Here is a 112,259-nt window from a genome sequence, read left to right as displayed (position 1 = left end):
AGTTCGCGTTCCTGTTCTCCGCCATGTATGTGGGCATGCCGGCGGGGCTGGCCTCGCTGGTGCTGCAGTCGCAGGCGTTCTTTACGCTGACGATTGCCGCCATCGTGCTGCGCGAGCCGATCCGCTGGTTCCACCTGGCCGGCATGGCGGTGGCCGCAGGCGGGCTCGCCGTGATCGGCATGGCGGGGGGCGGCTCGGTCACGGGCATGACCACTGCCGGCTTCCTGTTGACGCTGTGCGCGGCGTTTTCTTGGGCCAGCGGCAATATCGTCACCAAGCGCGTCGGGCCGGTGAATGTGGTGAGCCTGGTGGTGTGGGGCGCCGTCATTCCGCCGATTCCGTTCTTCCTGCTGTCGTACTGGCTGGAGGGGCCGCAGCAGATCGCACACAGCCTGGCGAACATCAGCTGGTCCAGCATCGGCGCGATCGTCTACCTGTCTTTTGGTGCCACCATCTTCGGCTACAGCCTGTGGAGCCGCCTGCTGGCGCGCTACGCCGCCAGCCAGGTCGCGCCGCTCACGCTGCTGGTGCCGGTGGTGGGGCTGGTGTCAGCCGCCGTGCTGCTGGGCGAGCGCCTGGTGCCTGCCCAATGGCTGGGCGGCGCTGTGGTGATGGCCGGGTTGCTGCTCAACGTATTTGGCGGCCGGCTGGCCGCGCGGCGGGCGATGGCCTGATCGCCGCATCCCCATCAGAAACAAGCGCCCGGGGCCGAAAGGTACCGGGCGTTTTGCTTTGCGGACGACATTTGCGGGCGACATAGGATTTGGCCCGTTTCGGGCACAATACCGGGTCCAATTCCCGCCATTTCGCCCGCTCACGCATGCGGGCAGCCTCGTCTTCTGGAGACCACATGAAGTTCGCCCCCACGCTCGCCGCAGCGGCGGTGCTGGCCGGCTTGGCACTGTCCGCCACGCCCGCGCTGGCCGCCGTTGATGCTGCCCGCGCCTTGTCCATCGCCAACCAGAACGCCTGCATGGGCTGCCACGCCGTCGACCGCAAGCTCGTCGGCCCGGCCTACCAGGACGTTGCCGCCAAGTACAAGGGCGATGCCGGCGCGCAAGCCAAGCTCATCAAGAAGGTGCGCGAAGGCGGCATGGGCAATTGGGGCCAAATCCCGATGCCGGCCAACCCGAAGATTGCCGATGCCGATCTGAAAACCGTGATCGACTGGGTGCTCGCGGGCGCCCCGGCCAAGTGAGGAACGGACGATGAACGACGCAATCAATCTGGGCCGCCGTGACGTACTGCGTGCCGGCGCCATGATGGCGCTGCTGGTGTCTGCCGGCATTGCCACGCCGGCCCAGGCGGCCGAATGGAACAAGGCCGCCTTTGCGGTGAAAGGCGTGAACGACGTGCTCAAGCAACTGGGCGGTGGCGCGGTGGAGAAGGGCGGCGCCGGCATCCAGCTCACCGCACCGGACATTGCTGAAAACGGCGCCGTCGTGCCGCTGGTCGTGACCAGCACGCTGCCGGGCACCGACCTCATCGCCATCCTGGTCGAAAAGAACCCGAACACGCTGGCCGCCACGTTTGGCATTCCGGCCGGCACCGAACCGTTTGTGAGCACGCGCGTGAAGATGGGCGAGACGTCAACGGTCTACGCCGCCGTGCGCGCCAACGGCAAATGGGTGCTGGCGAGCAAGGAAGTGAAGGTCACCCTGGGTGGCTGCGGCGGTTAAACATCAGGAGAAACACACCATGGCAGACCCGATGCGCATTCGCGCAATGGAAAACGGCGGCACCACCGACGTGAAGATCCTGATGAAGCACGACATGGAAACCGGCCAGCGCAAAGACGCGTCCGGCAAGGTCGTGCCCGCCTGGCACATCACCAACGTAACGGTGCAGCACAGCGGCAAGACGGTGCTCGACGCCCAGTTCGGCCCGGCCGTGTCGAAAGATCCGTTCCTGAACTTCAAGTTCAAGGGCGGCGCCAAGGGCGACAAGGTGACGGTCACGTGGGTCGACAACCACGGCGACAAGCGCACCGACGAAACGTCTATCCAGTAATCAGCAAAGGCCGGGAGGCTCAAATGCGACGCAGCTTCTTTCGTGTGACCGCCGCGCTGGCGGCATTGGGTGTGGCCGGCAAGGCCGCTGCCCAGAACACCCCGCGCGCTGGCGGCGCCGGTGCCCGCTACAAGGTGGTCTACCAGTTGAGCGAAGGCATCGACCAGGCCGTGCGCGCCATCGGGAACCTGCGCAACCACCTGAACGGCGCACCCGGCACGAAGATCGTGGTGGTGGCGCTGGGCCACGGCATCGACTTCCTCGTTGAAGGCGCCAAGGATGCGCAGGGGCGCCCGTTCGATGCGCCCGTGGCCGCGCTTGCCAGCATGGGCGTGGAGTTTCGCGTGTGCCACAACTCGCTGATGGCGTTCAAGGTGCCGGAAGACAAGCTGCTGCTCGAAGCCAAGGTGGTGCCGGCCGGCGTGGTGGAAATCACCCGCCTGCAGCAGGAAGAAGGTTTCGCCTATATCAAACCGTAGGCGACCCACGGAGGGGACCGTGAAACACAAGACATGGACGATGGTGCTGGCTGCGTCGTTAGTGGCCGGCAGCGCCGTGATGGCACTCGCCCAGGACGCCAAGGACAGCACCGCCGCCGGCATCGCGCAGTACCGCGAGATGCTGGCCGACGGCAACCCGGCCGAACTCTGGGAAGCCGCCGGCGAAGAACTCTGGAAGAAGCCCGCCGGCCCCAAGCAGGCCTCGCTTGAAGCGTGCGACCTGGGCCTGGGCCCCGGCGTGGTGAAAGGCGCCTACGCCAAGCTGCCGCGCTACTTCAAAGACACCGGCCGCGTGATGGACGCTGAGCAGCGCCTTATGTACTGCCGCATGACGCTGCAGGGTCTGACCAAGGAAGAGGCTTCGGCCCGCCCGTTCTCGTCGCCCGGCAAGGCGTCGGACATTGAACGGCTGATGGCCTACGTTGCCTCGGAATCGCGCGGCGCGGCCATCGACATTCCGCTCGCCCACCCTGAAGAAAAGCGCGTGTACGAACTCGGCCGCCGCATGTTCTTCTACCGTGGCGGCGCGTATGACTTTGCCTGCGCCACGTGCCATGCCCAGCCGGGTTTGCGCATCCGCCTGCAGGAGCTGCCCGATTTGCTGACCGCCGACGGCGCGCGCTTTGCGTATTCCACGTGGCCGGGGTATCGCGTCTCGCAGGGCGAGGTACGCACGATGCAGCACCGCCTGTACGACTGCCTGCGCCAGCAGCGCTTTCCGGAACCGCTCTACGGCAGCGAGGTGATTACCGCGCTGGAGATGTTCCTCGCCCGTAACGCCAACGGCGGCAAGATGGACGCGCCGTCCATCAAACGCTGACACGATGAGGCCACGCATGACCCGACTGACCCCCATCGTTCTGACGGCGCTCACATTGGCGCTGGCCGCCGGCACCGCGCAGGCAGCGGACGCCACCTCCAAGGCCGTCACCGCACCCAAGCCCGAAGCCAAGGCCGACACGGCCCTCGCCAAGGTCATCCAGGAGAGCTTTGTCTCCAAGGGCCCGGCCACCGTGGAAGGCGTGACCGAGCGCGACGACGTGCAAAAGGTCTGCAGCCAGTTTGCCGACCGCAATGCCGTGCCCGCTGCGGTTGCCAAGAAGCTGGAAGACGCGCAATTCAAGACCATCCACTACCCGGCAGACAACACCTGGCTGGGCGACTGGAAGGAAGGCGAGAAGACCGCGCAGAGCGGCCGCGGCATGCAGTTCTCCGACCCGGCCGGCACTGTGAACGGCGCCAATTGCTACGCCTGCCACCGCCTGTCGAAAGATGAGGTGTCGTACGGCACCATCGGCCCGTCGCTGTACCAGTACGGCAAGCTGCGCGGCGATTCGGAGGCGATCCTGCGCTACACGTGGGGCAAGATCTACAACTCCAACGCGTATGCGGCGTGCTCCAACATGCCGCGCTTCGGGCACAAGGGCATCCTCACCGAACAGCAGATCCGCGATGTGATGGCGCTGCTGTTCGACCCCGCATCGCCCGTGAACCAGTGACCCAATAACGCCATGCAAGCCATTCGACGGTTCCTGATGTGGACGGCAGCGGCGATGGTGTTTGCCGCAAGCACCGTGCAGGCCGTCGAAGTGGGCGATGTGGTGGCGCTGCCCGACGTGCAATTGCTCGACGGCACGCGCGTGCCGGGCGATGCATGGCGCGGGCACCCCGTCATCATCGCCACGTGGGCATCGTGGTGCCCGTTCTGCGCGCTGCAGAACCCCCGCCTGCAAAAGCTGTATGACGCCACGCGCGGCACGGACCTCCGCATCCTCACCATCAGCATCGACGCCAACCCGCAGCTTGCGAAGGACTACGTCGCCAAGCGCGGCTTCACCTTTCCGGTGACGATGGAAACCGACGCGCTGTGCGCCGCCACCGGCCCGCGCAAGGGCCTGCCCGAACTGCTCGTGCTCGACGCCAAGGGCCGCGTGGTGCGCAAGGAAGTCGGCGAGATGCTGGAAGACGACGTGGCCGACCTCGCACGCTACGCACACAGCTCCAAACGATGAACCGCCGCGAATTCGTTCAAGCCCTGGCGATTGCCGCAGCCGCCGGCCTGCGCCTGACCGACGCGCACGCCGATACGTTCAGCTATGACGTGCCGCGTTTCGGCAACGTCCACCTGCTGCACTTCACCGACTGCCACGCGCAGTTGCTGCCCATCGAATACCGCGAGCCCAGCGTCAACCTGGGCGTGGCGCAATGGGCCGGGCAGCCGCCGCATCTGGTTGGGCACGCGCTGCTCAAGCGTTACGGCATTGCGCCGGGCTCGCGCGCCGCGCACGCCTTCACCGCGCTCGACTTTACCGAGGCCGCCCGCCGCTACGGCCGCATGGGCGGCTTCGCGCATCTGGCCACGCTCATCAAGCGCCTGCGCGCCACGCGCCCGAATGCGCTCCTGCTGGATGGCGGCGACACCTGGCAGGGCTCTGCCACCGCGTTGTGGACGAACGGCCAGGACATGGTCGATGCCGCCCTTGCGCTGGGCGTGGACGTCATGACCCCGCATTGGGAGATGACCTACGGCGCCGACCGCGTGCGCCACGTGGTCGATCACGACTTCAAGAACAAGGTCGCCTTTGTCGCGCAGAACATCCAGACCGCCGACTTTGGTGACCCGGTGTTCGACCCGTACGTGCTGCGCGAGCTGAACGGCGTGCAGGTCGCCATCATCGGGCAGGCGTTTCCGTACACGCCGATCGCGCACCCGGCCGATTTCACGCCGGACTGGACCTTCGGCATTCAGGAAGAACGGCTGCAGAAGATGATTGACGAGGCGCGCGGCAAGGGCGCCAAGGTGGTCGTGCTGCTGTCGCACAACGGCATGGATGTCGACCGGAAGCTCGCCTCGCGCGTGCGCGGGTTGGACGCCATCCTGGGCGGGCATACGCACGATGCCGTGCCCGCGCCCGTCAAGGTCAGCAACCCGGGCGGCGTGACGCTAGTGACCAACGCGGGCGCCAACGGCAAGTTTGTCGGCGTGCTCGATCTGGATGTGCGCGGCGGCACCGTGCGCGACATCCGCTATACGTTGCTGCCCGTGTTTGCCGACCTGCTGCCGCCAGACCCGGCCATGACGGCGCTGATTGACCGCGTGCGCGCGCCGTACCAAGACAAGCTGGGCGAAACGCTGGCCACCAACCGCGGCCTGCTGTACCGGCGCGGCAACTTCAACGGCACGTTCGACCAGCTCATCGTCGATGGGCTGATGCACGCGCAGGGCGCCGAGATTGCCTTCTCGCCCGGCTTCCGCTGGGGCACCACGCTGCTGCCCGGCGAGGCCCTGACCATGGAAGCGCTGATGGCCCAGACCGCCATCACGTACCCGGCCACCACGCTGACCGAAATGACCGGCGCCACCATCAAGACCGTGCTGGAAGACGTGGCCGACAACCTGTTCAACCCAGACCCGTACTACCAGCAGGGCGGCGACATGGTGCGCACCGGCGGCCTGCGCTACACCATCGACCCGATGAAGCCCATGGGCCAGCGCATTGCCGACATGCGCTTGGGCCCGGGTGACGGCAAGCCCATCGACGCCGACCGCCGCTACAAGGTGGCCGGCTGGGCCGCCGTGTCCCCCGAAGCCCGCAAGGCCGGCGGCCGCCCCGTATGGGACGTGCTGGCCGACTGGCTGCGCGACCAGCGCGAAGTGACCGCCGGGCCGCTGAACACGCCGCGCATTGTCGGCATGGAAGGCAATCCGGGCATGGAAAACGCGGGTTAAACCCCCGATTGAAAGCGCCCGGGGAGTTCGGGTAGACTCATTTTTCACGGGCCGATAGCTCAGCTGGGAGAGCGCCGCGTTCGCAATGCGGAGGTCGGGAGTTCGATCCTCCTTCGGTCCACCAACTCACTGGCAAGGTTTGCCAAGCGTTGCCAAGAAACCCGCTAGCTGCAAGGCTTTGCGGGTTTTTTGTTGCCAGCGTTGCCTAAGTATTGCCGTTGACACCCGGGGGCAAGTGGGGGCAAGTGGGGGCAAATTCGGGGGCAAGTTGCCACCCGGAGAATCACTTGCCCCCATGCCTCTGACCGACATAGCAATTCGTACCGCCAAGCCAACAGATAAGCCGTACAAGCTGGCCGATGTCGGCGGTCTCTACCTTGAGGTGTACCCCACAGGGGGCAAGTTGTGGCGTCTCAAGTACCGGTTTGGGGGCAAGGAAAAGCGGCTTTCATTGGGGTCCTATTCCGTCGTCAGCCTGAAGGAGGCACGCGAGCGGCGTGACAACGGCAAGCGCCTTTTGGCGGGCGGCATCGACCCCTCGATCGAGCGGAAGACGCAGAGGGCCGCAACGGTCGAGCGCGCCGCCAACAGCTTCGAGACAGTGGGCCGCGAGTGGTTTGCCAGGTATTCGCCCACATGGGCCGAGAGCCACGCGACCAAGATCATTCGTCGCCTGGAAGCCGATATCTTTCCCTGGCTGGGTGGGCGACCCATTGCGGAAATTACAGCGCCCGAAGTGCTGACAGTCCTGCGTCGAATCGAAGCGCGCGGCGCATTGGATACGGCGCACCGCGCCCCACCAGAATTGCGGCCAGATATTCCGCTACGCCGTCGCTACAGGTCGCGCGATCCGCGATCCATCCGGCGACCTACGAGGCGCGTTGCCGCCTGCCAAACATGAGAATTTCGCTTCCATCACCGACCCGGTAAAGGTGGCCGAATTGCTGCGCGCCATCGATGCCTTCCGGGGTACGTTGGTCGTACGATGCGCGCTGCTCCTCGCGCCGATGGTGTTCGTGCGACCACGGTGGCCCACGTGATTCCGACTCGCCAAGGAGTGTGTCTCAGAACCATATTTGTGCACTCTTTCTAGGCATGCTTTTGTCGCAAACCTCGAATCTGACGAGGTTCAAGCCCTGCTGCGAAGTGCGAGGTTCCACCTCGTAGTATTGCTATACACCCATGCGCTGTGGTCGGTGAGATGCGCGTGGTCGGTGCTCACTCGGCGACAAATTGACCACTCTCCCGCGCTCTTCTACCATCGCCCCTACTCACGTGCTTCACCGACTGCCATGCGCCTGGAAGACCTTAACTATTTCATTGCGGTAGCGGAATTCGGTCGGATCGGGTTGGCATCGGAGGCGCTGGGCCAGAGCCAGCCTGCAGTGACCAAAGGCATCCAGCGGCTGGAGCGAGAACTTGGCTTCCAGCTGTTCGACCGCACGTCAAAGGGAATGGAGCTGACCACTACCGGAGCGACATTCCTGGAACGTATCGTGAAGGTCCGCTGTTCGTTTCGCGAAGCACTGAAAGAGGCGAATGATCTTCACCTTGGCAGACTTGGGCTGGTGCGCGTTGGGGTGCCGACTTCCATTATGGGGTCGCTGTTCTCGGACGCCTTTGCCGAACTCATAGGGCATCGGCCCGCAGCGCGTGTGCGGGTGACCATCGGGCTGGCAGATACGCTCCAGGGCCTGGTGCGCGACGGCTCGCTGGACTTGTGCATCACCGCGCTACCCCGCAACGCCGATCCGGAACTCGAACGCATCAAGCTGTTTGCCGATGAGCTGGTGCTTGCGGTGCGCGATCACCATCCACTGCTCGCCCTGCCAAAGGTGCAGATCGCCGATCTGGCTGCGCAGCTGTGGCTGCTGCCCAATACCACCGTGATCGCCCGCCGCGTCATCGATGCCTACTTTGCAGAAGCGGGCTTGCCGCCGCCGAACGTCGCGCTGGAAACTAACTCGTCGGCGGATTCACTCATGGCCGTCATCCGCAAGACGGACCTGGTAACCATCGTCAGCAGGCGGGCGCTCGAACAATCTCCTAAGGGTCTGCGCGCGCTGAAGCTGCCCGGCACACGCTGGGCGCGGAATGTGGGCCTACTGCGCCGCAAGGGGGCGTATCAGTCGCCGCTGACACAGCGCCTCGTGGAAATCCTGCGCAAGCGAGCCGGGGCGTCAAGCTCGTAGTAGCATAAAAGGGGCGCCGGGCGCTCGCCATCAGAACCGGTGGCGAATGCCGACAGCCACCGCCGTCATGCTGTCCCGGCGTGCGCCGAGGTAGTATCCGTTCGCAAAGTTGACCGCCGACGTATCGAAGTTGATGCCGGCATGCCGGACGTACGCGGTCGTCAGGTAGATGTCCGTCCGCTTCGAGAAGCTGTAATCCGCAATCACGGCAACCTGCCACGGGTTCTTGACGTTGGCGGTGCCCAGCCTGCGAACGTCGTCGAAGTAGAACGCAAACGTCAGGTCGAGCCGTTGCGTTGCGCTGACATTGGCGCCTGCCCAGTAGTAATGGTCCTGCACGAGCGTCGCGCCGTTGGCCGCCTTGTTGAGTCCCCAGCGGTACCCGCCCATCAGTTTGACGGGCCCCGCCTGATAGCTGCCCGCAATCCCGGCCTTTCTGAAGTTGCCTGTGCCGCCGGCCGCATTCAGCGTCGGGTTGAAACGGTCGAAGGCCAGCGCAAGTCCGACGTTGCCCGCAAAGTAATTCATGCCTAGGCCGTAGCCCGTGTCCCGTTGGAACTGGCCAGGGACTTCACCGCCGCCCGTCACACCATTGCCGAACGACCAGTTGGCGATAGCGCTGAAACTGCCGAAGCGGCCCGTGTACTTGACGACATTGTCCGAGCGGAAATCGAGCCCGAGCAGAACAGCAATCGGCTCGTACTGGGTGGAATAGCGGCTCGGCGAGAAATTGGAAAATGCGTCGAAGGCTGCGGTGTACTGGCGGCCGAACGTCAATTGGCCCGCGCGCTCGTCTTCCAATCCGACGAATGCCTGACGACCAAACATGCGGCCGGATTGCGAGGCGACACCCGTGTCGAGTTCAAACCCGCTCTCCAGCACAAATATGGATTTGAGCCCACCGCCCAGGTCCTCGGTGCCGCGCACGCCCCACCGCGAGCCTGCCAGCCCGCCGGAGGTCAAGCCGATTCGGCTCTTCCCCGGCCCGGGAAATCCGGCCTGTGTCGGGAGCACGCCCGACAAGTGATTGACGTACTCGATATTTACATCGGTTACGCCGTACAGCGTGACATCGGCGTACGACAGTTGCGGCAGCAGACAGAGTGCAGCCCATAGCGACAAGCGGATGTTGCTGTCCATCCTCCCTCCCTCTCCTGACCTAGTTTCTATTTGTTTGCTGATTGCGCCTGAGTGGCTTGAAGCTGCTCATGCAATGCGCGCGCGACCGCTCCGAATACAGTCGAGCTTTCCAGCGACTGGTCCGGCCGGGGGGGGCTTGGCGTGCCGCTGACGCTGACCGGGCGCGCTGCGTCATCGGGGCTCGATGCAAACTTCACGACGGTCATTTCACGGCGCGGATTGATGTAGATGCGCTGCCCGAACCGGCCGCTGGCTTCAACGCTGCCTTCACCGTCGTTGCACTGGTACCAGTAGTCCCGGTAGCCATAGCCTTTACGTCCAGCGGCCAGGCGATCACGCGCAAAGCTGGCCTGGTTCGTTGCGGGGCGAAACGCGATCCGTGCGACCGCCGGCGAGATGGGCCCCGACGTATCGGCGGCCATGGCGCGCCGTACGGCTTCGCCAAAGCGTGCGGCGTCACGCAGCGTAGAGTTGAAGCCCCCACTGGCCATCTCGGTGCCCAGGCGGTCCACGCTAACATAGGCATCGTCATCGGCCACCCGCGACCAGAGTCGATCGGTCACCAGTTGCACCCAGCGTTGCCCAGCGATGCGGCGCAGCGCCCAGGCAACGGCTTCAGCAGAGCCGTTCTGGTAGTACCAGATACGATCCGCACCGGTCTTGCGCGCGGCCGGCTCGTTCGTGTGCACGACCTTGAGGAAGTCATAGATGTTGTCGGGCGCGTTGCCCTTTCGCGGCACGATACCGACCGCGCCAAACAGCCCCAGGTCGGGCGGCAGCTCAACCGGATAGGCCACAGGCACTTCCATGTCGAGGTTCTGCTGCACGGTTGCATCGCCGAACGGATTGCCGGCGAGTTCCGGGACGTAGCGAGACAACGGCGCCGCTGGGTCTAGTCTGCCGTCATCTATGAGCATCGCAGCCAGCAGGCCCGTGATCGACTTCGTCATCGACGCCCAGATGTGGGGCTGATGACGCCGCATATCGCCCCGATAGTGCTCATAGACCAGCTTGCCGCGATACACCACCGCAAAGGCATCGGTATGCGTGGCGTTCAGATACTCAGACAGCCGCAGTGGTTTGCCGTCGATCTGCATCTCCAGATTGTCCGGCAGCATCGTGCCCGCCGAGGGTAGCGGCATGGGTTGCTCTGAATGGCGAACGCCGCTCGTCGGGGCGGTTTCGCGCGCATGGCTCAGCGCCCAGTGCATGAAGGGCGGCCGCAACCCGCCACCCAGCGGAATCTGCTTTTCAAGCGGCGGTGGAAACCCTTGCATGATTCCCGCTTCGGCCGAGGTGTAGGGCGCGGCCAAGGCCTGACCGATGCCAATTGCCGGAACCAACACTAGCGAAGCGAGGGAGTAAGCGCAGAACCCGCGTACCGACAGGCCAGTGCGCGACTTGGAACGTGAATTTCTAGGCTGCATGCGGTTCAGTCCAGCAGTGGGCGTTGTTTCAACCATGCTGCATCAGCGGCTGCAGGTTCGATATTCCAAATCGCGATACTGCGATAACGCTGCGGAATGTCGAAAAGTTGGATCGGCGTGGTGTGGGCATCTGACACGCACGAGCGCCATATCAAGGATCTGGCTCACCGCCTCAGGAATGAAGGCGCGGTGGCGGAATGCTCAGAGACACCAAACAGCGCCCCGCAAGACGGACCTCTTTGCATCGGCTGTCTGCCTCAATGTGGGAGCCATTCGCATTGCTTCCCGTCCCGGTAACGTGCATTTGCCAACGAGGTAGTGCGAGCGTAGATACATAATGCTGGCCCCACCTAGGGCAACGCAGATCGCCGTGGGGGCAACTTTGGGGGCAAGGTGTAAGGAAAAGCGAGAGGATTGGCTTAACCGCGCGGCTTTCATGAGCTTGTTCGATTGCCCTTCGGCCACCAAGTTACTGGCAGCGTTTGATGAGCGATGCCCCCAAAAAAACCCGCGAAGCGTTGAGCGTCGCGGGTTTTTTGTTGCCAGCAATTTTCCAATCCATCGCATTTTTCTGCGTGCCGTATCGCGCGGCGTAATACAGGCACGCGCTTAACCCTTTCGATTTACGACCGACGTAGCCTCCGGGGTTTGCCCCTCAAATGCCGCCGCTCTGGCAACGGCGCTTTCCCCTTAAAAATCAAAGAGAAACATCGAGGCAGGCGCCGAGCCGGGGAAGTGCGTGCGGCAGTTTCAAGGCGTTATTTATTTTTGAGCCTTGGCAAGGCGCACGTGCGATACCCCAATTTGTGGCATTTCGCGCCGGATAAATTCGTTGTAGCGTAGATCGTCGCCGGGAACAGGCGCACCACTTATATCCAGCCAGCGGATTATGTCCGGCGCGGTTCCAGCAAATAACAAACAAGCCGCCATAGAAAGGGGTGAGGGTCGTGGGAGTACAAGATCGCGATTGGTTCAGAGACCGTCGAGAGCCGCAGGTGCGCAATCCCGACTGGCAGAAGGAATACGCCCGCTGGTATGGCAAGCCACCCCAAAGCACCAAGCAGGGCGTGCACTGGATCGTTTCCTTGATGGTTTGGGTGGCCGTTCTTCTGGTCGTCTACATCGCCGCGAAGCAATTGCGGCTCACTGGCAATGGCGCAGCCGTGCCGAGCCAGCAGGCTGCTTCAACACAGCCGGCGCCCAACACAGCGCCGCCACAACGCCAACCCATGGCCCCGGTGCAGCAACCTGCAGCGCGGGCCACACCTCCCGCTGGCGTGAACAAATGCGTGATCAACGGGCAGACGGTCTACACGGAAGCGCCGTGCGGGCAGGCGATGCGCGCGCTCGTCGGCAATGCGCCCACCGAGGCACCGGCCAACGCTCGTCAGCGTGAGATGGAAGAGGCTGCGGCAGCGGCGAAGCGGGCAGAAGAGCAGCTTGCGAGGCAGTGGGACCAGCGGATGGCGCAGCGGGATCGAGATTTGGCGGCTGAGGCGGTTGCGGTTCAGCAGCAGGTCAGCGGTGTTAACGCGGAGTGCGCCCGGCTTAAGGCGGATCGGGATGGGATTTTGCGGCTGTCTGTGACTACGCAGCAGATGTCGCCGTGGCGGGACAACCTGAACTACATCCGCAGGCGCATGAACGAACTTCACTGCTGAGAGGGACTACTCAGGGCGTCTACGCACAATTGCAGTTCTTTCGGTTGGCACGGCTATTTAAATAGCTGCAGAGGTGCAAATCCACAATGGTTCCATCAAGTGGCGTTTAAACTATGATGCGGACTTTAATGGACATAAATCGGTTGCTCGCGTTTGGCAGCAATTTCAGGATTGCATATTAAAAGGGCTGGCAATGTACAAGTGCATCTACACGGGAAATGAATTTTCTGAAGCGGATGGCGAACATATTCTTCAAAATTTCCTTGGTGCTCGCTGGACTTCTTCCGAAATATCATCAAACGAAGCTCAAAGTAAGTTTGGCAGTGGAATCGACGCGGCCTTGGAGCAGGGGTTGAGAGAGATACGCAATCTTCTCGGGACTAAAGGCGGGCGTGGTGGCGACGGTCCAACATTAAAGAACGTATCGAGCAGTTCCGGCACTAGGTATGCGTTACCTCCCGGAGGTGTGCCGATGATCGCTGAGCCCGTCATTAAAACCAGACCACTTACGGACGGGAAGCACGAGGTCCAGGTAATAATGGGGGATATGAGGCAAGTGGGCTGGGCGGTCGCAAAACTAAAACAATCCTTCCCCGGCGCAGAATTCGATATCGATGAATTGAAGCAACAAGCCGTCCAGGAAAGCAGTTATATCGATGACCGTCTCAATCTAAAAAGTGGGTTGGGTGGCGACGAATTTTTCCGTGGTGCGTTGAAATCTGCGTTTAATTTGTTGGGAGCCCGCAATGTCGAGGTTGCGTTGCTCCCGATGTTTGATGCGCTACGAAAATTCGTTCTCAACGGTATCGGACGATGCCCTGACTTCGTACGCTGGCTCACGACGCCGGAGGAAGTGGTATTACCGCATCTCGGTGAGTTCGATCATTTCTTAGCAGTTTACTCAAAAGATGGATGCGTTGACGGTTACATCCAGTTTTTTGGTGAGATAGGCTATTTGATCCGACTTGGATGCGGATATGTCGGGCCAGATTTTCGCTACGGGTATCTCGTTGATCCATTCAGAGAAAGCGAGCCAGCCGAAACCAGATTGCCTGAGTTCGAGGTAAAAAACATCCCTCTCTTCGAGTCCGGTAACGAACTACCAACGGAATCGGTATGGCCCGTTTACGGGACAAGATTCTCCCGTATACTCGAAAGATACTATCGTAGAGCAGATGAGATGAATTTATCTAAAATAGTGGATGACGTTCTTTTGCCTTATGATGGTCAGGTTATTAGGCGTGAGATGACCGACGAGCTATCTAGGCGCGCAGCGGAATATATAGTGCATCGACTGTTTTCAGGGCAGTAAGGTAGTTCCAAGACACTGGTTTTTTTGCATGGAGGCATGCGAAAAGGGATTGCAATATCGGAAGGCGTTGATCACAGAATCCTGTAAGGATTCGAGAAATCGATGCTAAATGGAAAATGCGCCCCCTCCCGAGGACGCATTTTTCTAGATATTCGTCTTGTTTGGAGGCGGCTACATACGCGGTCGGCCGACGTACGCAGTTGATCACGTGCTATGGCGACCTAAGCTCGGAAAAAAAGCCCGCGAGCCAAACAGCATCGCGGGCTTTTCCAAATCTAGGCCACCATCAGCAGCCCCTCACCTCACTCCCCAGCCACCTCCTCGACCGTCTTCCGTGGCCCCCGGCTAAACCGCGCCGACAACGTCCGTCGCGCCGATTCCAACCCTTCCCCTTTGCCCGCAACCTTCAGGTACGTGTAACCCTCCAGCGCGGCCGTCATCAGGTCACTGCCCATCGCCAGTTGCGAATCCTGCATCCTTTCCAGCAACTTCTCCACGCGGGCGAGGCGAGGGCGCAGGGTGTCAAAGCCCACCAAGTCACGTCGCATTTCCTGCAGGTTGAAATTGGCGGGAAGCACGCCGGGGTTGTTGCTCAGCAGTTCCACTGCCTGGCGGCAGAACGCTTCGGACTTGTCGCCCATCTTCATGAGCGTGCTGCGCTGCTCGACTGACAGGCCAATCAGGCCGACGAGCTTTTCTTCCAGTGTCTTGAGCGCACCGTCAATGGCGGTCAGGTCGGTGGCGCTGGGTTGAAACGAGATCAAGTTCTGAGACATTGCGTTCCTTCTAAAGCGGATATCAACGTCATGCCGATTGGCACAACCCGGTGAGGTTGGCTACCGCTGCGGCTTATCGCAATGCTGTACACAACTTTTGACGGGAAACCGGTCGCACTGGGGCGAGCAAGCCCGCTCACGCCGTTCGAATGTTGGAGCGTGAAGCGCGAGCCTTGGACTGTCGAACTCGACTCTCCGACACTGACGCTCGACTCTCAGACAGTGGAACGTGACCCTCAGACAGTGAAGTTCGAGTGTTTGAGGCTCAAACGCGACCCTCAAAGGGTCGAATTCGACTCTTTGACACTGGCGCTCGACTGAATCGCCCCGCTCCCCGTAGACACCTGTGAGCCTCAAACTAGAGGTTAGTCAGGGGTTGCGATGAGTGCGCAGAGATACACCGAAGAATTCAAGGTCGAGGCGGTCAATCGGGTCTTGGACAGAGGCCACAGCGTTGCGGAGGTCGCGCAAGGGCTGGGCGTGAGCCAGCACAGCCTGTACCAGTGGATCAAACAGCGACGCCAGCCCGTGGCAGAGCCGCAAGGGCTGGTATCGCAATCCCAGGAGGTGCGCCAGCTCAAGGCCGAACTCAAGCGGGTGACCGAGGAGCGCGACATCCTAAAAAAGGCCGTAGCGTACTTTGCCAAGCAGTCCGGGTGAGGTACGCCTTCATCAAGGCGCACGCGGGTCAATACAGCGTGCGCCGTCTGTGCAAAGCGATCGCGGTGCATCCCAGCGGTTATTACGCGTGGCAGGCGCAGCCCTTGAGCCCGCGTGCGAAGGACGACCAGCGGCTGCTCGGACTGCTCAAGCAGGCGCGGTTGGAGAGCGGGGGGGTCTATGGCTATCGCAAGCTCACCCTGGACATGCGCGACTTGGGTGAGCGCTGCGGCAAACACCGTGTAGCGAGGCTGCTCAAGGCCGAGGGATTGCGTTCTCAATCAGGCTACCGTCGACGCCCTGCCGGGCGTGCCGGCAAGCCGGCGGTGGTCGCCCCCAATCATCTGCAGCGGCAGTTCACGGTCGATGCTCCGAACCAGTCCTGGGTGACCGATATCACCTATATCCGCACGCACGAAGGCTGGCTGTACCTGAGCGTGGTCATCGATCTCTGGTCGCGCATGGTCGTGGGCTGGTCCATGGGGCAGCGCATCGATACCCAGTTGGCGCTGGATGCCTTGCTGATGGCGCTGTGGCGCCGCCGTCCGCACCAGCAGGTGCTGATCCACTCGGATCAGGGGTGCCAGTTCACCGGCCACACCTGGCAAAGCTTCCTGCGCGAGCACAACCTGCTGTGCAGCATGAGCCGGCGCGGCAACTGCCACGACAACGCTGTGGCGGAGAGCTTCTTCCAGTTGCTCAAACGCGAGCGGGTGCGCCGACAGATCTATGCCACCCGGCAGGAGGCCAAGTCCGACGTCTTCAACTACATCGAGATGTTTTACAACCCAACACGGCGCCATTCGAGCGCCAACGGTCTATCACCGGTAGAGTTCGAACAACGCCATTCCCCACGGCTCGTGGGTGTCTAGGAAAGTCGGGGCGATTCAGTTTGACCCTCGCGTTCCACTCTCTGAGAGTGAAGCGCCACTGTTTGAGGGTGGAGCGTGACCTTCCGATCGTCGCTCCTGACGAATCAAGAATCCAACTTTCGCCGCTGCCCCCATCGCTATAATCCATTCCGCTGCCGCACCAACGGCAGCCGGGTTTGGCGACTCGACATACTCACAACGAGCATCCGCTTGGCGGATACGCTCGGGCACACTCGCGCATGCCTCCTATGGCGGGCCGGGTGGGGAGACCGCAAGGTCTGCCGGTTGCCGTGAGTACCGGTTCGCCAGCCCCGCCGTCAGGCCCGCCCCCTTCGTCTGGCGACGAGAAGGCGGACCTCCAATCAATACTCACGGAGGCGCCTATGCCTATTGCAGACGAGACGCGACCAGCGTCGTACCCATCTCCACCCGCATCACCCAGCCCACCGCCCACGTCCTCCGACACAGGTAGGCTCACCAAGAACCGTACTTACCTGAACGGCGCCATCGCAGCGCAGGCGTATCTCAAACGCACACGCACCGCCATGCGCTCACACGGCCAATGCCGCCCGGGCATGCTGCGCGAGCAGCTTCAGCATCTGTCCGCGCACGCGTTTCCGCCGGCTTTTATCAAAGGCTTTGTGGATGCGATTGATGCGTACGTATCGATGTCGCTCGGGGGCCGCGATGTCGATCCGCAAACGTGGGACGTGTTAGCCGCCATAGAGCGGCGGGGCTATAGCCAATAACAAGAGATTGACGCATTCCCGTGACGGGCGGGAATGCCTGAGCTGGTCAGAGTGGCAGTTGGGCGTTGGCTGTTGAAGCTGTCTGCCGAGCATGAATCGCCGCCGCGAAGGCGGACAGAAATCCGCGCATTTCGGACTGCCGCTCAGGCACCTTCAGTAGCGTTTTGATTTCGTCTGGCGTTTTTCCAATCAACGGGATGCGCAAAAACACATCATCGAGAAATTGATCGCTGACAGTGGACAGCACTAGCCGGAGCGAGGTGAGCATGTCATCGCCACGATGCGATGCATGTGCGAGCGCAATCGGTTTCCCGATGACTTCGAATCGCGAGACCATCCAATCGATGACGTTCTTGAGCCCTCCCGGAATAGCGCGAACGTATTCGGGGCTGGCAATAATGATGCCGTCGCATCCGGACACGAGTGCCAGGAATTCCAGCACTTCCGCGGGTGTCTGTTGGCCTTCCAGGTCAGGGGAAAAGACCGGCAGGGTGTCGAGGCGATGGAATACCAATAGCTCAACCCCCTCAGGGGCAACGTCTTTCAAGCCGAGCAGTAGCGCCGTGTTGACTGAATCGCGGCGGGCACTGCCGGAGATGGTGAGGAGCTTCATCTGGTTTTCCTTTAGACACATCCTGCCGCGCCCCGGGCGATCTGGTTCGATACGCTTGAAACGTCCCGCTACCCCTCAGCCTTTCAACCCATCAGCCAAACTTGCGCGCCGCATCGCGCGCCAGGCCAGAACCGATCCCGCCGAACAGGTCGCCCTCAACGCGTCGCGCCGACGGCAGCACTTGCGCCAGTTGCTCGCGCAGCAACGGCACCCCGCTGGAGCCGCCGGCGAAGAGAATGGTATCGACTGCTTCCGCTGCGACGCCCGCCGTCTTCAGCATCGCCTGCACCGTCGAGACCGTCTTGCCGACCAGCTTCCCAATCGACTGGTCGAAATCCTCGCGCGTGACGGGCTGCTTCAACTCGGGCGCGATGCGGTGCAGGTCGATCTCCGCCAACGGGGCGTCCGACAGCGCGATCTTCGCGGCTTCCACCTGAATAGCGAGCCAGTGGCCGGCGCGTTCGCGGATCAGGCGGATGAGGCGGTCGAGTTTTTCGGTGTCGGCGGCATCTCGGTAATTGTCCATCACCACCGTCCACGCCTTGCGCGTGTACACGTGGTTGATCGTGTGCCAGCTCGCCAGGTCGAAATACTGGCCGGACGGCATTGCCTTGCCGTTGCGCAGCGTGCTGTTCAGGCCCAGTAGCGGCATCACGCTGGCCAGGCTCAAGGCGCGGTCGAAGTCGGTGCCACCAATGTGAACGCCGCCGTTGGCGAGGATGTCTTCGCGGCGGTCAAGGCGTTTCGCGCGGTCGGGCGACAGGCGCACGAGCGAGAAGTCGGACGTACCGCCGCCAATGTCCGCCACGAGCACAAGTTCTTCGCCGCTGATGCCGGCCTCGTAGTCGAACGCGGCGGCGATGGGCTCGTACTGAAAGGCGATCTCGTCAAAGCCGGCGTCGCGCGCGATGTCCGCCAGCGTGTCTTCGGCAAGCTGGTCGGCCTTGGGATCTTCGTCGATGAAGAACACCGGGCGGCCCAGCACGGCGCGGCGGAATTCATGGCCGGCGGCATGCTCGGCGCGCCGCTTGAGTTCGCCAATGAAATGCGCCAGCAGCTTGCGGAAGGGCATGGCTTGGCCCATGACCTCGGTGCTGTCGTCCATCATCGATGTGCCGAGCAGGCTCTTGAGCGAGCGCATCAAGCGGCCCTCGTAGCCGGCAAGATAGTCGGCCAGCGCGGCCCGCCCGTAGCTGACCGTCGGGTCTTCGGCGTGAAAGAAGATGACGGAAGGCAGGGTCGCCTTGCCGTCTTCGAGCGGCAGCAGGGTGGGTGCGTCCGGTCTCAGCCAGCCGACGGTGGAGTTGGACGTGCCGAAATCGACGCCGCAGGCGTTTGACATCATAGGATTGGGCTTCTGGAGTGCAGCTGGAGGCATGCCCCTGCACGGGGGTCAGGAACGGGCGCCACTGGCGAAGGGCCGCTATTGTAGTGGCTTTGTGCGACGGATCTGCACGACGGTGGATGCCTTGGGTGCCACGGTTGTTTGGGCTTCCAGGTTGGGCTGTTTCATGCGGCTAGCGTTGCAGACCAAAACACAACGCAACACGCCCACCGCGTGCAAAAGACACGGGCGGGCGCATTGCTGGCTGACCAATGAACAGTGAAGGGGCAAAGGCGGTGAAACAACCCGCCCACCCAATTACTTCAAGCGCGCCTTCAGCTCTTCACTGGCTTGATGCAGCGCTGCACGCGTTGCAGGCACGCCGGCCAGCGCATTGAGCAAGCCGAAGTCGTGGATCATCCCGTTGTAGCGCGTGGCGGTCACATCCACACCCGCCGCGTCGAGCTTGCGTGCGTAGGCTTCGCCTTCATCGCGCAAGACATCCTTCTCTGCTGTGATCACCAGTGCCGGCGGCAGCCCCTTCAACTGAGCGGGCGTGGCCAGCAGCGGCGATGCGTAGATCTGCTGACGCTGTGCCGGATCAGTCGTGTAGGCGTTCCAGAACCACTGCATCATCGGCTTGGTCAGGAAGTGCCCCTGCGCAAACTCGTCGTACGACGCGTTCTCGAAGCTGGCATTCGTGACCGGCCAGAACAGGACTTGCGCGCGCAGTGCGGGCGTGCCGTGCGCCTTGGCCATCAGCGCCACCACGGTGGCCATGTTGCCGCCCACGCTGTTGCCCGCAATCGCCAGCCGCTTGCCGTCTACGCCAATCTGCGCGCCGTTTTCTGCCACCCATTTGGTGGCGGCGTAGATCTGGTTGATGGCTACCGGATACCGCGCCTCGGGCGACGGCGTGTAGTTGACGAAGACAGCGACGGCGCCGGAGTCGGCCACCAGGTCGCGCACAAAGCGCTCGTGCGTGGGGAAGTCGCCCAGCACCCAGCCGCCGCCGTGCACGAAGATGAAGCCGGGCAGCGTGCCCTTCGCGCCAGCAGGGCGCACGATCGTCAGGCTGATCGGCTTGCCATCCACGGTGATGGTTTTCTGGCTGACGTCCGCGGGCGGCAGCGACACCTTTGCTGCGGCCTGCGCGCCCACCAGCACGGCACGCGCATCTGCGGGGGACAGTGTTTCCAGCGGCTGTCCGCCGCCCGCGGCCAGGGCGTCGAGGAAGGACTGGGTGTTGCGTTCCACGCCCGGGCTGCCCGCAGCAAGGGCGACGCTTGCTGCCAAAGAGAGAAGGGTGCCGGCGGCAAATTTGGTCATGCGGTTCATGGCAGTGCTTCTTATCGGTGGTTGGGGGAAGGGCGTGCGGGTCAGACCAGGCTCAGGCGTACGTCGATGTTGCCGCGCGTTGCGTTGGAGTACGGGCAGACGACGTGCGCGCGGTCGATGAGCGTTTGCGCTTCGGCCGGGTCCATGCCGGGCAGGCTGATCTTCAGGTCGACTTCAATGCCGAAGCCGTTCGGAATGACGCCGATGCCGACGGTGCCCTGTACCGACACATCTGCCGGCACACGGATCTTGTCGCGCGCCCCCACAAACTTGATGGCGCCCAGGAAACACGCGCTGTAGCCGGCGGCAAACAGCTGTTCGGGGTTGGTGCCTTCGCCGCCGGCACCGCCGAGTTCGGTCGGCGTGGTCAGGCGCACGTCGAGCCGGCCATCGTCGGTGATGGCGCGACCATCGCGGCCGCCGGTGGCGCGAGCATTGGCACGGTAGAGGACGTTTTCGATCGACATGGTGGTTCTCCTGTGAGAGGGGGGTGGTACGCGCATCGGCTGTCGAGGCCGCTCCGCATTGCTTACGATTAAATAGCGCACTACTTAATAAGTTTAAAAAAACGGACGCGATTAGGCGCCCGTCGGCGATACGTGTGTGCTCAGGCGGCGTTCTTGAAGAGCCGCCCGCGCAATGCATTCAACTGTGTGCGCAGTTCTTCCAGCTCGCCGGGCGCGCACTCCATGGCCGCAGCCATGCATGCCGGCACTTTCTCGGCCCGCTTCTCCAGCGCCTTGCCGGCCGCCGTGAGCGAGATGATCACCCGCCGCTCGTCCTCTGCCGAGCGCTGCCGTTCGATCAAGCCTGCTGCCTCCAGCCGCTTCAACAGCGGGGTGAGCGTGGCGGAGTCGAGGAACAGGCGCTCGCCAATCTCCGACACCGTTTGGGCGTCCTGCTCCCACAGCACCAGCATGACGAGGTACTGCGAATACGTCAGGTCCAGCGCCTTGAGCAGTGGCCGGTACGCCTTGTTGATCCCGATCATGGTTGAGTACAGCGCAAAGCAAAGCTGCTCGTCCAGGGCGAGGTCGCGGCGTGCGGAGGAAGGCTTGCGTGTGTTCATGGAGGAGAATATATATAGCGCGCTATTGAATTGCAAGCTAATTTTTTAGATGGGTTGTTCGGTGCGGGTCGGAAGGTCGTGAACGGGGCCAGGAGGGATCCACTACAGTAGCCCCTCGGCTGCCGCGCTTGCTGCGGGGTTCCATGCCCCATACCCACCATGACGTTCTTCGACGCCGTTTGACAGTTTTCGCAGCCTAGCCATACACGCCCAGCCGAACTACAGTCGATTGCTCGAGCAAAGGGATTCCGACTAGCCAGCAACCTCACACAAAAGAGCAACCATGAAGCGCCGCTACGTGACAGCCGACGTGTTCACCGACATCCCGCTCCAGGGCAACCCAGTCGCGGTGGTGCTGGATTGCGAAGGCTTGTCGACCGAGCAGATGCAGTCCATCGCAGCTGAATTTGGTTACACCGAAACGACGTTTGTCTTTCCGCCCCGAGACCCATCGCATACCGCATGGGTACGGATATTCACGCCGTCGCGAGAGATTCCGTTTGCCGGCCATCCCAACATCGGGACGGCTTTTGTGCTGGCCACGAAGGCCGCAGAAGCAGGCGAGCCGTTACCGAACACCCTGGTCTTTGATGAAGCGGCAGGCGTGGTGCCGGTTCGGCAGCTCATGGAAGGCACCACCGTTGTCGGCGGTGAACTCGTTGCGCCGGAGCAGTTGTCTCTGCGCTCCCAAGTTGCTGTCGACAGCGTTGCCGCCTGCCTCTCGCTTGATGCCAAAGACATTCAAGTCGATGTGCACCGGCCGATCGTCGCATCGGTGGGGCTGCCCTTCCTCATTGTTGAGCTGCGCTCGCGGGATGCCTTGCGCCGCTGCGTACCGAACCCGGTTGCGTACAAGGCCACCTTGCCGCTCGATGGCGCCGTCTCTATCTACGCGTACACGCGGGACGTCGGGGACGACGGCATTCAGGCGGGGTGTGATCTGCAATCGCGGATGTTTACACCCCGCATGACAGAGGACCCCGCAACGGGCAGCGCAACGTGCGCCACGGTTGCGCTCCTGGCTGCATCGCGCTCAGTGCCCGAATTGACGTTGCGCGTGCGGCAAGGCGTTGACATGGGGCGCCCCAGCACACTCCTTGCATCTTGCGAGAAGACAGGCGACACATCGAGAGTTCGCGTCGGCGGAAAATGCGTAGCCGTCATGGAAGGGACATTCTGGCTGCCGGTGTTGCACTGACTCGCCTGCAGCCACCGTTGAGTACCGGCCAGAAGCGGACGTTGCCTCGCCGGAAGAAGAACACCAATACCCCGCAATCTGCTGTTGGCAAGCCATTGCGCCGCTTGTGGCGGCATATGGATCGCTCACGTGTGCGCGGGTTCATGTCGACACCAATGAAGACAAGGAGAACTGCATGATCAAAGTGACCGTGATGTACCCCTACGCCGAAGGCGCACGCTTCGACCACGACTATTACCGCGAGCGCCACATGCCGCTGGCGAAGGCGCGACTTGGCAATGCCTGTGCGTACTACACCGTCGATAAAGGCCTGGCCGGCGGAGCACCCGGCACGCCACCTGCCTACGTGGCGATGTGCGCGTTCATCTGTGAATCGGCCGATGCGTTCCAGGCGGCCATGAAGCAGCACGGCGCGGAGATCCTGGCCGATATCGTCAACTACACCGACATTGCACCGGTGCTTCAGATTAGCGAGGTCGTCGTCGAGCGTTCGGATCGTTGAGTGCGCCGGACGTCCAGCCAGAGCGTGTAGCCGGCCGGGGCGGCACCGTGATTTACGGGCGGGTCGCCGGCGAGCCGGAAGCCGCCCCGGGCCGCTCTGGCCCGCCCCTTCAGCCGCCTGGAGTGGATCGAGCCGTCCTTGCTCGGCGGGCTGGGACAGGGGCGGGTCGCTCAATCAACGCCATGCCATTCCGGTTAGCGACGTGGCAGCGTGGATCACCGCAAACCTCACGTCGCGCCGCAGGGCGTAAAGCAGGCGCGGCCGCGCTTTGCGGCGCTTCGACCTATAGCGACCTGAGCCAGGCCACCGATTGCGCCAGCGCACCCTTGCCGGCGTCGGTGTCCAACCGGAACTGATATTCGTGCCCGAGCGGGGGCTGGTAGTCCTTCGGGAAGAAGAGGCTCGTTACATTCACTCCCTGCGCCTGCAGCGCGGCTGCGAGGGCCACCGACTGCGGCCCAAGCGGATCGGCATTGCCCGCACTCACAAACGCGCGAGGAAAGCTGCGGGCGATGTAAGGGGTGATCGACATGGTGTCGAACCCCGGCACCTGATTCCAATCTCGCTTGCCGCTGTACGCCCACGCGGTCGCCTTGACGAACCAGGCACCCAAGCCGCCGCTTTGGCCCATCTGCGTGATGTCGTACACGCCGCAATAGAGCAAGACGCCGGCGATCTGATTTGCCAATGGCTCGGGTGAGATTCCCAGCGCCTGCGCATAGCGCTCGTTCGTCACCAGGGCCGCCGTCTGCGCCGCGATTTGCGCCCCCGCACTGTCGCCCGCCAAGACCATCTTGTTTGCATTGATCTTCAATTGCGAAGCCTGCGCGGACAGGAACGCAAGCGCCCTGTTGGCCTGCCGGATGGGCGTGGGATAGGTCGCCTCGGGCGCGATGGTGTAGTCCACATTGACGACCGTAAAGCCTTTGCCTGCAAGGATCTTCAGATAGTTGGCGAGATCGGCCCGGCGCCCGGACACAAATCCGCCGCCATGAAACCACACGACGACAGGGCCGTCCGGGGTGGCCGCCTTGCCGCGATAGATGTCCAGGCGCCCATCCGCGTCGCTGGGGTCGTAGACCAGGCCGGTTTGCACAGCCACATCGTTGGGAACCAACGGCTCCAATGCTTTGGATGCCTGCGCAGCGCCGTGATCGAAGATGGCGCGGATGACCAACACGCTGGGCCATGGCGATGCAAGGCCGGCGATCACCACAATCACCAACAGAAGCAGGACCGAAAGGACGAGGCGTTTCATGGCCATTGCGCAAATCCCCGCGGGTGAGTGGTCGTGACGTTTTGCGGCTGGTCGCTGGTGGCAGCTCGCGCGATTCTAGCTTCTCATCGCCGGGGGGGGGGGGCGGTTGGCGACCATGGTGTAACCGCGTGGCCGGGAACGAGGCAGCGTGCCTAGTAGGGTGAGAGCGTCGTCGCGGTGACTGCTTCACGGCTGAAACATTCCAATTGGCGTCCCCGCCCTGACGATTCCTTGTCCTGGCAGGCTTGCTTCGCTCAATTCAGTGACTTGCCTGTTTCAGCCATGACACAAAAATGCGTGCTGCAGGGGTGCATGGTCTCTCCTGACGGGTGATTTTCTAGACAAATCAGGCGGTTAGTCGTCATGGCATGGATGTCGCTCTAGGGCCCCCGGGGAGGAGCGAGCCATGCCGACAATCACCTCGCAGCGCCATGCTTGGCGTTGGGCGACCTTTTGCGCGATAGAGCCGACCGCACTGGCTGCGTGTCTGGCGATGGCGTTTGCTTTGGCGCCGGCACATGCCGACGAGGGCGACATCATCGTGCAGCGCGATGTCACCCCGCGCGTCGCCTATCGGGGCGTTCAGACCGATGCACTGCCCATCCGCACGGCGGTGAGCCCGTTTCCTACGCAGGCGTTCAATCAATCCGTCGGGTCGGTCATGTCGGTGCTGTCTGACGGCGAACTCGGCGCATCGCGCGCCGCTTCCGGCAACGCAACGTCAGGCCTGCAGCGCGCCCTGACGTCATCCACGGGAACCGGATTGCAACCCACCGCGGGCGGGCTTTCCGTCGGTAACGCCGTGAGCGGCGCTGCCGTTGGCGGCGTAGGCGGGCAAGTGGTGCAGGCCACGGCGGGCATTGCGTCGCAGATCAGCGGCGCACTGGCGCCGCTCTCGCGTGGCGGGCAGCCGTGAAGTCTCTAACGTGGCACTTCGTAGTGGCGGTGCTCAGCGCCGTGCCGGCTGGCGCGGCGTGGGCCCAAAGTGCGCCGGTGTCCGCCGTGGTGGAGGGCGATGCCGCGGCAAACACGGCCGGGCGCGTGGCCGTCAATCAGGCCTCGGGGGCGGGCAACGTGCAGGCCAACGTGGCCGCCGTGTCGACCGATGAGGCCCGCGTCGTGTCATCGCAGTTTGTCGGGCGGGTTCGATCAGGCGTATCGGCATCGAGCCGGCTGGCGGGCGCGTCTTTCAATGGTGCGGCGGGTCTGGTGTCGATCAATCAGGCCAGCGGTGCCGGCAACGCACAGCTCAACGTCGCGGTGATCGCCCCCACTGCGTCGGTTGTGCAACAGCAATCCCATCACATCGAGCCACTTGCCGACAGTGCCCTGTCGGGCGTGGCTGCACAGTCTCGTCGTCAGGATGCCGCGCCCGCGGCGGAGGCCAGGCAAGACGCGTCGATTGCATCGACGGCGTTGCGCAATACCTCCGGCGTTGTGCAGGTCAACCAGACGGCAGGAACGGGGAATGTCGTATCCAACGTCTTTGTGCTCCGTCCCCCGGCGGGCACTCTTTTTTAACAGCAACAGAAGGAAGGGAGATCACCATGAAAGCCAAACTGACTGCCATTGCTGTACTCGCCCTGCTGGCTGCAGGTGCAGCCCACGCTCAGGGACGAGACGACGGTCCGCGCTCCTCCGGGGCGGTTATCAGCAACGTGACCGAAATCAGCAATGACATCCACGTGCAGGGCTACGGCCTCGCGCTGGGTTTTGTGCCGTTCAGCTCGGAATCGTCGGCGGTTGTCGATTCCACGCAATCCAGCAACAACAACTCGGTCGACCTGCGGCGTGGCAGCAATACGGCGACGGTTGATGGACAGGCGCTCAAGGGCGCGCAGGGCGCGGTCGGGGTGAACGTCACGTCCGGCGCTGGCAATGTGCAGTCCAACGACGTTGCGCTGGCGGCCGTGGATGCCGGCAAGGTGTTCGCTTCGGCCCAGGTGTTCAACAACCAGGCGGACCCGGGTGAGTCCCTGTCCATCGGCAATGCGGCCAACAAGGCATCGCTGGGCGGTAGCGCTCTGAACGGCGCCAAGGGCACCATCGGCGTGAACATCGCTGCGGGCGCGGGGGAGCTGCAAGAGAACGGCATGGCTGCATCGACCAACACGTCGGGCCGTATCGCCAAGGCCACCGACTACAACAAGCAGTCGGCTGACAACAACTCGCTGCGCCTGAATGGTTGCGATCCGACCAATGTTGCATCGCTGAACGGCACTGCACTGATGAACGCGATGGGCAACATCGGCGTGAACATCGCGGCTGGCGCGGGCAACCTGCAGCACAACGGCCTGGCAATCGCCACGGCCAAGGCCGCCAACTAAGGCTAGCGTCCAAACACCCGGCCGCTGCTCCGGCGGTCGGGTGTCCGTTCCCCAAGGGGGGGATTCATGCGACTGAACCGGCAATCGGTGGGCAGGGTGATGTTGTGTCTCTTCTGCGCAGGCGGCTTGTGGGCAACGCAGGCCAGTGCCCAGGAGGGCGCGATTGCGTTGCGCGCCGACAGCGAAATGCCACTGAACAAGCCGGTCAAGAGCATGGCGGAGCTGCGCTATCGCAGTGTGATGCGACAGCAGCAGGATTTCAGTTGCGGGGCGGCTGCGGTCGGCACGTTGCTGCGCTACGGATATGGCTTGGACATCGATGAGCGCCGCGTCATTGCCGACATGATGAAAGTGAGCGACCCGAAGCAGGTCGCCGAGCAAGGGTTCTCCATGCTCGATATGCGCAACTATGTGCAGACACTCGGCTTTCGGGGCCGTGGCTACCGTGTGGACATGGCGGCATTGCGCGATCTGGCGATCCCGGTGATCGTCTTGTTGAGCCTGAACGGGTACCAACATTTCGTGGTCGTCAAGCGCGCGGCCCAGGGGCGGGTGTTTATCGCCGACCCTGCACTGGGCAACCGCATCATGCAGGAGTGGGAATTTGCGCCTGCGTGGAATGGCCTCGTATTTGCAATCGTCGGCGACGTGTCGGTCCAGGCCGATTCCGGATTGCTGCAGACGAATGCTCCCAGCTTGCGTGCGCGTGAGAACGCCGCGTTCTCGGGAGGGATGCTGCCGATCCAGATGGAATTTGGACCTGCCCGGTGGGACCTGTTCTGATGAAAACCAAGACACTCGCATGGATGCTGCCGCTCGCGTATGCCGGCTGGTGTGCCGGAGCAAGCGCCGGGCCGCTCCCTGATCGTTCCGCGCCGGCCGAAGCGCACGACAGTGCCGTGCTGTTTCATTCCGGCACCGCAGTCGAGCTGGCCGATGACGGTGAGCTGGCCCAGCAGCGCGGCAAATACCTCGGCGCCAGCATCGTCAGCGGATTCATGATTGAAATGGCCTCGCAATGGCGCAACGAGGCAGGGCAGGCAGCGGCCGAAGCGCGGCTGCTCGCCACCAACCTGCGCACAAGTACCGCGAGCGTCGCAGTGAGCACACTGGCGTCGGTGCAGATGGGCATTGGGGCTCTGGCGGGCGCCACACCCGGGGCGACAGCCTCCGGCGGGGCCGGTGTACAGGTCAACGGTGTCGGCCAGGTGACACAGGTGGCTGGCAACAACAATCTGGCGAGTAACACCACATCGATCTCGATGCAGACCGCTCCATTGCCTACACTGCCTTCGGGCAGCGCGTTGGCAACGGCGGCGCAGAACGGATTCACCGCCCAGGCCCAGGCGGGCGCGGGCGGCGTGCAGGTTGCCATCACCAGCCCGATGGGCGTCGTCTCGCAGTCGGTGACGCCCAATCTGGCCGGGGCGGCGGGGAGCGTGATGCAGGTGGCGCAAATGGCGGGCAATGCGCAGTTGATTGCCAATCAGTTGTCGATCCAACTGCAGATGCAGACGATGTCGCGTCAGCAGCTGGCTCAGATCGGCGTGGCGCAGGCATTGCAGGCGGTGGCGGGTTTACGCCGCTAGACGTGCCGATGCAAAATTTCCTATAACGACGCAATAGAAGAACAGACAGGCAGGCAGTGAGAGGCGGCGCTCGGCAATAGGGCCGATGCGCTGATATGGAGGCTCTTTAGCCTCCGCCTTGCTTTCCGGGGGGAAACATGGGACACCGACGCACGGCAGTGGCGTGGGCAGTGGCATGTTGGTCGTTGCTTCCTGCAGCGGCCGAAGCGCAATCGGCGCCGTCTGCCGAAGACTCCTTTGACGCGCGCCTGGCGCGTCTGCAGCGCATCATCGAGCGGCAGCAGAAGATCATTGATGCATTGGAAGAGCGCGTCGGCGACCTGGAGCTGGTGCGCGTGCGCGGGCGTGGCGTCGGTGCCGGCAACGCACAGGCGTCCGCTGCGGGCGCAACCACGGCAACACAATCGCCGTCGTCTGCGCTGGTCGCCCAATCCGGCAACACGGCGCCCGCGTCGGAAAGCACAACCGCCGCGCGCCCCGACCCCAACGACAAGCCTCGCATCCAGAGCAAGGACCTCGTCTTCCAATCCGAGCACGCGCCGCTGTTTGAGCGACGTTTCACAATCGATACCGGCATCAGCTACAGCTACTACGACCGCCGCAACCTCGCGCTGTCGGGCTTTCTGGCGCTGGATGCGATCTTTCTCGGGCAGATCAACCTGGTCCAGACCAAGGCCAATGTCACGACCTTCGACGTCACCGGCCGCTATGGCTTCAGCGATCGGCTGAGCGCGGATTTCACAGTGCCGGCCGTGTATCGCTCCAGCACGTTCTTCAGCGGCGGTGCGGGTGGGGCATCGAGCACCGTCAGCGAGGCAGACAAGACGTCCGCGGGCTTGGGCGATGTGAGTGCCGGCATCTACTATCAGCTCGTCAAGGAGTCAGCGGATTTGCCGGACATTGTCGGCAGCTTTCGCGTGCGTGCACCGACCGGGCGTTCACCGTTCGGCATCAAACTGATCCATGCCGACAGCAATAACAACAACCTGATCATCGACCAGCAACTGCCGACCGGCAACGGTGTATGGAGCGGCACGCTGGGCATGTCTTTCCTGAAGACGTACGACCCGGTGGTGTTGTTTGCCAATGCCAGCTACACGTACTACGTGCCGCGCTCGTTTGCCGACATCTCCTCGACCGAAGGCGTGGTGCAGCCGGGCAAAGTCAAGCTGGGCGATACCATCACTTTGGGCGGAGGCCTCGCATTGGCGCTGAACGACCGCACGGCGCTGACGATGGCTTACAGCACGGCATTCTCCGGCAACACGCGCATCACCCCAGAGGGCGGGGCCGAGCAGTCGGTGGTGGGCAGCAAAACCAACGTAGGCACGATGACGTTCGGCATCAGCCATGTGCTGACCAAGAACTTGTCGATCAGCGCCACGCTGGCCATGGGCCTGACGCCGGACGCGCCGAACTACGTCTTTACGCTTCGCTTCCCGTACACGTGGTAGTGGCACGGGGTCGCGGCGCCCGGCAGACCGCAAGGCGCGGCTCTGCCTGGGGCGCTTGGAATAAGCCGAGGCTGCAGAGAATTACTCAGGCTGCCCGAAGCGCGGAGGCAAGACCGAGTACACACCGTGCATGCGCAGTTCGGCCTCGCGTGAGGGCACTGCCAGGTCTGTCTCGACAAAGCGCACGACCTCAACCGCCCCATCGACTGTGCTTTCAAACTTGAGACTGAGGTGAACATCGAAAGCGCGCGCCAGCTTTCGCAGCGATATCAACTGCAGCAAATTCAGCCGTGCGTTTTCGATATCGGAGATGGCCGCACCGGTCAGGCGCGACGCCGTTGCCAGATCGGCCTCGGTCCATCCATGTTGTTTGCGTAAGGCCCGCACCTGCGCGGCGAAGCGGGCATTGGCCTCGGTCTCCAAGAATGCATGGGCAAACTTCCGGTCTGCCAGCTCTTGAAGCAGCCATGTATCGAGCTTCTTCATGCTACCTCCCCGTTTTGTCCTGCTTGCCGAGGCCGGTTATGGTTCCAGTCTCACGGCTTTTTTTGCTGCCGAACCGCTATGCAGCGTTTGGCGGTGGTTTGGGCGCATGCGCGTGAGCGCAACCACCGGGTGTCGGCGCCCTCGTGTCTTCTTGCCTAGAGACTCGGGCGACCGGCTTCCATTTCAAGAGTAGGACTTTGCACGGGAGCGGGCGAGATACTTTTTCGCGGCCTCGGCCCAGAACGCCTGCGCAACACGATGTCGTTTGAGCGCTCACGCTCAAAGCAAAGGCGCGCCTAACCGGCATGCGATGTTTGCGCTCGGTTCTCTGCCGCGTCCTTGCCGAGCAGAATGCCGGCGCTCAGTGCCATGCCCACCGAGACGAACCCTTCCGGAGCGTATGCCTCTGTCCAGTCGGATGGGGGGCCGCCATTCGGGATGTAGCGGAATTCGCTCGCCCACCTGTGATCGCTACGTTGTGCGGTGCGCACTTCAACGCGGCCGAGTTTGGCTTTGACTGTGGTTCCATGGGACCCCTTGCAAGTTGTATCCCCCAGAATCAAGCCGCCGCTCTATGGCCACGTACCAACGTATAAACACCGTATGAGCGATCGACACGGTTGTCCAGCGACGTGGAGCCTACATTGCCGCCAGCCCTTGTCACTGCGTCGCTTGCGGGATCGTGCGGAGGCTCCGGGCATGGTAGATGCGAACGCGCGCGCAGGCACAGCGTGCATCCGCCCCGCTTAAAAAGCCTTTTGGGCACCTGATAAGGAGGCCTGCTGCACCGCAGTGAAGTGTTCTGCTGGAACCGCCGCTGAACGGCCCGAAAGCCGTTCGAATTCATCGACATCGTGGCTGCAGAACACGGTGAGCCCCGACTTGTGGCGCGCGCAAAGATCGCGCAGCCGGCGCTGGTTGTCGAGTCGCGCCGCGCGGTCTTTCTCCAGCATCCATTGGTAGAACCGCAGGCCGGGCGTGCAATACGGGTCCAGATCCATTTCGTGCGTATGAAAGTAGGCATCGCCTGCCAGTAGCAGCCAGTCGTTTTCGCCGCGCACGGCAATGCCGGCGTGTCCGTAGGTGTGGCCTCGGAGGGGAATCAGCGCAATCTCGTCGTTCAACTCCGGTATGGGCGAAACGCTCTCGAAGCCCTTCCAACGTTCTCCGCCCGCAGATGAATGCGCTCGCCAACGCTCTTGATAAGACCACTGCTGCGGCCGAAAGCGTTGTCTGTCGAGCCATGTCTTTTGCATCAATGCGTAGTCCCGCTCAGCCGCAAGCATATGCACCACAGCGTGCGGAAAATCATCAAGACCGCCTGCGTGATCAAAGTCGAGATGCGTCATGACGATGTGGCGAACGTCGGCTGCGCGAAAGCCGAGGCGCTCGATCTGCCGAATGGCCGTCATCTCCTCTCTGAACTCGGGTTTGAGCATTGTGAGAAAGAAGCGGCTCAGACGCGAACGCGGATGCGCGACGTCTCGCAGGCCAAAGCCGGTATCGACCAGCACAAGACCCGCAGGCGATTCAACCAGCAGGCAGTGACAGACCAGCCGCCCCCGGCGCACCAGCGAGCTGGGATGGCCATCGAACAATGCGCCGCACAACGGGCAGCTCGAAATGCAATTGATGTGATGCACCTTCATCTTGTGCTCCGGTGTGCGCGACGGTCTACCGCTCTGGAATGCATCCGAGACTCGCCAGCATGAACACGTAGGCGGCATACCCGGTGCGGGCTCTGGTGAGCGCAGCATTGGGCATGCCCAGCAAAAAGCCCGCGCCATTGGGCGCAAGTCTTGCGGACTGAGCGCATCCAACATGCGCCCCGGGGTCACGCGATGCGATACGCCTTCCCGATCTATCTGTTTGCCGCGCTCGCTCTCTGCGGTTGCCATCGCGAGAGCGACACCCGCTCGAACGTTCGCGCGCCGGGCCAAGCCGAGTCCTCCAGGACGGAAGTGCTGGAAGCGGGCGCGGCGGCGCTGCAGGACAAGCCGCCCATCGAAGCCCTCAACGCTTATCTGGACGGGTTCCACTTCTACAACGGCCGGCAGAACGTCCAGATGGAAGCGCATCACTACTGCGCGATCGTCAATGAGGACGTCACGCAGTGCGTCATCTACGACGGCAACGTCAAGAACGCGAAGTTGATGGGTGTCGAATACATCATCAGCGCAACGCTGTTTGCGACGCTGCCTCCGGCAGAGAAAGCGCTTTGGCACAGCCATGTCTGGGAAGTGAAATCCGGGCAGCTCGTCGCACCCGGGATCCCCGAGCCGGCAGAAAAAGAACTGATGAAGAAGCTGATCGGCACGTATGGCAAGACGTGGCACACGTGGCATACCGATCTCGACAAACAATTACCGCTCGGGGTGCCCCAATTGATGATGGGTTTCACCGGCGAAGGGCAGGCAAATGCCGCGATGGTCGCCGACCGAGACAAGCGCATGGGGATCGACTCCGGCGCGAAGATGAAGGACCGTGTGGACATTCCGGCGCCGTCGGTCAATCCCGCAGCCAATGGCTGGCAGCATGGCAACACGTTCCAGATTGCGGATCCGACGGGAAGTCAGCATGCCCACGAGTCCGCGACCGCAGGCGCCGGGTCAAAGGCTTCGGATGTGAGCGCGCGGGCGAATGAGAAACAAGCGCGATAGTTGCTCCCGGGGCGCTAGAATCGGATCGGAATTCTTTTGACCTGACCTGTCTCGATGCCGCTATGGAGGAGAACCCGTGCCATTGTTTCCGGGCACATGGGCCCGTTACCTGGTCCGGATCTCGGGCACTGTTTTTCTGGCCGAGCGCCATTGAACGGCGGCCTCGCCCCGGCGCTTCCGGTCCGCAGGGCTTTGCGCCGCATCGCATCGCAATAGCCTTGCACATTGCCGATCAACAATGAAGCCGAGTTGCGACAGAGCGCAGTTCCTCCAGCTTGCCTGAATGCCACGCCACCACCACCACGTCTACGTTGTCGAACTGTCTCGGCAAGTGCTGAGCGAAGGACGGTTCGTGAGAGCGAATCCCGATTACCTCGGTGACAAGCCTTGCGTATATGTCGGCATGACAGGGCAGTCACCGGACGTACGCTTCGACAAACACAAGGCGGGGCTGAAGGCGAACCGGTACGTGCGCGAATACGGCCTGCGTCTGATGCCGGAGCTGTACGAATGCTTCAACCCGATGCCTTATGAGGCGGCACGCGAGATGGAAGTGGAACTGGCCATCGGGTTGCGCGAGGAGGGGTATGCGGTGTGGCAGGCGTAGGGTAGCGCCGGGCGTCCAAGCCTGAGCCGCGTGGCACAGGCGCGTTTGCGTTGTCTTTTGCCAGACGAAAGGCGGCTTGCGGCCGGATGAGTTGGATCAGTGCGAAGAGACGTACGCCGCGTCGTCAAAGGGCGGTGGAAGCGCGAAGCTTTCACGCATGCGCCTGGACTCTGCAGCCGGTGTCAAACCAAAAAGCCGCTTGAACTCACGACTGAATTGCGACGCGCTGGTGTAGCCCACCGCGTGACTCGCTGCCTCGGCTGTCAGGTCTTCACGCACCATCAGTAATCTAGCCTGATGCAAGCGGATGGATTTGACGTATTGCATGGGTGAGAGCTGCGTAATCGCCTTGAAATGACTGTGGAAGCTTGGAATGCTCATGCCGGCTTTTTCTGCAAGCTGTGCCACATCAAGCGGCTGTTCGTATGCAGTGTGAATGTGCCGTAGCGCCTGCCCAATGCGGCCAAACTGACCGCGCATCGCCAGCGCCTCCCTCATCGCGGCGCCTTGCTGGCTGGTAAGCACCCGGAAATACAACTCGCGCAGCAAGCCGGGCCCCAGCACGGCCGCTTCCACGGGATCGTGCATGGCCTCCAGGAAGCGGAGTACGGAGGCGCGCATTCCGTCGTCCATGGGGCTGGACATCATGCTCTGCGGACTGGCCCGTCGGGGCGGCATGCCAACACTGTCAAGCTGCGCGGCAAGTTCTGCGGCCATCACGAAATCGAGGTGCAGATAAAGCGCGAGCAGCGGCCGTTCGGTCGTTGCCTCGGTTTCCATGTTGAACGGAACGGGCACCGACACGGCAAGGTAGTGATCTTCGTCATACACGTAGAGCCGGTCGCCGAAGTATCCGCGCTTGCGGCCCTGGCAAACGATGACGATGCCCGGGTCATAGAGGACGGGGGTGCGCGACAGTGCGCGATCAGAGCGCAGGATGCGCACGCTTTCCATGGCCGTCAGGTTGTACCCCTCGGCAGGCGCGAGCGCGTGCATGAGCGAAATGATCCGGGCCCGCGTGGCGGAAGGGGCGGTAGAAGCCCGGGGAGTGCTTACGCGTCTGGTCATAGGTTTAGGCAAGAAATTCAGCCGATTTCGGCTTAAATCGTTCACTCGCCAAGACTAGCATGCAGCCTTCATCACACTGAGCGAGGGCCAACTATGACCGACAGCAAGGTTGTTCTCATCACCGGAGTGAGCAGCGGCTTGGGCCGCGCGCTTGCCCAGGAGGCTTTGGCCGCCGGCCACAAGGTCGTCGGCACTGTCCGAAGCGAGCAGGCCAAGCGCGATTTCGAATCGCACTCCCCCCATGCATTTGCGCGCGTATTGGATGTGACCGATTTCGGCCTCATTGAGGGCGTGGTGTCGGAAATCGAAGCGACCGTCGGCCCGGTCGATGTGCTCGTCAACAATGCCGGCTATGGGCACGAGGGGGTATTGGAAGAATCACCGTTGTCCGAGTTGCGACGGCAATTCGACGTGAACGTGTTCGGCGCCGTGGCCATGATCAAAGCGGTACTGCCGTCCATGCGCCGCCGCCGGCGTGGACACATCCTGAACATCACCTCCATGGGCGGGCACATCACGATGCCTGGCATCGCCTACTACTGCGGAAGCAAGTTCGCGTTGGAGGGGATTTCAGAAAGTCTCGGCAAGGAGGTGCGCAGCTTCGGCATTGCCGTGACTGCAGTGGCGCCCGGATCCTTTCGCACGGATTGGGCCGGCCGTTCGATGACACGCACATCGCGCTCGATTCCCGACTACGACGAGGTCTTCGATCCCATTCGTCGGGCCCGGGAAGAGAAGAGCGGCAAGCAGCTCGGCGACCCTGCCAAGGCGGCGCGTGCGATGTTGGCCGTAGTGGCCGCTGATCAACCCCCGACCCATCTGCTACTGGGCAGCGATGCGCTCGCACTCGTCCGCGACCATCTGACTGCCTTCGGAGATGAGCTGAACGCGTGGGAGGAGATTACGGTGTCGACGGACCACGACCGTTGAAGATCGGCGTCTTCGCGGCAACGCATGGCTGCAACTGGGCCCGCCGCGCTGATTGGCGGCGGGCGCGCAGATCCTGTTGCGTTACGACGCAGCGCTCGCTTCCCGATTGGCCGAGCTTTCCGCCAAACGGGTCAGCTTGGCGTCGGTGGCCTTTTCTTCGTCCAGCGTGCTGACGATCAGCGGCACCGCCTCATGAAAGCCGACCTCCTTTGCAAGAGCGGCCAACGTGCCGTACGACGCGATCTCGTAGTGCTCGACCTTCTGCGCGGCCCCGATCAGCCCGGCATCGAGCACCGGCCCCTTCGGTATCTCTTCGATCAACTCGTTGGCCTCTTCGATCAAGCCTTCCATGGCAGCGCATTTCATGCGCTTGAGTTTGATGGCGCAGGTCTCGACGATCTGGTCGATCCGGTCGATCTGGCCTTGCGTTTCTTCCAGGTGGCTCTTGAACGCTTCTGAAAGCTCTTGGTTCTCGGCGGTGCGGGCGAGCTTGGCCAGCGCCTTGGCCAGCTGTTTCTCTGCACTGTAAATATCCGACAGCGAGTGGATGAACAGGTCTTCAATGGTCTTGCGAGTCATTGGTATCTCCGAATAGGGGCAGGCGAAAAGATGATCAGCGCTTGGCTTCCACGCCGGGCGTTTCGGCGCGGGTCAGGAACGTCACCGTGACGGGTCCAAGGTGTTCGGCAAGCCAAGCCGCCATGGCTTGTTCCTGCGGCAGGATGGCGTCACACACGCGCACGGTTTCGATGTCGCCGCAATGCTCGGCGGCGGCGCGCAGGCTGGTGTAGGAAGCAATCTCCATGTGCTCGAAGACGTAGCTTGCCAACGAGCCTTTGACGACTTCGTCCGAGACGGCCATGCCGCTCAGCCCCTGTGCGAATGCCGAGATGCGGGCGGTGAGATCCTTGATCGCAGAGGTGCTTCCTCCGAGGCGGTGGATGCATGAATCGACAAGGCGCTGCTGTTCCAGCGTCTCTTCAATATGGCGGTCGATCCGCGCTTTGAGTTCTGGATAGTGTTCGAGGCGGCCGGATTGTGCGCGCAGCATTTGCTCCGCTTGCTGTTCCATCGCGTGGGCATCGCGCAGCCAGTCGAGCAGGTGCTCCTGGGCAGACGTAGTCATGTTCGCTCCTGAGTAGGTGGAGCGAACGGCAACGCAACGAACGCGCCTGAGCGCCGGGTGTTCTGCCTTGGTTCGAGAGATGCGCCTGCAAAGCCACAGGCTAGTCGGCGTCCCGGCGCGCGGATCCCGGTGTAACGCGTTTTTGACGATCGACAGCATTCAACGCCCGCAGCACGGAGCGTCCGGTATCGGTCAGCCGCGCACGGCGGCGGTGCCCTTCGGCGGAGCGTTCGAGCATGACCAGTTGCCGCTCCAGCAACGCGTCCAATTCAGCGCGGTTCATGTCGACCTGCTCGGGTGACTGGCTGATCAACATCAGCGTGGCAAATTCGTGTGCACTCAGCATCTTTGTCTCCTAGTAACAAACAACCGTAACCAGGGGGCACGGTGCCAAATGCAGGCGCGCAAGGAGCGCGCCCGCCTGCAAGGCAAAACTAGGGCCGGTGATGGGGCTCAGCCGGCCTGGACTTCAATACGCCGTGGCTTCGCTTCATCGCGGCGCGGGATGGTCAGCTTGAGAACCCCGTCGCGCAGCTGGGCGTCGATGCGCGAAGCGTCAAAGTCCGGGCTCAGCACAAAGGTGCGCGAGAAATGCGGGTGTCGGACTTCGCCATGCTGCAGCCGCAGACCCTGCGGCGTCGGCACCATCAGCTCGGCATCGACCGTGAGGGTGCCATCCTGCACGCGAACATCGAGCTTCTCGCGCGGCACGCCCGGCAGGTCGGCAAACAGCGTGATGCCCTGGCGGTTTTCGAAGATGTCGACAGGCGGTGCCAGGTGCGTCTGCCGTGCGGCGGGCTGCTCGCCTGGCTGCTTTGCAACCGTGGTCTTCCCCGGCTGCGCCTGGGTCGCCAATTGTGTGGTGTCGTTCATGATGTGCTCCTTGATGCTTGCGCAAGCTGTGGCTTAGCCTTGCACTGTGATCTGACGCGGCTTCGATGCCTCCGACTTGCCGACGCTGATGGTCAGGCAGCCGTTGACGTACCGTGCATTGACCTTGTCGGGGTCGACGTCCTGTGGCAACTCAATCACGCGACGGAATGCGCCGGTGAAACGCTCGTCGGCGTACACGCGCGTATCGTCGGTCATCTCGAAATCCGGGCGCTTGCGCTCGCCGCTGATCGTCAGCAGCCCCTTGTCGATCGAGACGTCGATTTGCGCGGGGTCGAGCCCCGGGGCGAATGCGACGATCTCGACCGAGTCATCGGTGCTGCCAATGTTGACGGGTGGAAAGGTGCCCAGGCGCGTGGCGCGCAGGCTGGCGGGTGCACCCGCAAAGAGAGTGGCCATCTGCCGTTGCAGGCGATCAAATTCGCCCAGCAGATCGGTGCCAAAAAACAGATCGCTCATGGCTGGCTCCTGAAGGGCCCGCACGGAGACTGAACCGAACTACGCGCTCCAGTTCATCCGTCCGTGGCGGGCCACTGACAAATAAATCGAAACACGCAGCGCGAGAACCGCGACTGCATTGACGACTCCTAAAATAAGGAGCCAAGCGGAAATTTCAAGAGGCCATTCGATACGTCATTCGGAGGTTTCATGGACCTTTTCAACGCAGTGCACGAACAGATGGATGCGGTGCGGTTGCCGTTGGTCGCGGTCACCGTGACAGCGGCCCGCCGACCGAATACGCCGCTCGTGGCGATCCTGCATTGGCATGGATTTCGCCGCGCCAGCCCGCTCGTGTTGCCGGGAGTCGACATTCCACCGCGCTCCGTCCCGGGCTCGGCCATTCAGCTAACGCACGCCTGGCAGAGCGTCGAAGCCGTTGACGAGGCGCTGCTCGACGCCGCCTGGCAGCTCGGCGCATGGGATCTTGAGCGCGTCGAGCGACGCGGTTGCAACGTGGTGGGCGCATCCGCAGGTGAAGCGCTGGCATGCCGCCAGGCATTCGGCGATTACGAAGGTGCCTCGGCGGACGAGGCACTCATCGATGGCGCTCCCGATCGTGCCCAGCTGATGCAGATTGCCGCGAACGAAGGCTACCTGCGCTGGCTGTTCCGGCCCGTCAAGGGTGGCGTGTGGCAGGCGCTTGAGGAGCCGGACGATACGCTCGGCCCGGATGGCGGACGCGAGCCGCCCTGTCCTGTCCTTCCAATCCCCCGCCAACTACCGCGCCACCGGCCGGTCCGCAGCCGAACGGTCTACCGCCTGGGAGCCGTCCGGCGCATCCTGTTGCCGTGAAACATTTTGTTACAAACTCGCCGTTTTTTCACCTCTTGAACTCGCGGCGGTGCGCTTCTATTTTGCAATCCGCCAAGTATTCGGCACGGCTTGCTTGCCCTGCCTGGCGCCCTGCTTGAATGGCGCGCAAGCCGGATTCCCTTTTTTGGTGATCTATCGCTCAGGAGATGGAAATGAAGATTCGTCCCCTCTACGACCGGGTTATCGTCAAGCGAATCGAACAGCAACGGACGACGGCCTCGGGCATCGTGATTCCTGATTCCGCCGCAGAAAAGCCCGAGCAGGGTGAAGTCATCGCGGTCGGCACGGGCCGCCTGCTTCAGGACGGCACGCAGCGCGAACTCCAATTGAAGGTCGGTGACCAGGTGCTGTTCGGCAAGTACGCCGGGCAGACCGTCAAGGTCGATGGCGAGGAACTCCTCGTCATGCGTGAAGAAGACGTCATGGGCGTCATCGAAACCCACGCCGAGGCGGTTGCCAAGGCCGCCTGAAGCCTCGAGCCGCTCGCGGACACTGCCGGACAGACACCGCAAATAGGCCGGTTGTTCGCGACGTGTTGAGTCAACGACTTATCCGGAGCAACAAACATGAGTGCAAAAGACGTCAAGTTCCATGACAGCGCGCGCGTCCGTATCGTCAAGGGCGTGAATGTTCTTGCCGATGCCGTGAAGGTGACGCTCGGGCCCAAGGGCCGCAACGTGGTCATCGAGCGCAGCTTTGGCGCCCCGACCATCACCAAGGACGGCGTGTCGGTCGCCAAAGAAATCGAGCTGAAGGACCGCTTCGAAAACATGGGCGCGCAGATGGTCAAGCAGGTCGCGTCCAAGACCGCAGACATTGCCGGTGACGGCACCACCACGGCCACCGTGCTGGCCCAGGCCATCGTGCAGGAAGGCATGAAGCACGTGGCGGCCGGCATGAACCCGATGGATCTCAAGCGCGGTATCGACAAGGCCGTGGCCGCCGTGCTCGACGAGCTTCGCAATCTGTCGAAGCCGATTTCGACCAACCGCGAAATCGCCCAGGTGGGCTCCATTTCGGCCAACTCGGACGAGGCCATCGGCAAGATCATCGCCGAGGCCATGGAGAAGGTCGGCAAGGAAGGCGTCATTACAGTCGAGGACGGCAAGTCGCTCGACAACGAGCTGGACGTGGTCGAAGGGATGCAGTTCGACCGCGGCTATGTCAGCCCGTATTTCATCAACGATCCGGAAAAGCAGGCGGCCTATCTGGACGATGCGCTCATCCTGCTGCACGACAAGAAGATCTCGAATATCCGCGACCTCCTGCCGATCCTGGAAGCGGCATCGAAGGCCGGCAAGCCGCTGCTGATCGTGGCGGAGGATGTCGAGAGCGAAGCCCTGGCCACCCTGGTCGTCAATGCGATGCGCGGCATCCTGAAGGTCGCCGCCGTCAAGGCGCCCGGATTTGGCGACCGCCGCAAGGCCATGCTCGAAGACATCGCCGTGCTCACCGGCGCAACCGTCATCTCTGAAGAAACCGGTAAGCAGCTCCAGAAGGCTACGTTGGAGGACCTCGGCCGGGCCAAGCGCGTGGAGGTTCGCAAGGACGACACCATCATCATCGACGGTGCCGGCGACCAGGCCAGCATCGATGCCCGCGTCAAGTCCATCCGCGTGCAGATCGACGAGGCCACAAGCGACTACGACCGCGAGAAGCTGCAGGAACGCGTGGCGAAGCTTGCCGGCGGCGTTGCGGTCATCAAGGTGGGCGCAGCCACCGAAGTCGAGATGAAGGAGAAGAAGGACCGTGTCGACGATGCCTTGCACGCCACCCGCGCGGCTGTGGAAGAGGGCATCGTTCCGGGCGGTGGCGTGGCCTTGCTGCGCGCCCGCTCTGCAGTGCTGAACCTGAAGGGCGCGAACAGCGATCAGGATGCCGGCATCCGCATCGTGCAGCACGCGCTGGAGGCACCGCTGCGCGCCATCGTCGCCAACGCCGGTGAAGAGCCGTCCGTCGTCATTGCGAAGGTCGCCGAAGGCAAGGGCAACTACGGCTACAACGCAGCCACCGGAGAGTACGGCGACCTCGTCGAAGCGGGTGTCGTCGACCCGACCAAGGTGACGCGCACCGCGTTGCAGAACGCTGCGTCTGTCGCCGGGCTGATCCTGACCACGGATGCGACCATCGCGGAGGCACCGAAGGAAGACAAGCCCGCGCAAGTGCCGGCCCCTGAGCTGGACTACTGAACCACGCAGTTGTGCTGCCATCGACCGGCCGGTTCGCCGGCCGGTGCAACTGCATTCCGGCGCCGCTAGTCCCCGTTGCGGTGCCGGCTTTTTGAGGTTCGATCACGCCCATGAAGCTGCAACTCACCATTGACGCGAAGCACCTGGACGTTGAGATCGATGACGTCGTTGCCGGCCTGTTGGCTGCACGCCTCAGCCTGCCGGAAGGTGCCGACCACCGCGATGCGATCACGCGGCATCTCAGCGAGGTCAGCGCTCCGTGGGTGCTCGACGATGAGCACATGCGCAAACGGGTACTGCGTCGTCTGATTCTCGAGATTGCGGACCCGACGCTGTTGATGCGTCATCTGATGACGGATTGATCCGCTTCGTGCCGTCGCGCAGCCTTCTCTTTTACAGCAGCCCCAGCGCTGACGCTTTCAACGTCGCGGCAGCACGCGTCGAGCACTCAAGCTTGCGAAAAACGCTTTCGATGTGCGTGCGGACCGTGCTCGGGCTCAAGTCCAGTTCGCGCGCTGCCTCTTTGTTGCTGGCACCGCGCCCAATCGAGCGCAGTACTTCGGTCTCGCGCGCAGATAGCCGGACGGTCGGTTGGCGAGGCCGGCTCACCCGCGGGGGCGTATCCCGCGTTTCAACGAGCGCCGCCACCACCGCGCTGTCGAAGCGACCTTCGCCTGCTTCGTTCTCCAACTGTTGCTGAACTTCACGTGCGGGCAGCGCGTCGCGCCACGGCCGCTTCTGGCCTAGCGCCACAAAGGCAACTGACGCGCTCAGTACGCGCGCGTCGAGCGACAAGGCCTGGCCACCCACACCTCGGAAGTACCCGGAGCCGTCGAGCCGCTCATACGCGTACGAGGCCAACTCTGCAGCCTGCGCGAGCGTGCCGGTCTGCTTGCCGGCCCGGCCCGTCCAGTACGGTACGAGCCGCACTTTTTCCCAGTCGGCGGCGGAGAGGCGCTGGGGAGAATTCCAGATCGCGTTGGGCACAGCCGCACGGCCTATCCCATGGATCAGCGCTGCTGTGTAGAGACGCGCCGTGCTCGCGTCGTCGGCGCCCAGTGCTGTGCTGCAGGCGGAAGCGGTGCGCGCCACTGCGCGCGAGTAGCCCGTCATCCACGGCAGCTTCAGGTCGATTACGTCGCCAATCAGTTCGGCCGATGTCGTCGCCTGCATCTGCGCGGTCTGGATCGCCTCGTCGATGCGTGCCGGGTCGCGCGAGCATCGACTCGCGGCCCGCAACGTCATCGCCCAGCACATCGGCGAACTCCGATGCATTGGCCGTGCAGCCCGACCACCGCAGCAGGGCCACTTGGGCTGCCGTCTCGACCAAGGCGTCTCCGTCGCCAGTTTCGCGGGCCAGCTGCGCCGCGAGCCACGCCGTTCGCAGGGAGTGGTCGGTCGGCTGGCCCATGCTGAGATCGCCAACGAATGCGAGTGCCCGGACAGCGTCGTACACGCTGACCTGTGCAGGTTCGCCCGGCGCGTTGCTGTGTCCGTTCACTGATTTACCGATAGAAGCGCAGCGTTGATTGCGCCCGACTATAGCGCAGTGCGTGCGTGCCGCGGGTCGGTCATTTATCCGATACCGGTGCCGTGCCCCGGGGGCGATCCTTCTTCCCACGCCAATGCAGCAGCCTTCAACGCTTGGCGATGTTACGAGGACGTGTCTTTGAAACGGTCACCAATTCATCCCGGCTGGGTGCGCATCTTCCACTGGATCAATGCCGCCGCGGCGGTCGCCATGTGCCTGAGCGGCTGGCAGGTTTACAACGCATCGCCAATCTTCCCGGCCATCACGTTTGCGCCGGCCATCACGCTGGGCGGCTGGCTCGGCGGTGCGTTGCTCTGGCACTTTGCGGTCATGTGGGTCCTGGCGGCCAACCTGATCGCCTACCTCGCCCTGGGTGTGGCGACGGGGCGGTTGCGCAGGAAGCTGTTTCCGATTGGCGTGCGCGCCATCGCCACCGACACGCTTGCTGCGCTGCGGGGCAGGCTCAGCCACGGCGATGCGGGCCACTACAACGCGGTGCAGAAGCTGGCGTACCTGGTCGTGATTGCCGACATCGTGCTGCTGGTGCTGTCGGGGCTGGCCATCTGGAAGCCTGTGCAGTTGCCGGTCCTGCGAACGTTGATGGGCGGTTTCGACAACGCCCGCGTCGTGCACTTCTTTGCGATGTGTGTGCTGGTCGGCTTCTTCATCGTGCATGTCGTGATGGTCGCGCTTGTGCCGCGCTCACTGCTGACGATGATCCGAGGACGCTGATCATGACCACACCAAAACGTTTCCTGACGGCCGCCCCCGCCTTGTCGCTCGACGCGCCATCCATCGTCAAGGACGCGCAGAAGGAACTCGCTTCATCGCAGCGCCGCCTGTTCGGCAAGCGGATGCTGACGCTGGGCGGCTTGATGCTGCTGTCCGGCTGCGACCTGACGAACGACACGTCGGTCAATGGCATGCTGCGCAAGCTGTCGTCGTTCAACGACGACGCGCAAGCGTTGCTCTTCGATCCGCGCAAGCTGGCGCCGACTTATCCGGAGTCGATGATCGCGCGCCCGTTTCCGTTCAATGCGTACTACGACATCGATCAGGTGCCGGAAGTCGATGCTGCAAGCTATCGCCTTGAACTCAACGGCCGCGTCCAAGGCAGGCGCATCTGGACGCTGGACGCACTGCATGCGCTTCCCCAGCAGAGCCAGGTGACGCGCCACATCTGCATCGAGGGATGGAGCGCCATCGGCAAATGGGGCGGTGTCCGATTCGCAGATTTCCTGCGGCACGCCGGCGCCGACACCACCGCCAAATATGTCGCCTTCCACTGCGCCGACAACTACTGGACAAGCATCGACATGCCGACGGCGTTGCATCCGCAAACGCTGCTCACGTTGACGTATGACGGCGGAATCCTTCCCGCGAAGTACGGCTTCCCGATGAAGCTGCGTTTTCCGACGAAGCTCGGATACAAGAACCCCAAACATATCGTCGCCATCACGGTGACGAACACATTCCCTGGCGGCTACTGGGAGAACCAGGGATACAACTGGTTTGGCGGTTCCTGAAGCCACAAGCCTGCTGACCTGCGCCGGCTGCCTACGCCGGTGAAACCGTGAAACACAAACGACCTCAAGGAGTCTCCATGTCCATCCGACGCCAACTTTCCGTCTGCGTTGCGGCGCTGACACTCGCGGGCACAGCGCTCGCCCAATCGCCGGCCGCAAAGCCCGAACGGATCCGCGGCGAGATCGTCTCGCTGTCTGACAACAGCCTCAAAGTGCATCGCCGCAGCGGTGACACCGTGCTGATCAATGTCGACCCGGCCGCCAACCTGAACGCGGTGAAGGCCATTCAACTTTCGGATATCAAACCGGGCTCATATGTGGGCGCTGCAGCCATGCCGGGCGCGGACGGCAAGTTGACGGCGAAGGAAGTGCTCGTCTTTCCGGAAGCGGCGCGCGGCATGGGTGAGGGCCACTACGCGTGGGATCTCGGTGCAAAGAGCACGATGACAAACGCCAACGTGGAATCGGTGGTTCAAGGTACGAACGGGCGTGACCTCAAACTGGCCTACAAAGGCGGCAGCAACACCATCATCGTGCCGGCCAACGTGCCCGTCGTGACGCTGGTGCCGGCAACGCGCGCCGACTTGTCGGCTGGCAAGAAGGTCTTCGTGGTGGCGACGCCGGAGAAGGACGGCTCGTACAGCGGGCGCCAGATTGTGGTTGAGAAGGACGGTGTGGCGCCGCCGATGTAATCATCAGCCGTCGGCACGCATCCCGTTGCCGACGGCGATTCCCCAACAAGTCGCGGCCATCGTCTCGCTGTGCTCGAGGGCGAATGGCCGCTCGGGGCTGTCAGCGCGCATCAAACTTGCGCCATCCCCCCATCCACGAACAACTCGATGCCGTTGATAAAGCTGGCGGCGTCCGACGCAAGAAACGCGACGGCCTTGCCCACTTCGGCCGGCTCGCCCAGGCGGCCCAGCGGCACCTGTGCGGCGAGGAAGTCGAACAGGCCTTGGCGCGTTTCATCCGATGCGAGGCCGCCAAGGCCCGGCGTGCGGATCGGGCCGGGGCTCACCACGTTCACGCGGATACCACGATCCTTCAGATCCATCACCCAGGAGCGGGCGAAGTTGCGCACCGCCGCCTTGCTGGCGCTGTAGACGCTGAAGTTGGCCGTGCCCTGCACGGACACCGTGGACGCCGTGAGGATGATCGATGCGCCATCGGTCAGCAGCGGCAGCGCCTTCTGCACCGTGAACAGCACGCCGCGCACGTTGGTGCCGAAGATCCGGTCGAAATGTTCTTCGGTGATGGCGCCCAGCGGCATCATGTCGCCGCCGCCGGCATTGGCGAACAGGATGTCCAGCTTGCCGGCCACTTTGGCGATCTGGGCATAGACGGCGTCAAGGTCGGACAGCACCGACGCATCGGCGCGCAATGCGGTGGCGCAAGCAGGTACAGGAACTGGAGGCCCATCTGGGTGTACGCCTGCTGCAACGGACGACGCGACGGGTGACGGTCACGCCCGAAGGCGAGGACTACTACGCCAAGAGCACGCGGATCCTGCGCGACCTGGAAGACATCGACGCGTCGTTCAGCCTCGCACGCGGACGGCCACGCGGGTCGTTGCGCATCGATGTCGGCGGGTCGACGGCGCGCGACGTGCTGATTCCTCTGCTGCCGGAATTCGTGGCGCGCTATCCCGAGATCAGGATTGACCTCGGCGTATCAGACCGCTCGGTGGATCTGATTGCGGACAACGTCGACTGCGTGATTCGTGGCGGCCCGCTGGACAACTCGTCCCTGGTCGCACGCCACCTGGGCGATGCGCCGCTGATCACGTGCGCCACCCCGGGGTACCTCAAGCAGTACGGCACGCCGGCTTACCCCGATGAACTCAAGAATGGCCACCGGCTGGTGAGCTACGTGTTCAGCCAGACGGGTCGGTCGGTCCCTTTCCGATTTGAACGCGATGGCGAAAAGACCGAGATCAAAGTCGAGCATCGCGTCGGCGTGAACGAGAGCAATGCACATCTCGCCGCCTGCCTGGCGGGCCTGGGCATCGTGCAGACCTTTGGCTATGCGGCGCAATCGCCGATCAACGACGGCGTGTTGGTTGAAATCCTCAAGCCGTGGCGGCCGGCGCCTTACCCGTTTCACGTCGTCTATCCGCAGACGCGCCATGTCACGCATCGGCTGCGAGTGTTCATTGACTGGCTGGTGGAGGCGTTCCCGGCGCGGCTTGAGCGGGCACCGCAGCGGTAATCCGGCGCATGGTCGCGCTTGTCGCTGTGGATATGTGGATAAACACGTGAAGAACTTCAGGGACAACTGTGTTGGCTGTCCGGGGTCAGGTTGTCCACAGCACAGGAATAACTTGGATGGTCCCCGAGAGCGCGGGGCATGCTCTGCACGAGTCATCCACGCAACGGCACATGCTGTCCGACGGGTTGTGCGTTTCGCAAACCATTGACGCAACAGCGTTTTCTGCGCCTATCCACAGAAACAATCCACCGTTATCTACTACTACTATTTTTATATACAGAAGAAATAAAGAAGACAGCAAAGACGGGCGCCCCGAACGCTCGCATGCCGGATTGTTTGCCGTGCGTGATGTCGCGTCATGTCACGCTCTCTCGCGCTACGTGAACGCGGCGTGCGCAGGCTGCGCAGTCATCACGAGGTTGCGGCCGGCCGCTTTGGCGCGGTACAGCGCGGCATCGGCGGTTTCGACCAGCGTATCGATGGAGAGGGCGCCGTTGTCAGGCACGGCCGTGGCGCAACCGGCGCTGACGGTCACATAGCGCGACGGCGCGGCGGCCTCGATGCGCAGGCGAAGCACGGCTTCCCGTGCGCGCTCGGCAAGGGTCTGCGCTTCGCTCGCATCGGTTTCCGGCAGCACAATCACGAATTCCTCGCCGCCGTAGCGGGCGATGAAATCTGCCGGGCGGCGCACCACACCGGCCAGCGCATGGGCCACCGCAGCGAGGCATGCATCGCCCTTCAGGTGGCCGTACGCATCGTTGTAGCGCTTGAAGTGGTCGACATCGACCATCACCAGTGAAAGCGGCCGCCCGTTGCGCTGGGCCGCGCCGATCTGCCTGTCGATCTGCTCGTTGAAGTAGGTGCGGTTGTACAGGCCGGTCAGCGCGTCACGCATGGACGCCTGCCGCAGCGACACATGCGCCTCGAACAGCCGCCGGTACAGCGCAGTGACCTCCCACACGAGTACGCAGACGAGCACCCCGGGCGCAAACATGCTGAAGAGGCGCGCCACATACCAGCCCACGGTAAAGCGGTCAGTGCTCAGCAGGTTGAGGGTGGTGTCGGTCAGGCAGGCCAGTGCGGCAATGGCCAGCCATACGTCAAGCACCGCGCGCAGGCGGCCGCTGGCCACCACGGCGAGCACGGCGATGGCATTGATGGCCCACAGCACCACCGCGACGGGGTTGTCGCCATTGCTGGCGTGCAGCGGCGGTGGCAGGTTGGCCAGCACGGCAACGCTGCACAGCAACACACCCAGCACCGCCGGGCCGCCGATCAGCAGCCAAGCCCATAAGCCAACGCGGCCGGCGGCAACGGCGTCGCCGGAGAGCCGATTGCGCAGCAGTACTGCCAGGATCACGAACAGCGGAAAGCCACCGTGCCAGAACACCCACATCCAGCCCGCGCTGGTCGGGTGTGCGCCAAACAGGCCCGTGGGCGAGAACACCCCCGGGAACGTCGCCAACTGCAGCGCTACGGCCAGGGCGGTAAAGGCATAGGCGCCGCCCAGCGCGCCCAGCATTGGCTGCCGTGTCACGGTGAACTGCGCGCCCAGCAGAAACGCGGCGATGCTTGCCGTGGTGAACACCGTCAGCGCGCACATCGGCATGAACGGATTGATCGCTGGCCATTGCAGGCCCGCACGCGGGGCGGCCACGGCCAGCGTCAAGAGGATCATCAGCGCGATGGCGCCGGCAAACGTCGCCTGCCGGCGTGTGGCCCGCTGAATGAGAAAGCTGTCCATCCACCCCCCGGGGTTCGAAATGGTGTGTGTCCGACCTGCTTGCGTGCCGGTGCGTTTTTCATCATAGGCAGCCGCGGGCCGGGGGAAAAGCCTAGGCAAGCATCGGGGCATCGCTACGGCTGGCCTAAGTCGGGTGGCCTAGGCTTGCCCACAGACCGGTTCCAAGGGAATTGAAGGGAATGTTTAGTAGTGTGGGCCCGGCATCTCACGGTTGTTGAATCACCCGGGCCCTGGGCCGACGCTGTATGGAATCACTCAATCACACGCTGTTTCTTTGGATCAACGCACCGGCTGACGCTTCGGCCACCACCGTTTGGCTGGCGATGGCCTTTGCCGAATACGCGATCTGGCTGGTGCCGCTCACGCTCGTGGCCGCCTGGCTATGGGGCGAGCCGGCCACGCGGCGCCAGGCATTGCAGACCGGCGTGGCGGCTGCCCTGGCGTTGTCGATCAACGTCGGCTTGGGCCTCGCGTGGTATCACCCCAGGCCGTTTGCGATTGAACTGGGCACCAATCTGCTGCCGCACGCGCCGGATTCGTCCTTCCCCAGCGACCACCTGACCGCACTGTGGACGGTGGCATTCAGCCTGATGTGGAACGCACGCCTGCGGCGCGTGGGTGTGTTGCTGGCGCTATTGGGCGTGCCGATGGCGTGGGCGCGCATCTACCTGGGCGTGCACTATCCGTTCGACATGCTGGGCGCGGCGGCTGTGTCGGCCTTGTGCGCCTGGCTGTGCAGCGGGCGCGTGGCGCATACGCTGTCGGAACCGCTGCACCGCCTCGGGCTGGCGGTGCATGGCGCGGTGCTGGCGCCCTGCGTGCGGCGCGGCTGGGTGCGCAAGTAAGCCACCTCAAGCGTGACGGCGCCACGCGCGCCAGAACAGCACCAACGACAGCACCGTTGCACCCACGTTGTAGAGCGTCGCCAGCGCAAACGCGTGGCCATAGTGCGCTGCATGGGCGGCATGGGCGGCAGCGTCCGCCGTCACGGCGCCATCCGCCCCCTCCACCTGACCGAGCAGCGAGAACAGCAGCACGCCCACCACCGTCACGCCCACCGCATTGCCCACGGCCTGCATGGTCGTAACGGTACCGGCGCCCATGCCGGCCTGGGCTGTTTCCACGCCGCTCAGGATGGTGTTGAGCGACAGTGGAATCACCATGCCCTGCCCAAAGCCATTGAGCATGAGCGGCAGGATCAGCCAGGCGGTACCCGCGCCCAACTGCGCCATGGTGGCCAGCACGACCATGCCCACAGCGAAGGTGGCCACCCCCAGCAGCAGGGCACGCTGCCCGATGCGCTCAGCCAGACGGGGCGCTGTCAGCGAGCCGGTAAAGAACGCGATGGCCGCGGGCGTAAACACCAGCCCCGCCGCCAGCGCCGACAGGCCGCGCCCGAACTGCAGCAGGATCGTCAGCGCCAGGAAGTACGAACTGATGGCCGTGTAGAACAGGAAGATCGCCAGCACGCCCAGCACAAAGCTGCGGTTGCGGAACAGCGCCATCTCGATGATCGGGACGCGGCCCGCCGCCGACAGCGCTTGCTCCACCCGCACAAAGTGGCGGAACACCAGCAGCGAGGCCAGCGGCAGCACCCACGACCACCACGGCCAGCCGGACTCGCGGCCCTGCATGATGGGCACCAGCAGCATCGCCAGCGCCACCGCCCCGGCCACGGCGCCGTGCACGTCCAGCCGCGCCGCCACCGGCGCACGCGATTCCGCCACGAAGGCGCGAGCCGCCAGGAGCGCCACAATGCCGATCGGCACATTCACCAGGAACACCGCACGCCAGCCGGATACGTCGACCGCCAGCGGATGCGCGATCAGCCAGCCGCCGATGATTTGCGAGACTGACGCCGCCACGCCCTGTACGGCGCCCATGGTGCCGAACGCACGCCGCCGGGCATCGCCGTCAAACAGCACGCGCAGCGAGGCCATCACTTGCGGCATCAGAATGGCCGCGCCCAAGCCTTGGCCGACACGCATGGCGATCAGCATCCAAGGCGCTGTCGCCAAGCCGCACAGCGCGGATGCCAGTGTGAACAGCGCCATGCCCGCCAGAAACATGCGCTTGCGCCCATACAGGTCGCCCAGGCGGGCGCCGTTGAGCAGGAACACCGCATACGCCGCGCTGTAGCCGACCATCACGAGCTGGATCTCCGCAAAACTGGCATGCAGGCCGGCCCGGATATCCGGAATTGCCACATTGACGATGAACAGGTCGAGAATGGTGACGAAGTTGCCGGTCAGCAGCGCTGCCAGCGCCGGCCAATGCCGTTTGGCCGGCGAGGCGACGCTACCGGCAGCAAGGGATTCCGTTGACATGGGGGATCTCGGTTCATTAATATACGTACGTACGTATACTAGAGAGCGATGGGCCCGCGTCAAGGGCCGATTGTGTTGACCCCACTCACCGATAGGGCATTGCCATGAACGAAACCGACGGCCGCCGCCAGCGTGGCGAACGCGCGCGCGCCCAGGTGCTCGAGCACGCCACCGCCATCGCTTCCACCGACGGGTTGGAGGGCCTCACCATCGGCCGGGTGGCGTCCGACGCGGGCGTGGGCAAAGGCAATATCCAGGTGCTCTTCGGCGACAAGGAAACGCTGCAGCTCGCCACGCTCGACGCTGGGGTCGTGCATTACCGCGCGACGGTGGTCGAGCCCGCGCTGGCGCTGGAGAGCCCGCTTGCCCGCCTGCGGGCGCTGACCGACGGCTGGTTCGACTACGTGGCCAGCGGCGCATCGCCAGGCGGCTGCTTTGTCTGCGCGGCCAGCTACGAATACCGGGCCCGCCCGGGCGCCATTCAGGATCGCGTGCGCGGACACCGGGAGTCGGTGCGTGCGCGGTTTCGCGAGGCGATCACCGCCGCACAGGCCGCCGGAGAATTGCGCGCCGATGTCGACGTCGATCAGCTTGTCTTCGAGATCGAATCGTTTCGCTCCAACGCAAACGTGGCGTTTCTGATGGGCGATATGGCGGTGTTCGAGCGCGCGCGCCGCAGCACGCAGGCGCGCATCGACGCGGCGCTGGCCTGAGGGCAGATGACCGTCGGTCGACGCGCGCACACAACGCAGGTCCTCAAGGAAGTTCCTCCTGCTTCACCTTTGGTTACACTTCAGCGGCATCGAGCGCGCGTGCCACTGCGCCCGCCGAATGAAATGCCGATCTCAGAAAGGGTTGCCTTGGGGGGAGCGCATGACGCTCAGAATGATCGCCTCTTTGTTAGGAGGCGCTTTGTGGCTTGCGGGCTGCGCGCAGCCGTATGTTGAACCACCAGCCGGGGCACGGACCGTGCCAGTCGAATTCATACGACCTGCGACGGGCGCGGCCGCCGCATTGCTGGTCTTCGACGACGCCCGCACATGCACGGGGCAACGCGTGGCAATTGCCACGAACCAGCCAGCGCGCTCCGTGCGTGTGCTGACCGACGTGCCGACGACCATGGCCGTGAACTTCGTGAGTCCGGCAGGGAACCTGACCTATTTCTGCTCAGTTGCGGTGAGTTTCGTTCCGCTGACGGGGCACCGTTACCAGTTGCGTTCGACTTACTCCGAAAGCGAGCGGGGCTGTCGGGCGGCACTCATCGAATCCAGCAATGGGCTGTCATGGCGCCCGGTGGCTGCGCGCTATCGGCAATGGGCAACGCAATCTGCTTGCCAGCCCTTGACCGACGCCGATATCGCGCACATGCGTGATCGCACCCGTTCGGAAGATGGATCGACCACGCTGAGCGACCTCAAAGATTTGCTGGTGCCCCAATGAGGCGACCCGCCTGACTAACATGCATATCGTTCGACTGGTTTCATTGCTGGTTGCCGCGTTGGTCTGCGCCGGCGTTGCAGAGCGCGCGGTCGCGCTGGAGCCCGCAGCGGTCTTTGCCAAGGTTTCGCCCAGCGTCTGGGAGGTCCGCGTTGCGGGTTCGGACGGGCGGCCGCTGTCCATTGGCAGCGCAGTCGTTATCGCCGATGGTGTGGCGATCACGAACTGCCATGTGCTGCGCGGCGGCAAGCAAGTCTGGCTCAAACGCGGCAACGCAAGCTACGGTGCTCGTTTGCAGTATCCCGACGTGGAGCGCGACCTCTGTCAGCTCCGGGTCGCGGATTTCCACGCGCCTGCAGTGATGCTCTCTCCGGGGAGCGCGCTCGTGACGGGGCAAAAAGTGTACGCGGTCGGCAATCCGCTGGGGCTGGAGCTGACGATCAGCGAGGGCCTGATCTCGTCATTGCGTACCGATGATGAAGGACGCCTCAAAAGCATCCAGACGTCTGCCCCAATCTCACAAGGGTCCAGTGGAGGCGGTTTGTTTGATGCAGACGGCCGGTTGATTGGCATAACAGACCATCAGGTCGTGCTCACCATGGGGCAGAACCTGAACTTCGCGATTCCTGCGGACTGGATTGCCGATGTCCCTGCGCGCGGGCAGAAATCGCTGGCTCAAACGACAGCTGCACCGGTCGCTTCCGCTTCAGGCGCGCAGGCAGCGCCACCACGCCGCGCCGGGGAACTCGGGCGAAACCAACAGGCCGGCTTCGACATGTATCTGAAAAAGACGTGGCCGAAGATTTTTGTCGCCTCCGACGGCGATCATTATTCGTGGGCCGTAGGGCAGAACGCGGAATTTCGGGCAATGGCTTTCTGTACCGAGCGATGGATCCATTGCCGCGTCTACGCTCGAGACGACACCATCGTCGAGGCCAAGTGAGCGGCGTCGCTGCGCGGGAATGCTATTAAGATGTCGGCCTCTGCGGCATCTTCGGGCGCTTGTTGTGCTGCGAGCAAAACCCGTCGAATAGGAACCTGAGAACATGAACTGGACCGCGACCCGGCCGATCCGCGTGATCGTGCTCGATGACCATGCGGTTGTCCGCCATGGTCTGGCTGCGCGCCTGAAACAGGAAGCCGACATCGAGGTTTCCGGCATGTTTGCCTCGGGCCGCGAGATCGTGCGGGCGCTCAAGGACACCACCGTCGAAGTGGATGTCCTGTTGATGGACTACTCGCTCGGGCCCACCGAGATCGACGGGTTGAATCTGATCCGCCTGATCCGCGTGCGCTATCCGGACTTGAAGATCCTGGTGGCCTCGGCGCATCACAACAAGGCGACGGTGGGCATGGTCATGCATGCCGGCGCACGCGGGTTTGTCGGCAAGGAAGAGGAGCTGTCGGAACTGGTGCGTGCGATCCGCACCGTGGCGGCGGGCGGCAAGCGGCTGAATGCCGAGCTGGCCGCCGAGATGGAGCGCGATACGCTCTGCGCAGATGCGCCCGCGCCCACCACCAATGGCACCAGGCTGTCGGCCCTGATCGATCGGTCCGAACTCAGCCCCCGCGAACGGGAAGTGCTGCGCTGCTGTCTGGACGGCATGTCGGTCACGGACATTGCCGGGAAGTTTGCGCGCAGCATCAAGACGATCAGCTCGCAAAAGCAATCGGCCTATCGCAAGCTCGGCATTCGCACCGATACCGAGCTGTTCAAGATCAAGCACGAGCTGGAAGGGCAGTGAGCGCCGGACAGCGCCCAAGGCATGCCGTGCAGGCCGACAACACCGCGTCGGCCAACGCCGCCTGGCCTGCTGAGCCGCTCGCGCCTGAACGGGTCAGGCGTTATGCAGCACGCGCAGCAGCAGGTTTTCCAACTGCTTGACCTCGGCCTGTGAAAACCCGCGCAGCAGGTGGTTCAGCACGTCGATGATCAGCGGCCGGATTTCCGGATAGAGCGCGCGACCCTGCTCGGTCAGCGAGACCACCACCGAGCGGCGATCCGCATCGCTGGGTGCGCGCTTGACGATGTTCTTCTTCTCGAGCCGATCGATCAGCCGCGTCATCGCGCCCGGATCGTAATGCAGCAGGCGCGAGAGTTCGGCCGGCGTGGTGGCCAGGTCTTCTGCCAGGTAAATGACGACCGTCCACTGCGCGGCAGTCAGGTCCAGCGAGGCCAAGGCACTGTCGATGTGTGTCACCAACGCGTGTCGGACCCGATGCACGAGCCGACCGATGTTGGTGTCGCGGTCCATGGTGTCAAGCTGGTAGGCGCCTTCCGTGGTACTCGGGTGGGCGGCCTCAGGTGTCTGTACGTCGATGCTCATGGTGGTGCTCCCCGTTCTGCCGGTTATCCGGCTTGTAAGGCGCGCCGCATTCCCGTAACGCTGGCGTGCTTCATTGCACACTAATCGTCGCTTGCCCAGGCCGTCAAGCCGGGATCGATACCAACGCTGACCGTCAAATCTCGTTGGATACCGCTGCAAAACGATTGCGGCTGCCAAAGGGCGGGGCGGTTCGTATCATGGTTGAAACGTCGGCGCCGTCACCAACGCGCACCATGTGGCGCGGCGTGCTCGTCCTCCTCCATATTCCTTTTTTGAACGCCATGAACCTCCACCTTCAGAACAAGCTTGCTCTCGTGACCGGCTCAACCAAGGGCATCGGTCATGCCATCGCTGTAGCACTGGCCGCCGAAGGCGCCCGCGTGATTGTCAACGGCCGTACCGAAGCGTCTGTCGACGACGCGATCGCGCGCCTGCGCACCGAGGTGCCCGACGCCCAGGTCGAGGGCTTTGCCGGTGACCTGTCCAACCCGGTGCAGACGGAGGCGCTGCTCGACCGCTTCCCCAAGGTCGACATCCTGATCAACAATCTCGGCATCTTTGACCCGAAGCCGTTCGAGGACATTGACGACGCCGAGTGGCAGCACTTTTTCAACGTGAACGTGCTCAGCGGCGCGCGTCTGTCCCGCGCGTATCTGCCCGGCATGCGTGCGCAGAACTGGGGCCGCATCGTCTTCATCAGCAGCGAAAGCGGCGTGCAGATTCCGGTGGAAATGATTCACTACGGCGTGACCAAGACGGCGCTGCTGGGCCTCTCGCGCGGGTTGGCCGAGCTGACTGCGGGCACGGCCATCACGGTGAACGCCGTGCTGCCGGGGCCGACGCGTTCGGAAGGCGTGGATGAGTTTGTCGGGAAGCTCTCCGGCGGCCAGAGCTTCGAAGCGTTCGAAAAGACCTTCTTCGAGACGGCGCGGCCGACCTCGCTCATCAAGCGATTCGCCAGCACGCAGGAGGTGGCGAACCTGGTCGCCTATGTGGCGAGCCCGCTCGCGTCGGCCACCACGGGCGCGGCGCTGCGCGTGGACGGCGGCGTGGTGAAGTCGGCGTTCTAGAACCTCAGCCCTGACGAACGCAGCATTCCGGCGCGCGGCCCCGGCTTTTACGCTGGCCGTGCCGCTGGTGCATGCCGGCGGGACAAGCCGGCAGCGCGTCTGTTCGCCCGTATCGTTGAGAAACGCAGACCAGCCAGACCGAGCGTGTTCTCGCCCGTGCGTTGGCGGCATTCCTTCCCCATCCTCGGAGTGAATGCCATGTCCCACTGCAAAGTTTACGGAACCAAACCTGATAACGGCCCCGGTCAACTGGCGGCCCAGGCTGCACGCGATCGCGTCAACCAGGCGCACCCCGCCTGGGCAGTCACGCTGGCCTACGACAGTGGCACGACAACTGCTGTCTACACTTCCGCAGTCGCCAGCGCTGACGATCTGGCGAGGGCGTTTGAAACGGAATTCCCCCAGTACACTGCGGTCGGTTACTGAGCCGAGTCCCCGCCATGGGTCTCCAAAAGGGGGCTCCTGGCGGGCGCGCCCCGGCCCATAGACATTGCAATCGGATGGCCGCCCGGCACAATGCACGTCGGAATGGCTTTTCGAGGACCGGGATGCAGGACACGCAGGCAAAGGGCGGTAAGTTTTCGTGGCGGTGGCCGATGTGGCTGGGCGTCGCGGCGTTGGCGCTGGGCGTTGCGACGGCTCATGCACAGCAGCCGGCGACGTCCGCTTCGGCAGAGCCCCAGATCGCCTTCTACTACGGCCGCGATGTCCCCGTCGCTGAACTGCAAGCGTTCGACTGGGTCGTGCTGGACCCGGCCACGGCCGGCACTTTCGACCCGAAGCAACCATCGCCCACGCTCTGGTTTGCCCGCGTGGACCTGACGCAGCAGACCGACGCAATGCGCACGAGCGCCTGGCCTGCCAACGTGATCGACCAGGTCTTTGCGCCCTTGGTTGCGCAGGGCTACGCAGGCTTCCTGCTGGATGGGCTGGACACGCTCTCGCGCAGCGCGCCCGATGCCGCGAATGCCGCGAATGCCGTTGCAGCATTGGTCCAGGCGTTGCATGCCCGTGCACCGCAGACCAAGTTGCTGGCCGGTGGCACGGCGTGGCTCCAGACGCTCGCACCGCAGTTGTCCGGGGTGGTGACGGAAGGGCTGGTGCGTGAGCGCACCGGCGTCGAGGGCTTGATGGACGTGACCGATGCCGACCGCACTGCGCGGATTGCCACGCTGCGCAACATCGGCACGCAGTACCACCTGCCCGCCGTGGCGCTCGACTACTGCCCCAACTACAACCGTGCCTGTCTGCGTGAGACCGCCAATGTAGCGCGCGCAGCGGGCGTCAGCAGCTACGCGACCACGCCGGCCGCCGACTTCATCGGCATCGGGCGGCTGGAAGTGATGCCGCGCCGCATCCTGCTGGTTGAGCCGCAGGAGCCCGGCACCAGCACCAACACCGCGCCGTCGGTGCTCTATCTGGCCATGCCCATCAACTATCTCGGCTATCGCACCGAATTTGCCGACGCGAACAAGCCGTTGCCGACCGTCACGCCCGATCGCTATGCCGGTGTCGTCACCTGGTTTGACGGCAACGCATCGCGACCCGGTGCGTGGGCATCTTGGCTCAGGCGCACGATAACTGCCGGGGTGCGCGTCGCGATGTTCAACCAGTTCGGGCTGAACATGGATGCCTCCACAGCGCAGATGCTCGATCTGCAAACGGTGCCCGGCGCACCGGCGGGGCCGCTTGCCATCGTCTCGCGTGATCCCATGATCGGCTTTGAGTTGCAGCCCCATCCGGATCGGCGCATGGCCGTGGGCGTGCAGGTCGACCCCGGCGTGGCGGGGTCGCAATCGCTGCTGCGGCTCTCGGCCGGCAGCTACTCGTACGATGCGGCCGCCATCATGCCGTGGGGCGGCTACGTGCTTCAGCCGTTTGGCGTGTTCCGCATGCCCGATGTCGACCAGGCGCGCTGGGTGATCCAGCCGCTCGATTTTCTGCGCCGCGCGCTGCAACTGCCCGCCATGCCGGTGCCTGACACCACGACGGAAAACGGCCGCCGGCTGATGACCGTGCATATCGACGGCGACGGATTCGCCTCCCGCACTGAGTTTCCACCGAGCGAGTTTTCCGGCCAGGCATTGCTGCGCGAGATCCTGGACCGCTACAAGGTGCCGACCACCGTGTCGATCATCGAAGGCGAAGTGGCGGCCGACGGTGTGTATCCCAAGCTCACGCCGCAGCTCGAGCCGATCGCGCGCACGCTCTTTGCGCAGCCCTACGTGGAGCTGGCCAGCCATACGTTCTCTCACCCGTTCAACTGGCTGCGCACCACCAATCCGCCCGATCCGGCCTCCGCCGCCACGGCCGAAGGCACCGACACCGCCTTCTCGTTGAACATTCCGAATTACCGCTTCAGCTTCGATCGCGAGATCGCGGGTTCCATCCACTACATCAACACCAAGCTGGCCCCCGCAGGCAAGCAGGTAAAGGTGCTGCTGTGGAGCGGCAACGGCCAGGTGCCGCCGATTGCCGTGCAAAAGACCGTCGAGGCCGGTGTGCTGAACATGAACGGCGGCGACACCTACATCACGCGCTCCAACCCGAGCTGGACGGCCGTGGCGCCGCTGGGCGTGGACAAAGGCGATGGCCTGTTCCAGGTATTTGCGCCCGACCAGAACGAGAACATCTACACCAACCTCTGGCACGGCCCGTATTACGGTTTCTCGCGCGCCATCGAAACGTTCGAGCTGACCGAAAAGCCTTACCGCTTCAAGCCGATCGGCATTTATTACCACATGTACTCGGGCACCAAGCTGGCCTCGGTGACGGCTCTGCGGCAGGTGTACGACTGGGCGGTCGCGCAGCCGGTCATGCCGGTCTACGCGTCGGACTATATCCGCAAGGTGCTCGACTTCCGCACCATGGCCATTGCGCGTGACGGCGACGCCTGGGTCGTGCGCGGCACGGGTGATCTGCGCACCGTGCGCTGGTCCGGGCGCGGCGTACCGCGTCTTGCGGATGCACGCGACGTGGCGGGCTACACGGCGGGTCCGGGTGGCTCCTATATCCATCTGACGAGCGGCTCGGCACGCTTTGCGCTGGACAACGATGGGCCGACGCTGCCTTACGTGCGCGATGCCAGCGGCCGCCTGTCGAACTGGCGGCGCAGTGCGGATGGCCGCTCCCTGTCGGTCGATGTTGCCGGCTATACGCGGCCGTTCATCCGCTTTGCCAATGCAACCCGCTGCCGGGCGACCGTGGATGGCCGCGACGTGGCTGCCTCGCACGGAGCTGACTGGCGCATCGAGCTCGGGGCGGGGAACCCCGCCAAGCTCACGCCGCAGCATGTCGAGCTGACCTGCGACCGGTAACGTCCGGGATTGCCAACAGATGTCTGATTTGCCGGACAAAGCTGTTTGTAAAACGTTTGCGCTCAAGCTTTTCCGGGGCGGTCCGTTGTTAACTCGACTGACGACCCCCGGGAAAAAAGTATGAAAGCGTCTGCGCCCCTGTCTGCAGTTTCACAATCCCCCAAGAGCCTTGGTACCCGTCTGGCGGTGATCGGGCTCATCGCCCTCGTGCTGGTATTCGGCATGTTCGCGCTGGCGAACTCGCAATCGAGCCTGCGCATGCTGGAGGCCAACACGCAGTCGGCCATGCACAACCAGGAGGCGGCCATGCGCGACATGATCAGCCTGTTCGACGGCACCATGCGCACCGAGGCGGACCGCTTCCTGACGGCGTTTGCGGACGCAGCGCCCGGCCCTTACAGCGTGGACCCGGCGCAGACCGTGGAAGTGGCCGGCAAGCCGACGCCCACGTTCAAGAGCGGTGACACGGTGCTGAACCTCAACTTCACCGTGCCGGACAAGTTCTTCGCGCGCACCGGCGGCACGATCGCCACCGTGTTCGCCCGCACCGGCGACGACTTCGTGCGCGTGACCACCTCGCTCAAGAAGGAAAACGGCGAACGCGCGATCGGCACGCTGCTCGATCGCGCCCACCCAAGCTACAAGGCACTGATGGCCGGCGAGCCGTTCCGCGGCCTGGCGTGGCTGTTTGGCGTGCCCTACATGAGCAAGTACGAGCCCGTGCGCGATGCGTCGGGCAAGGTCATCGGCGCGCTCTACGTGGGTGTGGACGTGCGCTCGGAACTGGCGCTGCTCAAGGACAAGATCCGCTCGCACGGGATCGGCAAGACGGGCGGCTATTTCGTCATCGACGGCAAGCCCGGCGCAGACCAGGGCAAGGTGCTGATCGACCATGTGCAAGACCGCGAGGGCAAGAACCTGCTCGACGCCAAAGATGCGGCCGGACAGGCCTGGGTGCGCGAGATGATCGCGCGCAAGGAGGGCACGCTGCGCCATGCGCTGGCTGACACGGAAGGCGGCACCGCACGCGAGCGTCTGACTGTTTTCACGCAATACCCCGACTGGCAACTGATGATTGCCGGAACAGCCTACGTCGATGAGCTCAACGCCGATCTGGTCGCCGCCCGCAACCGTTTTCTGCTGCTGGGGTTTGCGCTCGGTGCCCTCCTGGCTGGCGGGCTGTACTGGATGTTGCGCCGCATGGTGAGCAGGCCGCTGGCCGAAGTGGTGAACGTCGCGCAGCGTGTGGCTGCCGGTGATCTCACGCACCGCTTGCCCACCACGCGCCGCGATGAAATCGGCCAGGTCATGCGCGCCGTCAACGGCGTAGGCGACGGCCTTTCGGGCATCGTCGACAAGGTGCGCGCAAGCGCTGCGACCATCGCGTCGAGCACAGGCCAGATCGCGGCCGGCAATGCCGATCTTTCCGCCCGCACCGAAGCGCAGGCTGGTAACCTCGAGCGCACCGCGTCGAGCATCGAGCAACTGGCCGCCACCGTGCGCCAGAACGCCGAGAGCGCGCACCACGCGCATGACATGGTGCGGTCCGCCAACGAGGCGGCCAATGCCGGCGGGCAGACGGTCGAGCGGCTCGTTGGCACCATGTCGGGCATCCATGCCACGGCGCAGAAGATTGCCGACATCACCGGCATCATCGACGGCATCGCGTTTCAGACCAACATACTGGCGTTGAACGCCGCTGTCGAAGCTGCCCGCGCAGGCGAACAGGGCCGCGGCTTTGCCGTCGTGGCCGGCGAGGTGCGCAGCCTGGCGCAGCGCAGCGCGGCCGCCGCCAAGGAGATCAAGGAATTGATCAATCGCTCGGTGGAAGAAGTGCAGGCCGGCAACGAGGCCGCCCGCGGCGCAGGCGACGCCATGCAGGACATCGTGACGCGCGTGGAGCGCATCGCCGGCCTGATGGGCGAGATCAGCCACGCGTCACGCGAGCAGTCGCAAGGTATCGAAGAGGTCAACCACGCGGTCACGTCGATGGACGAGGTGACGCAGCAGAACGCTGCGCTGGTCGAGGAAGCTGCCGCTGCGGCCGAAAGCCTGCGCCAGCAAGCCGAGGAACTGCGCGGCGCGGTGGACGTGCTCCGGCTCGCCTGAAGCGGCGCGTGGTTGGCTGGATAAGAAACTAAGAAACACCCGGGCTGAAGCCCGGGTGTTTCGTTGGCGCATGCGCGGCGTGCTGCAGCTCAGTGCAGCATCACGCGCCGCACCACGGCCACCAGGGGGGGGCGAATCGAGCGCTCGAACCCCGGGCGCAGGCGCAGCGGCTTGAGCAGCATCTTGGCGGCCATGTCGAGCGGCAGATAGGAGCGCACCAGCGCGCTGACGCGCGAGTTCAGGGCGCGCACATCGGCTTCGGGCACATCTTCCTGGCCGCGCTCGATGCGCAGCACATTGCGCAACGCGATCATCGAATCTTCATTCTTGATTTCGCGTAGCCGCGAGGCGAGCGCCTTGAGCACGCGCGCGCGGCCCACGCCCTCGCTTGCGTTGCACTCGTTGAAGAAACGCAGGAAGTGTTTGTAATGCCGGACTTCATCGGCCGAGATGCGGCTGGCGAGGTCGCGCAGCACGGGTTCATCTGCGTCGGCCGCCGCCTGTGCGATGGCGCGATAGAAGGTGGCCGTGCCCATTTCGACGACGCAGCGTGCGACCATTTCCAACGCCTGCGTGGGTTCGAACTGGTCGACCGAACATGTGACCGAGTATTCCTCGAAGAAGCGGGCGTAGCCGCGCTCCCAGTCGAACTCGGGCCAGACGGCTTCAACGTAGCGGCGCAACGCGCGGCCGTGCTGCAGCTCTTCGCGTTCCCAGTGGTGGGTCAGCCAGTGCGCGGTTTCCGGCCGATCGGCGTAGTACTGAGCGAGGTTGCCGGCGTAGAGATCCGAGCCGCTCTCGACAAACGAGGCACTCGTAACTAGGTAGAACAGCGTGCGGTTTTCGCGCACGCGCGCAACGTCGATGCTGCCGTAGCTGATCTCTTGGATCGACCACGGCATGCGCTCGCTCGCAGATGACGTTTCCAGATGAACCTGTGACAAGGCGTTTCCTCCGTCGGCACTTTCGCAAAAAGCGGGCCGGTCATCCTGTGAGAATGAAACATCACGTCCCATGTTTCAAGACAGATGTGCGCTTGCAAAGGTTCCGAAAAGCAATCTTTCGTCCACAAAGTGGCGAAGACGTCATGACAATTGCGTCATCTCGGAGCGGGAAGCCGCGTTAGGGGCCGTGCGTTTTCGCGCATGCCGCAATCCATAAGCGAAGGCCGCCAGTGCGACAAGGGCGGCCCCGACCATCGCCCACTCGACTGCCGCATAGCCGCCGCTGGCCCGCCAGAGCAGTGCGCCAAGCCATGGCGCGCTGGCCTGCGCCAGCAGCACGGGCGTCATCATCAGGCCGTTGAGCGTGGCGTACTGGTTGCGCGATACCAGCTCCGGCATGGCAATCGCGCGGACCATGGTGTTGATGCCGTTGGCCGCGCCGTAGACGAGCGCAAACACGATCAGCAGCGGCCCGCTGGACAGCGCAAGCAGCACGAGCGCGGCGGCCATGGCGCCGTACGTCCAAGGTGCAATGCGCACCGGGTGCGCCGGGCGCGACCGCATCATGGCCAGCCGCCCAAGTACCTGGGCGGGCCCAACGAGCGCGGCGATCAGCAACTGGCGACTGGTCGGCACGCCTTTCTCGGTCAGCAGCGGAATCAGGTGCGCGCCAAGCACGGTGGCGACCAGGCTGGTGGCCACGAAGGCCAGCACCACCGCCCAGAACACTGGCAAGCGCAGCACCATGCGCCATGCCGAGGCATGCACCGGTGCCGTCAGGTCGAGCGCTTCGGCCAGCGCGTGCAGGGGCGGGCGCACACGCAGTCGCACATGGATCGGCAGGCAGATCAGCACATGCGCCAGCGCAAATAGCTGCAGCGTGTGCCGCCAGCCGAGGTGTTCCACGCCCAATTGCGCGAGCGGAATGCACAGCGTGCTGGAGAACCCCGCAATCAGTGTGAGGCCGAGGATCGGGCGCTGATACGCATCGCCAAACGCCTGGCGAAGCACGACGAAGGCCGGGTCATAGAGCGTGGTGGCCATCGCCACGCCCATCGGCAGCCAGAGCAGCAGGAAGGCCGTCTCGCTCGAGACTAAGGACCACGCCAGCAGGCCGGCGGCCGCCAGTACGGTGCCTGAGCCCATCACGCGGCGCGCAGGCCAGCGGTCCAACGCACGCCCGACCCAGAACGAGCACAGCGCCCAGACCAGCAGCCCAACAGAGAACCCGCCCGCCAGAAATGGCCGCGCCCAACCGAGCGTGTCGTGCATCGGCGCCAGAAACACGGTGAAGCTGAAGTACAGCGTGCCCCACGAGACCATCTGTGCGAGGCCAAGCAGCAACACAAGGCGCCGGCCCTCGGGCGAGCCGGGCGAGAACATAGGCTTCATGGAGGTGGAAGCGGTGGAGGCGGGCAGATCGGCACGGCAACGGTCCATTCTATCGGCGCACGTTGCGACGCGCGTGCCCCATGCGCAGGGCATGCTCAGGAAGCGTGGCCGCCCACCAGCATCCGCAAAGCTGCCGCGTCGACGATTTCGACCGTCCGGTAATGGCAGCGGATCCAACCTGCGCGCTGCCACGCCTGCAGGTATTTGGAAATCGTCTGCCGCGAGCGGGCCAGCATGCGGCCCAGCTCTTCATTGCTGGCCGCCACGGTGCGGCCGTCGCCCGCGCGGGCGAGCTGCAGCAGGCGTTGGGCGAGGCGCGCATCGGCGGGCATTTCGCTGGCGTGCTCGAACTCGTCGAAGATCAGGCGGATGCGCTGGCAGAGTTGCTGCATCAGCGCCCACATGCCAGCCGGGTAGGCGGACACCACCCGTGCAAACGCCGCGCTGCCCAGCAGGATGAGCGTGGTCGGCCCCTGCGCGTGGGCGCTGTGCGTGCGGCCGCCGCCGTCGATGAGCGCGATCTCGCCAAACCATTCACCCGCGCGCAACATGCCGTAGACCAGTTCGCTGCCGCCGTCCGTCGTCCGGCTGATGCGCACGCGGCCGCGCAGGATCAGGAACATGCCCTGCGCCGGGCCGCCGTGCGGGTGGATGCATTCGCCGTCGGGGTAGGTGATCAGGCGTGCGCTGGGCGCGATCTCGGCCAGCAGGTCGGCAGGGGCTTCGCGCAGCCAACCCTGCGCGAGTTGCGCGGGTGTAGGTGCCGGGGCGGTATGGGAGGCGTCTGCGGGCATGGCGGCAGGATGCGGCGAGGGCGGTCCGATCATTGTCAAACGCTTGACAGTCTGCACGCAAGCGCCGGGCAGAGAATGGTCCGCTAGCCGCGCACCCAGCCATTCAAGAACTACGACGCGGCACCGACGCGACCATTCCGGCGACGAAGGAGACACCCCAATGACCGATCCGCAACATACCGCCCCTCGCGCGACGTTCTCTCACATGGAGCACGGCACGCGCGAGGACTGGGCCGCCATCTCGGCGGAATTCATGCCGTTTGCCCGCGCTTTGCCCGACCGCGTGCTTGCGCACCTGAAGCTGCTCGACGGCGATTGCGGGGGCTTCCCGATCGATCGTCTCGCGCACTCACTGCAGACCGCGACACTCGCCCACCGCGACGGACGTGACGAAGAATACGTGGTCTGCGCGCTTCTGCACGACATTGGCGACACGCTGGGCAGCTTCAACCACCCGGACATCGCTGCGGCGATCCTCAAGCCGTTCGTGAGCCCGGAAAACCTGTGGATGGTCGAGAAGCACGGCATCTTCCAGGGCTACTACTTCTTCCACCACCTGGGGCTCGACCGCAACCTGCGCGAGCAGTATCGCAGCCAGCCTGAGCTGTTCGAGCGCACGGCCGAGTTCTGCGCCAAGTACGACGCCGCGGCCTTCATGCCCGACTATGACAACCTGCCGCTCTCGTTCTTCGAACCGATGGTGCGACGCGTGCTGGCCAAGCCGCGCAACTCCATCTACGTGAAGGAAGGCGAAAGCGAACTGTCGCAGCCAAAAGCCGCGGCAGCTTGATCGGCCGGCCTAAGCCTGCACCACATTGACGGGTGCGCCTGCCGCCCACGCCGCCACGTTGGCGAGCGTGGTGTCGGCAATGCCCGCCAGCGCCTCGCGAGTGAAAAACGCCTGATGCGCGGTGACGATGACGTTGGGAAAGCTCAGCAGGCGCGCCAGCACGTCGTCCTGCAGCACGTCGGCCGAGCGGTCTTCGAAGAACAGATCGGCCTCTTCTTCGTAGACGTCCAGCCCCAGATGGCCGAGTTGGCCGCTCTTGAGCGCGTCGATCAGGGCCGGGCTGTCGACCAGGCCGCCGCGGCTCGTGTTGATGAGCATCGCGCCCGGCTTCATGCTGCCGAGCGCGCTGGCGTCGATCAGATGGTGTGTGTCAGCGTTGAGCGGGCAGTGCAGGCTGACGATATCGGCCTGCGCCAGCAATTCCGGCAGCGGCACGTAGCGCGCGCCCAGCGCCGCCAGCGAAGCCTGCGGAAACGGATCGAATGCCAGCAACTGGCAGCCAAAGCCCGCCATGATCCGGGCGAACACCTGGCCGATCTGCCCCGTGCCGACGACACCGACGGTCTTGCCCGCCAGGTCGAAGCCCAGCAAACCATCCAGTGAAAAATCGCCTTCGCGCGTGCGATTGCAGGCGCGGTGCAGCCGCCGGTTGAGCGTGAGGATCATGCCGACCGCATGCTCGGCCACCGCGTGGGGCGAATATGCCGGCACGCGCACCACCGTCAGCCCCAGGCGTTGTGCGGCCGGCAGAACGACGTGGTTGAAACCGGCCGAGCGCAGCGCGATCAGGCGCGTGCCGCCTGCAGCCAACGCCTCCAGCACTTCCGCATCGAGGCAATCATTCACGAACGGACATACCACTTCAAAGCCGGACGCGAGGGACGCCGTTTGCGCTTCAAGGTGCGCGCGCTGGAAAACGAGGTCGAAGCTGTAGCCGCCGCGTGCAAGTGAGGCGCGGAAGCTGTCTTCGTCGTAACGGTGGCTGCTGAAAAAAAGAATGCGCATGGTGGCGGCTCGGGCGCGTCGGCGCGTCAGGGAAGGTGGGCAACGGCATTAGCTTACTCTGGCACCATCCCGCGTTTGCGCGGCGCTGGCGGCAGGCTGTTAGCATGCCGGCATCTTCAGTGTTTTCCAGCGAGCCGCCGCCTTGCCTGTCACTCCCACCTTTCTCTGGCACGACTACGAAACGTTCGGTGCCGTGCCGCGCCGTGATCGCCCCGCGCAGTTTGCCGGCATCCGCACCGATGCCGAGCTGAACGAGATCGGCGAGCCGGTCGAACTGTTCTGCCAGCCTTCCAACGACTGGCTGCCCGATCCGGTGTCGTGCCTCATCACCGGCATCACGCCGCAGCAATGCGCCCGGCAAGGCATTCCGGAATACCGTTTCGCCCAGGCTATCGAGCGCGAACTCGGCACGCCCGGCACCATCGGCGTCGGCTACAACACCATCCGCTTCGACGATGAGGTGACGCGCCACCTGTTCTGGCGCAACCTGATCGACCCGTATGCTCGCGAGTGGCAGAACGAATGTGGGCGCTGGGATCTGCTCGACGTGGTGCGCACCACCTGGGCGCTGCGGCCGGAAGGCATTCAATGGCCGACCCACGAAGACGGCAGGCCCAGCTTCAAGCTGGAGCATCTGTCCAAGGCCAACGGCCTGGTGCACGAGGCCGCGCACGATGCGGTGTCCGACGTGCGGGCGACGATCGCGCTGGCGCGCCTGATTCGCAATGCGCAGCCGCGCCTGTTCGATTTCTGCCTGGCGCTGCGCAAGAAAGACCGCGTGGCGGCGGAGATTGGCGATGCGCCGCGCCCGTTGCTGCACATCTCCGGGATGTACGGCGTGGAGCGTGGCTGCATGGCCGTGGTGTGGCCGCTAGGAGGGCACCCGACCAACAAGAACGAACTGATCGTGTGGGACCTGGCGTTCGACCCGTCCGAGCTGTTCGACATGGACGTCGCCACGATCCGCGAGCGCATGTTCACGCGCGCAGCCGATCTGGCCGAAGGCACCACGCGACTGCCGATCAAGTCGATCCACATCAACAAGTCGCCCATCGTCATCAGCAACATGAAGACGCTGCAGCCCGCGCAGGCAGAACGCTGGGGCATCGACTTCGCCACGATCGAACGCCACGCCGCCATCGCCCAGGGCGCGCCCGACATGCGCGAAACATGGCGCCAGGTGTACGCCCGCGAGTTGGAGCCGATTGAAGACGTCGACCAGAACCTCTACGGCGGATTCGTCTGCAACGAGGATCGCCGCCTGCTCAATGAGCTGCGCACGCTCAGCGGCGAACAGCTCGCGCGCCTGCATGCGGAGTTTGCCGACGCACGCCTGCCGGAGCTGCTGTTCCGCTATCGCGCACGCAACTTTCCCGATACGTTGAACGAAGAGGAATACGAACTGTGGGAACAGCTTCGCGCCGAGCGGTTGTTCGAAGGCCGCGATGGCTACATGACCTTTGAGACCTTCGGCGAGCGGCTTCAGCAATTGGGCGCGGAAGCCGAGGAGAACGGCGACACGCGCGCGCAGACCATCCTGCAGGATCTGTACGACTACGCGCAGCAGATCGTGCCCGGCTGACGTAGCGGGGGCGCACCAAGAAAAACGGAGGCAGAAGCCTCCGTTTTTTATTGGCGATGCCGAACGCTTAGCGCCGATCAGGCCGCCTGCTGTGCCGCCGCCGGATCGCGCCACTGGGCCAGCAGCTTGTTCCAGCGGATGCGCGCCGCAGCCAGGTTGGCCTCCTTCACATGGCCGAAGCCGCGGATGTCCTCCGGCAGGCGAGCCAGTTCCACGGCTTGCGCCAGCTTTTGCGCCGTCAGGCCCTTCACCAGTTCATCGACCAGCGCGCGGTATTCGCCGATCAGCGCGCGCTCGGTGCGGCGTTCTTCGGTCTTGCCGAAGATGTCGAGCGCCGTGCCGCGCAGGCCCTTGAGCTTGGCGAGCACCTTGAAGATCCGCATCGTGTTCGGACCGAAGCGTTGCTTGACCAGGTGGCCCTTCTCGTCACGCTTGGCCGTCATGGGCGGCGCGAGCCAGAAGTTGAGCTGGTAGTCGCGGCCGGGTTCGCCTTCGAACTGGGCGCGCAGCTTGTCGAGGAATGCCGGATCGGTGTACAGGCGGGCGACTTCGTATTCGTCCTTGTACGCCATCAGCTTCGACAGATTGCGCACCACGGCTTCCGTCAGCGCCAGCGGCTGGCCGGCACCCACCACGGCGGCTTCTGCTGCACGCACGCGCTCCACCACCGCGCGGAATTCAGCGGCATATGCAGCATTCTGGTAGGCGGTCAGCAGGTCGACGCGGCGGGCGATCAGCGTGTCGAGCGAGGGCAGGGCGATGACGTCGGCCTTGGCACGGGGCGCATCGCCGGCGAGCTTGAGCACCGCGTCGCGGTCCTGAGCAAGGTGGCGGCCCCATTCGAACGCGGTCTTGTTCTTCTCGACGGCCACGCCGTTGAGTTCGATCGCGCGGATGAGCGCGTCGTGCGTCAGCGGAACCCAGCCTTTTTGCCACGCGAAGCCGAGCACCAGCGGGTTGGTGAAGATGGCGTCGCCCAGCAGGCGCACGGCCAGCGTGTTGGCGTCTTCAAACGCGCAGGCGTCGCCGACGGCCGCGCGGATGTCCGCCTCTGCCGAGCTGCCCGGGAAGCGCCAGTTCGGGTTCTTGATGAAGTCGGCCGTGGGTGATGCCGTGCTGTTGATGATGGCGCGCGTCTGACCGTGCTGCACCTTCGACAGCACTTCATCCGACGCCGAGACAATCGCGTCGCAGCCGATCACGAGGTCCGCCTCGCCCATGGCGATGCGCGTGGCGTGGATCGAATCGGGGCGCTCGCCGATCTGCACGTGCGAGAGCACGGCGCCGCCTTTCTGCGCCAGGCCCGCCATGTCGAGCACGGTCACGCCCTTGCCTTCGATGTGCGCGGCCATGCCGAGCAGGCCGCCGATCGTCACCACGCCCGTGCCGCCCACGCCGGTCACCAGCACGCCGTACGCGCGCTGGATGGCGGGCAGCTCAGGATGCGGCAGCAGCGGCAAGCCTTCCATCGACACGCCGTGGGATTCCGGCTTGCGCACCTGCGCGCCCTCGGCCGTTACGAAGCTCGGGCAGAAGCCGTTCACGCACGAGAAATCCTTGTTACAGGACGACTGGTTGATCTTGCGCTTCGTGCCCAGCTCCGTTTCCAGCGGCTCGACCGACAGGCAGTTCGACTTGACCGAGCAATCGCCGCAGCCTTCGCACACGGCGTCGTTGATGAACGCGCGGCGGGCCGGATCAACCATCGTGCCGCGCTTGCGGCGGCGGCGCTTTTCCGTCGCGCAGGTCTGGTCGTAGATCAACACGCTGGTGCCTTGCACCTCGCGCAGCTCGCGCTGAATGGCGTCAAGGCGATCACGGTGGTGCACCGTTACGCCTTCGGGCAGCTTGATGGCGGCGTTGTACTTCTCCGGCTCGTCCGTGACGATGACGATGCGCGACGTGCCTTCGGCGTAGACCTGCGCGGCAATCTGCGGCACCGACAGCGGGCCGTCGACCGGCTGGCCGCCCGTCATGGCCACGGCGTCGTTGTAGAGGATCTTGTAGGTGATGTTCACCTTGGCCGCGATGGAGGCCCGAATCGCCAGCAGGCCGGAGTGGTAATACGTTCCGTCGCCGAGGTTGGCGAACACGTGCTGGTCGCCCGAAAACGGCATCTGACCGATCCACGCCACGCCTTCGCCGCCCATCTGGCTGAAGGTGTCGGTGCGGCGATCCATCCACACGGTCATGTAGTGGCAGCCGATGCCGGCCAGCGCGCGCGAGCCTTCCGGCACGTTGGTCGACGTGTTGTGCGGGCAGCCCGAGCAGAACCACGGCTTGCGCTCGGCGGTAACGCGCGGCTTGGCGAGCGCCTTCTCTTTGGCGTCGATGATGGCGATGCGCGAAGCGATGCGTGCGCGCACGTCCGACGGCAGCTCGAACTTTTCCAGGCGCGTGGCGATGGCGCGGGCGATCAGCGCAGGCGACAGCTCGTAATGCGCCGGCAGCAGCCAGTTGGCCATCGGCACCGACCATTCGCCGCCGGCGTTGTCGCGCTCGTCAAACTTGCCGTACACGCGCGGACGCACGTCGTCGCGGTAGTTGTACAGCTCTTCCTTGAGCTGGTATTCCAGGATCTGGCGCTTTTCTTCCACCACCAGAATCTCTTGCAGCCCCTCCGCAAACGCACGCGCGCCGTGCGCTTCCAGCGGCCACACGCAACCGACCTTGTACAGGCGGATGCCGATGCGGCGGCAGGTGTCCTCATCCAGGCCGAGATCGACCAGCGCCTGGCGCACGTCCAGATACGCCTTGCCGGCGGTCATGATGCCGAAGCGCGCCTGCGGCGAATCGAGCACCACGCGGTCCAGCTTGTTGGCCCGCACGTACGACAGACCGGCGTACCACTTGTAGTCGAGCAGGCGCGCTTCCTGCACCAGCGGCGGATCGGGCCAGCGGATGTTCAGGCCGCCCTGCGGCATGACGAAATCTTCGGGCAGGATGATCTGCGCGCGGTGCGGATCGACGTCGACCGAAGCCGACGATTCCACCACGTCCGTCACGCACTTCATCGAGACCCACAGGCCAGAGTAGCGGCTCATTGCCCAGCCATGCAGGCCGTAGTCGAGGTATTCCTGCACGTTGGACGGATACAGCACCGGAATGCCGGCCGCCTTGAAGACGTGCTCGGACTGGTGCGCCAGCGTGGACGACTTGGCGGCGTGGTCATCGCCTGCCAGTACCAGCACGCCGCCATGCGCGGACGAGCCCGCCGAGTTGGCGTGCTTGAACACGTCGATCGTGCGGTCCACGCCCGGCCCCTTGCCGTACCACATGCCGAACACGCCGCTGAACTTGGCGTTCGGATACAGATTGACCTGCTGCGAGCCCCAGACCGCCGTGGCGGCCAGGTCTTCGTTGAGCCCCGCCTGGAAGACGATGTTGTGGCCGGCCAGATGCTTCTTGGCCTTCCACAAGGCCTGGTCCAGCGCACCCAGCGGCGAACCGCGGTAGCCGGAGATGAAGCCCGCCGTGTTCAGCCCAGCGGCGCGGTCGCGCTCCTGTTGCAGCATCGGCAGACGCACCAGTGCCTGCGTGCCGCTGATGTAGATGCGGCCACGCTCGAGCGTGTACTTGTCGTCCAGGGAAACAGTTTCGAGCGCGCGGCGTAGCGCGTCGTTCAGAGGGGCATTCATGCGTGCTCCGTGTGGGTGTGCCGGGATCACCGACAGCAGGTCTCTTTTGGTGCCGCCTGCGCCGCTTCTTGTGGAAACTGGCAGACAGCCATAGGTCGAGGCATCGTAGCATCGCGTGACATTCGGAACACCGTGCAACGCAGCAAGAATGGGGGCGGGTTTTCCCTTGGTTGTGGTGCCTGATGCACGCGTGCACGTCGTCGTGAGACGGGGTTGCACCGGTTGTGCGGTGCATGCAACGTTTGCGGCAAAGCCATGCAGCGCACGGCTGCACTGGCGAGTCAGCCCCTCACGCTTTCGATGACGTCCCGCATGCGCTTCACCAATCCGTCCATCGCTTCGGCCGGCACGTTGCCGTAACCGAGCACAAGGCCGTTGTATTGCGCCGTCAGCGTGCCCGGCAGGCAGAAGCGCGACAGCGGCCGCAACACCATTCCGTGCGCACGGGCGGCCCGGCTGACTTCGGTGTCGGGCACCGGGGCGTCGAGCCGGGCGGAAAGATGCATGCCGCCCGCGCCGCCCGATACGGTGACGATGCCATCAAGGTGGCGCTCGATCGCGGCCTGCAGCGCATCGCGGCGCTCGCCATAGAGGCGACGCATGCGCCTAAGGTGCCGCGTGAAATGTCCTGCCTCGATGAACTCGGCCAGCGCCAGCTGCTCAGCCACGCGCCCGCGCAGCATCAGCGCACCGGCCGTCTTCTTCAGAGCGGGTACCAGCGCAGGCGGCACCACCATATAGCCGAGGCGCAGTGCCGGGAACAGCATCTTGCTGAACGTGCCGAGATAGACGACCGGCGCATTCTCAGTCAGCCCCTGCACGGCGGACAGGGGCGCACCCGTGTGGCGGAACTCGCTGTCGTAGTCGTCTTCGATGATCCATGCGCCAGCAGCGCGTGCGTGCTGGATGAGCGAGAGACGGCGCTCCAGGCTCATCACCGCGCCGAGCGGATATTGGTGCGACGGCGTGATGTAGATGAGCCGGGGCGGCGTGTCGCGCCAGTCTTCTTCGCGCGGGGCGAGACCGTCCACATCGACGCTGATCGGGATCAATCGCATGTCTGCGGCCTGCAAGGCGGCGCGGGCACCGTAATAACCGGGGTTTTCGATCCACGCGGTGTCGCCTGCATCGGCCAGCGTGCGCGCGCACATGTCGAGGCTGTTCTGCGTGCCGTCGGTGATGAAAACCTGCGTCGCGTCGCAGCGCACGCCGCGCGAAACGCGCAGGTATTCCGCCACGGCCTGACGCAGGGCGACATTGCCTTCGACCGGGCCGTAGCCCATCTGCCCCGGACCGATGCGGCGCCACCCGCGCTCCATGCAGCGGCGCCATTGCGCGAGCGGAAACTCATCCAGCGCGGGCGTACCGGGCAGGAAGGGCAGCAGGTCGTCCATGCCGCCGCGCGGGCGTTCGAGGTCTTTCACGCGGCGCGAGAGCTCGGGCGCGGCTTCGGGCGCTGGCGTGGGCGTCTGCTGCAGGCCAACGCGCGCCACCACCGTGCCTTGCCGTCGGCTGAGCACGAAGCCCTCCGCGGCGAGTTGCTCGTAGGCGTAGAGCACCGAGTTGCGCGCAATGCCCAGCTCTTCGGCCAGCGTGCGCGATGGCGCCAGGCGCGTACCTTCCTCGATCTGTCCGCTCAGGATGGCGGTACGCAGGCACGCATACAGCCGTTGCTGCTGCGAAGTGCGCGTTCCGCCTTCGCCGTGCATCGATGTGCGTTCGTAGTTCGACAGCAGGACCCCGTAATCCATCGTGGCTCCAGGAATTCTGGCTTTTGTGGGTCTATGCATGGTGCCACGGTTTTTTTACCGTCGGCCTATCGATTGACGATCCGGAGCCCCACATGTCCACCACAGAGCCCACATCGCCCACCGCACGGACCCGCGTGCGCCGCGTCGCGCACCGCGGCCACTACGACCGCACCACGCTGCATGCCATCCTTGACGAGGCCTACGTCTGCCACATCGCCTTCGCCGACGATCATGGCGTGCATTGCATCCCCACCGCGTGCTGGCGCGAGGGCGGTCATCTCTACATCCACGGTTCCAACGGCAGCCGCATGCTCAGGTTGGCAGGTAGCGGCGCGCAGGTCTGCGTGACCATCACGCACCTCGATGGCCTGGTGCTGGCGCGCTCGGCGTTCAATCATTCGATGAACTATCGGTCGGCCGTTATCTATGGCGCGTTCGAAATCGTGCCGGATTCGCAGAAGCCTGCGGTGCTCGATACGTTCATGGAAGTGCTCGCGCCTGGCCGTTCGCAGCAGGCACGGCCTGGCAATGCCAAGGAACTGGCCGCCACGACCGTGCTGCGGATTCCGCTGGATGAGGCGGCGTGCAAAGTGCGCACGGGCGGGCCGAAGGATGATGCTGAAGACCTTGAGTTGCCTGTGTGGGCTGGGGTGCTGCCGATGGCGCTGTTGCCGTTGCCGCCGGTGGTGCAGGCCGCGCCTGCGGGTACACCTGACTATGTGCGGGAGTGGAGGGATAGTGCGCGGGTGCCGGTGGGGGATGTGGTGATGTCGTGATGTCGTTAGGGGGCGGGGTAGTCGTTGGTTTTGGTTTTGGTTTGGTCTTGGTGGTGCATCCCTTGTTTCATCCCCTGCCGGGGCTGACTCACTTTCTTTGTCTTGCCAAAGAAAGTAAGCAAAGAAAGGCGCGCCCGAGATGGCGACCCATCCCTTGAATTTGCGTAACCGGGCGGAGGTGGGGAAAACTCGCTTCGCTCAGACAGTTCCCCACCTTTTTTCCGCCCGCTTACGAAAATTCAAGGCGCCATCAAGGGCTCAACGTCAAAAGAAAAAGGCCCACCCGTCGCGAGGTTGGCCTTTTCTTTTGGGCTTGCGCCCCGAGGGTGTGGCTTTGTTTTTTGACTTTCCTGCCCTAGATGGCGCCTTGAATTTCTGTTGCAGGGAGGAAAAAGAGGGGAGGCTGTCTGAGCGCAGCGAGTTTGCCTCCCCTCCCTCCCTGCGACATAAATTCAAGGGGAAGTCGCCATCTCGGGCGCGCATTTCTTTTGCTTACTTTTCTTTGGCAAGACAAAGAAAAGTGAGTCGGTCCCGGAAGGGAACGAAAGGGGGGTGGACCACCAAGCCAAAAACCTCAGTGCACCAACTGATTAATCTCAATAATCGGCATCAACACCGCCAGCACAATCAACAACACCACCACACCCATCGTCAAAATCAGCGCCGGCTCCAGCAAGCCCGTGAGAAACAACGTCCGGCGCTCAAGCTCCTGCGCCTCGCCCTGCGCAGCCCGCTCCAACATCGCAGGCAGATTCCCCGTCGCTTCACCCGAGCGGATCAAATGCACCAGCACAGGCGGAAACTGATTCTGCGCTGCCAACGCCCGCGCCAGCGAAGTTCCTTCCCGCACGCGCGTGGAAGCATCTTCCACGTTGGTCTTGAGCGCAACGTTGTTCAGCGTTTCACCCGCTGCCTGCAACCCGCGCAAAATCGGCACGCCGGCACTGGTCAGAATCGCCAGCGTGCTGGCAAACCGCGCGGTGTTGTAACCGCGGACGAGCTTGCCGAACAGCGGTGCAGTCAGCAGCCACTTGTGCCACGACAGCCGCAACGCCGGTTGCTTGAGCAGATTGCGGATCAGCAAGCCCAACGCCACCAGCACGATCGCCGCCAGCCACCCCCAGTTCCGCACAAAGTCCGACAGCCACAGCATGATGATCGTGAGCGTCGGCAGCTTCTGCTTGGTGTTGGCAAACACGCTCACCACCTGCGGCACCACGTATGACAGCAGGAAGATCACGATCGCAAACGCCACCACCGTGACGATGGCGGGGTACGTGAAGGCCAGCTTGATCTTCGATGTGAGCGCGTTGCGGCTCTCGATGTAGTCGGCCAGGCGTGAAAGGACGAGGCCGAGGTTGCCGGAGTGTTCGCCCGCTGAAACGAGGGCGCGGTAGATGTCCGGAAAATCTTTCGGATGCTGCGCCAGCGCCACCGACAGCGAGCTGCCGCCCACCACCTCGGCGCGGATGGCCGCGAGCAGTTCGCCGACGTACGCGCGTTCGGCCTGATCGGCCAGCGCGGCCAGCGCTTCATCGAGCGGCAGGCCCGCCACCAGCAGACTGGCGAGCTGGCGCGTGACGAGTGCGTTTTCCTGCGCCGAGAGCCGCTTGCCGAAGCTCGACCCGCCGCGCTTGGTGGCCTGCGCGCCCAGCGCGTCGACCAGCAGCGGTGTCAGCCCGCGTGCCCTCAGCAGCGTGCGCGCCTGGCGGGCGCTGTCGGCTTCGATGACGCCCTTGTCGGTCTTGCCGGCGGCGTCGGCGGCTTCGTAACGGAAGGCTGGCATGCGCTATTCGTGTAATCGCGCCTTAGTCGCGTGTGACCCGCAGCACTTCTTCCAGCGACGTAGCGCCCGTGTCGATCCAGCGCTGGGCATCCATGCGCATGGTCTGCATGCCCTGGCCGATGGCGAACGCCTTGATCTCGGATTCAGCGGCCTGGCGGTGGATCATCGTCTGAATTTCGGGTGTGACGGTCAGCAGTTCGTAGACACCGGTCCGGCCCTGGTAGCCGGAGTTGCTGCAACGCTCGCAGCCGACGTGATGCCAGACCGATTTGCGTGCCGGTGCCGCCGGTGCCACGCCGTCTGCGATCGGCGTGCCGGCCACGGCTTCCACTTCTGCAGGCGTGAGTTCGAGCACTTCTTCGCGGCGGCAATGCACGCACAGGCGGCGTACCAGCCGCTGCGCCAGCACACCCAGCAGCGATGAAGACAGCAGGAACGGTTCGATCCCCATGTCGATCAGGCGCGTCACGGCGGAAGCGGAATCATTCGTGTGCAGCGTCGCCAGCACCAGGTGGCCCGTCAGCGAGGCCTGCACCGCAATCTGCGCGGTTTCCAGGTCGCGGATTTCCCCGATCATCACCACGTCCGGGTCCTGGCGCAGGATGGCGCGCAGCGCCTTGGCGAACGTCATGTCGATCTTCGGATTGACCTGCGTCTGGCCGATGCCGTCGAGGTCGTATTCGATCGGGTCTTCCACCGTCATGATGTTGGTGGATGCCGCGTCGAGCCGCGACAGCGCCGCATACAGCGTGGTCGTCTTGCCCGAACCCGTGGGGCCGGTGACGAGCACGATGCCGTGCGGCTGGTTGATCAGGTGGTCGAAGCGCGCCAGCGTGCCGGCGCCCATGCCGAGCTTGCCCAGGTCGAGCCGGCCGGCTTCCTTGTCGAGCAGACGCAGCACCGCGCGTTCGCCGTGGCCGGTGGGCAGGGTGCTCACGCGCACGTCAACCGGGCGACCGCCCACGCGCAGCGTGATGCGTCCGTCCTGCGGCAGGCGTTTCTCGGCAATGTCGAGCTGCGCCATGATCTTAATGCGCGAAATCAGCGCGCCGTGCAGCGCTTTCTTCGGGCGCACGACGTCGCGCAGCGTGCCGTCGACGCGAAAGCGCACGACGGATGCATTCTCGAACGGCTCGATATGGATGTCCGAGGCGCCTTCGCGCGCGGCCTGCGTGAGCAGGGCGTTGATCATGCGGATGATCGGCGCATCGTCTTCGGATTCGAGCAGGTCTTCCACGGCCGGAATGTCCTGCATCAGGCGCGACAGGTCGACTTCGCCTTCCACTTCGCCGACCACCTGGGCCGCGCTGCCGTCTTGCGCGTTGTAGGCCGCTTGCGTGGCGGTGGACAGCGCCGCCGTGCCGAGCGTCACCAGATGCAGCGCGCCGAACACGCGGCCGAGTTCAGCGAGCGCCGTGCGCGAGGTTTCAGGGCAGACCCACACTTCCAGCGTGTCGACGTCCTGGCGGGCGACGAGCAATTTCGCGTCGCGCGCAAACGCATACGGCACCAGCCGCACGGCGGACTGCGAGGGCGGCTCGAGCGTGCTGACGTCGGTGGTGGAAGCGTGCGTGGCCATGGTTCGTTGTCCGTTGTCAGCCGCCATTGCGCGGCGCGTTGCCGTCGTAGCCGCCCGAGGTGGGCGCCGCGAAGTTCTGCAGGCGCGGCTGGCTGCGCGTAGTGCCTTGCGGCATTGGCATCGGGGCACCCGGGGGCACCTGCGTGCCGGCCGGCCCCTTCGGCACGATCGACACATCGCCGTAGTTGTCAGCCGGGCGCATGGCCTCGGGCGTGGGCAGCACCGGTGTGTCCTTGTCCGACGTGGTCGGCAGCATGTTCGGCGAGACAAAGCCCTGCTGCGTGTCGCGCATGTAGTTGTAGCGGTTGTCCGACAGCGCGCCAGTGGCATCGGCCGTGCGCAGGATGATCGGGCGCAGGAACACCAGCAGGTTGGTCTTCACACGCGTCTTGTTTTCCGAGCGGAACAGCGCGCCAAGGATGGGAATGTCGCCCAGGCCCGGCACCTTCTGCTCGCCGTCCTGATAGTTGTCTTCCAGCAGCCCGCCCAACACGACGACCTGGCCGTCGTTGGCCAGCACATTGGTCTCGATCGAGCGCACGTTGGTGGTCGGGCCCTGTGTCGCATTCTGCGTGCCCGGCACCACGGCCGACGACTCCTGGAAGATCTGCATCTTCACCAGCCCGCCGTCGGTGATCTGCGGCTTGACGCGCAGCGTGATGCCGACGTCCTTGCGGTCGAACGTCTGGAACGGCGTGACCGACGCGGACGTGCCCGTCTGCGCATACGAGCCCGTGGTGATCGGCACGTTCTGGCCGATCAGGATCTTGGCTTCTTCGTTGTCGAGCGTGATCAGGTTCGGGGTCGACAACACGTTGACCGAACCGTCCGAGCCCAGCGCGGAGAGCAGCACGCCAAGGCCCGAAGCCTTGTTGAACACGCCGAACTGGCCGCCGTTCAGCTGCCCTACGTTCACGTTCGACAGCGCCGTCTGCGCCGCCGTGCTGCCGATGCCGCCCGTGGTGATGGTAGCGATGGTGCCGGCCAGCGTGAGCAGGTTGCCCGAACCCGTGCCGAAGTTGGTGCCGCCGCCGCCGTACGTATTCGGGCCGCCTGCGCCCACCATCCACTGGATGCCGAGCTGCGACGCCTTGGTAGCCGTCACCTCAACGATCATCGATTCGATATAAACCTGGGCGCGGCGCGCGTCGAGGTCGTCGATCACGGCACGCAGGTTCCGGTAGACCGGCTCGCTGGCGGTGATGATGAGCGCGTTGGTGGCCGGATCGGCCTGGATGATGCCGCCGGTGGTGGGCGTGTTGTTCTGCCCGAACGAGGCGCGGAACGAGGAGCTGCCGCTGCCCGAACCACTGCCCGATCCCGAGCCGCTGCCGTAGCTGGTGTTCTGCGTGTTCTGGTTCTGCACGTTGCTCACGCCGCCCGCCGGCTGCGAGGTGGCGCCTTGCGCGGCGCTCTGGCCGCCCGGGCCGGTCGATGCCGAGGCCGACAGCGTGGCATCGGCCGCGACGATCGCGCGCAGCGTAGTGGCCAGCTGCACCGCGTTGGCATTCTTCAGCGGCACCACCCAGATGTTGCCCGGGCGTGCATTCGGCACATCGAGCTTGGCGATCAGTTGTTTGGCCTGCGCCAGACGTGCCGCACTCGACGCACGCACCATCACGCTATTCGAACGCGGCTCGGCCACGACCGACGTACGCAGGCTCGGGTCCGACAGCGCCGCGCCGGCACCGGCCGCGCCGCCTGCACCACCGGCCGACGGATCGAGCAGCTTCTGCAGCGTGGCCGCCACGTCGATGGCCACGGCGTTCTTCAGCGGAATCAGCTCGGTCTCGCCGGCCACGGGCGTGTCGATCGACGCGATGATGCGGCCGATGCGGCGCAGGTTGTCGGCGTAATCAGTAATGACGAGCGTGTTGTTGGCCGGGTAGGCGGTGATCGTGTTGTTGGGCGCGATCATCGGGCGCAGCACCGGCACCAGGTTGTTGGCCGATTCGTGCTGCAGGCGGAAGACCTGCGTCACGACCTGTTCGCCGCCACGTGAGCCTGCCGCGCCTACGCTGGTGGGCGAGCCCTGCAGCTTGGCGTCGGCTTCCGGCACCACCTTGGTGAAACCGTTGCCCTCGACAATCGCATAGCCCTGCATGCGCAGGATCGAGCCCAGCGATTCGAGCGCCTGGGAGCGCGTCACGGGCTTTTCGGTGACGAGGTTGACGGTGCCCTTCACGCGCGGGTCAACGATGAAGTTCTTGCCGGTGGCCTGGCCGACGGCCTTGACCACCGAGTCCAGATCCGCGTTGACGAAATTCAGCGAGACCTCATCCCCCGGGTTGCCGGCGGCGCCGTTCTGGGAAGATGCCGCGCTCGGCGGGGCGGCAAAGACTGGCATCGAGCCGGCCACCATTGTTGCGCAGCATGCCAGGACGATGGCGCGAACGGTGAGTCGGGAAGAGGCGTTGTACATGGTCTCGTTCATGGTTGTCGACACGCTGGCTCGCGCGCCGGCTTGAGGATCAAAAGCGGAGTCGATGCTGCGACCCGTCGCGCGGGCCCAGCAGACTCAACAGGCCAATCAATTGCGGTTCCGACTCCGGCGTGGCACTCGCCACCCCGTCAAAATGCGCGCTGGGCCCAAGGGTGCCCTGGCCCTGCAGACTGAGCGGCCCGGCCAGCGTCGACAGCGACAACTGCATCGGCGCACCGCTCACGCCGCCAAACGACACCACGGCCTGGTAACTGCCCAGCGGCCGCACCCGGCTGAGGCTGGATGATACCTGCTCGAGCGTGACAGTCAGCGCGCCCTGGGCGGTGTTTGGTTGGTCCTTTCCACGGCCGAATTGGCCCGAGAGCGGCGTCCATTGCGCCCGCAGTCGGCCGTCCAGCTTGAGCGTGTTGAACGGGGCGCCAATGCCCTCCAGCAACGATGCGGGCAAGGCGATCGTGCCGGCCTCTGCGTCCCAATGCCCCGGCGTCACTGTCAGCGTGACGGGCTTCTTCAGCGCGCGATCGTGCGCCAGGTGCGCCCGCAGCGTGCCGGTCAGCAGCGGCAGCATGTCGATCGACCACGACAGGCGGCCCGGCAGCACGGTCGCATCGGCGCCGCCGTTGCCGGCGGTCAGCGCCAGCGTTGCGCTGCCGTGCCAGATAGTGCCCTGGCTGTCGGCCAGCAAGACACGGTGCCCCGTGGCTGCGGCGATGCGTTCTGCGGCCCACGCGGCCGGATACTGCGCCACCACGGTCAGGCCCACGGCCAGCAGCGCCACGCCGCACCACAACACGCGCCAGCCGAGGCTCGTGCGCTCGTCGGATTCGGCACGGCGGCGCAGGCGCAGCGGCGGCAGCGATTCAATCCCCATCGGCACGATCGGACCCGTCAGCGGCCCGGGGCGGCGGGGCCTTGCAGCGTCGCCGTCACGTTGACCAGGGCCGTTGCGCCCACGTATTTGATGTTCGTGTCGATCACCTTCATGCGCTGCGCCTGCCGCACCTCCTGCAGCCATTCGGCGACGGCGCCAAACGGGACCTTGTCCAGCTGCACCTGCACGCTTTCGCCCGACATCGCCATCCGCGTGGCCTTCAGCCCGTGGTTGGTGAGGCTCGCGTTGAGCGCCTGCTCCAGTTCCGCACCGCGCGGCACCGGCGCCGCGGCAATGGCCGACAGGCCGCGCGCTTCCTGGCCCAGCGTTTCCATCTCGGCGAGTTGGGTACGCATTTGCGGCAGGGCTTTCTCGATGCGGCGCTGGCCCTCGAAGGCCGGCTCCCACAGCGCGAGATAGACGATCACGAGCAACAGCACCACGCCGCCACCGGCAAGGATGCGGCGTTCACGCGGTTCGCGCTGCATCCAGAACGTCGTGGCCGCATCGCGTACCGGGTCCGGCACGCCAATGCGCGGCAGGCGGCGGGATGACGATCGGGAGGAAGAGGAGGATGTCGCCATGGAATATTCGTTATTGGGCGATGGACACCGTCCAGCGCGACCCCGGCACGGTGGCTTCAGCCCCGCGCGGCGCCTCGGCGGCATCCATGTTCAGGCCGACATTGCGGGCGGCGGTGCGCAGGCTGGCGGTGTCGGTGCCGTCCTTGAGCGTGACCGTGAGCGCGCGGCCATGGTAGTCGAGCGCGAGCAGCGCGTCGGGCGCAAGGCCGGTGGCCGCCTGGGCAAAGCGATCGGCCAGCGGCAGGAAGTCTTCCGGCGCCGATTTGCCGGCGGCCAGTCGCAGTTGTTCGACCTGGCGGCGCATCTGCGCGGGCGGGTCGAGGATCACCGGCGTATTCGGGAATGCCGTCTGCAGCTGCGCGCGCATGGCGGTATCGAGCCGCTTCTGTTCGGCGCGCAGCGTGAGCCAGCGCGCGTTCATGCCGATCAGCTGCACGACCACGATCAGCACGGCCAGCGCGATCGGCAGGCGCCAGAGGCTCCAGTCCATGCCGGCCACACCGCCGCGTGCAAAGTCGAACTGGCAGAGATCGGCTTCGCCTGAGGCGAGGGCGTCGCGGGCGCCCGCCGCCCAGGTTGACCAGTCCAGCGTGGCGGCGGTGGGGTCGGCCGACAAGCCGGGCGCCAGCTCGCGCAGTGCGGGCGAGACCATCAGCGTGGCCGGCGTGGGTGCAATCCCGAGCCAGTTGCCGACGTTGGCCGGCAGCACGCGCAGGCCGTAGCCCTCGGCGCGGCCGGTGCGTACGGTGATGTCGATGGCGACAGGCGCGTCCGGGTCGGACGGCGGTGCCGCATCGAGCGCGATGGTTGCTGGTACGACCGTTGCCACGGCTTCAGCAGCGGGCGCTTCGGCTGCAGGTGCAGGCGCATCGGCCGCGTCGAGCGACGGCTCTGCGCGTTCGCCCGCGTTTGTCGATTCCGCATGTGCGGTCGCCGCGGCAGTAGGCGTTTCAAACGGCACGCAAAGCTGTGCGGGCAGCAGATGGCAGGTGCGGTGCTTGTGGCCGGCGAAGGTATCTAGAATGAAGCGGACCCAAGCGCGGTCAGCAATCATCAGCGCGCGCGACTGCGGCTCGCGCGGCGCGCGCCAGTTGCGTGCAGGGGCATCACCCAGGCGGGGCCCAAGGGCGATATGACACTGCTGTGCATCCTGCACGAGGCGCTCTTCCACCAGGTTGGGCAGCGCCAGACGCAGTTTGGGCAGCGCCAGCGGCGGCACGTTGGCGGGCACCAGCAGCACATCGGCGGCGGGCAGCAGAAGGATCAGGCGATCGGCCGCGGGCAGCTCGTCGGTGCGCGACGTGCCTTCGCGCTGAACGCGCTGCGGCCCTTGTGCGCCTTCTTCGCGCACCAGCGCGAAGGGCACGGAGGCAAGCGCGCCCGCCGACCAGCGTTCGGGCGATTGAATGGGCCGGTGCGGCAGGCGCACGTACAGGGAGGTCGTCAAACCGCTCCTCTATTGATCTTGAGAGTGTGAATGCGAACTGCCAACGCTAGCGCCGTATTGCGCAAGACCCGCGATGCTGAAGGATGCGGATGACAATACGGCGAAGGCCAGGGTCTGTCTACAAGCGGCGCGTACGCACGTGGAGGGGTGTTGCGCCGCCGTCATGACGGAATCTCGTCGATGCGGCGGACCCAGACGATGCGGGTCGCGTTATTGTTGACTGGATCGCCACGTGAAACAAGCGCCACTTCTCCGATGCGGGCCCGCTCGTGGCGCGCCATCCCATAGACCAGAAAGTAGTGGGTCTGCACGTCCAGCAGATTGGCCGCAGCGGTGGTGTCGACCCCGGGTGCGATGCCGCGCAACTGGTTCGTGACATCGCCGATGTTGCGGAAGTAAGCGCGGTCGCGCGCCTGCACCAACGAGCGGGCGCGGTCCAGGCTCAGGTTCGGGATGACGGCGGCCAGCACTTCGGCGCTGGCCGTGTTGGCGTTGATCTGCGTGCGCGTGGGCAGCACGATCACGTAGGGGCGCAGCTTGGCGATCATGTCTGCCGTATAGCCCGGGATCGTCAGCAGGCTGGCCACGTCGTCGAGCGGTCGCGGGCCGTTGCTGTTGCCCCCGCCCCCGCCCCCGCCCCCGCCCCCGCCGCTGTCTTCGCCGCCTTGCTGGCCGCCCTGCATGCCCTCGATCGACTGAAAGCCGCCCAACATCTGCGCGAGGTACGTCGCCGTGATATTGGCCAGGCTCGGGTCGACGTTGAGCGACTGCAACAGCAGGCCGTACGCCTTGATGGCGTCCTTGTCGCGGCCGGTAATGATGGTGCGGGCGCCCAGCGTCTGCGCTTTCAGCAGGTTCATCAGATTGAAGCGCGCCTGGGCATCGAAGATGCGGCCCGACAGGTAGGACTCTTCGCCGGCCGTATCCGTGCGCAGGGAGCTGCCGAGGAAGTCCGACAGCTTGGTCTCCTGGATCGGCACGGCCCAGATTTCGCCCAGGTGGTCCACTGCCCCGGTGCGGCGCTGGTCATCGCGCAGGATCAGGCGCGCCCAGTCGATGCCCGCCCGCGCGATCCACGTGGCCTGCGCTTTCAGGCGCTGGTTTTCAACCGCGCGAATCTCCACCTGCTGACGCCACAGCATGCCCGACACGATCACCACGGCCAGCGTGACGACGAGCAGCGCAGTAATGATGGCCGCGCCGCGCTGGCGCCCGTGCTGCGGACGACGTTGAGCCGATCTACGGGAGCATCGCGCCATGTCAAAGCCCCGTCATGCAGATGCGCGTGAAGCGCTGCGGCGCGCCTTGCGGTGTCATGCGCACGAGCAATGCCAGCTCCATCGCACGCACCGAGGCGGCCGGCACCACCACGCCCGGGCTGTTGGCCGAGGGCGCCGACGCGCTGGGTGTGGAAGCCGACGGCAAGCCGGTGAGGGTGGTGGTGTTGCTGCCCGCCGGGAACAGCGCCGCCGACAGCGCGCCCGTGTTGTCCATCCAGCCGCCGGGTTCGACCCACGCGCGGGCGCTGATGCTGTCAACGTTGGCGGCAAGCAGGTAGCGCGCGGCGCCCACGCCGCCCTGGCGCAGGTTGTCCATCGCATTGCGCAGGTCGCCGCGGTTGGTGATCGGCTGGGTCTGGAGGCGTTCGAGCCGGCCGTCGACGATGCGGTAGAGCACCACTTGCCACGCGGGTGGCTGGCTGTCGTCGCGGCGGTCGCGCACCATCAGCACGCGGTTGGCGTCGACCTCCACCGGTGAGCGCGACAGCGTGTTCGGATCGGCCAGTTGGGTGCAATCGGCGTCGAACTGGGCGTAGGCCGTCTTGAGTGCCTCGATGCGTTCGTCGCGCTGGGCCAGCGCCTCGTGCGTGCGCGTCATGCTGTCCAGCCCGCGCCAAGCAATCACGGCCAGGATGGCCAGCAGCGTGATCGCCACCAGCAGCTCGAGCAGGGTGAAGCCGCGCGACGAACGGTTAGAAGACATTGCGCGCATCGTTCGGCAATAGAGTCACAAGCCAGGCCAGTCGCACCGACTTGGACGCATCCGGATAGACGGACACCTCCACGCGCCGGAACACCGGGTTCGGGGTGCTGGCGATGGTTTCTTCGCACCACAGTTGCGTATCGCCTTGCGGGCACGGAAAGCCGCGCGCGCCAGGGTCTGGGAAGACGCGAGCCAGGCGCAGGTTGGCGAGGTGGTTCTCGGCACTCCAGGTGGCGATCATGCGCGTCTGCAGAGAATCGCTGGCGGTGGTCATGCTGCCCATGGCGCGCATGGTGGCAGTGAGCGCCACGGCCACGATGGTCAGCGCCACCAGCACCTCGAGCAGGGTGAAGCCGCGCGTGCGCGTGGGACGAAGGCTGCGCGTCATTGCGTTTGCATCTCCGTCAGCACGCGGGGGCCGCCGTCGGATACCACGTCGACGCGGGAACCTTGCGAGGTCAGCGCCACGCGCCACGGCAAGCCAATCGCCTCGCGGCCGAACACCAGGCGCTGTGGGGCGCCCGGCACCGCAGCGGCACCTGCGACGATCTGTACGTTGTCCATGCCTTGGCGCCAGTGGCCCGGCGCGAGCACGTCGCGGCTGAGCACGCGCCAGCCGTTGGGCGTCGATTCGTAGAAGCGCCAGCCCTGCGCATCGCCCTCCCACGCCACGGGGCGAGATGTGAGCTGCGCTTCTTCCTGTGCCAGTTCGATCAGGCGAGCCAGCTTCTGCGCATCATCGGCCAATTGCGAGCGCGGGTTGGGCGTGGCGTTCACGGCCACCACGGCCAGCACGATGCCGATGATGACCACCACCACCAGCAACTCCAGCAGCGTAAAGCCGCGGATGTGCCGGCGGCGGCGTGGTGGGCCGAACATGGCGCGGGGGCGGCTGCGGCGGCTTAGTTGTCCCAGTTGCCGATATCGGCGTCATTGCCGGTGCCGCCGGCCTGGCCGTCGGCGCCGAAGCTGAAGACGTCCACTTCACCGCGCACGCCCGGGTTCAGATATTGGTACGGATGGCCCCACGGGTCCTTGGGCAGGCGTTCCAGATAGCCGCCGCCTTTCCAGTTGTTGGGGATCGGCTCGGTGGTCGGTTTGGTGACCAGCGCGCTGATGCCCTGCTCGGTGGTCGGGTAGCGGCCGTTGTCTAGCCGATAGAGCTTGAGCGCCTGCGAAATGGAAGCGATGTCCTGCTTGGCGGCGATGATGCGCGCCTCGTCGGGGCGGCTCATGATCTTCGGCACCACCAGCGCGGCGAGGATACCCAGGATCACCACCACCACCATGATCTCGATCAGGGTGAAGCCACGCGCCGCCCGATGGGGCAGCCGGGGGAGGGCGCGCTGGCGGAAGGAAGAGCGAAGTTGGCCTTGCATCATGGCGACAGAGTTGGCAATAAGGGAAGAGACACAGTATATCCGTGAGATATGACCTTATATTGCGCGGCGGGGTCATGCTGTGTCGGCGCTAGAGCCGCCCCTCCAAGCTGTTCACCGAACCGGCATGAAGGGCGGATAGAATCGGCGTATTCCTACGGTGCCTCGCCCCATTTCATGAACGCTCGACAGTCGTCCCGCCTGCTCAGTCTCGTACTGTTTGCTGCCCTCTGTGCGCTCCTGACGCACTGGGTGCTGACGCTGTCGTCGCTGCGCTCGCTGGGCGCGCCGCGTGAGGCCCGCGTGGCCCAAACGGATGCCCTGGAGACCGGCGCGGCCGTCACGCTCTTTGGCGGGGGCCCGCAGAACGGCCCGCGCGATGTGCAGGTGATGGGCGTGGTGGCGGATCTGGCCGATGGTTCCGGCGCCGCCATCGTGTCGGTGGACGGCGGTGCGCCGCAGGCCGTGCGCGCCGGCAGGTCGCTGTCGTCCAATCTCAAGCTGGTGGAAATCAAGGCGCGCTCGGTGGTGATCGAGCGTAATGGCGCGCGCCAGGAGATTCCGCTGCCGGCCAGCGCCGTGGCGGGCGTCTCGCCGGCCAATCGCAATGCGCCGGCCATGCCGCTGCCCCCCGCAGGTGCCGCGGCACCGCTGTCCACTCCCGCAATGCCGCCCGCACCGTCAGTTGCCAACAACCCGGCCAACACCACCATGCCGGGCGCCATGCTCCCCATCGCGCCCGCGCAGATCAACACCGGGGACGAGCCTGCCGGCCAAGGCGGCGGCATCGTCGGCCCCCGCCACCGCGCAGCAGCCGCTGCACGCAAGGGGGACACCCCCCAACCGGGCGCCGACCAATAGGCCGGGCGCGGCTCGCCGTGCGTTTGCGGGCGCATATTACAGGGCATGTCATCGGGGTAACAGCGTGTAAAAGCCGGCAACGCGCCGGGATCGTCGGGTTCTAATCCGCTACACAGTCCATGTGAAAAGGAGCTGACCATGACCAACAAGCGTGCTGTACAAGCCTTCCTCGCCACCTCGGCCCTGTTTCTCGCCATGTCGGGCATGAACGCCCGGGCCCAGGATGCCAGTGCCCCCGCTGCCAGCGCACAAGCGCCGGCCGCCGCCACGGCGCCGGCTGCGCCGCAGAGCGACGCCCGCGCCGGCAAGCCGGGCCACCACGGTGGCTTCCAGGCCATCGATACAAATGGCGACGGCCAGATCTCGCGCGACGAGGCCAAGGGCCACGCCTGGCTCGAGAAGAACTTTGACCAGATCGATACCAACCACGACGGCCAACTCAGCAAGGATGAACTGGCCGCCTGGCACAAAGCCCACAAGGGCGAGATGCACGAAAAGATGGCGCAGCGCTTCGACGCCAGGTTCAAGGCAGCCGACAAGGACAACGACGGCAGCCTGACCAAGGAGGAAGCGCAGGCCGGCATGCCGCGTCTGGCCAAGAATTTCGACCAGATCGACGCCAACCATGACGGCAAGATCACCGAAGACGAGATCCGCGCCTACATGAAGGCCCGTCACGACGCCCGCAAGGCGCAGATGAATACCCCGGCGGCGGCAGCCATGCCGGGCGGCCCGTCGGCGACCAAGGGCGAGTAACGCTTCGTTTGAATCTACGCAGGCAAGCGGCGCCTTCGGGCGCCGTTTTTTTGTTGCCTGCGCCCATCCGTATCCTGCTTGCATCGCAAGGCGGGTGTGGGTCGGTTTGGCTACGGGACCATGTCAGTGCCGCATGCGCTCATGCCGCACAGCCCATAAAAAAACACCCCGATGGTGAACCATCGGGGTGCGGGGTCAGCACGCCTGAAGCTTGAGGGTCTTCAGGCCGGCTGATCGTCGGCCTTGAGCACGCCGCGGCGCATCTGGTCGAGTTCGATCGACTCGAAGAGCGCCTTGAAGTTGCCCTCGCCAAAACCTTGGTTGCCCTTGCGCTGGATGAACTCGAAGAAGATCGGGCCCAACTGGTTTTCCGAAAAGATCTGCAGCAGCAGGTCGCCCGGCGCGCCGTCGATCAGAATCTTGCGCTTCTTCAGTTCCGCCACGTCTTCGCCATGGCCGGGGATGCGCTTGTCGACCAGTTCGTAATACGTGTCGATCGTGTCGAGCAGCTTGATGCCGTTGCTGCGCAGCGCATCCACCGTGTTGAAGAGGTTGGTCGAGCCGAGCGCGATGTGCTGGATGCCCTCGCCGTGGTACATGTCCAGATACTCCTGGATCTGACCGGCCTTCTCCGTCCCTTCCTCGTTAATGGGGATGCGGATATTGCCGCACGGGCTCGTCATCGCCTTGCTCTTCACGCCCGTGACCTGGCCTTCGATGTCGAAGTAGCGGACTTCACGGAAGTTGAAGAAGCGTTCGTAAAACTCGGCCCATTCCTTCATCCGGCCACGGTAGACGTTGTGCGTCAGGTGGTCGATGTAGGTCAGGCCGTGCCCGGTGGGGTTCGGGTTGGCGCCCGCGATAGGCACGAAATCGACGTCGTAGATGCTGATGTTGCCGATGTCGCCGGCCTTGGCGTCGTTCTTGCCGGTCCAGCGGTCGACCAGGTAGATCAGCGAATCGCCGATGCCCTTGATGGCCGGAATGTTCAGCTCCATCGGGCCACTGTGGGTGTCGAAGCCCCACGCGCCCAGCTCCAGCGCTCGCTTGTAGGCGAAAGCGGCGTCTTGCACGCGAAACGCGATCGCGCAGATCGACGGGCCGTGCAGGCGCGCAAAGCGCTGCGCGAACGAATCGGGCTCGGCGTTGATGATGAAGTTGATCTCGCCCTGGCGGTACAGCGTCACGTTCTTGTGACGGTGCTTCGCGATGGCGGTAAAGCCCATGTTCTCGAACAGCTTTCCCATGGCAACGGGGTCCGGTGCGGCATATTCGATGAACTCGAAGCCGGCGGTGCCCATCGGGTTTTCCCAAGGCGTGAATTGCATGGCGATCTCCTGCGGGGCGGGCGCCGCTAGGGCGCTCAGGTCTTTGACGATCCTCGCAGTGTAGGAGTGTGCATCCAAGCAAAAATTGCGAAGTTGTGCCCATCTTGCTAAATTTGCGCAAGAAAATTGCCGAATTAATTGGTGCGGAGCAACAAAATGAATAAAGTGGAACTCGACAAGATCGACCGAAAGATTTTGGAAGTCCTGCAGAACAACGGCCGCCTCACCAATCTGGAAGTCGCCGAGCGGGTGAACCTGTCGCCCAGCCCGTGTTTGCGACGCATCCGCCGCCTGGAGGAATCCGGGGTGATCCGCCAGTACGCCGCGCTGCTCGACCCGTCCAAGATCGGGTTGGGGCTGTCGGCGTACATCAACGTGCGGCTGGAGAAGCAGGGCGGTGCGCCCAAGGGGAAAGGCCCGTCCGATATTTTTCGCGCCGCCGTGGCGACGTGGCCGGAGGTGGTCACGTGCTACGCCATGACCGGCGAGATGGATTACCTGCTCAAGGTGTTCGTGGAAGACATGGAGCACTTCGCGCGCTTCATCCGCGACCAACTGCTCGCCCATCCGGCAGTGATCGATGTGAAGAGCAGCTTTGCGCTGGAGCGGATCAAGGATACGACGGCGTTGCCGGTGGTGGTTTGAGGGTTTGCCGACAGTGCGGCCAAATCCGCACACGTGAACGAGGGCAGTTCGTAGCATCCGTCCGTACCGGTGGGAAGTGTTGGACCTGCTTGAGCGGGAAGAAAACTAAAACAGTAGGAAGGCTTCCCCGAGACGGGCGGGGATGCTGAATCACGCGGGCTTTGGTGAGCCATCGCTGAATACGAGGGGTGCATGTTCCGTGGGATGCCACGATTTCAGTGCGGCGCCCAGGCGATTGATCGTCGCGGCCTCTACAGAGATCGCAAAGCGCACGATTTCGAGGTGCAAGCGGTTGCCCGGTTTTTTGTATTCGATTTCAAGGGCCGTATTGCCGACGCCATCTGCTACGAACGCTCGTACAGCCAGCCAAAGATAGGCGTTTCCGTCCTTTGCGCCCTTCTCGAAAGCGATCTCTTCGTTGACGCCGGCAGGGAACGTCATCAGTCTCGCGGCCCATTTCTCGAGTTCATCTGCGTAATCGTAGAAATCGGCCACAACCGACTGGCGCTCGCCTTCGATGGACAGCCGCAGTTCGAGCATGCCGTCATCTGGGTCACGCCAAAGTAGTTCTAATGAAAGTCGCATGGCATCAGCGTCTAGGTCGGCGGCAGGTGCTCTACCCAAACGGGCTCACCAGGATGATGCTCCGCGATCGTATCGATAGCGTCTTGCAGCGCTTGGGCAGAGGCGCACCGCAGCGGATAGACAAACCGCGAAACGTTGCGACCGGCGAGTTTGCCGTATTCAACGTCGGATATTGCGTCGGTTCCGCACCAGATTGGCAGATTCGCCTCGCTTGCCAGTTGTAGCGCGCGTTGCAAACCTTCAGGGCTAATTGCTAGGAAGACCATGTCGGTATCAGTTTGCCGAGTCAGCCATCACCAAATTCGCATCCCGCACCAACCGCCACCTCCCATCCGCTTCCTTCCGCAGAATCGTCAACGTCTGTCCTGAACGCCGCGCCACCTTGCCATCCGGCATCGTGATGACGATGCGCAGCGCGTTGCGCAAGTAAGCGATGTCACCAAACACCTGCACCTCCTGAATATCGCTCGTGCCGTCCACGTGCACGCCGTTCATGCCGCGGGACATCTTGGCGAAGGCGTCCTTGCCGAAGGGCGGCTGTCCCGGCGTGAGAAACAGCACGTCGTTGGTCATCAGGCCGAGAACGGTATCGATATCGCCGGTTTTGCTGGCGGCGAGCCAGGTGTCCACCACGTTGCGGATGGCGCGTTCGTCGTCGGTCATGGCGATGCGGGTGTCGGTTGAACAGGCGTCATTCACTCTACACCGCAGGTTCGACCGGTGGCGCCAGGCGGCGTTTGATGAAGACGGCGGGTGACAACACCGGAATATGTCGGGCCCGCAGCGTGACCACCCAATCGCCCGCGGCGTCTTCGCAGGTGACGCGGAAGCGGTTCGCGTCGATCCACTCCACCTCATCCAGCCAGAACGTGTAGTACGCCGCACCGATGGTGCCGGTGCTGATCGCACGTGAAAGATCGGGGGCGACGAGGGTGATGGAGACGGCCTCTTCAAACGGGCAGTCGTAATTGGTGATGAGGACGAAGCCGAGGTCCGTCTGGTATTGCCGCAGCAGTTCGTAGCCGGGGATGGCGAGCGTCGGGTGCGGCACGCCGTCGACAATCACGCGTGTGCGCATGGGCCACTGCTCATACGGGCCGCCGTGTTTCTCCAGGGCGAAGCGTTGGAGCGGCTGCATGGCGGCTGCGCGTTGGCTCCGCTATTCCTTGCGCATGCCGCACAGGGCGATCTGGCGGGCAGGGTCGGCAGAGTCCTTCCAGCCGGGTTCTTCGCGCTTCTGGTACGCCTCCATTGTTTGGTAGCCCTTTACGCTCCACGAGAACTCGCTGTAGCGGGAGACCTCGATGACGGCCAGGCCGCAGCGCTTGCGGTGGTCTTCAATCTTGAACGCCGCGCGCGGGTGATCGCCCGACAGGTCCTGCTCGATCACCTTGTAGCGCGCGGGGCCGCACTTGAAGAAGCTGGCATTCCACTCGATGGTCTTCGGACGGACGAACAAGGCGCCGTAGCAGGCACGGCCATCGCCGCGGAAGGTTCCGGTCAACGCATCTGCGGCCATGGCCGATTGCGCGGCCAGCAGCGACACGGCGATAAGGAGGCGGCCTACTTGCATGCGGCGGTTCCGATCTTCGGGATGAGCGTGAGCACGTAATTGAGTTTCCGGATGTATGCGGCGTCGCCGTGGTTGTACAGCACGGCAATGTTCTGCGTCGTCACCGGCCGCCAGCCGGTAATCACCTTGCGCATGGCGGCCTTGCGGTATTTGACCACCTGTCCGGGTTTGAGTGTTGCGGCATTCGGATTGAGCGCGCGCATCTCCACCAGGGTCGAGCCTTGCGCCCGGGCGATCTTGTCGAGGCTGTCACCTGCCTTGACGGCGACTTCGTAGACCTTGTCGTCGGCATCGCGCACGCTTCGGACGTCGAACTTGGCCATGCGCGTGAGCAGGTAGCCGACGCCGGCGCGAATGTTCCACGCGGGCACCGTTCGGGCCAGGCCCGCGTTCAACCGGGTGCGGATAGCCGGGGGGACGATGAGGTCGCTGCCTTCTTCGCCGCGCAGCAAGGTATTCAAGCCGGGGTCACCCAGGTTGCCGATCTGCATCGGCTTGGTCGCCCACGCTTCCGAATCGGCTCCGGTCTCGACCCACACCATCGCCTTGACGACCTGCCAGTCCAGCGGCAGATAGCCCGCGTTGCCCATCAGGTAGCGGTTGTATTCCGCCACCGCAGCCCGGATGTCGCAGTCGTAGCCATTCCAGCGGTCGGGGTGCTGGGCCGCGGTGTTGATGTAATCCTGCCAGCGCTCGAAATCGGTTTTCGGGTTGGCCTGGGCCTTGGTGACCATCTGCCCCTCCGTGGTTGCTTGACCTGTGGAGGGGCATGGTAGCCAGCGCCCGCCAGCCGCGTGTTAACGGCTGTTGATGTACCTTGCCGACGGCTGGCGATCGTCGTCAGTGGCGCGCTAGGCCTCACTGCTTGGACGACGGATCGTCCTGCGGGTTGACGTATTTGACGTCCAGCGGCCCCGTGCCATGAATTTGCACCACCGTTGCTGTCTTGGTGAAGGCGTAGTGATGCATGCCTCCTGGCAGGTTGTGAAAGCCGCCGGTCTTGAGTGGATGTGCCGCGCCCATGTCCATGGTGTCGCCGCTGCCGAGGTAGAGCGTGCCCGAGATGACCGTCAGGTTCTCGGTCTGGGTGTGCCAGTGCGGCGGCACCTTGTAGCCGCCAGGCGCTTTCAGGCGGATGACGTAGGGGCCGTCTTTGCCCGGATCGCCGTAGAGCACGGCCAACTTGGCGCCCTTGGGCAAGCTTGGCGGCGCATCGACCCACTTCAGGGCGGAGGGGTTGATCATCATCATGTCGCCCATGGCGGCGTCCTGGGCGGCAGCGGACGCAGCGCCCGGGCAAAGCAGCGCGGCTGCAGCCAGCAGCATCGATTGCGCGGATGGTGTCTTCATCGTCGTCTCCTTCTTGCCTCGGCATCGGCTCGCGGGCGACGCAGATGGCCGCCGCTGAAGAGCGAGGGGTGCCGCATCCTCATCGTAGGGAGCGCACCCACGCGGCTGACAAGCACGCAATTGCCCTAGGCGGCCAATCGAGCGAACACCAAATAAAAACGCCCGGTGGTGAGCCGGGCGTTTGCTGTGGAGCGATGCGCTTACACGGTGCGCTTTTGCGGCACCAGAGAGCGCCAGAAGCGCTGGCCGAAACGGCGCACGTCGCGCAAGTTGCGCTTGAGCATGTAGTCAAGATCGGCGACCTGTTCGTCGATGGCTTCGGTCAACAGGCTCATCGTGTCGGCGGGCGGCAATTCGAGGTAGGCATCGGCCTCGCCGTAGGCGTATTGCACGCGCATGCCGGCCTTCTTGGCAATGTGCATCATGGCCGCGTTGCGCGAGAGGCAATGCATGTACAGCGTGCGCACCTTGGTGTTCTGGCCGTGCATGGCGGCGCGCTGGAACAACGCACTGCCCACGCCCTTGCCGCGCGCCGATTCCGACACCGACACGCCGAACTCCGCCACGCGCCCCTGCGGGTTGTCGCGAAGGTAGGCGAGGTGGCCCACGCCGGTCAGTTCCAGGCGCTCGTTGTAGACGCCAAAGACCTTGTCGTGGTCGAAATCGATGCTGTCGACGTACGCCTCGATGACGTGATCCCGCACCACCTGGCCGAATCGCAGCAGGCGATCTTCCTCGCCCAGGGCGAGCAGGTGTTTGAGCAGGCGCGACCGGTGGTGCGCAGCAAGCTCGCGCACCAGCACGGTGGAACGCGGCGCGCCTTGCGCAGCTTCCGTTTTGTCGATGTCGTCCTGAGTGACGACGCCGATGGCCTTGCTCAGTTCGAGCGGGTTCACGACACAATTCCTGTTCTGATCGCCCCTTTCAACGGAAGGCAGCGAAGTGATGAGTCGGAGGTGCGGATGGCGCCTCCGGGGCACTCAATCGGGTGCAACTGAGTGTTGTGCAATGCACCATGCTATTGTAGTGCAATCAGGGTTTCCCCGTAAGTCTGGCGTCAGCCTTTCCGCGGGATTTCGCGGCAAATCATTGATTTAGCGCAGCCGGGCGCAGCTTCCGCGGTTGTGGCGTGCTAACAACGTCGATGCTGCGTCGCGCAAAAAGCGCGCAGCGCAGCGCTTTCGCAAGTGCTTTGTCCGTGGCGCGACCGTCCCGGCCGCCATCCCGCCTGTAACGCCGCTCAACAATAGCCGTGCGAAGATGCACCATCAAGCCGCCCCAGCCTCCTGATTTTCCATGACGCCCTCGCGCATTCTTGTGATCTACGCGCATCCCGCGCCGCGCCGTTCACGTGCCAACAAGCCATTGGCGCGTGCGTTGGCTAACCTGCCCGGCGTGGCCATGCACGACCTGTACTGGCATTACCCCGATTTCGACATCGACGTGCGTCTGGAGCAGGAAGCGGTGGAAGCGGCGGAACTGGTCGTCTTCCAGTTTCCGGTGCAGTGGTACGCCACGCCGTCGCTGCTCAAGGAGTGGATCGACGTGGTGCTGGAGATGGGCTGGGCCTACGGGCCGGGCGGCACCGCCTTGCGCGGCAAGCACCTGATGGTGCTTGCCACGACGGGCGGCCGCGCGCATTCCTACAACCCGGACGGCGTTCACGGCCACACGTTCGACATGTTCCTGCTGCCGCTGCAGCAGACGGCTGCGCTGTGCGGCATGCAGTGGCAGCCGCCACATGTGCTGCACGACGCCGACGACGCGTCCCCCGAGGCCATCACCGCCCATATCGCGCAGGTCAAAGCTGCGCTGCAGCCCTGGCTCCCGACCGACGCCGACTCCGTCGCCTGACGTTTCCGATCTTTTCCTTGCCCATGCAATCGCACGATCTGCTCGTTAATTTCGTCATCTACCTGGCAGCGGCCGTGGCGGCAGTGCCGCTGGCGCGTCGGCTCGGGCTGGGCTCCGTGCTCGGGTATTTGCTGGCCGGGGTGATCGTCGGGCCGTGGGGCCTGCGTCTCATCACCAACGTGCAGTCGATTCTGGATTTCTCCGAATTCGGCGTCGTGCTGATGATGTTTGTGATCGGCCTGGAACTGGAGCCGGCGCGGCTGTGGTCGCTACGGCGGAGCATCTTCGGATACGGCGGGCTGCAACTCCTGGTGTGTGCGCTGGCCGTCGGGCTGGCGGTCATGGCGGTGGGCCACCCCTGGCGTGCGGCCGTGGTGGCGGGGCTTGGGCTGGCGCTGTCGTCGACGGCCATCGCGCTGGCGACGCTGACCGAGCGTAATTTGATGCGCACGCCGGCCGGGACGGCCAGTTTCGGCATTCTGCTGTTCCAGGACATTGCGGCCATCCCGATGATCGCGCTGCTGCCGCTGCTGGCGACGGATGCCAGCGACGCATCCGGTGGCCATAGCTGGGTGGCGGCGGCCAAGGCGGTGGGCGTGGTGGCGGCCGTGATTTTCGGTGGTCGCACGGTGCTGCGCCCCGTGCTGCGCGCCATTGCCCGCACCAACATGCGGGAGATGTTCACCTCGTTCTCGCTGTTGCTGGTGGTGGGCATTGCCTTGCTGATGCACAGCGTCGGTTTGTCGATGGCGCTGGGTGCATTCATTGCCGGCGTGCTGCTGGCCGATTCCGAATACCGTCACGCGCTCGAAACCGACATCGAGCCGTTCAAGGGGCTGCTGCTCGGTCTGTTCTTCCTGGCCGTCGGCATGTCGATCGATTTTGGCGTGCTGATGCGCCAGCCGTGGGCCGTGATCGGGCTGGTTGCGGTGTTCCTGGCGGTCAAGATTGGCGCGCTGCGCCTGCTCGCCAACCGCTTTGGCATTGCGCGTGGGCAGGCGTGGCTCTTTGCGTTCCTGCTCTCGCAAGGCGGTGAATTTGCATTCGTGGTATTCGGCCCCGGCGTGGCCGGTAACGTGCTCGGGGCGGAGACGGCCGCTGCGCTCAACCTCGTGGTCGCGCTGTCGATGGCGGCCACCCCATTGCTCCTGCTCTTGCACGACAAGGTGCTGGTGCCACGCCTGATGGATGGCAAGAAACGCGCGCCCGACACCATCGATCCGCAGGACAACCAGGTCATCATCGCCGGGTTCGGCCGGTTCGGGCAGATCGTCGGCCGCATGCTCTACAGCCAAGGCTATAGCGCCACCGTGCTAGATCACGACCCCGACCAGATCGACATGCTGCGCCGCTTCGGCTTCAAGGTCTTCTATGGAGACGCCACGCGCATGGATCTGCTGGAAACTGCCGGCGCCGACAAGGCCAGCATGATGGTCGTCGCCATCGACGACATGGAAACCAACCTGGAGGTGGTCGACCGCGTGCGCGAGCGCTTCCCGCACCTGAAGCTGTACGTGCGGGCGCGCAACGTGTCGCACGTCTACCAGTTGCGCGACCGGGGCGTGGAGGTCATCGAACGTGAAATGTTCGAAGGCTCGCTCATGCTGAGCCGCCGCGTACTGGAAGGGCTGGGCAAGGAGCCTTACGAAGCGCACCGCATCGCCCAGACGTTCCGGCGCCACACGCTCAATTCAATGGAGCAGGTCTACCCGGTCTACCGCGATCAGAAGAAGCTGGTGTCGCTCGCGCAGCAGGGGCGCGACGAACTGGCCGAAATGTTCCAGCGCGACCGCACCCAGCGCAAGCGCCTGCGCGAATCCGCCATGCCGTGGGGTGAGGGCGACCTCCATAGCGACGTGGAAGGCACACAGCCCGATAGCGATCTCGCCAACGAAGTGGACGGTGGCGACGCGGACACCCCGATCGATTGCCCCGCGCGCGCAGGCGTGCGCCGAGACGGCTGACCTCAGCCGCTGACCGCGAACAAAGAAAAAGGAGCGCTGTGCGGCGCTCCTCGGGGCAGGTGCTGGGTCCGGGCGGGCCTACACGGCCACGCTCACATTGCGACGCAGTTCGCAGGTGCTGAGCGAATCGGCCTCGCCGCGCAGCAGCAACTGCCCGTTGCCGACCAGTTCGCGGCAGCGCCAGAAGACGAACCAGTCGCTGGCGAGGAGTCCGTCGATGGCGCCCATGATGCTGCCGACCACGTCGCGGGCGCTGGCCCAGTCAGTGGGAACGTGCTCAAGGATCACTTCATCCACGGTGCCGTACGACACCGGCACCAGCGTGTTGCCCTTCCACAGCCGCGTGTCGGCGTTTTCGCGCACGGTCTGCTGCCATTCGTAGGCCAGGCGGCCGATGCGCAGCACCGACACCGGGGCGATGGTCGAAAACCGCCGCGCCAGCCGTGCGCCCGAATACATGCCGATGGTGGTCAACGGACCTTGGCCGTTGGGGGCCTCAAGTTCGCGCACATCCATGCCGACTTCATTGATGCGCTGGGGCGATTGGTGCAGATGGAACGCCACCCGGCGCAGCATGAGCTGGTCCGACGCGCTTTGGCCGTGCCAGATGGCGACTTCCGTGGTGGCATCGCGCAGGTCGGCGAGCGACGCAAGTGCGTCGCGCATCTCGGCGGCGAAGTCGATATTGCTGTTGGGCGCCACGCGCTGCCAGAAGCCGGAGCGTGCCATGGCGACGCTATCGACGTCGACCAGCGGCCCGACGGCGAGATCGTCGCGCAGCACGACTACGGAATCGGGGCGGCCAGCCTGTGCGAGCGCCTGTTTGAGCGTGGCGCCGGCAACATCGCCGTTGACGACATGGATGTATTGCATGGCAGCAATTGTAGCGAGAGTGTCAGCGCCGCGCTTTCGTTTTACGCATCTCTATCAGTATTCCTTTGCGCGGTGTCATGTGCCTATCCGAAGGGGGGATAGCCCTCGGGCAATCCTCAGGCTGGCGTGAGAAAATCGCGGTTTTGTTGCAGACCATAACTAAGAACAGGTGAGGAAACATCCATGAGAGCCCCGTTGTTGCCCAAGGGTTTGCGCCCTGCCGTGCTCGCCGTCGTTGCACTGGTCGGTGCGCTGGCTGCCGGCCACGCTGCCGCCGTGCCGCCGGCTGAAATCTACAAGCGCGCCCAGCAGGAAAAACCCGCGCTGATCGACACCATGAAGACGCTGGTTTCGATCGAATCGGGCAGCAAGGACATCGAAGGCCTGGACAAGATTGCCGGCGTGATCGCCGAGCGCCTGCGCGGCATGGGCGGCGACGTCAAGCTGATCGACCCCAGCGACCATGCCTACCGCATGGCCGACACGCCCGAAAAGATCGGCAAGATGGTGCTGGCGCGCTTCAAGGGTGAGGGCAAGCGCAACATCATGCTGATCGCGCACATGGACACCGTCTACCTGAAAGGCATGCTCGCGCAGCAGCCGTTCCGCATCGACGGTGACCGCGCCTACGGTCTGGGCATTGCCGACGACAAGAACGGCGTGGCGGTCATCCTGCACACGGTGTCGATCCTGCAGGCCGTCAATTTCAAGCAATACGGCACGCTCACGGTGCTGATCAACGGCGATGAAGAGATCAGCTCGCCCGGCGCGCGGGCCATGCAGGCCAAGCTGGGCGCCGAGCAGGACGCCGTGTTTTCGTGCGAAGGCACGCGCGTGACGTCGGACAAGCTGTCGCTGGCCACCAGCGGCATCGGCGCGATCCTGCTTGATGTAAAGGGCAAGGCTTCGCACGCGGGCGGCGCACCGGAGCAAGGCCGCAACGCGCTGTACGAACTGTCGCACCAGGTGCTCCAGATGCGCGATCTGTCCAAGCCCGAAACCGGCCTGAAAGTGAACTGGACGGTGGCACAAGCGGGCACCAACCGCAACGTGATCCCGGCCGTCGCCACCGCGCAGGCCGATGTGCGTCTGCTGCGCGCCGCCGATGCCGACAAGCTGGAAGAGACTGTCAACGAACGCATCAAGAACAAGCTGGTCCCGGATACGCAGGTCACGGCCAAGTTCGAGCGCCGCCGCCCGCCGCTGGAAGCGACGCCGGCCTCGCGCGCGTTGGCCGAGCACGCCCAGAAGATCTACGGCGAACTGGGCAAGACGCTGGAGATTGACGACAAGGCAGAAGGCGGCGGCACCGATGCCGCGTTTGCCGCGTCCAAGACCAAGGCGCCTGTGATCGAGCGCTTTGGGCTGGCGAGCTTCGGCGCGCACTCGAACGACGCCGAATACGTCGACCTGAACTCCATCGTGCCGCGCCTGTACCTGCTGACGCGCATGGTCATGGACGTGTCGCGCGATCGCGTCGGCCTGACCAAATAACTGCACTGCAACGCGGCGCGTAAGCCTTACACGCGCCGCAGCACATCTCCTGCGCGAAGCCGCTGTCCTGCGGCTTCCCACCGCCCGGGTGCCGGGTATTCCGCTTGCTTTCCCCTGACGCATGTCCCCAGCTACGGCCCGCCCGGCCGGTGGAGCGTGCGTCATGTCAGAACATCCCTCCGCAGCATCGAGCGACCCTTCCCAGGCAACGGATAGATCACCCGCCCGCCCCAGCCGGCGTGGCTTTTTGCAGAGCGCGGCCGCCGCGGCGTCGGCGCTTGCGTTGCCGTACGAGTCGGCGGGCGCGCGCACTGATGCGTCGGCCCCGGCACGTTCGGCGGCGTTGGCACCGGCGCGGCCCGTGTCCCTCAATATCAACGGCAAGCCGTATGCGTTGTCGCTAGAGCCGCGTGTCACATTGCTCGATGCGCTGCGCGAGGTGCTCGGCCTGACCGGCACCAAGAAGGGCTGCGACCGCGGTCAGTGCGGCGCGTGCACTGTCCTCGTGAATGGTCGGCGCATTAACAGCTGCCTGACACTGGCGATCATGCACGAGGGCGAGGCCATCACCACCGTTGAAGGGTTGGCGCATGCGCATGAAGGCGTGGTTGACCGCGCGGCGCTGCATTCGGTGCAGGCGGCCTTTCTTGAACACGACGCGTTCCAGTGCGGCTATTGCACGCCGGGGCAGATTTGCTCGGCTGTCGCCGTGTTGGAAGAGGCGCGCCGCGGCATGCCGAGCGCCGTCACGTCGCCCGCGGCGCTCGGCAATGACGGCGCCGTTGCGCTGACCGAAGACGAAATACGCGAGCGTATGAGCGGCAACCTCTGCCGCTGCGGCGCGTACCCCAACATCGTGGCGGCAATTCGTGTAGTGGCCGCCAAGTCCGGCAACGTTGCCTGAGGAGCCGTCATGCAATCGATTGCTTATGACCGTGCATCTTCCGTCGAGGCCGCCGTGCGCCTGGGCAACGAGCCGGGCGCGCGCTATATCGGCGGGGGGACGAATCTGCTGGACCTGATGAAGGGCGGCGTCGAGCAACCGCAGCGGCTGGTGGACGTGAGCCGCCTGCCGCTGGCGCAGATTCGCGCGTTGCCCGACGGTGGACTTCGCCTGGGCGCGATGGCGCGCAATGCCGACACGGCGGCACATCCGCTGGTGCGCTCGCGCTATCCGCTCCTGAGCGAGGCGATTGTGTCGGGTGCGTCGGGGCAGCTGCGCAACATGGCCACCAACGGCGGCAACCTGATGCAGCGCACGCGTTGCCATTACTTCTACGACACGGCGTACCCGGCGTGCAACAAGCGGCAGCCCGGTTCCGGCTGTGCCGCGCGCGAGGGCTTCAATCGCATGCACGCCATCCTCGGCGCCAGCGAGGCCTGCGTGGCGACGCATCCGTCCGACATGGCTGTCGCCTTGGCCGCGCTCGACGCCACGGTGGTGGTGCACGGCGCGCACGGTGAGCGGCGTATCCCGATCGACGCGTTCCATCGGCTTCCCGAAGCGCACCCCGAAATCGACACGACACTCGGGCCCGGTGAGTTGATCGTCGCCATCGATCTGCCGCCGCCCGTGTTCGGCCCGCACGTGCATTACCTGAAGGTGCGCGACCGTGCCAGTTATGCGTTTGCGCTGGTGTCGGTGGCTGCGGCGCTGGCGTTGCAAGCGGATGGGCGGACGATCCGGGAGGCGCGCATCGCGCTGGGCGGCGTCGCGCACAAGCCGTGGCGTGCGCATGCGGCCGAGCAGATGCTGGCGGGGCAGGCGCTGGACGCGCAGTTGTTTGCCCAGGCCGGCGCGTTGGCCGTGCAGGGCGCACAGCCATTGCGCGACAACGCTTTCAAGGTGCCGCTCACACAGCGTGCAGTGGCGCGCGCGCTAACCGTGGCTTCCGACCCGACTGGAGGTGTGGCATGAGCAACGTGGGCCAACCGCTGGATCGCACTGACGGTCTGCTTAAAGTCACGGGCCAGGCACGCTACTCCGCCGAGTTTCAGGTGCCGCGTCTGGTACATGCGGTGCTGGTGCAAAGCACGGTGCCCGCCGGCCGGATCAGCCGGGTCGATGCGCACGTCGCGCAGGCCATGCCCGGCGTGCTGCTGGTGATGACGCACGAGAACGCGCCGCGCTTGCCAAACGATGGCAAGCCCGCGCTGGAACCACCGGCCGGACGCGTGCTCTCGTTGCTGCAGGACGATCAGGTGCATTACAACGGCCAGCCCGTCGCGCTGGTGGTGGGCGACACGCTGGAACATGCGCAGGCCGCAGCGCGCATGGTGCGCGTAGAGGTTGCGCAGCAGGCAGCGCGGCTCGATTTCGAAACCGCCCGCGCCGATGCCCACTCGCCCGGCAAGGTGCAGGGGCAGTCGGCCGATACCATGCGCGGCGATTTGGCCGCCGGCATGGCGCAAGCGGCGCAGCGCATCGAGGCCGTCTACGGTACGCCCATGGAAACGCACAACCCGATGGAGCCGCACGCGACGATCGCGGTGTGGGAGGGCGATTCGCTCACGTTGTACGACAGCACGCAGTACGTCTCGGGCGTGCGCCGCACCGTCGCCAAGACGCTTGGCCTGTCGCCTGACAAACTCCGTGTGGTGTGCCCGTTCGTGGGCGGCGGGTTCGGCTGCAAGGGCTCGGTGTGGTCGCATGTGGTGCTGGCGGCGATGGCCGCGCGCCAGGCCGGGCGGCCCGTCAAGCTGGTCCTGGAGCGGCCGCAGATGTTCGGCCCGGTCGGCGGCCGCCCGCGCACCGAGCAGCGCATCGCCTTGGGCGCCGGCCCCGATGGCCGCTTCACCGCCATCTCTCATGACTCGCTGACCACCACGTCGATGATTGAAGACTGGACCGAGCCCTGCGCCGTCGTGACCCGCATGCTCTACGACACGCCCCACCAGCGGACGACGCATCGGCTCGCGCGCCTCAACATCGGCACGCCGACGTTCATGCGGGCGCCCGGCGAAGCCACCGGTACGTTCGCGCTGGAAGTGGCACTGGATGAGATGGCCTACGCGCTCGATATCGACCCGTTGGAGCTGCGCCTGCGCAACGATGCGGTACAGGACCCGGAAAAACGCCTCCCGTGGTCGAGCAAATCGCTGGCGGCGTGTTATCGCGCCGGCGCCGAGCGCTTTGGCTGGGCACGTCGCAATCCACAGCCGGGCGGCATGCGCCAGGGCAATACACGTGTCGGGTGGGGCATGGCCACGGCCACGTACCCCGCAAACCGCAGTGCCGCGGCCGCCACCGCGCGCTACCTGCCGGACGGCACGGTGCAGGTCGAATCGGGCTCGCAGGATCTGGGCACCGGCACCTACACGGTGATGACGCAGGTAGCTGCGGATGCCATGGGCGTGCCGGTCGACCGCGTGCACTTCAGCCTGGGCGACACGCGCATGCCCGAGGCGCCGGTGTCGGGCGGATCGCAGAGCGCGGCCAGCGTCTCGCCCGCCGTGCAGGCCGCGGGCACGCAGGCGCGCGATGCGTTGATTGCCGCAGCCGTTGCCGATGCCAGCTCGCCGCTGCACGGGCTCGCTGCAGACGAGGTCACGGTGGCCGACGGCTTCCTGAGCGCACGCAGCGGCGCGCGTGAGCCCGTGGCTGCCGTGGTCGCCCGCTACGGCCGTCCCATCGAGGTGACCGCCAAGGTGCAGCCGGGCGAGGAAAAGCAGAAGTTCTCAATGCACTCGTTCGGCGCGGTGTTTGTCGAGGTGCATGTCGATGCGGATCTGGGCGTGGTCCGCGTCTCGCGCATCGTCGGCAGCTACGGCGTGGGGCGGTTGCTCAATGCCAAGACCGGCCGCAGCCAGCTCATGGGCGGCATCGTCTGGGGGATGGGCATGGCGCTGTTCGAAGAGAGTCTGCTGGACCCGCGTTACGGTCGCATCGTCAACAACAACCTGGCGGAGTACCACGTGCCCGTCAACGCCGATGTGCCCGACATCGACATCCTCGTGCTCGATGAGGCGGACCCGCAAATCAACCCGCTCGGCGCCAAGGGCATCGGCGAGATCGGTATCACGGGCGTGCCGGCAGCCATCGCCAATGCCGTCTATCACGCCACCGGCCGGCGAGTGCGCGAATTGCCGATCACGCTCGACAAGCTCATCTGAGCATATGAAAAAGCCCCGCTGGCGCATCACCAGCGGGGCCAGAGTGGGCCAAAAGGCGGAAAACGGAGGATGCCTGGAGACCGGCCCGTAACTCTTCAATGCGCGGCGAACGCGGCGAATGCCGCTAGGCGCATCAATTCGGAACCGGATACCCGTAGACTGTACCGCCGGCTTCGCGGGAGCGGCCGGCCGGGTCGCTGCGCATGCCGTCCGAATACGGATCGAAGCGGCCGCTGCGCGCGCCCTCGGTATACGTGTCGAAGCGTCCGGTGCGGGCACCGTCGCTATAGACGTCGAACCGTTCGGCGCGTGCATCCTGCCCGAACACTTCCACGCGGGTGGCCTGCGCCCAAGCGCTGCCCGCCGCGAGGGCCCCGACCGCCAGCATGGCGGCCAACCCCATCTGCTTGAGTCGCATGGCGAACTCCTTCTTCAACTGATTTTCGGTGCTGTTTTAGGCGTGGTCATTTGCTGTCTTGCCACGGTCTACAGCCTAGGTCAGGGGGCATACCGTATCCACGGTGGTGCGACGAACGGTTCGTTGTCGGCGCCGAAATGATGCAAGTCAGCGCAAACGGCGTTCAAAGGCGTGCCAATGGCGTAGCGCCTCCGGTCATTCCCCAACCTTTTTGTCTAATCAAGATATCGCCTGAAAGCCCGTGCTCGGCTTTGATGCACCACAGCAGGGCATCTCCAGCCCGCAAGCCTTGCGATAGGCCGATTTGGTGCAGTGCATTAAGAGCGATGCGCGCTTACCACACTTGGTAGAACGATTCCGTGAATTGTTTTGCCGCACATATGGGCTTTTGTTAAATTTGCGCGGCACTTCCGACACGGAAGTAAGGAAACGGAGGAGCCCAACCTCATGCACACGGGGTCGGGCGGTTTGAGACAACTCTTTTATTACGAGCCCACATGAAAAAGTCTGCCATTCTGGTTGCAGTTGGCGCCCTGTTCGCAGGTTCTGCCTACGCCCAATCGAGCGTGACGCTGTACGGTATTGTCGATACCAGCATTCACTACATCAACAACGCCAACCAAGCTGGCAACAGCGTGACCCAGATGGAAAGCGGCGCTGTGTCGAACAGCCGCTGGGGCCTGAAGGGCTCGGAAGATCTGGGCGGCGGCACCAAGGCTCTGTTCGTGCTGGAAAGCGGCTTCAACTCGGCCACCGGCAAGATGAGCAGCGCTGGTACGTTGTTCAACCGTCAGTCGTTCGTGGGTCTGCAGAACAAGGACCTGGGTACCATCACGCTGGGCCGTCAATACAACTTCGGCTTCACGATGGGCGGCAACTTCGATCCGCTGGGCGTGGGTAACTACGACGGCAACTCATGGATGTTCTACGGTCTGACCGGCCTGCGTGAGTCCAACATGCTGAAGTACGAAGGCAAGTGGAACGGCCTGTACGTTGGTCTGGGCTACGGCTTCGGCGAAGTGCCGGGCAGCATGAGCCAGAACCAGTACCTGGGCGGTGCCCTGTCGTATGAATTCGGTCCGGCCATGATTGGCGCGCTGTACCAGCAGCACAAGGATGTGGCTGGCAACAAGCAGACCGTGTGGAGCGTCGGTGGTAACTACACCATCGGACCGGCCAAGCTGTTCCTGGGCTACATCGACAGCAGCGACGCTACGGGTTGCGTGAACGGTAGCGGTGTGGTGAACAAGATTACCGGTTCTGTAGCTGGCAACTGCGTAGGCGGCAGCGCCTTCGGTCTGAATGCCGTCAACGGCTTTACGGCTGAGCAGCTTGGTGCCGGCGTGCTGCCTGGCAACACTAAGCGTCGTGACCACGTCGGCATGGCCGGCGTGACGTACCAGGCTACCCCGGCACTGGCACTGACGGGCGCGTTCTACTACGACAGCATCAACAACGCCAACCTGCTGGCAGGCAACACTGGCAAGCGCTACACCGGCGTGCTGCTGGCCGAGTACGCGCTGTCCAAGCGCACGCAAGTGTATGGCACGGTCGACTACAACAAGGTGAAGGACGCCGCTATTCCGCAACTTTCGGGTGGCTCGGCTGACGGCACGGGTTCGTTCAAGACTAACCAGACCAGCGTTGGCGTGGGTATCCGCCACATCTTCTAATCGACGCTGTCACTCGATTGGGAACGGAAAAGGCGCCTTCGGGCGCCTTTTCTTTTGCCTGCCGTTTTTGTACTTTGCCGGGGCGAGCTTGCCTGAGCATCGGCCTACAATGTTTCTTTCCGTTTCTTTCCTCCGACATTGCGCCATGACTTCCGCACGTACTGCCCGCCGTCGTCTGATTGCTTCTGCTGCACTACTGTGCGCCGGTCTGCCGTTGCTTGCTGCTGCGCCGGTGCAAGCGCAGGACTATCCGGCCAAGCCGATCCGCATCATCGTCGCGTACCCGACCGGCGGCATTTCCGACAACGTGGCGCGTGCGCTCGGTGAAAAGCTGTCGGCGCAACTGGGCCAGCCGGTGGTGGTGGAAAACCGGGCCGGTGCCGGCGGCAGCATCGGCATGGACGCCGTAGCCAAGGCGGCTCCGGATGGCTACACGCTGGGCTTTTCGTCGGTGAGCCCGCTGACGCTCAATCCGCATTTCGGCAAGCTGCCGTACGACCCGCAGAAAGACATCGCGCCCGTGGCCAACGTCATGTACGCACCGATGATCCTGCTGGGCACGCCGTCGTTCACCGGCAAGAGCTTTGCCGACATGCTGAGCCAGTCGCGGGCCAAGCCAGGTTCGATCCGCTGGTCGACATCGGGCCTCGGTACGGTCGGGCATCTGGCGCTGGAGCAGATCAAGTCGCAGGCGCGTGTGGATATCACGCTCATCCCGTACAAGGGCGGTGGCCAGCAACTGACCGATGCGCTGGGCGGCCAGGTTGAAGTCATGTCGACCAACGTCGGCCCGACCCTGATGCAACACATCACGAGCGGCAAGCTGCGCCCGCTCGCGGTGGGTGCGCCGCACCGGCTCGATGCGCTGCCCAATGTGCCGACCTTTACCGAGCTGGGTTACGCCAAGGCGAATATGGCGTCGACCTTTGGCGTGTTTGCGCCGGCCAAGACGCCGGCCCCCGTGGTTGCCCGGTTGAATGCAGAGATCAACAAGGCGCTGGCTGCGCCCGATCTGCGCGAGCGTCTTACGCAGGCCGCCGTGGTGCCGGCCGGCGGCACCGCCGAGCAATTTGCCGCGGCCATCCGCGCGGAATACGACAGCAACGGCCGCATCGTGCGCGCCGCCGGCATCAGGGAACAGTGAGCCGGCTTACGCCGTAAACCGGTACCCCACGCCGACTTCGGTCAGCAGGTGTTCGGGCCGCGCCGGATCGCGTTCCAGCTTGTGGCGCAGATGGCCCATGTAGATGCGCAGGTAGTGGCTGCTGTCGGAATGCGCCGGGCCCCAGACTTCGCGCAGCAGCTCGCGGTGCGTCATCACGGTGCCGCGGCGGCCGAGCAGCACCGCCAGCAGCCGGTATTCGATCGGGGTGAGATGGACCGCCTCGCCGTTGCGGCTGACCAGGCGGCGCGCCAGGTCGACTTCCACCTCGCCGAAGCGGATCACGCTGCCGCCGTCTTCGCCGCGCTTGGCATGTCGCCGCAACAGCACGCGCAGGCGCGCAACCAGTTCGCCCACGCCGAACGGTTTGGTCAGGTAATCATCCGCGCCCGCATCGAGCGCCTCGATCTTGTCGCGCTCATCCACGCGGGCCGAAAGCACGAGCACCGGCACTTCCGTCCAGGTGCGCAACTCGCGAATCAGCTGCATGCCGTCGCCATCGGGCAAGCCGAGATCGAGAATCACGGCATCCGGCTGACGCGTGCCCGCTTCGATCAGGCCGCGCTCGACGCGGTCGGCTTCGTGGACTTCGCAGCCTTCCTCCTCCAGCGCGGCGCGCACGAAGCGTCGGATGTGCGGTTCGTCGTCGATGACGAGGACAGTGGGTGTGAATGTGAACGGCATGGCAGGCATTGTAGAGCGAGTGCCCATGAAAAACGGACCCCGCAGGGTCCGTTTTTCATGGGGCGAGGCTCCTTCGCTCAGGCCTTCTTTGCCCAGGCGCTGCACCAGCCCTTGTTGGCGACGTCCTTGCCGGCGAACAGCGGGCAGCCGCCTTGCGCAGCCGTACCGCCTTGGTACAGGGCGCAGTTGCCGCAGTGCTGATCCGGCGTGTGCTTCGGGAACTTGGCCTTGTCGGCCTTGGTCGTGTCAGCCACGTAGCCCAGTGCCTTGGCTTGCGGATCGGTTTCCGCCACCATCGGTGCAGCCAGTGCCAGGTCCGACATCGACATGACGGCGCCCGCGGCGGCCACGATGGGGATGCTCTTCAGGAATTGACGACGATTGGACATGCTGATTCCTTTTGTGGGAGTGTGTTGTGTGGCGTCCCGTGCCGCCCGCGCAGTGCTCAGGCTCGCCCTAGGGGACAGCGGACGGCGTCGGCGCGCCGTTTACCCGCTTGTGCATTCTGGCACAGCAATCGGGCGGCGGCATCTGCGTCCGGTCAATGTTCCCCATACCTGAGCGCAGCAATCGCGGATGTTCGTGGCCTTCGATCGGCGCCGTGCCATGCCGCGCAGGTACCCACATGCACCGTGCGATCGGGACGTGCAGCCGTCAGCGCGGGGCGCCGCCCCCCAAATGGCTGGCCGACCCCGGTGGCAATTTGCCGCACGCGCGTGCGTACTTACTTCAGCAGACCCTGCAATGCGTTTAAGAATGCGTCGCATTCATCGTCGGTGCCGACGGTGATGCGCAGATGCTGGTCGATGCGTGCGAGCTTGAAGTGGCGCACGAAGATGGCTTGCTCTTTCAGGCGCGCCGCGAGCGTGGCCGCATCGTGGACCGGATGCCGGGCGAAGACAAAGTTCGCCATCGACGGCACGACTTCGAACCCCAGCGCCTGCAGCGCTTGCGTCAGTCGCACGCGGCTTGCCACCACGCGAGCGCACGTGGTGCGGAAGTACGCATCGTCTTCGTAAGCCGCTTGGGCGGCCGCCTGCGCAAGGCGGTCCAGCGGATACGAATTGAAGCTGTCTTTCACGCGGTTGAGCGCTTCGATCAGCGCCGCGTGCCCGAACGCGAAGCCGATCCGCATGCCGGCCAGCGAGCGCGACTTCGACGTCGTGTGCACGACCAGCAGGTTGGGATAGCGGTCGATGAGCGCAATGGCCGACTCCGCGCCGAAATCCACATAAGCCTCATCGACCACTACGACCGACGACGGGTTCGCGGCGACGATCCGCTCGATCTCCGCCAGCGGCAGCGCGTGGCCGGTCGGAGCGTTCGGGTTCGGGAACAGCACGCCGCCTGCGTCGTCAAGATAGTCGTCGGCGCGGATGGTGAAATCGTCTGCCAGCGGCACCACTTCGTGCTGCACGCCGTACAGCCGCGCGTAGGTCGGATAGAAGCTGTATGAGATGTCGGGAAAGCGCAGCGGCTTGTCGTGCTTGAGCAGCGCCTGAAAGACGTGCGCCAGCACTTCGTCCGACCCGTTGCCGGCAAAAACCTGTTCCGGCCGGAGGCCGACATGCGCGGCGACCGTCTCGCGCAGCCGGAGCGAGAGCGGATCGGGATAACGGCGCAGGCTGTCGCCCGTCTCGCCCAGTTCTGCAGAGATTGCCGCCACCACGCGCGGCGACGGCGGGTAAGGGTTCTCGTTGGTGTTCAGCTTGATGGGCCGCGCGATGTCCGGCTGCTCCCCCGGGACGTAAGGCACAAGTTGCTCAACGATCTTGCTCCAATAACGGCTCACGGTTCGAATCCTGATGGGTGGTGATTTTCAGTGTGCCCGCAGCGCGATCGAGGAATAAAAAATGCAGGGGGACTGGACACGGTTCGGAAACAGGCAAACAGCACGTTCCGGCAGAAGCGCGGTTCTGACGGGGGAAACCGTACAAGTTTGGGCCAATCTTTGATGTTTGGCGCGCCCGGCTGGGATCGAACCAGCAACCCCTGCCTTCGGAGGGCAGTACTCTATCCATTGAGCTACGGGCGCATATCGGCGCAGAACGCACCGAAAAGGAAGCCCCGCAGGATAGCGCATTTGGGCGCAAGCGTCCATCGCAGCCCTGTGAGCCCCCGGGTATGAGGCCTGCTGCTGCAACGTTTCGTTGGGTTTTTGACGCAGGTCGAAAAGCGGCGCCTAGGGCTGTCCCGCGTGTCAAAGGCCAAAGCATTGCGGATATAATCGCGCGTTATTTGCCAGAAGAAAGACGGGGACAGGTCTGTCTGGGCCGACGCGGCGATTGCATCGCCACGGTCTTCCTGCCCTCATCGCGATCGAATGCGGCCCCCACGCTCTGCCGGCGATGCTCGTGACCTTGCCGGCGGCGCTCCGAGGGCTCCAAGAGCGGTTCCACCATCCTGAGAGTTGAGCATGAGCGACGCGCAACACGACGAACACGAGCCTCTGATCAAGACCCCCAAGCAGCTGATCATCGCGGTCATCGCCGCCTTTGCCGTTCCCATCCTCATCATCATCCTGCTGGCCAATTACGTTGGCCTGGGCGCCCGGGAAGGCGCAGGCGGTTCCGGCATGTCGGAAGAGGCCGTCAACGATCGCATCAAGCCGGTTGCACAACTCGAACTGAAAGACCCGAACGCACCGCGCGTCTACAAGACCGGCGAGCAGCTCTACAAGGAAGTCTGCGCGACCTGCCACGCAGCAGGCGTGGCCGGGGCGCCGAAGTTTGGCGATGCGGCAAGCTGGGGCCCGCGCCTGTCGCAGGGACTCGATGGCCTGACGAAGGTGGCGCTGGCGGGCAAGGGCGGTATGCCGGCGCGTGGCGGCACGTCGCCGGATGACGTGAGCGACTACGAAATCGAGCGGGCCATCGTCTACATGGCCAACTCTGCGGGCGGCAAGCTGCAGGAACCGGCCGCCCCGGCCGGCGCGGGCGCAGCACCGGCTCAAGCGGCTGCACCGGAAGCATCGGCCCCGGCGGCTGCACAGGCTCCGGCCGCTGCTGCGCCGGCACCTGCTGCGGCAGCACCGGCCGCGCCGGCTGCAGCCGCCGCACCGCAAGCCTCGGCGGGCGAAGTTGGCAAGAAGGTCTACGAGTCGACTTGCCAGATGTGCCACGCCGCCGGTGTGGCTGGCGCGCCGAAGTTTGGCGACAAGGCCGCCTGGGCGCCGCGGATTGCCCAAGGCAAGGCCAAGTTGTATGACTCCGCGCTGCACGGCAAGGGCGCGATGCCGCCCAAGGGCACTTACGCCGGCTCGGACGACGACGTGAAAGCCGCCGTCGACTACATGGCCGCTGCTGCCAAGTAAGCCGCCCTGCATTCCCGAAGAAGCCCGCCTCGAGCGGGCTTTTTTGTTCCCTGCTGCAGCACTGTCACGCGCGGGGCACGCCGTTTGCTACGCATTTTTTGATGTGCGGAGAACGATGCAGCCATGCTGCTGCGCCGCGCATACGTATGTGCAATGAGGCAAACGGAGGTTGCGATGCGAACGGAACGAACCACGCTGATCTACTGGGTGGCGGCTGCCCTGGCAATGGGTGGCTCGACAGCCATGGCGGCTGACAACTGGGTCAAGCTTGCTCCGCTGGCGAACAACAGCGGCTCGCTCTATCTGGACAAAGACTCCATCCAGCGCAACACGGATGGCACGGTGCGCGCCACCACGCGCGACGCCTATGACGCGCCGCGCAAGCTGTCGGACGGCAAGGCGTATCAATACGATACGCGTACGTCCGTCTACGACTGCAAGGAGGGGCGAATCCTGCCGGTCAGTGCGCTGATCCAGGACAGCCAGCACGGCACGGTGCTCACCAAGACCATCGACGGCCCGCGCTGGGAGGCTGTCGTGCCGCGCTCAGAGGGCGAGGCAATCCTGCATGCCGTCTGCGAGAAGTAATGCGCTGTGACGATGGCGCTATTGAGCGGCCCCTGCCGGCGCGAGGTCCACACGCAGCGTGCCATCGGCATCCATGCGCGTGGTGCCGCGCGCGGCGGCCTCGCGGTAGTGATACAGGTCGAAGCGCAGCGGCCCGCGTGTTGATGTATCGGTCACGAGAATGCGGCTGTTGGCGACCAGCACGTTGTACATCTTCAGGTCTCCGGACTGGATCCAGATGCGGCTCGCGGCGTCGGTTGGCGCCGGCGCACACATGGCGGGCGCGGGGCCGAACCCGAGCACCAGCCCGTCAGGCGTAACACGCGCCGTCTTCATCTGACCGACCAGGCGCGGCGGCGGGAAGACCGTGTATTGGTCCAGCACCATGTCGTTGCCATCCAGCTTGGCGCCGGTGCGATTGAGCGGCGCAAGCTGCGACAGCTCCAGCCCCATCCCTTTGAGCAGCGCCAGCGTCTGGATGCCCATCACGCGTGCCTCGGTGGGCGTGTAGACGAGATAGCGCGATTCCTTGAGCGCCAATGTGCCGCGCATGCCGAACGGCAGCCACACTCCGGGAAAATGATTGCGCAGCTTGAGCCCGCCGGAGACGTCGAGCACGCCGTCGCCGGGCGTGAGCGACAGCGCATTGAGCGAGCGCGGCGAATAGTCGAGCAGATACCGGTTGAAGAGCGCGTCGAGCGAATCCTTGGGCACCGTCACTTCACCGCCCAGGATGCGGATGTCGAACTGGCCCGGATCGTCCATGTCGACGGGCTGCCCCGGCTTGTGCGACACAAGTTGCGCGGTGAGCTGGTGTACGTGGAAGCCGATGTCGCCGGTGATGCGGAAATCCACATCGCGCATCTGCACGACGGGCGGTGCGGTGCCGGAGTCGCGCGCGACGGCGGGGCCGCTGGCATTGGGCGCGCCGGAGGACGGGTCGCACCGCTGCGACCATTGCTGGCGCACCGCGGTCAGCTCCTTGCGTTGGGCGTTGGCCATCGGCGGCTCGGCGGCGCGGGCGAGGGCGCTGGCGAGCAGCCCGGCCAAGCCAAGCGTCACCAGCGCCAGGCGCAGCATCACGGCAGCGAGAGCGAAGGCGGGGGCGATCATGGCGCGGTCCTCTTGGCGAGTTGCAGGGCAGGCTTGCTGGTCTTGGCAATCGCAGTCGCCTTGGCGGCGGCGAGCGTGTCGAACGACGGCATCAGCACGCGGATGCCGCCATCCGTCGAGAAGCGCAGCGACCCGGCCACCAGCTGATCGCGATAGCGGTACAGGTTGAACACAAAGGGCTTGGCCGGGTCGGCCACGACGATATCGATGCGCGCGTTCATCGGCATCGAGCGCATGAATCGGATGTCACCGCCGCGGAAGAGGATGTACGGGCGCTGTGCATCGGCGGCGTTCGCCAGCGGCGGCATCTGCGGGTTGCCATCGCCGATCTGCATGAGCAGCCCGTCCCGCGCGACGCGAATGGCGGAAAGCTTCAACTCCAGCGCGGGTGGCGGAAACAGCTTGGGCACCTGCATGACGATTTCGCTGCCAGTCAGCTGCACGGCAGGCGTCGATACCGGCAACAGATCGGCCAGTTCGATATGCGCCGCGCCCATCAGCGCGGCGGCATCCTGCCCGCGCACCTTGACCACGTTGGGGCGAAACACGATAGTCTGCGGATCGCGCAGCACCAGCGGGCCCCGCAGTTCGATCGGCACCCAGGCGCCGCGCCGGCGCATC

General features: G+C 64.5%; 110 protein-coding genes, 2 tRNA genes and 3 pseudogenes (2 of these 115 cut by a window edge). 60 read left to right on the top strand and 55 right to left on the bottom strand.

Translation table 11 applies throughout. From position 1 onward, the window contains the following. The 12 genes and pseudogenes from N5B55_RS15270 to N5B55_RS15215 all read left to right on the top strand — a co-directional run. Positions 1-674: the 3' portion of an EamA family transporter gene (locus N5B55_RS15270; protein WP_304538574.1), read on the top strand. The gene continues 214 nt to the left of window position 1, outside the view; the window shows 674 of its 888 coding nt (coding positions 215-888); the start codon falls outside the window, past its left edge; the stop codon is at positions 672-674. 176 nt (positions 675-850) lie between these two features. Beyond that, positions 851-1,198 carry a c-type cytochrome gene (locus N5B55_RS15265; protein ID WP_012436693.1) on the top strand — a complete coding sequence of 116 codons (348 nt, stop codon included), beginning with the start codon at positions 851-853 and terminating at the stop codon, positions 1,196-1,198. A gap of 10 nt (positions 1,199-1,208) precedes the next feature. Then, positions 1,209-1,679 carry a thiosulfate oxidation carrier protein SoxY gene (gene soxY, locus N5B55_RS15260; protein ID WP_065858222.1) on the top strand — a complete coding sequence of 157 codons (471 nt, stop codon included), beginning with the start codon at positions 1,209-1,211 and terminating at the stop codon, positions 1,677-1,679. Between the two features lie 19 nt (positions 1,680-1,698). Continuing rightward, a complete protein-coding gene (gene soxZ, locus N5B55_RS15255) occupies positions 1,699-2,010 on the top strand; it encodes a thiosulfate oxidation carrier complex protein SoxZ (RefSeq protein ID WP_004628733.1) in 312 nt (103 codons plus the stop codon). A 23-nt stretch (positions 2,011-2,033) separates the two neighbouring features. After that, a complete protein-coding gene (locus N5B55_RS15250) occupies positions 2,034-2,489 on the top strand; it encodes a DsrE family protein (protein ID WP_304538573.1) in 456 nt (151 codons plus the stop codon). 40 nt (positions 2,490-2,529) lie between these two features. Then, positions 2,530-3,330: a sulfur oxidation c-type cytochrome SoxA gene (gene soxA / locus N5B55_RS15245; protein WP_304539808.1), complete on the top strand. Its 801-nt coding sequence runs from the start codon at positions 2,530-2,532 to the stop codon at positions 3,328-3,330. A gap of 4 nt (positions 3,331-3,334) precedes the next feature. Beyond that, entirely contained in the window at positions 3,335-4,009 is a 675-nt protein-coding gene (soxX, locus tag N5B55_RS15240) for a sulfur oxidation c-type cytochrome SoxX (protein WP_369812408.1), read from the top strand. Positions 4,010-4,021: 12 nt separating this feature from the next. Further along, a complete protein-coding gene (locus tag N5B55_RS15235) occupies positions 4,022-4,522 on the top strand; it encodes a TlpA family protein disulfide reductase (protein ID WP_304538571.1) in 501 nt (166 codons plus the stop codon). Next, positions 4,519-6,240, top strand: coding sequence for a thiosulfohydrolase SoxB (gene soxB / locus N5B55_RS15230; protein ID WP_304538570.1), 1,722 nt, complete (start codon positions 4,519-4,521; stop codon positions 6,238-6,240). The genes N5B55_RS15235 and soxB overlap by 4 nt, the downstream gene beginning before the upstream one ends. A gap of 48 nt (positions 6,241-6,288) precedes the next feature. After that, positions 6,289-6,364, top strand: a tRNA-Ala gene (locus tag N5B55_RS15225). A gap of 171 nt (positions 6,365-6,535) precedes the next feature. Then, positions 6,536-7,265, top strand: a pseudogene (locus N5B55_RS15220) (tyrosine-type recombinase/integrase); the annotation flags it as partial. A 267-nt stretch (positions 7,266-7,532) separates the two neighbouring features. Next, on the top strand, positions 7,533-8,432 hold the full coding sequence (locus N5B55_RS15215) for a LysR family transcriptional regulator (RefSeq protein ID WP_304538569.1): 900 nt from the start codon (positions 7,533-7,535) through the stop codon (positions 8,430-8,432). A gap of 30 nt (positions 8,433-8,462) precedes the next feature. On the opposite strand, the gene N5B55_RS15210 is transcribed toward N5B55_RS15215, so the two are convergent. Beyond that, positions 8,463-9,572: a porin gene (locus tag N5B55_RS15210; RefSeq protein ID WP_304538568.1), complete on the bottom strand. Its 1,110-nt coding sequence runs from the start codon at positions 9,570-9,572 to the stop codon at positions 8,463-8,465. Positions 9,573-9,598: 26 nt separating this feature from the next. Continuing rightward, positions 9,599-10,885 (bottom strand): serine hydrolase domain-containing protein, encoded by a 1,287-nt coding sequence (locus N5B55_RS15205; protein ID WP_304538567.1) that lies wholly within the window; start codon positions 10,883-10,885, stop codon positions 9,599-9,601. 1,109 nt (positions 10,886-11,994) lie between these two features. Here N5B55_RS15205 and N5B55_RS15200 point away from each other — a divergent pair. Together N5B55_RS15200 and N5B55_RS15195 are read left to right on the top strand one after the other, a co-directional pair. Continuing rightward, positions 11,995-12,660 (top strand): hypothetical protein, encoded by a 666-nt coding sequence (locus N5B55_RS15200; RefSeq protein WP_304538566.1) that lies wholly within the window; start codon positions 11,995-11,997, stop codon positions 12,658-12,660. Between the two features lie 73 nt (positions 12,661-12,733). After that, the gene (locus N5B55_RS15195; RefSeq protein WP_304538565.1) at positions 12,734-13,972 is read left to right on the top strand and encodes a hypothetical protein; all 1,239 of its coding nucleotides are present in this window, start codon (positions 12,734-12,736) and stop codon (positions 13,970-13,972) included. 302 nt (positions 13,973-14,274) lie between these two features. Here N5B55_RS15195 and N5B55_RS15190 read toward each other — a convergent pair whose 3' ends face one another. Next, positions 14,275-14,748 (bottom strand): hypothetical protein, encoded by a 474-nt coding sequence (locus tag N5B55_RS15190; RefSeq protein WP_178959570.1) that lies wholly within the window; start codon positions 14,746-14,748, stop codon positions 14,275-14,277. 381 nt (positions 14,749-15,129) lie between these two features. Between N5B55_RS15190 and N5B55_RS15185 the strand changes: the two genes are divergently transcribed. Further along, positions 15,130-16,280 (top strand): IS3 family transposase gene (locus N5B55_RS15185; protein WP_304538564.1). Its coding sequence is split into 2 segments (ribosomal slippage): positions 15,130-15,376 and positions 15,376-16,280, totalling 1,152 coding nucleotides; the frame shifts between segments, so codons are not numbered across the junction. Positions 16,281-16,663: 383 nt separating this feature from the next. Continuing rightward, positions 16,664-17,029 (top strand): hypothetical protein, encoded by a 366-nt coding sequence (locus N5B55_RS15180; protein WP_182593863.1) that lies wholly within the window; start codon positions 16,664-16,666, stop codon positions 17,027-17,029. A gap of 46 nt (positions 17,030-17,075) precedes the next feature. Here N5B55_RS15180 and N5B55_RS15175 read toward each other — a convergent pair whose 3' ends face one another. The 5 genes from N5B55_RS15175 to N5B55_RS15155 form a co-directional block, all read right to left on the bottom strand. Continuing rightward, on the bottom strand, positions 17,076-17,642 hold the full coding sequence (locus tag N5B55_RS15175) for an NADPH-dependent FMN reductase (protein WP_304538563.1): 567 nt from the start codon (positions 17,640-17,642) through the stop codon (positions 17,076-17,078). 91 nt (positions 17,643-17,733) lie between these two features. Further along, a complete protein-coding gene (locus N5B55_RS15170; RefSeq protein WP_304538562.1) occupies positions 17,734-18,987 on the bottom strand; it encodes an Hsp70 family protein in 1,254 nt (417 codons plus the stop codon). Positions 18,988-19,284: 297 nt separating this feature from the next. Next, positions 19,285-20,304 (bottom strand): alpha/beta hydrolase, encoded by a 1,020-nt coding sequence (locus N5B55_RS15165; RefSeq protein WP_178959442.1) that lies wholly within the window; start codon positions 20,302-20,304, stop codon positions 19,285-19,287. A gap of 41 nt (positions 20,305-20,345) precedes the next feature. Then, positions 20,346-20,771 carry an organic hydroperoxide resistance protein gene (locus tag N5B55_RS15160; protein ID WP_178959443.1) on the bottom strand — a complete coding sequence of 142 codons (426 nt, stop codon included), beginning with the start codon at positions 20,769-20,771 and terminating at the stop codon, positions 20,346-20,348. Between the two features lie 140 nt (positions 20,772-20,911). Then, on the bottom strand, positions 20,912-21,373 hold the full coding sequence (locus tag N5B55_RS15155) for a MarR family winged helix-turn-helix transcriptional regulator (RefSeq protein ID WP_015855863.1): 462 nt from the start codon (positions 21,371-21,373) through the stop codon (positions 20,912-20,914). A gap of 283 nt (positions 21,374-21,656) precedes the next feature. Between N5B55_RS15155 and N5B55_RS15150 the strand changes: the two genes are divergently transcribed. Both N5B55_RS15150 and N5B55_RS15145 read left to right on the top strand, forming a co-directional pair. Then, on the top strand, positions 21,657-22,571 hold the full coding sequence (locus N5B55_RS15150; protein WP_178959444.1) for a PhzF family phenazine biosynthesis protein: 915 nt from the start codon (positions 21,657-21,659) through the stop codon (positions 22,569-22,571). Positions 22,572-22,746: 175 nt separating this feature from the next. Next, positions 22,747-23,073: an EthD family reductase gene (locus N5B55_RS15145; protein ID WP_009239636.1), complete on the top strand. Its 327-nt coding sequence runs from the start codon at positions 22,747-22,749 to the stop codon at positions 23,071-23,073. 283 nt (positions 23,074-23,356) lie between these two features. Here the strand turns inward: N5B55_RS15145 and N5B55_RS15140 are convergent, their stop codons facing one another. Further along, the gene (locus N5B55_RS15140) at positions 23,357-24,331 is read right to left on the bottom strand and encodes an alpha/beta hydrolase (RefSeq protein WP_304538561.1); all 975 of its coding nucleotides are present in this window, start codon (positions 24,329-24,331) and stop codon (positions 23,357-23,359) included. Positions 24,332-24,737: 406 nt separating this feature from the next. On the opposite strand from N5B55_RS15140, the gene N5B55_RS15135 reads away from it, so the two are divergent. The 6 genes from N5B55_RS15135 (at position 24,738) to N5B55_RS15110 (ending at position 29,701) form a co-directional block, all read left to right on the top strand. Next, a complete protein-coding gene (locus N5B55_RS15135; RefSeq protein ID WP_304538560.1) occupies positions 24,738-25,247 on the top strand; it encodes a hypothetical protein in 510 nt (169 codons plus the stop codon). Then, positions 25,244-25,852 (top strand): hypothetical protein, encoded by a 609-nt coding sequence (locus N5B55_RS15130; RefSeq protein ID WP_178959448.1) that lies wholly within the window; start codon positions 25,244-25,246, stop codon positions 25,850-25,852. Before N5B55_RS15135 ends, N5B55_RS15130 begins: the two co-directional genes overlap by 4 nt. Before the next feature lie 26 nt (positions 25,853-25,878). Further along, entirely contained in the window at positions 25,879-26,658 is a 780-nt protein-coding gene (locus N5B55_RS15125) for a hypothetical protein (RefSeq protein ID WP_015855857.1), read from the top strand. 66 nt (positions 26,659-26,724) lie between these two features. Further along, positions 26,725-27,441, top strand: coding sequence for a C39 family peptidase (locus N5B55_RS15120; RefSeq protein ID WP_012436675.1), 717 nt, complete (start codon positions 26,725-26,727; stop codon positions 27,439-27,441). Continuing rightward, a complete protein-coding gene (locus N5B55_RS15115; protein WP_304538559.1) occupies positions 27,441-28,247 on the top strand; it encodes a hypothetical protein in 807 nt (268 codons plus the stop codon). The genes N5B55_RS15120 and N5B55_RS15115 overlap by 1 nt, the downstream gene beginning before the upstream one ends. Before the next feature lie 137 nt (positions 28,248-28,384). Next, positions 28,385-29,701 (top strand): transporter, encoded by a 1,317-nt coding sequence (locus tag N5B55_RS15110; RefSeq protein ID WP_154208007.1) that lies wholly within the window; start codon positions 28,385-28,387, stop codon positions 29,699-29,701. 81 nt (positions 29,702-29,782) lie between these two features. Here the strand turns inward: N5B55_RS15110 and N5B55_RS15105 are convergent, their stop codons facing one another. Together N5B55_RS15105 and N5B55_RS15100 are read right to left on the bottom strand one after the other, a co-directional pair. Then, positions 29,783-30,187 (bottom strand): helix-turn-helix domain-containing protein, encoded by a 405-nt coding sequence (locus tag N5B55_RS15105; protein ID WP_065858186.1) that lies wholly within the window; start codon positions 30,185-30,187, stop codon positions 29,783-29,785. Positions 30,188-30,933: 746 nt separating this feature from the next. Beyond that, positions 30,934-31,836: an MBL fold metallo-hydrolase gene (locus N5B55_RS15100; protein ID WP_304539807.1), complete on the bottom strand. Its 903-nt coding sequence runs from the start codon at positions 31,834-31,836 to the stop codon at positions 30,934-30,936. 312 nt (positions 31,837-32,148) lie between these two features. Between N5B55_RS15100 and N5B55_RS15095 the strand changes: the two genes are divergently transcribed. Then, on the top strand, positions 32,149-32,847 hold the full coding sequence (locus N5B55_RS15095) for an OBAP family protein (protein ID WP_304538558.1): 699 nt from the start codon (positions 32,149-32,151) through the stop codon (positions 32,845-32,847). 283 nt (positions 32,848-33,130) lie between these two features. Then, complete coding sequence (locus N5B55_RS15090; RefSeq protein ID WP_154208015.1) at positions 33,131-33,454, top strand: hypothetical protein; 324 nt, start codon at positions 33,131-33,133, stop codon at positions 33,452-33,454. Between the two features lie 96 nt (positions 33,455-33,550). Here the strand turns inward: N5B55_RS15090 and N5B55_RS15085 are convergent, their stop codons facing one another. Further along, the gene (locus tag N5B55_RS15085; protein WP_304539806.1) at positions 33,551-34,522 is read right to left on the bottom strand and encodes an AraC family transcriptional regulator; all 972 of its coding nucleotides are present in this window, start codon (positions 34,520-34,522) and stop codon (positions 33,551-33,553) included. A gap of 93 nt (positions 34,523-34,615) precedes the next feature. Between N5B55_RS15085 and N5B55_RS15080 the strand changes: the two genes are divergently transcribed. Continuing rightward, complete coding sequence (locus N5B55_RS15080) at positions 34,616-35,452, top strand: oxidoreductase (RefSeq protein WP_304538557.1); 837 nt, start codon at positions 34,616-34,618, stop codon at positions 35,450-35,452. A gap of 81 nt (positions 35,453-35,533) precedes the next feature. Here the strand turns inward: N5B55_RS15080 and N5B55_RS15075 are convergent, their stop codons facing one another. From N5B55_RS15075 to N5B55_RS15055, 5 genes are all read right to left on the bottom strand, one after another. Beyond that, positions 35,534-36,031: a YciE/YciF ferroxidase family protein gene (locus N5B55_RS15075; RefSeq protein ID WP_304538556.1), complete on the bottom strand. Its 498-nt coding sequence runs from the start codon at positions 36,029-36,031 to the stop codon at positions 35,534-35,536. Positions 36,032-36,065: 34 nt separating this feature from the next. After that, entirely contained in the window at positions 36,066-36,578 is a 513-nt protein-coding gene (locus N5B55_RS15070; protein ID WP_065858173.1) for a ferritin-like domain-containing protein, read from the bottom strand. A 100-nt stretch (positions 36,579-36,678) separates the two neighbouring features. Then, complete coding sequence (locus N5B55_RS15065; protein ID WP_154208023.1) at positions 36,679-36,924, bottom strand: hypothetical protein; 246 nt, start codon at positions 36,922-36,924, stop codon at positions 36,679-36,681. A gap of 107 nt (positions 36,925-37,031) precedes the next feature. Further along, entirely contained in the window at positions 37,032-37,451 is a 420-nt protein-coding gene (locus N5B55_RS15060; RefSeq protein ID WP_015855852.1) for an Hsp20/alpha crystallin family protein, read from the bottom strand. Positions 37,452-37,484: 33 nt separating this feature from the next. Next, complete coding sequence (locus tag N5B55_RS15055) at positions 37,485-37,928, bottom strand: Hsp20/alpha crystallin family protein (RefSeq protein ID WP_009239646.1); 444 nt, start codon at positions 37,926-37,928, stop codon at positions 37,485-37,487. 189 nt (positions 37,929-38,117) lie between these two features. On the opposite strand from N5B55_RS15055, the gene N5B55_RS15050 reads away from it, so the two are divergent. The 4 genes from N5B55_RS15050 (at position 38,118) to N5B55_RS15035 (ending at position 41,334) form a co-directional block, all read left to right on the top strand. Beyond that, positions 38,118-38,762 carry a diguanylate cyclase gene (locus N5B55_RS15050; RefSeq protein ID WP_304538555.1) on the top strand — a complete coding sequence of 215 codons (645 nt, stop codon included), beginning with the start codon at positions 38,118-38,120 and terminating at the stop codon, positions 38,760-38,762. Between the two features lie 173 nt (positions 38,763-38,935). Beyond that, positions 38,936-39,253: a co-chaperone GroES gene (locus N5B55_RS15045; RefSeq protein ID WP_004628765.1), complete on the top strand. Its 318-nt coding sequence runs from the start codon at positions 38,936-38,938 to the stop codon at positions 39,251-39,253. A gap of 96 nt (positions 39,254-39,349) precedes the next feature. Next, positions 39,350-40,972, top strand: a complete 1,623-nt coding sequence (gene groL, locus N5B55_RS15040; protein ID WP_015855850.1) for a chaperonin GroEL — start codon at positions 39,350-39,352, stop codon at positions 40,970-40,972. Positions 40,973-41,082: 110 nt separating this feature from the next. Further along, the gene (locus N5B55_RS15035) at positions 41,083-41,334 is read left to right on the top strand and encodes a hypothetical protein (RefSeq protein WP_065858169.1); all 252 of its coding nucleotides are present in this window, start codon (positions 41,083-41,085) and stop codon (positions 41,332-41,334) included. Positions 41,335-41,365: 31 nt separating this feature from the next. Here the strand turns inward: N5B55_RS15035 and N5B55_RS15030 are convergent. After that, a pseudogene (locus N5B55_RS15030) lies at positions 41,366-42,428 on the bottom strand (HD domain-containing phosphohydrolase). A 213-nt stretch (positions 42,429-42,641) separates the two neighbouring features. Here N5B55_RS15030 and N5B55_RS15025 point away from each other — a divergent pair. The 3 genes from N5B55_RS15025 (at position 42,642) to N5B55_RS15015 (ending at position 44,721) form a co-directional block, all read left to right on the top strand. Further along, positions 42,642-43,235, top strand: a complete 594-nt coding sequence (locus tag N5B55_RS15025) for a cytochrome b/b6 domain-containing protein (protein ID WP_065858166.1) — start codon at positions 42,642-42,644, stop codon at positions 43,233-43,235. A 2-nt stretch (positions 43,236-43,237) separates the two neighbouring features. Further along, positions 43,238-44,029 carry a molybdopterin-dependent oxidoreductase gene (locus N5B55_RS15020; protein ID WP_304538554.1) on the top strand — a complete coding sequence of 264 codons (792 nt, stop codon included), beginning with the start codon at positions 43,238-43,240 and terminating at the stop codon, positions 44,027-44,029. A gap of 77 nt (positions 44,030-44,106) precedes the next feature. Next, positions 44,107-44,721, top strand: a complete 615-nt coding sequence (locus N5B55_RS15015; RefSeq protein ID WP_154208032.1) for a hypothetical protein — start codon at positions 44,107-44,109, stop codon at positions 44,719-44,721. A 110-nt stretch (positions 44,722-44,831) separates the two neighbouring features. Here N5B55_RS15015 and N5B55_RS15010 read toward each other — a convergent pair. After that, positions 44,832-45,419 (bottom strand): annotated as a pseudogene (locus tag N5B55_RS15010) (SDR family oxidoreductase); the annotation flags it as partial. Between N5B55_RS15010 and N5B55_RS15005 the strand changes: the two are divergent. Further along, the gene (locus tag N5B55_RS15005; protein ID WP_304538553.1) at positions 45,410-46,237 is read left to right on the top strand and encodes a LysR family transcriptional regulator; all 828 of its coding nucleotides are present in this window, start codon (positions 45,410-45,412) and stop codon (positions 46,235-46,237) included. The pseudogene N5B55_RS15010 and the gene N5B55_RS15005 overlap by 10 nt on opposite strands. 376 nt (positions 46,238-46,613) lie before the next feature. Here the strand turns inward: N5B55_RS15005 and N5B55_RS15000 are convergent, their stop codons facing one another. Continuing rightward, positions 46,614-47,981 (bottom strand): sensor domain-containing diguanylate cyclase, encoded by a 1,368-nt coding sequence (locus tag N5B55_RS15000; RefSeq protein ID WP_304538552.1) that lies wholly within the window; start codon positions 47,979-47,981, stop codon positions 46,614-46,616. 245 nt (positions 47,982-48,226) lie between these two features. Here N5B55_RS15000 and N5B55_RS14995 point away from each other — a divergent pair, with 245 nt between their 5' ends. Next, the gene (locus tag N5B55_RS14995) at positions 48,227-48,826 is read left to right on the top strand and encodes an undecaprenyl-diphosphatase (RefSeq protein ID WP_154208040.1); all 600 of its coding nucleotides are present in this window, start codon (positions 48,227-48,229) and stop codon (positions 48,824-48,826) included. A gap of 6 nt (positions 48,827-48,832) precedes the next feature. Here N5B55_RS14995 and N5B55_RS14990 read toward each other — a convergent pair whose 3' ends face one another. After that, positions 48,833-50,308, bottom strand: coding sequence for an MFS transporter (locus tag N5B55_RS14990; RefSeq protein WP_154208041.1), 1,476 nt, complete (start codon positions 50,306-50,308; stop codon positions 48,833-48,835). 104 nt (positions 50,309-50,412) lie between these two features. Between N5B55_RS14990 and N5B55_RS14985 the strand changes: the two genes are divergently transcribed. The 4 genes from N5B55_RS14985 to N5B55_RS14970 all read left to right on the top strand — a co-directional run bounded on the left by N5B55_RS14985 (position 50,413) and on the right by N5B55_RS14970 (position 53,490). After that, positions 50,413-51,021: a TetR/AcrR family transcriptional regulator gene (locus N5B55_RS14985; protein WP_154208043.1), complete on the top strand. Its 609-nt coding sequence runs from the start codon at positions 50,413-50,415 to the stop codon at positions 51,019-51,021. 256 nt (positions 51,022-51,277) lie between these two features. Then, positions 51,278-51,748 (top strand): hypothetical protein, encoded by a 471-nt coding sequence (locus N5B55_RS14980; protein ID WP_304538551.1) that lies wholly within the window; start codon positions 51,278-51,280, stop codon positions 51,746-51,748. Positions 51,749-51,767: 19 nt separating this feature from the next. Next, positions 51,768-52,688: a S1C family serine protease gene (locus N5B55_RS14975; RefSeq protein ID WP_304538550.1), complete on the top strand. Its 921-nt coding sequence runs from the start codon at positions 51,768-51,770 to the stop codon at positions 52,686-52,688. Positions 52,689-52,791: 103 nt separating this feature from the next. Continuing rightward, entirely contained in the window at positions 52,792-53,490 is a 699-nt protein-coding gene (locus N5B55_RS14970) for a response regulator transcription factor (protein WP_304538549.1), read from the top strand. A gap of 93 nt (positions 53,491-53,583) precedes the next feature. Here N5B55_RS14970 and N5B55_RS14965 read toward each other — a convergent pair whose 3' ends face one another. Next, positions 53,584-54,072 carry a MarR family winged helix-turn-helix transcriptional regulator gene (locus N5B55_RS14965; protein ID WP_065858146.1) on the bottom strand — a complete coding sequence of 163 codons (489 nt, stop codon included), beginning with the start codon at positions 54,070-54,072 and terminating at the stop codon, positions 53,584-53,586. 281 nt (positions 54,073-54,353) lie between these two features. On the opposite strand from N5B55_RS14965, the gene N5B55_RS14960 reads away from it, so the two are divergent. The 4 genes from N5B55_RS14960 (at position 54,354) to N5B55_RS14945 (ending at position 60,568) form a co-directional block, all read left to right on the top strand. Continuing rightward, on the top strand, positions 54,354-55,142 hold the full coding sequence (locus N5B55_RS14960; RefSeq protein WP_304538548.1) for an SDR family NAD(P)-dependent oxidoreductase: 789 nt from the start codon (positions 54,354-54,356) through the stop codon (positions 55,140-55,142). A 198-nt stretch (positions 55,143-55,340) separates the two neighbouring features. Continuing rightward, on the top strand, positions 55,341-55,568 hold the full coding sequence (locus N5B55_RS14955; protein ID WP_065858144.1) for a hypothetical protein: 228 nt from the start codon (positions 55,341-55,343) through the stop codon (positions 55,566-55,568). 122 nt (positions 55,569-55,690) lie between these two features. Then, on the top strand, positions 55,691-58,459 hold the full coding sequence (locus tag N5B55_RS14950) for a bifunctional glycoside hydrolase 114/ polysaccharide deacetylase family protein (RefSeq protein ID WP_304538547.1): 2,769 nt from the start codon (positions 55,691-55,693) through the stop codon (positions 58,457-58,459). Between the two features lie 120 nt (positions 58,460-58,579). Next, on the top strand, positions 58,580-60,568 hold the full coding sequence (locus N5B55_RS14945; protein WP_304538546.1) for a methyl-accepting chemotaxis protein: 1,989 nt from the start codon (positions 58,580-58,582) through the stop codon (positions 60,566-60,568). Positions 60,569-60,657: 89 nt separating this feature from the next. On the opposite strand, the gene N5B55_RS14940 is transcribed toward N5B55_RS14945, so the two are convergent. The 3 genes from N5B55_RS14940 to N5B55_RS14930 form a co-directional block, all read right to left on the bottom strand. After that, entirely contained in the window at positions 60,658-61,470 is an 813-nt protein-coding gene (locus N5B55_RS14940) for a ferritin-like domain-containing protein (RefSeq protein WP_304539805.1), read from the bottom strand. Between the two features lie 183 nt (positions 61,471-61,653). After that, the gene (locus N5B55_RS14935) at positions 61,654-62,904 is read right to left on the bottom strand and encodes an MFS transporter (RefSeq protein WP_304539804.1); all 1,251 of its coding nucleotides are present in this window, start codon (positions 62,902-62,904) and stop codon (positions 61,654-61,656) included. Between the two features lie 95 nt (positions 62,905-62,999). Continuing rightward, positions 63,000-63,731: a Crp/Fnr family transcriptional regulator gene (locus N5B55_RS14930; protein ID WP_304538545.1), complete on the bottom strand. Its 732-nt coding sequence runs from the start codon at positions 63,729-63,731 to the stop codon at positions 63,000-63,002. 127 nt (positions 63,732-63,858) lie between these two features. Here N5B55_RS14930 and N5B55_RS14925 point away from each other — a divergent pair, with 127 nt between their 5' ends. Next, positions 63,859-64,488 (top strand): HD domain-containing protein, encoded by a 630-nt coding sequence (locus tag N5B55_RS14925; protein ID WP_009239664.1) that lies wholly within the window; start codon positions 63,859-63,861, stop codon positions 64,486-64,488. A gap of 9 nt (positions 64,489-64,497) precedes the next feature. Here N5B55_RS14925 and N5B55_RS14920 read toward each other — a convergent pair whose 3' ends face one another. Next, positions 64,498-65,493, bottom strand: a complete 996-nt coding sequence (locus N5B55_RS14920; protein WP_304538544.1) for a 2-hydroxyacid dehydrogenase — start codon at positions 65,491-65,493, stop codon at positions 64,498-64,500. 142 nt (positions 65,494-65,635) lie between these two features. On the opposite strand from N5B55_RS14920, the gene sbcB reads away from it, so the two are divergent. Next, entirely contained in the window at positions 65,636-67,075 is a 1,440-nt protein-coding gene (gene sbcB, locus N5B55_RS14915; RefSeq protein WP_304538543.1) for an exodeoxyribonuclease I, read from the top strand. A gap of 77 nt (positions 67,076-67,152) precedes the next feature. Here sbcB and N5B55_RS14910 read toward each other — a convergent pair whose 3' ends face one another. Together N5B55_RS14910 and pdxR are read right to left on the bottom strand one after the other, a co-directional pair. Next, the gene (locus N5B55_RS14910) at positions 67,153-70,713 is read right to left on the bottom strand and encodes an indolepyruvate ferredoxin oxidoreductase family protein (protein WP_304538542.1); all 3,561 of its coding nucleotides are present in this window, start codon (positions 70,711-70,713) and stop codon (positions 67,153-67,155) included. A gap of 281 nt (positions 70,714-70,994) precedes the next feature. Then, positions 70,995-72,464, bottom strand: coding sequence for a MocR-like pyridoxine biosynthesis transcription factor PdxR (gene pdxR / locus N5B55_RS14905; protein WP_304538541.1), 1,470 nt, complete (start codon positions 72,462-72,464; stop codon positions 70,995-70,997). 92 nt (positions 72,465-72,556) lie between these two features. Between pdxR and N5B55_RS14900 the strand changes: the two genes are divergently transcribed. Then, the gene (locus N5B55_RS14900) at positions 72,557-73,240 is read left to right on the top strand and encodes a pyridoxamine 5'-phosphate oxidase family protein (RefSeq protein WP_304538540.1); all 684 of its coding nucleotides are present in this window, start codon (positions 72,557-72,559) and stop codon (positions 73,238-73,240) included. Between the two features lie 574 nt (positions 73,241-73,814). Here N5B55_RS14900 and gspF read toward each other — a convergent pair. The 11 genes from gspF to gspG form a co-directional block, all read right to left on the bottom strand. After that, complete coding sequence (gene gspF, locus N5B55_RS14895; protein WP_304538539.1) at positions 73,815-75,026, bottom strand: type II secretion system inner membrane protein GspF; 1,212 nt, start codon at positions 75,024-75,026, stop codon at positions 73,815-73,817. 22 nt (positions 75,027-75,048) lie between these two features. Continuing rightward, complete coding sequence (gene gspE / locus N5B55_RS14890) at positions 75,049-76,605, bottom strand: type II secretion system ATPase GspE (RefSeq protein WP_304538538.1); 1,557 nt, start codon at positions 76,603-76,605, stop codon at positions 75,049-75,051. A gap of 16 nt (positions 76,606-76,621) precedes the next feature. Further along, on the bottom strand, positions 76,622-79,039 hold the full coding sequence (gene gspD / locus N5B55_RS14885; RefSeq protein WP_065858116.1) for a type II secretion system secretin GspD: 2,418 nt from the start codon (positions 79,037-79,039) through the stop codon (positions 76,622-76,624). 37 nt (positions 79,040-79,076) lie between these two features. After that, on the bottom strand, positions 79,077-79,919 hold the full coding sequence (locus N5B55_RS14880; protein WP_304538537.1) for a type II secretion system protein N: 843 nt from the start codon (positions 79,917-79,919) through the stop codon (positions 79,077-79,079). A 17-nt stretch (positions 79,920-79,936) separates the two neighbouring features. Further along, the gene (gene gspM, locus N5B55_RS14875; protein ID WP_065858112.1) at positions 79,937-80,503 is read right to left on the bottom strand and encodes a type II secretion system protein GspM; all 567 of its coding nucleotides are present in this window, start codon (positions 80,501-80,503) and stop codon (positions 79,937-79,939) included. A 10-nt stretch (positions 80,504-80,513) separates the two neighbouring features. Continuing rightward, on the bottom strand, positions 80,514-81,950 hold the full coding sequence (gene gspL, locus N5B55_RS14870; protein ID WP_304538536.1) for a type II secretion system protein GspL: 1,437 nt from the start codon (positions 81,948-81,950) through the stop codon (positions 80,514-80,516). Between the two features lie 161 nt (positions 81,951-82,111). Next, positions 82,112-83,209, bottom strand: a complete 1,098-nt coding sequence (gene gspK / locus N5B55_RS14865; RefSeq protein WP_304538535.1) for a type II secretion system minor pseudopilin GspK — start codon at positions 83,207-83,209, stop codon at positions 82,112-82,114. A gap of 1 nt (position 83,210) precedes the next feature. After that, on the bottom strand, positions 83,211-83,942 hold the full coding sequence (locus N5B55_RS14860) for a PulJ/GspJ family protein (protein ID WP_304538534.1): 732 nt from the start codon (positions 83,940-83,942) through the stop codon (positions 83,211-83,213). Further along, positions 83,923-84,321 carry a type II secretion system minor pseudopilin GspI gene (gspI, locus tag N5B55_RS14855; protein WP_015855823.1) on the bottom strand — a complete coding sequence of 133 codons (399 nt, stop codon included), beginning with the start codon at positions 84,319-84,321 and terminating at the stop codon, positions 83,923-83,925. The genes N5B55_RS14860 and gspI overlap by 20 nt, the downstream gene beginning before the upstream one ends. Further along, positions 84,318-84,812, bottom strand: coding sequence for a GspH/FimT family pseudopilin (locus N5B55_RS14850; protein ID WP_015855822.1), 495 nt, complete (start codon positions 84,810-84,812; stop codon positions 84,318-84,320). The genes gspI and N5B55_RS14850 overlap by 4 nt, the downstream gene beginning before the upstream one ends. Before the next feature lie 23 nt (positions 84,813-84,835). Further along, entirely contained in the window at positions 84,836-85,315 is a 480-nt protein-coding gene (gene gspG, locus N5B55_RS14845; protein WP_178959480.1) for a type II secretion system major pseudopilin GspG, read from the bottom strand. A gap of 174 nt (positions 85,316-85,489) precedes the next feature. On the opposite strand from gspG, the gene N5B55_RS14840 reads away from it, so the two are divergent. Then, positions 85,490-86,173, top strand: coding sequence for a type II secretion system protein N (locus tag N5B55_RS14840; protein ID WP_304538533.1), 684 nt, complete (start codon positions 85,490-85,492; stop codon positions 86,171-86,173). A 138-nt stretch (positions 86,174-86,311) separates the two neighbouring features. Then, a complete protein-coding gene (locus tag N5B55_RS14835) occupies positions 86,312-86,929 on the top strand; it encodes an EF-hand domain-containing protein (RefSeq protein ID WP_304538532.1) in 618 nt (205 codons plus the stop codon). A gap of 221 nt (positions 86,930-87,150) precedes the next feature. Here the strand turns inward: N5B55_RS14835 and hppD are convergent, their stop codons facing one another. Beyond that, positions 87,151-88,257, bottom strand: a complete 1,107-nt coding sequence (hppD, locus tag N5B55_RS14830) for a 4-hydroxyphenylpyruvate dioxygenase (protein WP_004628843.1) — start codon at positions 88,255-88,257, stop codon at positions 87,151-87,153. 156 nt (positions 88,258-88,413) lie between these two features. Here hppD and N5B55_RS14825 point away from each other — a divergent pair, with 156 nt between their 5' ends. Next, entirely contained in the window at positions 88,414-88,902 is a 489-nt protein-coding gene (locus N5B55_RS14825) for an Lrp/AsnC family transcriptional regulator (protein ID WP_004628844.1), read from the top strand. Between the two features lie 150 nt (positions 88,903-89,052). Here the strand turns inward: N5B55_RS14825 and N5B55_RS14820 are convergent, their stop codons facing one another. The 7 genes from N5B55_RS14820 to N5B55_RS14790 all read right to left on the bottom strand — a co-directional run bounded on the left by N5B55_RS14820 (position 89,053) and on the right by N5B55_RS14790 (position 93,306). Beyond that, entirely contained in the window at positions 89,053-89,442 is a 390-nt protein-coding gene (locus N5B55_RS14820; RefSeq protein ID WP_304538531.1) for a hypothetical protein, read from the bottom strand. A 318-nt stretch (positions 89,443-89,760) separates the two neighbouring features. Continuing rightward, positions 89,761-90,150, bottom strand: a complete 390-nt coding sequence (locus N5B55_RS14815; RefSeq protein ID WP_178959485.1) for an SgcJ/EcaC family oxidoreductase — start codon at positions 90,148-90,150, stop codon at positions 89,761-89,763. A 37-nt stretch (positions 90,151-90,187) separates the two neighbouring features. After that, a complete protein-coding gene (locus tag N5B55_RS14810) occupies positions 90,188-90,625 on the bottom strand; it encodes a hypothetical protein (RefSeq protein ID WP_304538530.1) in 438 nt (145 codons plus the stop codon). Positions 90,626-90,646: 21 nt separating this feature from the next. After that, positions 90,647-91,060: a hypothetical protein gene (locus tag N5B55_RS14805; protein ID WP_304538529.1), complete on the bottom strand. Its 414-nt coding sequence runs from the start codon at positions 91,058-91,060 to the stop codon at positions 90,647-90,649. Further along, on the bottom strand, positions 91,051-91,794 hold the full coding sequence (locus tag N5B55_RS14800; protein WP_304538528.1) for a LysM peptidoglycan-binding domain-containing protein: 744 nt from the start codon (positions 91,792-91,794) through the stop codon (positions 91,051-91,053). The genes N5B55_RS14805 and N5B55_RS14800 overlap by 10 nt, the downstream gene beginning before the upstream one ends. 124 nt (positions 91,795-91,918) lie before the next feature. Then, positions 91,919-92,410: a cupin domain-containing protein gene (locus tag N5B55_RS14795; protein ID WP_304538527.1), complete on the bottom strand. Its 492-nt coding sequence runs from the start codon at positions 92,408-92,410 to the stop codon at positions 91,919-91,921. A 200-nt stretch (positions 92,411-92,610) separates the two neighbouring features. Continuing rightward, entirely contained in the window at positions 92,611-93,306 is a 696-nt protein-coding gene (locus N5B55_RS14790) for a GNAT family N-acetyltransferase (RefSeq protein WP_027680412.1), read from the bottom strand. Between the two features lie 400 nt (positions 93,307-93,706). Between N5B55_RS14790 and kefF the strand changes: the two genes are divergently transcribed. Both kefF and kefC read left to right on the top strand, forming a co-directional pair. Beyond that, entirely contained in the window at positions 93,707-94,264 is a 558-nt protein-coding gene (gene kefF / locus N5B55_RS14785; protein WP_178959489.1) for a glutathione-regulated potassium-efflux system oxidoreductase KefF, read from the top strand. Positions 94,265-94,287: 23 nt separating this feature from the next. Then, positions 94,288-96,228 carry a glutathione-regulated potassium-efflux system protein KefC gene (gene kefC, locus N5B55_RS14780; protein ID WP_304538526.1) on the top strand — a complete coding sequence of 647 codons (1,941 nt, stop codon included), beginning with the start codon at positions 94,288-94,290 and terminating at the stop codon, positions 96,226-96,228. Between the two features lie 78 nt (positions 96,229-96,306). Here kefC and N5B55_RS14775 read toward each other — a convergent pair whose 3' ends face one another. Then, positions 96,307-97,101, bottom strand: a complete 795-nt coding sequence (locus tag N5B55_RS14775; protein ID WP_009239689.1) for a DUF1835 domain-containing protein — start codon at positions 97,099-97,101, stop codon at positions 96,307-96,309. Between the two features lie 183 nt (positions 97,102-97,284). Here N5B55_RS14775 and N5B55_RS14770 point away from each other — a divergent pair, with 183 nt between their 5' ends. The 4 genes from N5B55_RS14770 to N5B55_RS14755 all read left to right on the top strand — a co-directional run bounded on the left by N5B55_RS14770 (position 97,285) and on the right by N5B55_RS14755 (position 102,708). Then, positions 97,285-98,595, top strand: coding sequence for a M20/M25/M40 family metallo-hydrolase (locus tag N5B55_RS14770; protein ID WP_304538525.1), 1,311 nt, complete (start codon positions 97,285-97,287; stop codon positions 98,593-98,595). Positions 98,596-98,758: 163 nt separating this feature from the next. Then, positions 98,759-99,499, top strand: coding sequence for a 2Fe-2S iron-sulfur cluster-binding protein (locus tag N5B55_RS14765; protein WP_304538524.1), 741 nt, complete (start codon positions 98,759-98,761; stop codon positions 99,497-99,499). A gap of 9 nt (positions 99,500-99,508) precedes the next feature. Further along, positions 99,509-100,513: an FAD binding domain-containing protein gene (locus N5B55_RS14760; RefSeq protein ID WP_304538523.1), complete on the top strand. Its 1,005-nt coding sequence runs from the start codon at positions 99,509-99,511 to the stop codon at positions 100,511-100,513. Further along, a complete protein-coding gene (locus N5B55_RS14755) occupies positions 100,510-102,708 on the top strand; it encodes a xanthine dehydrogenase family protein molybdopterin-binding subunit (protein ID WP_304538522.1) in 2,199 nt (732 codons plus the stop codon). Before N5B55_RS14760 ends, N5B55_RS14755 begins: the two co-directional genes overlap by 4 nt. 133 nt (positions 102,709-102,841) lie before the next feature. Here the strand turns inward: N5B55_RS14755 and N5B55_RS14750 are convergent, their stop codons facing one another. Beyond that, the gene (locus N5B55_RS14750; RefSeq protein ID WP_009239694.1) at positions 102,842-103,126 is read right to left on the bottom strand and encodes a hypothetical protein; all 285 of its coding nucleotides are present in this window, start codon (positions 103,124-103,126) and stop codon (positions 102,842-102,844) included. 497 nt (positions 103,127-103,623) lie between these two features. Here N5B55_RS14750 and N5B55_RS14745 point away from each other — a divergent pair, with 497 nt between their 5' ends. Then, positions 103,624-104,799 carry a porin gene (locus tag N5B55_RS14745; protein ID WP_304538521.1) on the top strand — a complete coding sequence of 392 codons (1,176 nt, stop codon included), beginning with the start codon at positions 103,624-103,626 and terminating at the stop codon, positions 104,797-104,799. 145 nt (positions 104,800-104,944) lie between these two features. Beyond that, positions 104,945-105,943, top strand: coding sequence for a Bug family tripartite tricarboxylate transporter substrate binding protein (locus N5B55_RS14740; protein WP_304538520.1), 999 nt, complete (start codon positions 104,945-104,947; stop codon positions 105,941-105,943). A gap of 6 nt (positions 105,944-105,949) precedes the next feature. Here the strand turns inward: N5B55_RS14740 and kdpE are convergent, their stop codons facing one another. The 4 genes from kdpE to N5B55_RS14720 all read right to left on the bottom strand — a co-directional run bounded on the left by kdpE (position 105,950) and on the right by N5B55_RS14720 (position 108,680). Beyond that, complete coding sequence (gene kdpE, locus N5B55_RS14735; protein ID WP_009277253.1) at positions 105,950-106,654, bottom strand: two-component system response regulator KdpE; 705 nt, start codon at positions 106,652-106,654, stop codon at positions 105,950-105,952. Positions 106,655-106,722: 68 nt separating this feature from the next. Further along, positions 106,723-107,034: a high-potential iron-sulfur protein gene (locus N5B55_RS14730; RefSeq protein ID WP_004628878.1), complete on the bottom strand. Its 312-nt coding sequence runs from the start codon at positions 107,032-107,034 to the stop codon at positions 106,723-106,725. A 335-nt stretch (positions 107,035-107,369) separates the two neighbouring features. Further along, positions 107,370-108,437, bottom strand: coding sequence for a histidinol-phosphate transaminase (gene hisC, locus N5B55_RS14725; protein WP_178959496.1), 1,068 nt, complete (start codon positions 108,435-108,437; stop codon positions 107,370-107,372). Between the two features lie 167 nt (positions 108,438-108,604). Then, a tRNA-Arg gene (locus N5B55_RS14720) sits at positions 108,605-108,680 on the bottom strand. 381 nt (positions 108,681-109,061) lie between these two features. Here N5B55_RS14720 and N5B55_RS14715 point away from each other — a divergent pair. Beyond that, on the top strand, positions 109,062-109,958 hold the full coding sequence (locus N5B55_RS14715) for a c-type cytochrome (protein WP_154208102.1): 897 nt from the start codon (positions 109,062-109,064) through the stop codon (positions 109,956-109,958). A 174-nt stretch (positions 109,959-110,132) separates the two neighbouring features. Further along, positions 110,133-110,546, top strand: a complete 414-nt coding sequence (locus N5B55_RS14710; RefSeq protein ID WP_154208104.1) for a surface-adhesin E family protein — start codon at positions 110,133-110,135, stop codon at positions 110,544-110,546. Positions 110,547-110,564: 18 nt separating this feature from the next. Here the strand turns inward: N5B55_RS14710 and N5B55_RS14705 are convergent, their stop codons facing one another. Together N5B55_RS14705 and N5B55_RS14700 are read right to left on the bottom strand one after the other, a co-directional pair. Continuing rightward, positions 110,565-111,638 (bottom strand): LmeA family phospholipid-binding protein, encoded by a 1,074-nt coding sequence (locus tag N5B55_RS14705; RefSeq protein ID WP_065858056.1) that lies wholly within the window; start codon positions 111,636-111,638, stop codon positions 110,565-110,567. Beyond that, positions 111,635-112,259 carry the 3' portion of a hypothetical protein gene (locus N5B55_RS14700; protein ID WP_304538519.1) on the bottom strand. It continues 503 nt past the right edge of the window, so the window shows 625 of its 1,128 coding nt (coding positions 504-1,128); its start codon lies beyond the right edge, outside the window — the gene reads right to left on this strand; its stop codon occupies positions 111,635-111,637. The genes N5B55_RS14705 and N5B55_RS14700 overlap by 4 nt, the downstream gene beginning before the upstream one ends.

This window comes from Ralstonia pickettii (assembly GCF_030582395.1).
GTDB lineage: Bacteria > Pseudomonadota > Gammaproteobacteria > Burkholderiales > Burkholderiaceae > Ralstonia > Ralstonia pickettii_D.
The sequence above is the reverse complement of the archived record's forward strand: the minus strand, read 5'-3'. Positions and strand labels throughout refer to the sequence as shown.

Coding starts and splice junctions, on each gene's coding strand:
- N5B55_RS15265 (WP_012436693.1), top strand. CDS start 851: ATGAAGTTCGCCCCCACGCTCGCCGCAGCGGCGGTGCTGGCCGGCTTG.
- soxY (WP_065858222.1), top strand. CDS start 1,209: ATGAACGACGCAATCAATCTGGGCCGCCGTGACGTACTGCGTGCCGGC.
- soxZ (WP_004628733.1), top strand. CDS start 1,699: ATGGCAGACCCGATGCGCATTCGCGCAATGGAAAACGGCGGCACCACC.
- N5B55_RS15250 (WP_304538573.1), top strand. CDS start 2,034: ATGCGACGCAGCTTCTTTCGTGTGACCGCCGCGCTGGCGGCATTGGGT.
- soxA (WP_304539808.1), top strand. CDS start 2,530: ATGGTGCTGGCTGCGTCGTTAGTGGCCGGCAGCGCCGTGATGGCACTC.
- soxX (WP_369812408.1), top strand. CDS start 3,335: ATGAGGCCACGCATGACCCGACTGACCCCCATCGTTCTGACGGCGCTC.
- N5B55_RS15235 (WP_304538571.1), top strand. CDS start 4,022: ATGCAAGCCATTCGACGGTTCCTGATGTGGACGGCAGCGGCGATGGTG.
- soxB (WP_304538570.1), top strand. CDS start 4,519: ATGAACCGCCGCGAATTCGTTCAAGCCCTGGCGATTGCCGCAGCCGCC.
- N5B55_RS15215 (WP_304538569.1), top strand. CDS start 7,533: ATGCGCCTGGAAGACCTTAACTATTTCATTGCGGTAGCGGAATTCGGT.
- N5B55_RS15210 (WP_304538568.1), bottom strand. CDS start 9,572: ATGGACAGCAACATCCGCTTGTCGCTATGGGCTGCACTCTGTCTGCTG.
- N5B55_RS15190 (WP_178959570.1), bottom strand. CDS start 14,748: ATGTCTCAGAACTTGATCTCGTTTCAACCCAGCGCCACCGACCTGACC.
- N5B55_RS15180 (WP_182593863.1), top strand. CDS start 16,664: ATGCCTATTGCAGACGAGACGCGACCAGCGTCGTACCCATCTCCACCC.
- N5B55_RS15175 (WP_304538563.1), bottom strand. CDS start 17,642: ATGAAGCTCCTCACCATCTCCGGCAGTGCCCGCCGCGATTCAGTCAAC.
- N5B55_RS15170 (WP_304538562.1), bottom strand. CDS start 18,987: ATGATGTCAAACGCCTGCGGCGTCGATTTCGGCACGTCCAACTCCACC.
- N5B55_RS15165 (WP_178959442.1), bottom strand. CDS start 20,304: ATGAACCGCATGACCAAATTTGCCGCCGGCACCCTTCTCTCTTTGGCA.
- N5B55_RS15160 (WP_178959443.1), bottom strand. CDS start 20,771: ATGTCGATCGAAAACGTCCTCTACCGTGCCAATGCTCGCGCCACCGGC.
- N5B55_RS15155 (WP_015855863.1), bottom strand. CDS start 21,373: ATGAACACACGCAAGCCTTCCTCCGCACGCCGCGACCTCGCCCTGGAC.
- N5B55_RS15150 (WP_178959444.1), top strand. CDS start 21,657: ATGAAGCGCCGCTACGTGACAGCCGACGTGTTCACCGACATCCCGCTC.
- N5B55_RS15145 (WP_009239636.1), top strand. CDS start 22,747: ATGATCAAAGTGACCGTGATGTACCCCTACGCCGAAGGCGCACGCTTC.
- N5B55_RS15140 (WP_304538561.1), bottom strand. CDS start 24,331: ATGAAACGCCTCGTCCTTTCGGTCCTGCTTCTGTTGGTGATTGTGGTG.
- N5B55_RS15135 (WP_304538560.1), top strand. CDS start 24,738: ATGCCGACAATCACCTCGCAGCGCCATGCTTGGCGTTGGGCGACCTTT.
- N5B55_RS15125 (WP_015855857.1), top strand. CDS start 25,879: ATGAAAGCCAAACTGACTGCCATTGCTGTACTCGCCCTGCTGGCTGCA.
- N5B55_RS15120 (WP_012436675.1), top strand. CDS start 26,725: ATGCGACTGAACCGGCAATCGGTGGGCAGGGTGATGTTGTGTCTCTTC.
- N5B55_RS15115 (WP_304538559.1), top strand. CDS start 27,441: ATGAAAACCAAGACACTCGCATGGATGCTGCCGCTCGCGTATGCCGGC.
- N5B55_RS15110 (WP_154208007.1), top strand. CDS start 28,385: ATGGGACACCGACGCACGGCAGTGGCGTGGGCAGTGGCATGTTGGTCG.
- N5B55_RS15105 (WP_065858186.1), bottom strand. CDS start 30,187: ATGAAGAAGCTCGATACATGGCTGCTTCAAGAGCTGGCAGACCGGAAG.
- N5B55_RS15100 (WP_304539807.1), bottom strand. CDS start 31,836: ATGAAGGTGCATCACATCAATTGCATTTCGAGCTGCCCGTTGTGCGGC.
- N5B55_RS15090 (WP_154208015.1), top strand. CDS start 33,131: ATGCCACGCCACCACCACCACGTCTACGTTGTCGAACTGTCTCGGCAA.
- N5B55_RS15085 (WP_304539806.1), bottom strand. CDS start 34,522: ATGACCAGACGCGTAAGCACTCCCCGGGCTTCTACCGCCCCTTCCGCC.
- N5B55_RS15080 (WP_304538557.1), top strand. CDS start 34,616: ATGACCGACAGCAAGGTTGTTCTCATCACCGGAGTGAGCAGCGGCTTG.
- N5B55_RS15075 (WP_304538556.1), bottom strand. CDS start 36,031: ATGACTCGCAAGACCATTGAAGACCTGTTCATCCACTCGCTGTCGGAT.
- N5B55_RS15070 (WP_065858173.1), bottom strand. CDS start 36,578: ATGACTACGTCTGCCCAGGAGCACCTGCTCGACTGGCTGCGCGATGCC.
- N5B55_RS15065 (WP_154208023.1), bottom strand. CDS start 36,924: ATGCTGAGTGCACACGAATTTGCCACGCTGATGTTGATCAGCCAGTCA.
- N5B55_RS15060 (WP_015855852.1), bottom strand. CDS start 37,451: ATGAACGACACCACACAATTGGCGACCCAGGCGCAGCCGGGGAAGACC.
- N5B55_RS15055 (WP_009239646.1), bottom strand. CDS start 37,928: ATGAGCGATCTGTTTTTTGGCACCGATCTGCTGGGCGAATTTGATCGC.
- N5B55_RS15050 (WP_304538555.1), top strand. CDS start 38,118: ATGGACCTTTTCAACGCAGTGCACGAACAGATGGATGCGGTGCGGTTG.
- N5B55_RS15045 (WP_004628765.1), top strand. CDS start 38,936: ATGAAGATTCGTCCCCTCTACGACCGGGTTATCGTCAAGCGAATCGAA.
- groL (WP_015855850.1), top strand. CDS start 39,350: ATGAGTGCAAAAGACGTCAAGTTCCATGACAGCGCGCGCGTCCGTATC.
- N5B55_RS15035 (WP_065858169.1), top strand. CDS start 41,083: ATGAAGCTGCAACTCACCATTGACGCGAAGCACCTGGACGTTGAGATC.
- N5B55_RS15020 (WP_304538554.1), top strand. CDS start 43,238: ATGACCACACCAAAACGTTTCCTGACGGCCGCCCCCGCCTTGTCGCTC.
- N5B55_RS15015 (WP_154208032.1), top strand. CDS start 44,107: ATGTCCATCCGACGCCAACTTTCCGTCTGCGTTGCGGCGCTGACACTC.
- N5B55_RS15005 (WP_304538553.1), top strand. CDS start 45,410: ATGCGGTGGCGCAAGCAGGTACAGGAACTGGAGGCCCATCTGGGTGTA.
- N5B55_RS15000 (WP_304538552.1), bottom strand. CDS start 47,981: ATGGACAGCTTTCTCATTCAGCGGGCCACACGCCGGCAGGCGACGTTT.
- N5B55_RS14995 (WP_154208040.1), top strand. CDS start 48,227: ATGGAATCACTCAATCACACGCTGTTTCTTTGGATCAACGCACCGGCT.
- N5B55_RS14990 (WP_154208041.1), bottom strand. CDS start 50,308: ATGTCAACGGAATCCCTTGCTGCCGGTAGCGTCGCCTCGCCGGCCAAA.
- N5B55_RS14985 (WP_154208043.1), top strand. CDS start 50,413: ATGAACGAAACCGACGGCCGCCGCCAGCGTGGCGAACGCGCGCGCGCC.
- N5B55_RS14975 (WP_304538550.1), top strand. CDS start 51,768: ATGCATATCGTTCGACTGGTTTCATTGCTGGTTGCCGCGTTGGTCTGC.
- N5B55_RS14970 (WP_304538549.1), top strand. CDS start 52,792: ATGAACTGGACCGCGACCCGGCCGATCCGCGTGATCGTGCTCGATGAC.
- N5B55_RS14965 (WP_065858146.1), bottom strand. CDS start 54,072: ATGAGCATCGACGTACAGACACCTGAGGCCGCCCACCCGAGTACCACG.
- N5B55_RS14960 (WP_304538548.1), top strand. CDS start 54,354: ATGAACCTCCACCTTCAGAACAAGCTTGCTCTCGTGACCGGCTCAACC.
- N5B55_RS14955 (WP_065858144.1), top strand. CDS start 55,341: ATGTCCCACTGCAAAGTTTACGGAACCAAACCTGATAACGGCCCCGGT.
- N5B55_RS14950 (WP_304538547.1), top strand. CDS start 55,691: ATGCAGGACACGCAGGCAAAGGGCGGTAAGTTTTCGTGGCGGTGGCCG.
- N5B55_RS14945 (WP_304538546.1), top strand. CDS start 58,580: ATGAAAGCGTCTGCGCCCCTGTCTGCAGTTTCACAATCCCCCAAGAGC.
- N5B55_RS14940 (WP_304539805.1), bottom strand. CDS start 61,470: ATGCCGTGGTCGATCCAAGAGATCAGCTACGGCAGCATCGACGTTGCG.
- N5B55_RS14935 (WP_304539804.1), bottom strand. CDS start 62,904: ATGAAGCCTATGTTCTCGCCCGGCTCGCCCGAGGGCCGGCGCCTTGTG.
- N5B55_RS14930 (WP_304538545.1), bottom strand. CDS start 63,731: ATGATCGGACCGCCCTCGCCGCATCCTGCCGCCATGCCCGCAGACGCC.
- N5B55_RS14925 (WP_009239664.1), top strand. CDS start 63,859: ATGACCGATCCGCAACATACCGCCCCTCGCGCGACGTTCTCTCACATG.
- N5B55_RS14920 (WP_304538544.1), bottom strand. CDS start 65,493: ATGCGCATTCTTTTTTTCAGCAGCCACCGTTACGACGAAGACAGCTTC.
- N5B55_RS14910 (WP_304538542.1), bottom strand. CDS start 70,713: ATGAATGCCCCTCTGAACGACGCGCTACGCCGCGCGCTCGAAACTGTT.
- pdxR (WP_304538541.1), bottom strand. CDS start 72,464: ATGGATTACGGGGTCCTGCTGTCGAACTACGAACGCACATCGATGCAC.
- N5B55_RS14900 (WP_304538540.1), top strand. CDS start 72,557: ATGTCCACCACAGAGCCCACATCGCCCACCGCACGGACCCGCGTGCGC.
- gspF (WP_304538539.1), bottom strand. CDS start 75,026: ATGCCAGCCTTCCGTTACGAAGCCGCCGACGCCGCCGGCAAGACCGAC.
- gspE (WP_304538538.1), bottom strand. CDS start 76,605: ATGGCCACGCACGCTTCCACCACCGACGTCAGCACGCTCGAGCCGCCC.
- gspD (WP_065858116.1), bottom strand. CDS start 79,039: ATGAACGAGACCATGTACAACGCCTCTTCCCGACTCACCGTTCGCGCC.
- N5B55_RS14880 (WP_304538537.1), bottom strand. CDS start 79,919: ATGGGGATTGAATCGCTGCCGCCGCTGCGCCTGCGCCGCCGTGCCGAA.
- gspM (WP_065858112.1), bottom strand. CDS start 80,503: ATGGCGACATCCTCCTCTTCCTCCCGATCGTCATCCCGCCGCCTGCCG.
- gspK (WP_304538535.1), bottom strand. CDS start 83,209: ATGGCGCGATGCTCCCGTAGATCGGCTCAACGTCGTCCGCAGCACGGG.
- N5B55_RS14860 (WP_304538534.1), bottom strand. CDS start 83,942: ATGCGCGCAATGTCTTCTAACCGTTCGTCGCGCGGCTTCACCCTGCTC.
- gspI (WP_015855823.1), bottom strand. CDS start 84,321: ATGACGCGCAGCCTTCGTCCCACGCGCACGCGCGGCTTCACCCTGCTC.
- N5B55_RS14850 (WP_015855822.1), bottom strand. CDS start 84,812: ATGTTCGGCCCACCACGCCGCCGCCGGCACATCCGCGGCTTTACGCTG.
- gspG (WP_178959480.1), bottom strand. CDS start 85,315: ATGATGCAAGGCCAACTTCGCTCTTCCTTCCGCCAGCGCGCCCTCCCC.
- N5B55_RS14840 (WP_304538533.1), top strand. CDS start 85,490: ATGAACGCTCGACAGTCGTCCCGCCTGCTCAGTCTCGTACTGTTTGCT.
- N5B55_RS14835 (WP_304538532.1), top strand. CDS start 86,312: ATGACCAACAAGCGTGCTGTACAAGCCTTCCTCGCCACCTCGGCCCTG.
- hppD (WP_004628843.1), bottom strand. CDS start 88,257: ATGCAATTCACGCCTTGGGAAAACCCGATGGGCACCGCCGGCTTCGAG.
- N5B55_RS14825 (WP_004628844.1), top strand. CDS start 88,414: ATGAATAAAGTGGAACTCGACAAGATCGACCGAAAGATTTTGGAAGTC.
- N5B55_RS14820 (WP_304538531.1), bottom strand. CDS start 89,442: ATGCTCGAACTGCGGCTGTCCATCGAAGGCGAGCGCCAGTCGGTTGTG.
- N5B55_RS14815 (WP_178959485.1), bottom strand. CDS start 90,150: ATGACCGACGACGAACGCGCCATCCGCAACGTGGTGGACACCTGGCTC.
- N5B55_RS14810 (WP_304538530.1), bottom strand. CDS start 90,625: ATGCAGCCGCTCCAACGCTTCGCCCTGGAGAAACACGGCGGCCCGTAT.
- N5B55_RS14805 (WP_304538529.1), bottom strand. CDS start 91,060: ATGCAAGTAGGCCGCCTCCTTATCGCCGTGTCGCTGCTGGCCGCGCAA.
- N5B55_RS14800 (WP_304538528.1), bottom strand. CDS start 91,794: ATGGTCACCAAGGCCCAGGCCAACCCGAAAACCGATTTCGAGCGCTGG.
- N5B55_RS14795 (WP_304538527.1), bottom strand. CDS start 92,410: ATGAAGACACCATCCGCGCAATCGATGCTGCTGGCTGCAGCCGCGCTG.
- kefF (WP_178959489.1), top strand. CDS start 93,707: ATGACGCCCTCGCGCATTCTTGTGATCTACGCGCATCCCGCGCCGCGC.
- kefC (WP_304538526.1), top strand. CDS start 94,288: ATGCAATCGCACGATCTGCTCGTTAATTTCGTCATCTACCTGGCAGCG.
- N5B55_RS14775 (WP_009239689.1), bottom strand. CDS start 97,101: ATGCAATACATCCATGTCGTCAACGGCGATGTTGCCGGCGCCACGCTC.
- N5B55_RS14770 (WP_304538525.1), top strand. CDS start 97,285: ATGAGAGCCCCGTTGTTGCCCAAGGGTTTGCGCCCTGCCGTGCTCGCC.
- N5B55_RS14765 (WP_304538524.1), top strand. CDS start 98,759: ATGTCAGAACATCCCTCCGCAGCATCGAGCGACCCTTCCCAGGCAACG.
- N5B55_RS14760 (WP_304538523.1), top strand. CDS start 99,509: ATGCAATCGATTGCTTATGACCGTGCATCTTCCGTCGAGGCCGCCGTG.
- N5B55_RS14755 (WP_304538522.1), top strand. CDS start 100,510: ATGAGCAACGTGGGCCAACCGCTGGATCGCACTGACGGTCTGCTTAAA.
- N5B55_RS14750 (WP_009239694.1), bottom strand. CDS start 103,126: ATGCGACTCAAGCAGATGGGGTTGGCCGCCATGCTGGCGGTCGGGGCC.
- N5B55_RS14745 (WP_304538521.1), top strand. CDS start 103,624: ATGAAAAAGTCTGCCATTCTGGTTGCAGTTGGCGCCCTGTTCGCAGGT.
- N5B55_RS14740 (WP_304538520.1), top strand. CDS start 104,945: ATGACTTCCGCACGTACTGCCCGCCGTCGTCTGATTGCTTCTGCTGCA.
- kdpE (WP_009277253.1), bottom strand. CDS start 106,654: ATGCCTGCCATGCCGTTCACATTCACACCCACTGTCCTCGTCATCGAC.
- N5B55_RS14730 (WP_004628878.1), bottom strand. CDS start 107,034: ATGTCCAATCGTCGTCAATTCCTGAAGAGCATCCCCATCGTGGCCGCC.
- N5B55_RS14715 (WP_154208102.1), top strand. CDS start 109,062: ATGAGCGACGCGCAACACGACGAACACGAGCCTCTGATCAAGACCCCC.
- N5B55_RS14710 (WP_154208104.1), top strand. CDS start 110,133: ATGCGAACGGAACGAACCACGCTGATCTACTGGGTGGCGGCTGCCCTG.
- N5B55_RS14705 (WP_065858056.1), bottom strand. CDS start 111,638: ATGATCGCCCCCGCCTTCGCTCTCGCTGCCGTGATGCTGCGCCTGGCG.